86 protein-coding genes, 1 pseudogene and 1 riboswitch (2 of these 88 cut by a window edge) are annotated in these 115,343 nt (G+C 73.0%); of the genes and pseudogenes, 52 read left to right on the top strand and 35 right to left on the bottom strand.

From position 1 onward, the window contains the following. From IE180_RS24585 to IE180_RS24555, 7 genes are all read left to right on the top strand, one after another. On the top strand, positions 1-55 hold the final stretch of the coding sequence (locus tag IE180_RS24585; protein WP_190159117.1) for a DUF4192 domain-containing protein. It extends 1,406 nt beyond the left edge of the window; 55 of the gene's 1,461 nt are visible here — the last part of the coding sequence; its start codon lies beyond the left edge, outside the window; its stop codon occupies positions 53-55. Between the two features lie 115 nt (positions 56-170). Beyond that, entirely contained in the window at positions 171-2,255 is a 2,085-nt protein-coding gene (locus IE180_RS24580) for a glycogen debranching N-terminal domain-containing protein (RefSeq protein ID WP_190159116.1), read from the top strand. Between the two features lie 109 nt (positions 2,256-2,364). Then, complete coding sequence (locus IE180_RS24575; RefSeq protein WP_190159115.1) at positions 2,365-3,129, top strand: NUDIX hydrolase; 765 nt, start codon at positions 2,365-2,367, stop codon at positions 3,127-3,129. Positions 3,130-3,251: 122 nt separating this feature from the next. After that, positions 3,252-5,066: an ATP-binding cassette domain-containing protein gene (locus IE180_RS24570; RefSeq protein ID WP_190159114.1), complete on the top strand. Its 1,815-nt coding sequence runs from the start codon at positions 3,252-3,254 to the stop codon at positions 5,064-5,066. Between the two features lie 160 nt (positions 5,067-5,226). After that, complete coding sequence (locus tag IE180_RS24565; RefSeq protein WP_190159113.1) at positions 5,227-6,111, top strand: FadR/GntR family transcriptional regulator; 885 nt, start codon at positions 5,227-5,229, stop codon at positions 6,109-6,111. Positions 6,112-6,483: 372 nt separating this feature from the next. Beyond that, entirely contained in the window at positions 6,484-8,022 is a 1,539-nt protein-coding gene (locus IE180_RS24560) for an RNA polymerase sigma factor (RefSeq protein WP_190159112.1), read from the top strand. Positions 8,023-8,165: 143 nt separating this feature from the next. Further along, positions 8,166-8,984, top strand: coding sequence for a S1 family serine peptidase (locus tag IE180_RS24555; protein ID WP_190159111.1), 819 nt, complete (start codon positions 8,166-8,168; stop codon positions 8,982-8,984). 224 nt (positions 8,985-9,208) lie between these two features. On the opposite strand, the gene IE180_RS24550 is transcribed toward IE180_RS24555, so the two are convergent. Continuing rightward, the gene (locus tag IE180_RS24550) at positions 9,209-9,442 is read right to left on the bottom strand and encodes a DUF7455 domain-containing protein (RefSeq protein ID WP_030687247.1); all 234 of its coding nucleotides are present in this window, start codon (positions 9,440-9,442) and stop codon (positions 9,209-9,211) included. 433 nt (positions 9,443-9,875) lie between these two features. Between IE180_RS24550 and IE180_RS24545 the strand changes: the two genes are divergently transcribed. The 5 genes from IE180_RS24545 (at position 9,876) to IE180_RS24525 (ending at position 16,398) form a co-directional block, all read left to right on the top strand. Continuing rightward, positions 9,876-11,993 carry a DNA gyrase/topoisomerase IV subunit B gene (locus tag IE180_RS24545; protein ID WP_190159110.1) on the top strand — a complete coding sequence of 706 codons (2,118 nt, stop codon included), beginning with the start codon at positions 9,876-9,878 and terminating at the stop codon, positions 11,991-11,993. A gap of 97 nt (positions 11,994-12,090) precedes the next feature. After that, positions 12,091-13,365 carry a sensor histidine kinase gene (locus IE180_RS24540; RefSeq protein WP_190159109.1) on the top strand — a complete coding sequence of 425 codons (1,275 nt, stop codon included), beginning with the start codon at positions 12,091-12,093 and terminating at the stop codon, positions 13,363-13,365. A 74-nt stretch (positions 13,366-13,439) separates the two neighbouring features. After that, complete coding sequence (locus IE180_RS24535; protein WP_229860839.1) at positions 13,440-14,225, top strand: response regulator; 786 nt, start codon at positions 13,440-13,442, stop codon at positions 14,223-14,225. A gap of 140 nt (positions 14,226-14,365) precedes the next feature. Beyond that, positions 14,366-14,809: a DUF485 domain-containing protein gene (locus tag IE180_RS24530; RefSeq protein ID WP_229860825.1), complete on the top strand. Its 444-nt coding sequence runs from the start codon at positions 14,366-14,368 to the stop codon at positions 14,807-14,809. Continuing rightward, positions 14,806-16,398 carry a monocarboxylic acid transporter gene (locus IE180_RS24525; protein WP_190159106.1) on the top strand — a complete coding sequence of 531 codons (1,593 nt, stop codon included), beginning with the start codon at positions 14,806-14,808 and terminating at the stop codon, positions 16,396-16,398. Before IE180_RS24530 ends, IE180_RS24525 begins: the two co-directional genes overlap by 4 nt. 17 nt (positions 16,399-16,415) lie before the next feature. Here IE180_RS24525 and IE180_RS24520 read toward each other — a convergent pair whose 3' ends face one another. Beyond that, positions 16,416-17,105: a DUF7342 family protein gene (locus IE180_RS24520; RefSeq protein WP_190159105.1), complete on the bottom strand. Its 690-nt coding sequence runs from the start codon at positions 17,103-17,105 to the stop codon at positions 16,416-16,418. Further along, positions 17,102-18,796: an ATP-binding protein gene (locus tag IE180_RS24515; RefSeq protein ID WP_190159104.1), complete on the bottom strand. Its 1,695-nt coding sequence runs from the start codon at positions 18,794-18,796 to the stop codon at positions 17,102-17,104. Before IE180_RS24515 ends, IE180_RS24520 begins: the two co-directional genes overlap by 4 nt. A 111-nt stretch (positions 18,797-18,907) precedes the next feature. On the opposite strand from IE180_RS24515, the gene IE180_RS24510 reads away from it, so the two are divergent. Next, positions 18,908-19,960, top strand: coding sequence for a CobW family GTP-binding protein (locus IE180_RS24510; RefSeq protein WP_190159103.1), 1,053 nt, complete (start codon positions 18,908-18,910; stop codon positions 19,958-19,960). A 31-nt stretch (positions 19,961-19,991) separates the two neighbouring features. Here IE180_RS24510 and IE180_RS24505 read toward each other — a convergent pair whose 3' ends face one another. Beyond that, entirely contained in the window at positions 19,992-22,448 is a 2,457-nt protein-coding gene (locus IE180_RS24505) for a DNA gyrase/topoisomerase IV subunit A (RefSeq protein ID WP_190159102.1), read from the bottom strand. 181 nt (positions 22,449-22,629) lie between these two features. On the opposite strand from IE180_RS24505, the gene IE180_RS24500 reads away from it, so the two are divergent. From IE180_RS24500 to IE180_RS24485, 4 genes are all read left to right on the top strand, one after another. Beyond that, on the top strand, positions 22,630-23,985 hold the full coding sequence (locus IE180_RS24500) for a M16 family metallopeptidase (protein WP_190159101.1): 1,356 nt from the start codon (positions 22,630-22,632) through the stop codon (positions 23,983-23,985). Then, complete coding sequence (locus IE180_RS24495; protein ID WP_190159100.1) at positions 23,982-25,379, top strand: M16 family metallopeptidase; 1,398 nt, start codon at positions 23,982-23,984, stop codon at positions 25,377-25,379. The genes IE180_RS24500 and IE180_RS24495 overlap by 4 nt, the downstream gene beginning before the upstream one ends. A 200-nt stretch (positions 25,380-25,579) precedes the next feature. Further along, positions 25,580-25,740: riboswitch (cyclic di-AMP (ydaO/yuaA leader) on the top strand. 13 nt (positions 25,741-25,753) lie between these two features. Then, on the top strand, positions 25,754-26,524 hold the full coding sequence (locus IE180_RS24490; RefSeq protein WP_190159099.1) for a M23 family metallopeptidase: 771 nt from the start codon (positions 25,754-25,756) through the stop codon (positions 26,522-26,524). 199 nt (positions 26,525-26,723) lie between these two features. Beyond that, positions 26,724-27,407, top strand: a complete 684-nt coding sequence (locus IE180_RS24485) for a GntR family transcriptional regulator (RefSeq protein ID WP_190159098.1) — start codon at positions 26,724-26,726, stop codon at positions 27,405-27,407. Between the two features lie 168 nt (positions 27,408-27,575). Here IE180_RS24485 and IE180_RS24480 read toward each other — a convergent pair whose 3' ends face one another. Continuing rightward, positions 27,576-27,857 (bottom strand): HPr family phosphocarrier protein, encoded by a 282-nt coding sequence (locus IE180_RS24480; RefSeq protein ID WP_030211756.1) that lies wholly within the window; start codon positions 27,855-27,857, stop codon positions 27,576-27,578. A gap of 185 nt (positions 27,858-28,042) precedes the next feature. On the opposite strand from IE180_RS24480, the gene IE180_RS24475 reads away from it, so the two are divergent. Genes IE180_RS24475 through IE180_RS24460 form a run of 4 tightly spaced genes read left to right on the top strand, consistent with a single transcriptional unit; the run spans position 28,043 to position 33,617 of the window. Further along, a complete protein-coding gene (locus IE180_RS24475) occupies positions 28,043-31,078 on the top strand; it encodes a bifunctional acetate--CoA ligase family protein/GNAT family N-acetyltransferase (RefSeq protein ID WP_190159097.1) in 3,036 nt (1,011 codons plus the stop codon). Between the two features lie 40 nt (positions 31,079-31,118). Beyond that, positions 31,119-31,715: a DUF5998 family protein gene (locus IE180_RS24470; protein ID WP_123455795.1), complete on the top strand. Its 597-nt coding sequence runs from the start codon at positions 31,119-31,121 to the stop codon at positions 31,713-31,715. After that, entirely contained in the window at positions 31,715-32,920 is a 1,206-nt protein-coding gene (locus IE180_RS24465; RefSeq protein WP_190159096.1) for an alkaline phosphatase family protein, read from the top strand. The genes IE180_RS24470 and IE180_RS24465 overlap by 1 nt, the downstream gene beginning before the upstream one ends. Before the next feature lie 46 nt (positions 32,921-32,966). Beyond that, positions 32,967-33,617 (top strand): thymidine kinase, encoded by a 651-nt coding sequence (locus IE180_RS24460; protein WP_190159095.1) that lies wholly within the window; start codon positions 32,967-32,969, stop codon positions 33,615-33,617. Here the strand turns inward: IE180_RS24460 and IE180_RS24455 are convergent. From IE180_RS24455 to IE180_RS24420, 8 genes are all read right to left on the bottom strand, one after another. Further along, complete coding sequence (locus IE180_RS24455) at positions 33,604-34,395, bottom strand: polyprenol monophosphomannose synthase (RefSeq protein WP_190159094.1); 792 nt, start codon at positions 34,393-34,395, stop codon at positions 33,604-33,606. The genes IE180_RS24460 and IE180_RS24455 overlap by 14 nt on opposite strands. Before the next feature lie 27 nt (positions 34,396-34,422). Further along, positions 34,423-35,304 carry an alpha/beta fold hydrolase gene (locus IE180_RS24450; RefSeq protein WP_190159093.1) on the bottom strand — a complete coding sequence of 294 codons (882 nt, stop codon included), beginning with the start codon at positions 35,302-35,304 and terminating at the stop codon, positions 34,423-34,425. Next, positions 35,304-35,516: an MbtH family protein gene (locus IE180_RS24445; protein WP_190159092.1), complete on the bottom strand. Its 213-nt coding sequence runs from the start codon at positions 35,514-35,516 to the stop codon at positions 35,304-35,306. Before IE180_RS24445 ends, IE180_RS24450 begins: the two co-directional genes overlap by 1 nt. A 33-nt stretch (positions 35,517-35,549) precedes the next feature. Further along, complete coding sequence (gene mppR / locus IE180_RS24440; protein WP_190159091.1) at positions 35,550-36,347, bottom strand: enduracididine biosynthesis enzyme MppR; 798 nt, start codon at positions 36,345-36,347, stop codon at positions 35,550-35,552. Then, positions 36,344-37,522: an aminotransferase class I/II-fold pyridoxal phosphate-dependent enzyme gene (locus IE180_RS24435; protein WP_190159090.1), complete on the bottom strand. Its 1,179-nt coding sequence runs from the start codon at positions 37,520-37,522 to the stop codon at positions 36,344-36,346. Before IE180_RS24435 ends, mppR begins: the two co-directional genes overlap by 4 nt. Continuing rightward, positions 37,522-38,673, bottom strand: a complete 1,152-nt coding sequence (gene mppP, locus IE180_RS24430) for an enduracididine biosynthesis enzyme MppP (RefSeq protein ID WP_229860823.1) — start codon at positions 38,671-38,673, stop codon at positions 37,522-37,524. Before mppP ends, IE180_RS24435 begins: the two co-directional genes overlap by 1 nt. Positions 38,674-38,776: 103 nt before the next feature. Then, positions 38,777-39,943, bottom strand: coding sequence for a tryptophan 2,3-dioxygenase family protein (locus tag IE180_RS24425; RefSeq protein ID WP_190159088.1), 1,167 nt, complete (start codon positions 39,941-39,943; stop codon positions 38,777-38,779). Positions 39,944-39,948: 5 nt separating this feature from the next. Then, positions 39,949-40,968, bottom strand: coding sequence for a methyltransferase (locus tag IE180_RS24420; protein WP_190159087.1), 1,020 nt, complete (start codon positions 40,966-40,968; stop codon positions 39,949-39,951). Between the two features lie 455 nt (positions 40,969-41,423). Between IE180_RS24420 and IE180_RS24415 the strand changes: the two genes are divergently transcribed. The 5 genes from IE180_RS24415 to IE180_RS24395 all read left to right on the top strand — a co-directional run bounded on the left by IE180_RS24415 (position 41,424) and on the right by IE180_RS24395 (position 60,507). Further along, complete coding sequence (locus IE180_RS24415) at positions 41,424-42,176, top strand: ABC transporter ATP-binding protein (RefSeq protein ID WP_190159201.1); 753 nt, start codon at positions 41,424-41,426, stop codon at positions 42,174-42,176. Then, complete coding sequence (locus IE180_RS24410) at positions 42,170-44,863, top strand: ABC transporter permease (RefSeq protein WP_229860821.1); 2,694 nt, start codon at positions 42,170-42,172, stop codon at positions 44,861-44,863. The genes IE180_RS24415 and IE180_RS24410 overlap by 7 nt, the downstream gene beginning before the upstream one ends. Positions 44,864-45,104: 241 nt before the next feature. Further along, positions 45,105-50,009, top strand: a complete 4,905-nt coding sequence (locus tag IE180_RS24405) for a non-ribosomal peptide synthetase (protein WP_190159086.1) — start codon at positions 45,105-45,107, stop codon at positions 50,007-50,009. A 17-nt stretch (positions 50,010-50,026) separates the two neighbouring features. Next, complete coding sequence (locus IE180_RS24400; RefSeq protein ID WP_190159085.1) at positions 50,027-59,233, top strand: non-ribosomal peptide synthetase; 9,207 nt, start codon at positions 50,027-50,029, stop codon at positions 59,231-59,233. Continuing rightward, on the top strand, positions 59,230-60,507 hold the full coding sequence (locus IE180_RS24395; protein WP_190159084.1) for a serine hydrolase domain-containing protein: 1,278 nt from the start codon (positions 59,230-59,232) through the stop codon (positions 60,505-60,507). The genes IE180_RS24400 and IE180_RS24395 overlap by 4 nt, the downstream gene beginning before the upstream one ends. Before the next feature lie 54 nt (positions 60,508-60,561). Here IE180_RS24395 and IE180_RS24390 read toward each other — a convergent pair whose 3' ends face one another. Next, positions 60,562-61,203 (bottom strand): response regulator transcription factor, encoded by a 642-nt coding sequence (locus IE180_RS24390; protein ID WP_190159083.1) that lies wholly within the window; start codon positions 61,201-61,203, stop codon positions 60,562-60,564. Further along, positions 61,194-62,351: a sensor histidine kinase gene (locus IE180_RS24385; RefSeq protein WP_190159082.1), complete on the bottom strand. Its 1,158-nt coding sequence runs from the start codon at positions 62,349-62,351 to the stop codon at positions 61,194-61,196. The genes IE180_RS24390 and IE180_RS24385 overlap by 10 nt, the downstream gene beginning before the upstream one ends. Positions 62,352-62,539: 188 nt before the next feature. Between IE180_RS24385 and IE180_RS24380 the strand changes: the two genes are divergently transcribed. After that, positions 62,540-63,181, top strand: coding sequence for an ATP-binding cassette domain-containing protein (locus IE180_RS24380; RefSeq protein WP_190159081.1), 642 nt, complete (start codon positions 62,540-62,542; stop codon positions 63,179-63,181). Between the two features lie 30 nt (positions 63,182-63,211). On the opposite strand, the gene IE180_RS24375 is transcribed toward IE180_RS24380, so the two are convergent. The 3 genes from IE180_RS24375 to IE180_RS24365 all read right to left on the bottom strand — a co-directional run bounded on the left by IE180_RS24375 (position 63,212) and on the right by IE180_RS24365 (position 67,067). Beyond that, positions 63,212-64,111: an ArsR/SmtB family transcription factor gene (locus IE180_RS24375; protein ID WP_190159080.1), complete on the bottom strand. Its 900-nt coding sequence runs from the start codon at positions 64,109-64,111 to the stop codon at positions 63,212-63,214. 453 nt (positions 64,112-64,564) lie between these two features. Beyond that, positions 64,565-65,593 (bottom strand): guanitoxin biosynthesis L-enduracididine beta-hydroxylase GntD, encoded by a 1,029-nt coding sequence (gene gntD / locus IE180_RS24370; RefSeq protein WP_190159079.1) that lies wholly within the window; start codon positions 65,591-65,593, stop codon positions 64,565-64,567. 136 nt (positions 65,594-65,729) lie between these two features. Then, entirely contained in the window at positions 65,730-67,067 is a 1,338-nt protein-coding gene (locus IE180_RS24365) for an MFS transporter (RefSeq protein WP_190159078.1), read from the bottom strand. Positions 67,068-67,321: 254 nt separating this feature from the next. Between IE180_RS24365 and IE180_RS24360 the strand changes: the two genes are divergently transcribed. Next, the gene (locus tag IE180_RS24360; protein WP_190159077.1) at positions 67,322-68,911 is read left to right on the top strand and encodes a glycosyltransferase family 39 protein; all 1,590 of its coding nucleotides are present in this window, start codon (positions 67,322-67,324) and stop codon (positions 68,909-68,911) included. Between the two features lie 108 nt (positions 68,912-69,019). Here the strand turns inward: IE180_RS24360 and IE180_RS36695 are convergent, their stop codons facing one another. The 6 genes from IE180_RS36695 to IE180_RS24330 form a co-directional block, all read right to left on the bottom strand. Continuing rightward, a complete protein-coding gene (locus IE180_RS36695) occupies positions 69,020-69,781 on the bottom strand; it encodes an FHA domain-containing protein (protein WP_229860819.1) in 762 nt (253 codons plus the stop codon). Next, positions 69,769-70,443 carry a 4Fe-4S single cluster domain-containing protein gene (locus IE180_RS24350; RefSeq protein ID WP_190159076.1) on the bottom strand — a complete coding sequence of 225 codons (675 nt, stop codon included), beginning with the start codon at positions 70,441-70,443 and terminating at the stop codon, positions 69,769-69,771. Before IE180_RS24350 ends, IE180_RS36695 begins: the two co-directional genes overlap by 13 nt. Continuing rightward, complete coding sequence (locus IE180_RS37400; protein WP_308434444.1) at positions 70,440-72,335, bottom strand: AAA family ATPase; 1,896 nt, start codon at positions 72,333-72,335, stop codon at positions 70,440-70,442. Before IE180_RS37400 ends, IE180_RS24350 begins: the two co-directional genes overlap by 4 nt. A 57-nt stretch (positions 72,336-72,392) precedes the next feature. Continuing rightward, on the bottom strand, positions 72,393-73,703 hold the full coding sequence (locus tag IE180_RS24340) for a hypothetical protein (RefSeq protein ID WP_190159075.1): 1,311 nt from the start codon (positions 73,701-73,703) through the stop codon (positions 72,393-72,395). Then, positions 73,700-75,919 carry a serine/threonine-protein kinase gene (locus IE180_RS24335; RefSeq protein WP_190159074.1) on the bottom strand — a complete coding sequence of 740 codons (2,220 nt, stop codon included), beginning with the start codon at positions 75,917-75,919 and terminating at the stop codon, positions 73,700-73,702. Before IE180_RS24335 ends, IE180_RS24340 begins: the two co-directional genes overlap by 4 nt. A 183-nt stretch (positions 75,920-76,102) precedes the next feature. Continuing rightward, positions 76,103-76,792: a TetR/AcrR family transcriptional regulator gene (locus tag IE180_RS24330; RefSeq protein ID WP_190159073.1), complete on the bottom strand. Its 690-nt coding sequence runs from the start codon at positions 76,790-76,792 to the stop codon at positions 76,103-76,105. Between the two features lie 178 nt (positions 76,793-76,970). Between IE180_RS24330 and IE180_RS24325 the strand changes: the two genes are divergently transcribed. The 4 genes from IE180_RS24325 (at position 76,971) to IE180_RS24310 (ending at position 82,781) form a co-directional block, all read left to right on the top strand. Then, entirely contained in the window at positions 76,971-77,588 is a 618-nt protein-coding gene (locus IE180_RS24325) for an isochorismatase family protein (RefSeq protein WP_190159072.1), read from the top strand. A gap of 183 nt (positions 77,589-77,771) precedes the next feature. After that, positions 77,772-80,327 (top strand): YfhO family protein, encoded by a 2,556-nt coding sequence (locus tag IE180_RS24320; protein ID WP_190159071.1) that lies wholly within the window; start codon positions 77,772-77,774, stop codon positions 80,325-80,327. A gap of 129 nt (positions 80,328-80,456) precedes the next feature. Beyond that, positions 80,457-81,422: a glycosyltransferase family 2 protein gene (locus IE180_RS24315; protein WP_190159070.1), complete on the top strand. Its 966-nt coding sequence runs from the start codon at positions 80,457-80,459 to the stop codon at positions 81,420-81,422. Positions 81,423-81,425: 3 nt separating this feature from the next. Next, the gene (locus IE180_RS24310) at positions 81,426-82,781 is read left to right on the top strand and encodes a polysialyltransferase family glycosyltransferase (protein WP_190159069.1); all 1,356 of its coding nucleotides are present in this window, start codon (positions 81,426-81,428) and stop codon (positions 82,779-82,781) included. Between the two features lie 75 nt (positions 82,782-82,856). Here the strand turns inward: IE180_RS24310 and IE180_RS24305 are convergent, their stop codons facing one another. Further along, positions 82,857-83,630, bottom strand: a complete 774-nt coding sequence (locus tag IE180_RS24305; RefSeq protein WP_190159068.1) for a VOC family protein — start codon at positions 83,628-83,630, stop codon at positions 82,857-82,859. A gap of 158 nt (positions 83,631-83,788) precedes the next feature. Here IE180_RS24305 and IE180_RS24300 point away from each other — a divergent pair, with 158 nt between their 5' ends. After that, positions 83,789-84,616 (top strand): sulfurtransferase, encoded by an 828-nt coding sequence (locus tag IE180_RS24300; RefSeq protein WP_190159067.1) that lies wholly within the window; start codon positions 83,789-83,791, stop codon positions 84,614-84,616. 323 nt (positions 84,617-84,939) lie between these two features. On the opposite strand, the gene sepH is transcribed toward IE180_RS24300, so the two are convergent. After that, complete coding sequence (gene sepH / locus IE180_RS24295) at positions 84,940-85,983, bottom strand: septation protein SepH (protein ID WP_190159066.1); 1,044 nt, start codon at positions 85,981-85,983, stop codon at positions 84,940-84,942. Between the two features lie 486 nt (positions 85,984-86,469). On the opposite strand from sepH, the gene IE180_RS24290 reads away from it, so the two are divergent. After that, a complete protein-coding gene (locus IE180_RS24290; RefSeq protein WP_229860817.1) occupies positions 86,470-87,363 on the top strand; it encodes a hypothetical protein in 894 nt (297 codons plus the stop codon). Between the two features lie 3 nt (positions 87,364-87,366). Here the strand turns inward: IE180_RS24290 and IE180_RS24285 are convergent, their stop codons facing one another. Continuing rightward, complete coding sequence (locus IE180_RS24285) at positions 87,367-88,704, bottom strand: D-arabinono-1,4-lactone oxidase (RefSeq protein WP_190159064.1); 1,338 nt, start codon at positions 88,702-88,704, stop codon at positions 87,367-87,369. Beyond that, positions 88,646-89,905: an MFS transporter gene (locus tag IE180_RS24280; RefSeq protein ID WP_190159063.1), complete on the bottom strand. Its 1,260-nt coding sequence runs from the start codon at positions 89,903-89,905 to the stop codon at positions 88,646-88,648. Before IE180_RS24280 ends, IE180_RS24285 begins: the two co-directional genes overlap by 59 nt. A 144-nt stretch (positions 89,906-90,049) precedes the next feature. On the opposite strand from IE180_RS24280, the gene IE180_RS24275 reads away from it, so the two are divergent. Both IE180_RS24275 and IE180_RS24270 read left to right on the top strand, forming a co-directional pair. After that, positions 90,050-91,177 carry a ferrochelatase gene (locus tag IE180_RS24275; protein ID WP_190159062.1) on the top strand — a complete coding sequence of 376 codons (1,128 nt, stop codon included), beginning with the start codon at positions 90,050-90,052 and terminating at the stop codon, positions 91,175-91,177. Positions 91,178-91,186: 9 nt separating this feature from the next. Further along, positions 91,187-91,987 (top strand): inositol monophosphatase family protein, encoded by an 801-nt coding sequence (locus IE180_RS24270; protein ID WP_190159061.1) that lies wholly within the window; start codon positions 91,187-91,189, stop codon positions 91,985-91,987. Between the two features lie 133 nt (positions 91,988-92,120). Here the strand turns inward: IE180_RS24270 and IE180_RS24265 are convergent, their stop codons facing one another. Further along, positions 92,121-92,294 (bottom strand): hypothetical protein, encoded by a 174-nt coding sequence (locus IE180_RS24265; protein WP_177181614.1) that lies wholly within the window; start codon positions 92,292-92,294, stop codon positions 92,121-92,123. Between the two features lie 363 nt (positions 92,295-92,657). Between IE180_RS24265 and IE180_RS24260 the strand changes: the two genes are divergently transcribed. The 4 genes from IE180_RS24260 to IE180_RS24245 all read left to right on the top strand — a co-directional run bounded on the left by IE180_RS24260 (position 92,658) and on the right by IE180_RS24245 (position 96,301). Next, positions 92,658-93,311, top strand: coding sequence for a response regulator transcription factor (locus tag IE180_RS24260; protein ID WP_030687123.1), 654 nt, complete (start codon positions 92,658-92,660; stop codon positions 93,309-93,311). 4 nt (positions 93,312-93,315) lie between these two features. Then, a complete protein-coding gene (locus tag IE180_RS24255; RefSeq protein WP_093873634.1) occupies positions 93,316-94,554 on the top strand; it encodes a sensor histidine kinase in 1,239 nt (412 codons plus the stop codon). Between the two features lie 395 nt (positions 94,555-94,949). Next, positions 94,950-95,246 carry a DUF4193 domain-containing protein gene (locus tag IE180_RS24250; RefSeq protein WP_003955561.1) on the top strand — a complete coding sequence of 99 codons (297 nt, stop codon included), beginning with the start codon at positions 94,950-94,952 and terminating at the stop codon, positions 95,244-95,246. A gap of 11 nt (positions 95,247-95,257) precedes the next feature. Beyond that, on the top strand, positions 95,258-96,301 hold the full coding sequence (locus IE180_RS24245; RefSeq protein ID WP_190159060.1) for a hypothetical protein: 1,044 nt from the start codon (positions 95,258-95,260) through the stop codon (positions 96,299-96,301). Between the two features lie 18 nt (positions 96,302-96,319). Here IE180_RS24245 and IE180_RS24240 read toward each other — a convergent pair whose 3' ends face one another. Beyond that, positions 96,320-96,811 (bottom strand): DUF3093 domain-containing protein, encoded by a 492-nt coding sequence (locus IE180_RS24240; protein ID WP_190159059.1) that lies wholly within the window; start codon positions 96,809-96,811, stop codon positions 96,320-96,322. Between the two features lie 58 nt (positions 96,812-96,869). Between IE180_RS24240 and IE180_RS24235 the strand changes: the two genes are divergently transcribed. The 7 genes from IE180_RS24235 to IE180_RS24205 all read left to right on the top strand — a co-directional run bounded on the left by IE180_RS24235 (position 96,870) and on the right by IE180_RS24205 (position 103,550). Next, positions 96,870-97,454 carry a PaaI family thioesterase gene (locus IE180_RS24235; protein ID WP_190159058.1) on the top strand — a complete coding sequence of 195 codons (585 nt, stop codon included), beginning with the start codon at positions 96,870-96,872 and terminating at the stop codon, positions 97,452-97,454. Continuing rightward, positions 97,454-97,966, top strand: coding sequence for a dUTP diphosphatase (gene dut, locus IE180_RS24230; protein WP_190159057.1), 513 nt, complete (start codon positions 97,454-97,456; stop codon positions 97,964-97,966). The genes IE180_RS24235 and dut overlap by 1 nt, the downstream gene beginning before the upstream one ends. 1 nt (position 97,967) lies before the next feature. Next, positions 97,968-98,726 carry a DUF3710 domain-containing protein gene (locus tag IE180_RS24225; protein WP_190159056.1) on the top strand — a complete coding sequence of 253 codons (759 nt, stop codon included), beginning with the start codon at positions 97,968-97,970 and terminating at the stop codon, positions 98,724-98,726. Between the two features lie 268 nt (positions 98,727-98,994). Then, positions 98,995-101,541 (top strand): DUF4118 domain-containing protein, encoded by a 2,547-nt coding sequence (locus tag IE180_RS24220; RefSeq protein ID WP_190159055.1) that lies wholly within the window; start codon positions 98,995-98,997, stop codon positions 101,539-101,541. A 101-nt stretch (positions 101,542-101,642) separates the two neighbouring features. Then, a complete protein-coding gene (locus IE180_RS24215; RefSeq protein WP_190159197.1) occupies positions 101,643-102,329 on the top strand; it encodes a response regulator in 687 nt (228 codons plus the stop codon). Between the two features lie 69 nt (positions 102,330-102,398). Continuing rightward, positions 102,399-102,797 carry an OB-fold nucleic acid binding domain-containing protein gene (locus IE180_RS24210; protein WP_015036728.1) on the top strand — a complete coding sequence of 133 codons (399 nt, stop codon included), beginning with the start codon at positions 102,399-102,401 and terminating at the stop codon, positions 102,795-102,797. A gap of 3 nt (positions 102,798-102,800) precedes the next feature. Then, entirely contained in the window at positions 102,801-103,550 is a 750-nt protein-coding gene (locus IE180_RS24205; protein ID WP_190159054.1) for a DUF3159 domain-containing protein, read from the top strand. Positions 103,551-103,767: 217 nt separating this feature from the next. On the opposite strand, the gene IE180_RS24200 is transcribed toward IE180_RS24205, so the two are convergent. Both IE180_RS24200 and IE180_RS24195 read right to left on the bottom strand, forming a co-directional pair. Then, entirely contained in the window at positions 103,768-104,448 is a 681-nt protein-coding gene (locus IE180_RS24200; protein ID WP_190159053.1) for a potassium channel family protein, read from the bottom strand. Next, complete coding sequence (locus IE180_RS24195; protein ID WP_190159052.1) at positions 104,448-105,116, bottom strand: potassium channel family protein; 669 nt, start codon at positions 105,114-105,116, stop codon at positions 104,448-104,450. The genes IE180_RS24200 and IE180_RS24195 overlap by 1 nt, the downstream gene beginning before the upstream one ends. Positions 105,117-105,350: 234 nt before the next feature. Here IE180_RS24195 and IE180_RS24190 point away from each other — a divergent pair, with 234 nt between their 5' ends. Beyond that, a complete protein-coding gene (locus tag IE180_RS24190) occupies positions 105,351-107,402 on the top strand; it encodes an APC family permease (protein ID WP_190159051.1) in 2,052 nt (683 codons plus the stop codon). Between the two features lie 85 nt (positions 107,403-107,487). Then, positions 107,488-108,816 carry a class I SAM-dependent RNA methyltransferase gene (locus IE180_RS24185; RefSeq protein ID WP_190159050.1) on the top strand — a complete coding sequence of 443 codons (1,329 nt, stop codon included), beginning with the start codon at positions 107,488-107,490 and terminating at the stop codon, positions 108,814-108,816. Positions 108,817-109,099: 283 nt separating this feature from the next. Here IE180_RS24185 and IE180_RS36680 read toward each other — a convergent pair whose 3' ends face one another. Together IE180_RS36680 and IE180_RS24175 are read right to left on the bottom strand one after the other, a co-directional pair. Further along, positions 109,100-110,182 (bottom strand): hypothetical protein, encoded by a 1,083-nt coding sequence (locus IE180_RS36680; RefSeq protein WP_229860815.1) that lies wholly within the window; start codon positions 110,180-110,182, stop codon positions 109,100-109,102. A gap of 532 nt (positions 110,183-110,714) precedes the next feature. After that, the gene (locus IE180_RS24175) at positions 110,715-111,239 is read right to left on the bottom strand and encodes a hypothetical protein (protein WP_190159049.1); all 525 of its coding nucleotides are present in this window, start codon (positions 111,237-111,239) and stop codon (positions 110,715-110,717) included. 378 nt (positions 111,240-111,617) lie between these two features. Here IE180_RS24175 and IE180_RS24170 point away from each other — a divergent pair, with 378 nt between their 5' ends. The 3 genes from IE180_RS24170 to IE180_RS24160 all read left to right on the top strand — a co-directional run bounded on the left by IE180_RS24170 (position 111,618) and on the right by IE180_RS24160 (position 114,537). Continuing rightward, positions 111,618-113,678, top strand: a complete 2,061-nt coding sequence (locus IE180_RS24170; RefSeq protein WP_190159048.1) for a GNAT family N-acetyltransferase — start codon at positions 111,618-111,620, stop codon at positions 113,676-113,678. Further along, positions 113,675-114,154, top strand: a complete 480-nt coding sequence (locus IE180_RS24165) for an ASCH domain-containing protein (RefSeq protein WP_229860813.1) — start codon at positions 113,675-113,677, stop codon at positions 114,152-114,154. The genes IE180_RS24170 and IE180_RS24165 overlap by 4 nt, the downstream gene beginning before the upstream one ends. 173 nt (positions 114,155-114,327) lie before the next feature. Continuing rightward, complete coding sequence (locus tag IE180_RS24160; RefSeq protein ID WP_229860811.1) at positions 114,328-114,537, top strand: hypothetical protein; 210 nt, start codon at positions 114,328-114,330, stop codon at positions 114,535-114,537. Between the two features lie 9 nt (positions 114,538-114,546). Here IE180_RS24160 and IE180_RS24155 read toward each other — a convergent pair. Next, positions 114,547-115,343, bottom strand: a pseudogene (locus IE180_RS24155) (IS5 family transposase); it runs 96 nt beyond the window's last position.

Genomic DNA, 115,343 nt, shown 5'->3' with positions numbered 1-115,343 from the left:
GGGGAGCGGGACTCCACGGCACGGCGGACAGCGCGGCTCCAGGAGCGGTCGATGACGACCGTGACCCGGCTGCCCGCGAGCGCGTTCACCTCTCTGGCGGCGTCGCACGAACCGTCCCGCCGACAGCCTGCCGGCCGCCCGGTCCGCACAGAGAGCACTCCGTACCCGTCATGGCTCCCAGCCCCGTTCCGGCCCCCGGCCGCCCCGCCGGACCACCCACCAGCCAGTCGCCCGGATACGCCTCCGGACACACGTCAGGCGCCGGCGTCGCGTTCCCGCGCGCGACGCGTCCCGCGGAACTTCCCCCGGTGCACGGCGCGCTCCTCTGCGTGGCCCTGCCCGCCCTCGCCGTCTGCGCCGAGCACGGGCAGCTCACCGGCGAAGGACCCGAGGGAGTGTACGAGGCGGGGCGACGTCTCCTGTCCCGCTGCGTCCTGCGGGTGGCGGGGCGTGAACCCGTCGCGCTCCAGGGCCGCATGGCGGCCCCCGACCGGGCGGTGTTCCTCGGCGCCCTGCGCGTCCCCGGCGACACCGGACCCGACCCCACCCTCACCGTCGAACGCGTCCGGAGCGCCGACGGAACCGAGCGGATCACCCTGCGCAGCGCCGCGGCCCGCCCCCTCCGGCTCCCCGTGGAAGTCGCTCTGGGCACGGATCTCGCGGACCTGGGCACGGTGGCGTCCGGGAGAGCCGGCCCCGAACTCGCCGCGAGCGTTCACGGCACCGGACTGCGATGGACCGGCGACGGCCGATCCGTCGCCGTCACGGCGGACCCGCCGCCCATGGACTCCCTGGCGGCGGCGGGAGTACTGCGCTGGGAAGCCGAACTGGCGCCGGGAGCGACGTTCACGCTCCGCCTGCGGGTGCGGGGGGAGTCGGCCGCCCGCCCCGCCGCCTCCACGGGGGCGGGCTCCGGACGGCCCGGCGGCCACCTCCTCGCCGAGGCCCGGGCCGAGGGCGACGACCCGAGGCCCGGAGAACTGCTCCGTGCCTCCGTCGACGACCTGCGCGCCCTGCTCCAGCGCGACCCGGCCCGTCCCGCGGACGTGTACCTCGCGGCCGGCGTCCCCTGGCGCTGCGGACCGGTCACCTCCGAGGCGCTCTGGGCGGCCCGCATGGCCCTGCCGCTCGGCACCCGGCTCGCCGCCACCACCCTGCGCGCCCTCGGGCGCACCCAGCTCCCCGGCGACGGAGCGGAGTCCGGTCGCCTCCAGGGACCCCTCAGGGACGCGGGCCCGCACCTCCCGCCCCGCTGCACGGGCGTCGAAGCCACCCTCGCCTTCCCTGCCGTGCTCGCCGAGGCACGCCGTTGGGGGCTTCCGTCCGCGGACCTGGAGGAACTGCTTCCCGTGGCGGAGCGCTGCCTCCACTGGCTCCGCCGTACGGCCGACCGGAACGGGTTCGTCCCGGACCCGGGGCCCGCCGGGCCCTGGCGGGCCGAGACCCAGGCACACGCCCACCGCGCCGCCCTGCTCGGTGCCGATCTCCTCGACGACTGCGGGCGGCCCGGCGGAGACGCCCTGCGCGACGGGGCGCGGGGCCTGCGCGAGCGGTTCCGACGCGAGTTCTGGCTCGACGACCCGGCGGGCGGCCGCCCCGCCGTCGCCCGGGCGCAGGACGGCCGGACCTGGTCCCAGCTGGGCGGGTGGGCCGCGCACCTGCTCGACACCGGGTTGCTGGGCGGCGGCCGGTACGCCCCGGGTCTCCTGGGCCGGGCGGAGACGGAACAGGTGGCCAGGCTGCTCGGTGCCCCGGCGCTCGACTCCGGCTGGGGCCTGCGGAGCCTCGGGGCCAAGGAGCCGGCCCACAACCCCTTCGGTCACCGGGCCGGAGCGGTCAGGGTGCACGAGACGGCGGTCGCCGTGGCCGGTCTCGCCGCCGCAGGTCACGAGAAGGAGGCCGCTTCCCTCCTGCGGGGGCTGCTCGACGCGGCGGAGGCCTTCGCCCATCGACTCCCGGAGATGTACGCGGGGGGGCAGCGGACGGCGGGCGGCCGCCCGGTGCCTCATCCGGCGGCTTGCCGACCGGCGGCCGTCGCGGCCGCCGGGGCGGTTCAGGCGCTCCTCGCCCTCGCGGGCATCCGACCCGACGCCCCGGGCCGGTCCGTGGCGGTGCACCCGCTGGCCTCGGCCCCGCTCGGCGCGATCAGGCTGTCGGGGCTCGTGGTGGCCGGCGAAGCCTTCGCGGTGCGGGTCGGCAGGCTGGGGCTCGGTATGGTCGAGGAGGCCGCCGAGGGTCTTCAACTGGGGGTGTGACGGGATGCCGGGCGCAGAGACGCGGGAAGCCTCGCGGCGCGACGAGGAAGCTGCGGCCGATGCTTTGGCGAGACGTGTTTATCGTCAGGAAGACGACTATGATCGCGGCATGCCTCCCTACGACCCGTCGGCCTTTCCTCCCTTCGCCGTGACCGTCGACCTGGTCGTGCTCACCGTGCGGAGCCACGCGCTCTGCACCCTGGTCGTACGGCGGGGAGAGGCGCCGTATCAGGGGCGTTGGGCACTGCCCGGCGGTTTCGTGCGGGCCGAGGAGGACCTCGGAGCCGCGGCGGCGCGCGAGCTGGTCGAGGAGACCGGCCTCTGCGCCCACGACCCCGCCGCCCCGCCGCCCGTGCCGAGCAACGGCGCGCACCTGGAGCAGCTGGCGACGTACGGGGCGCCCGACCGCGATCCGCGCATGAGGGTGGTGAGCGTCGCGCACCTGGCGCTGGCGCCGGACCTTCCCGCCCCGCGTGCGGGCGGCGACGCGAACAGTGCCCGTTGGGCCCCGGTCGAGGAGCTCCTCGGTGAGGACGAGGCCGCCAAGGAAGGGGGGCCGGGGGCGCTCGCCTTCGATCACGCCCGGATCCTCGCGGACGGGGTGGAGCGCGCCCGCTCCAAGATCGAGTACTCCTCCCTGGCCACGGCTTTCTGTCCGCCCGAGTTCACGGTCGGAGAACTGCGCCGCGTCTACGAGGCGGTCTGGGGGGTGTCCCTCGATCCGCGCAACTTCCACCGCAAGGTGACCGGCACGCCCGGCTTCCTGGTCCCGGCCGGAGGCACCACGACGCGTCAGGGAGGGCGCCCCGCACAGCTCTTCCGGGCAGGTGGGGCCACCCTTCTCAATCCGCCGATGCTGCGTCCCGAGGTCTGAGAGCCGTGCGCATCCGGCGTCTCCGGGCGCCAAACATGCGTGGAAAGTCCGAAATGTAGCGTTATCTTGCTGCGGTAGCGCCGCCCTGCCGCGGAGCGGTGTCACCTACCGCGAGAGAAGCGATGCTCCAGGCAATCGGACTGACCAGCATTCCCCGCCGCGATCGCCCGCCCGCCGTGGACGATCTGACCTTCGAGGCCCGGCCGGGCGCCGTGACCGCACTCCTCGGCCCTCGGGGGTCCGGCAAGACCACCGCCCTCCGGCTCATGCTCGAACTCGAGCCGGGCCGTGGGGTCACCTACTTCCGCGGTCGGCCGTTGCACCGCATCGCCCATCCGCCCCGTGAGGTCGGCGTGCTCCTCGGCGATGTCCCCGGACACCCGTCCCGCACCCTCCGGGGGCAGCTGCGGATGCTCTGCGCCGCCACGGGAGTTCCCGTCGCACGGGCCGATGAACTGGTGCGGACCGTGGGCCTCACCGGTCTGGAACGTCGGCGGATCGGCACCCTCCCGATCGGTGCGGACCGTCGACTCGGCCTCGCCGCGGCCCTGTTGGGAGCCCCTCACACCCTGCTGCTCGACGAGCCGGCCGCGGGTCTCTCCGTGCCCGAGGGCGCGTGGCTCCACGAGCTGCTGCGCGCGCACGCCGCCGAGGGGGGGACCGTGCTGTACACCACGGAGGACCCCAAGGACGCGGCCGGCAACGCCGACCGCGTCGTCACGCTCGACGGCGGCCGACTCGTCGCGGACCAGGACGCCGTCGAGTTCGCCCGCACCCGCCTGCGTCCCCGGGTCGTCGTCCGGACCCCGCACGCCGCGCGTCTGGCCGCGGCCGTCACCCAGGAGGCCAGAGCCGCCCGCCGTCCCGTCGAGGTGGTCGCCGAGGACGGCAATCGCCTCTCCGTCTACGGGAGCGACTGCGCGACCGTCGGTGACACCGCCTTCCGGCACGGCGTACCGGTCCACCGGCTCGCCGACGAGAGGGGAGGCGGCAACGGCGCCGGCCGTGGCAGCGGCGTCCCCGGGCAGGTGCGGAGCGCGCGCGAAGGCGAGGAGGCGGGGGCCCCCGAGAACCGCGCCGCCGCGTCGACGGGCGCCGGGCAGCCGTCCGGGGCCACGGAGCGGGAGGCCCGGAGCGGCCGACGAGGCGCCGTGAGGCGACCCGCCCGCTCGCCCCTGCGTCCCCTGCGGTACGAGCTCCACCGTCTCCTGGGCGTGCCCTCCACCCCGCTCGTCGTGGCCGCCGTCCTGCTCGTCTCCGTGACGCTCGCCCTGCTCCTCGGCCGCGGCGGCCGAGTCGAACTGCCCGCCGTGCTCGCCGGCTGGCCCCCGCTCTCCCCGCTGCCGCCCGCGGCCGTCGGTGCCGGGCTGATCGGGGCCTTCTCCTTCGGCGAGGAGTACCGCTATCCCGCACTCACCACGGGGCGCGGGGCCGTCCCCCGCAGGCCGGGCCTGCTGCTCGCGAAGCTCGCCGTGGCCGCGGTCGTCGCCCTGGTGCTGGGGGCGCTCGTCGCGGGGATCGACCTGGAGGCGCTGCGGTTCGTCTACGGCGCCGAGTTGGTTCCCGTACCGAGGAACTGGCCGACTCTCTGCTCGAGTTGGCTGGGCCTGGTCGTCGGCTGCGCATGGGCGGGGGTGCTCGGTGCCGGGGTGTTCCGGGCCGCCGCGGCCGGAGTGGCGGCGGTGCTCGCGGTGCCCGTCGCCTTCGTTCCGTTGTTGCAGAAGGTGTTGACGGGGCCGTCGGTGCGGTCGGCGGCCGGACTTCCGGCGCGACTGCGCGAATTCGCCGGCCCGCAGTGGTCGCCGGCCCTGGACCGATGGATCGCGGGTGTGCTGCGGGTGGTCGGTCAGCCCGCAGGAGTGGCGCTCTCGTTGACGTTGACAGGGTTGCTCTGCGCCTATGTGTTCACCGGCCTTCGTCGTAAGGCCCGTTGGTGATCACTTGTTGACCGGAAGGGTTCGGTTCCCCGTCAACTACCTTGGAATATGTCGTAAATGTCCAATTAATCGTCAATTGTGTAGCGGGTGCCGATCACCCTTTCGTGTGCTTTTCACCAAAGACCTCAAGGCTCACGGAGGCAACGCCGACAAAGGATGCGTGAGTACCCTTGCGCACACCATGATGACCGCCGCCCGCCCCGTCGACTCCGGCCTCGGCGCCCCGGGCGATCTCGACCGCTACCCCTACCCGGAGGCGCCCGCCGGCCGCATGAGCCCGCCCTCCTGGGAGGGAGTGGACACCGACCTGGGCCGCGTCGGCCGCAGGTCCACCGGCAACCGGGGCCGCGGACTGCACGGACAGCTCGTCCAGCAGCTCGGTCAGATGATCGTCTCCGGCGATCTCGGCGCCGACCGCCCGCTCGTCCCCGAGGAGATCGGCCAGCGGTTCGAGGTCTCGCGCACCGTCGTGCGCGAGTCGCTGCGCGTACTGGAGGCGAAGGGGCTCGTCAGCGCCCGCCCGAACGTCGGTACGCGGGTCAGGCCCGTCAGCGACTGGAACCTCCTCGACCCCGACATCATCGAATGGCGCGCCTTCGGCCCGCAGCGCGACGACCAGCGCCGCGAGCTGAACGAGCTGCGGTGGACGATCGAGCCCCTGGCCGCGCGCCTGGCCGCCGGGCACGGCCGCGAGGACGTGCAGCAGCGACTCGCCGACATGGTCGAGATCATGGGGCACGCGTTCGCCCAGGGCGACGGCATCACCTTCTCGCGGGCCGACGCGGAGTTCCACTCCCTCCTGATCCAGCTGGCCGGGAACCGCATGCTGGAGCACCTCTCCGGCATCGTCGCCGCCGCCCTCCAGGTCTCCGGCGGTCCCGTCACCGGCTGCGACCGGCCGAGCGAGGCCTGTCTGACCCACCACGCCCGGATCGTGGACGCGCTCGCCACCGGAGACGCCCACGGAGCCGAGAGCGCCATGCGGCAGCTGCTCACGGTCCACCCCGAGGTGGAGCGCGTCGTCCCCGCCCCTCGCGAACACTGACCCGCGGGCCGTGGCCGGGAGCACGGAGGCGCGCCGCGTGCCGCCGGGTTCCGGGCGCCACCCGGGCCCCGACAGGGTCCCCCGGGCGGCCCCCGGGTTCCGGCGACCCGAATGTACGGTGATCACCCGCTCTGGCCGTTTCGTCGCAAATGAGGTGTGACTCGGGCCACGAAGATTGGGCGTAACACTCCTCCGAGCCGTGCGATGACCTAAGAGGTGACAGCCGAGGAAGGAATACAGCAGCCGACGGAGGCGCTGTGCAGTTCCCCGGTCCAGCCCGCGCCGTCGACACATTCCCCGTCGACGGTCGTCGGCTCCAGCCTGATCCAGGGCGGGGCCGGAAGCCGTTTCCATCGTTCCGAGAGGTTGTTCGTGTCGGCCAGCACATCCCGTACGCTCCCGCCGGAGATCGCCGAGTCCGAGTCTGTGATGGCGCTCATCGAGCGGGGAAAGGCTGATGGGCAGATCGCCGGCGATGACGTGCGTCGGGCCTTCGAAGCCGACCAGATTCCGCCAACCCAGTGGAAGAATGTTCTGCGCAGCCTCAATCAGATCCTCGAGGAAGAGGGTGTGACGCTGATGGTCAGTGCAGCGGAGTCGCCGAAGCGCGCCCGCAAGAGCGTCGCAGCGAAGAGCCCGGCCAAGCGCACCGCCACCAAGACCGTCACTGCCAGGACGACCGTGACGAAGAGCACCGTCTCGGCCCCCGCGGCCGAGGGCGCCGACCCGGCCGACGAGGCCGGATCCCCCGCCAAGAAGGCGGCCGCGAAGAAGACCGTCGCCAAGAAGGCGGTGGCCAAGAAGACCGTCGCCAAGAAGACGGCGGCCAAGAAGGCCACGTCCAAGAAGGACGCCGACGAGCTCATCGAGGGCGAGGAACTCCTCGAGGACGTCGCACCCGGCAAGGGCGAGGACGAGGAGACCGAGGGCGAGAGCAAGGGCTTCGTCCTGTCCGACGAGGACGAGGACGACGCTCCGGCGCAGCAGGTCGCCGTCGCCGGTGCCACCGCCGACCCGGTCAAGGACTACCTCAAGCAGATCGGCAAGGTCCCGCTGCTCAACGCCGAGCAGGAGGTCGAGCTCGCCAAGCGCATCGAGGCCGGTCTGTTCGCCGAGGACAAGCTGGCGAACTCGGACAAGCTGGCTCCGAAGCTCAAGCGCGAGCTGGAGATCATCGCCGAGGACGGCCGCCGCGCCAAGAACCACCTCCTGGAGGCCAACCTCCGTCTGGTGGTCTCGCTGGCCAAGCGCTACACCGGCCGCGGCATGCTCTTCCTGGACCTGATCCAGGAGGGCAACCTGGGTCTGATCCGCGCCGTCGAGAAGTTCGACTACACCAAGGGCTACAAGTTCTCCACGTACGCCACCTGGTGGATCCGTCAGGCGATCACCCGCGCCATGGCCGACCAGGCCCGCACCATCCGCATCCCGGTGCACATGGTCGAGGTCATCAACAAGCTCGCGCGCGTGCAGCGCCAGATGCTCCAGGACCTGGGCCGTGAGCCCACCCCGGAGGAGCTGGCCAAGGAACTCGACATGACCCCCGAGAAGGTCATCGAGGTCCAGAAGTACGGCCGTGAGCCGATCTCCCTCCACACCCCGCTGGGCGAGGACGGCGACAGCGAGTTCGGCGACCTCATCGAGGACTCCGAGGCGGTCGTGCCGGCCGACGCGGTCAGCTTCACGCTGCTCCAGGAGCAGCTGCACTCGGTTCTCGACACGCTCTCCGAGCGCGAGGCGGGCGTCGTCTCCATGCGCTTCGGTCTGACCGACGGCCAGCCGAAGACGCTGGACGAGATCGGCAAGGTCTACGGCGTGACGCGAGAGCGGATCCGCCAGATCGAGTCGAAGACGATGTCGAAGCTCCGTCACCCGTCGCGCTCGCAGGTCCTGCGCGACTACCTCGACTGATCGGTACGAGGGACGCAGCGACACACGGAAGGGCCCGGCTCCCCGAGAAGGGGAGCCGGGCCCTCCGGCTTCGCGCGGGTGCACGGCGGGAACGCGTGGTGGACGCTGGGTGAACCGACATCACCTGAGAGTCAGGAGGCTCCATGCGTGGTTTCCTCACCCGAGCATTGACGGGCGCCCTGGGCCTGGTCGCCGCAGCAGCGGGGCAGCTCGCCACCGCCGGTCCCGTGACCGCCGACAGCGTCGTGGTGGGCGGGCAGCCGGCCCGGATCACGGACGCGCCGTGGGTCGTGGCGCTGTCCAGCCGTGACCGGTTCGGGGGTACGCGAGCGGGCCAGTTCTGCGGGGGTGTGGTCGTCGCGCCGACCAAGGTGCTCACGGCGGCCCACTGCCTGGGCCGTGAGGTGCTCGGCGGGGAGCCCCGGGAGGTGCGCGACTTCGTGGTCATCGCCGGTCGTGCGGCGCTGCGCGGAGAGGAGGGGGAGGAGGTCCGGATCTCCGACACCTGGATCAACCCCGACTACGACCCCACGACCAACTCGGGCGACCTGGCCGTGCTGACGCTGGTGAGCGCACTGCCGGAGTCGTACGTGATCGGCGTCGCCCGGTCGGGAGACGCGGCGTACGCGCCCGGGACGGAGGCGGACGTCTACGGCTGGGGCGACACGACCGGGAACGGGGCCTACGCCTCCACGCTGCGGACGGCGCGCGTCCAGGTGCTGCCGGACACGGCGTGCGAGCGGGCGTACCCGGGCGGTTTCGGCGTTCGCTACCAGCGCGGGACCATGCTGTGCGCGGGCGACCCGCAGGGCGGCAAGGACGCGTGCCAGGGAGACAGCGGGGGGCCGCTGGTGGCCGGGGGGCTCCTCGTCGGCCTCGTGTCCTGGGGCAGCGGCTGCGGGCAGGCGGAGAACCCGGGCGTCTACACACGGGTCTCGGCGGTGCTTCCGGCACGGTTCTGAGCCGCGCCCCGGAGCGTGGGCGGCCTGCCACGGGTCCCGACGGAGCGGAGTGTGCCGATCCGATGGGGACGGAGGGCACCGCTTCCGAGGAGGACGGGGGGCGCCGATTCAGCCAGGGGCTGAAGGGCGCCGAGTACGAGAACGGGCGGTCACCCCCGCGGGACGCGTGGGGCGACCGCCCGCCGTCCGGTCAGCGACCGGCCCTGGGCTCGTCGTGGATGGCGTCAGGCGTGGTCTTCGCCCATCGTGCGGGCCGGCACGTCCGTGAGCCGGTCCGTCTCATCCTGTATCTCAACGGCGATCTTCTTGAGTTCCGGCTCGAACTTACGTCCGTGGTGGGCGCAGAAGAGCAAGTCACCTCCGCTGGTCAGGACGACGCGCAGGTACGCCTGGGCGCCGCAGCGGTCGCAACGGTCAGCGGCCGTCAGGGGGCTCGCGGGGGTCAGAACAGTAGTCACGTCGCCTCTTCTCTAGCTCGACGAGCTGTCGTACCAGGGTCAACATCCAACCAGGCCGGAAACGTTCCCGCTCGTGCCTTTTCCTTGAAACTTCTTCGCAAGGTGGCTGTCTGCTGCCGGTTGGCGGCGAATGAGCCGTATTGCGTCGCTCTACGGATTTCGCGTTGCTTGTCTCGGTCGGCCCTCCCGGCTGGGTTGCCGGTTGTTCATGAGGACGTGCCCGGAGCCTAAATGGTTCATGCCCGGAAGGGAACGTGATGTTCACGTCACCCCATCGAGGGATCGAACATCCATGCGAGGCTGGACTAGCATGAGGAATCGGGGTGGGTGGCGTTACAACGGCTCTACCAGGCATCGGTACCCTCTGAGCGGTGACCGACGCCGGGCCTTACCCCACCGGGCCAGATTTCAAATTCAGCGAGGAGCGAACCGCGTGACCGCCGAGACGTCCGTGCCGTCCAGTGCGCTGCTGACCGCAGACCGTGACGGTTCCAACTACACCGCTCGGCACCTGCTCGTACTCGAAGGGCTCGAAGCGGTCCGCAAGCGCCCGGGCATGTACATCGGGTCCACCGACAGCCGCGGCCTGATGCACTGCATCTGGGAGATCATCGACAACTCGGTCGACGAGGCCCTCGGTGGCTACTGCGACCACATCGAGGTCATCCTCCACGACGACGGCTCCGTCGAGGTCCAGGACAACGGCCGTGGCATCCCGGTCGACGTCGAACCGAAGACCGGTCTCTCCGGCGTCGAGGTCGTCATGACCAAGCTGCACGCCGGCGGAAAGTTCGGCGGCGGGTCGTACGCGGCGTCCGGTGGTCTGCACGGCGTCGGCGCCTCCGTCGTCAACGCCCTGTCGGCCCGCCTCGACGTCGAGGTCGACCGGAACAGCGCGACCCACTCGATCTCCTTCCGCCGCGGTGTCCCCGGCATCTTCACCGAGCCGGGCCCCGACAGCCCCTTCGACCCGGCCAACGGCCTCGTCAAGGGCAAGCGCGTCCCCAAGACCCGCACCGGCACGCGCATCCGCTACTGGGCGGACCGCCAGATCTTCCTCAAGGACGCCAAGCTCTCCCTGGAGACGCTCCATCAGCGCGCCCGGCAGACCGCCTTCCTCGTCCCGGGCCTCACCATCGTCGTCCGCGACGAGCGGGACCTGGCCGGCGTCGGCAAGAGCGAGGAGACCTTCCGCTTCGACGGAGGCATCAGCGAGTTCTGCGAGTACCTCGCGCAGGACAAGGCCGTCTGCGACATCCAGCGCCTCACCGGGCAGGGCACCTTCAAGGAGACCGTCCCGGTCCTCGACGAGCGCGGTCACATGACCCCGACCGAGGTCACCCGCGAACTCGCCGTCGACGTCGCCCTGCGCTGGGGCACCGGTTACGACGCCACGGTCAAGTCCTTCGTCAACATCATCGCCACCCCCAAGGGCGGCACCCACGTCTCGGGCTTCGAGCAGGCCGTCACCAAGACGGTGAACGAGGTGCTGCGCTCGGCCAAGATGCTGCGCGTCGCCGAGGACGACATCGTCAAGGACGACGCCCTGGAGGGGCTCACGGCCGTCGTGACGGTCCGCCTCGCCGAGCCGCAGTTCGAAGGACAGACCAAGGAGGTCCTCGGCACCTCCGCCGCCCGCCGGATCGTGGCGAACGTGGTGGCCAAGGAGCTGAAGGCCTTCCTCACCTCCACCAAGCGGGACGCCAAGGCACAGGCCCGTGCCGTGCTCGAGAAGGCCGTCGCCGCGGCGCGGACCCGGATCGCGGCCCGGCAGCACAAGGAGGCCCAGCGCAGGAAGACCGCGCTCGAGTCCTCCTCGCTGCCGGCCAAGCTCGCGGACTGCCGCAGCGACGACGTGGAGCGCAGCGAGCTCTTCATCGTCGAGGGAGACTCGGCCCTCGGCACGGCCAAGCTCGCCCGGAACAGCGAGTTCCAGGCCCTGCTGCCGATCCGCGGAAAGATCCTCAACGTCCAGAAGTCGTCCGTCTCGGACATGCTGAAGAACGCCGAGTGCGGCGCGATCATCCAGGTCATAGGAGCGGGCTCGGGCCGCACCTTCGACATCGACGCCGCCCGGTACGGCAAGGTCATCATGATGACCGACGCCGATGTCGACGGTTCCCACATCCGCACCCTGCTGCTCACGCTCTTCCAGCGCTACATGCGGCCCATGGTCGAGCAGGGCCGGGTCTTCGCCGCCGTGCCGCCGCTGCACCGGATCGAGCTCGTCCAGCCCAAGAAGGGCCAGGACAAGTACGTCTACACGTACTCGGACAACGAGCTGCGACAGACCCTGCTGGAGTTCCAGCGCAAGGGGGTCCGCTACAAGGACGCCATCCAGCGCTACAAGGGTCTGGGCGAGATGGACGCCGACCAGCTCGCGGAGACCACGATGGACCCGCGCCACCGCACCCTGCGCCGGATCAACATCGGTGACCTGGACGCGGCGGAGCAGGTCTTCGACCTCCTCATGGGCAACGACGTGGCACCCCGCAAGGAGTTCATCACCGGCTCGGCGGCGACGCTCGACCGCTCGCGCATCGACGCCTGAGCGTCTCCACCCGTGGGTGGAGCCACATGCTCCACCCACGGGTCGATCACATCGACGCCTACTCTCCGTAGCATCGAAGTGTCGGAGGGGGACGAACATGGGCGAGAAGCGCGATCCGGGACTCGCGAGCACGGGTACGGGTGCACGCGCGAGTGCGAGTACGAGCAGGGGCGAGCGGGAGCGGACCGGCAGCGGGCGGGCGCGCGTCGCTTCCTGGCGCTCCTGGCCCTCACGGGAGGCCCTCACCCGGGTCGGGGTGCCCCGAGGCCGGATCGTTCTCGACCACACCATGATCGCGGTACTGAGCATCCTGGTGGTGACCGGCTGTTACACCTCGGGCGCGTTCGACGGCTGGTACGCGCCCTTGCCTCCGCTGGGGTTCGGGCTGTGTGCGGTCGCCGCGCTGCGGTACCACCACACGACCCTCGACCATCGACTGGCGGCCTCACTGGGACTGCTCGCGGTGATCGCGCTCTGCGGTCTCGGGGCCTATGCGGCGGGCGCCCCGACACCTGCGACGGTGATCTGGATCGTCATCTCGGTCATGGCGATGGAGAGGCTGCCGCTGCCCGCGGGCCTGGCCACCGTGGTGGTCCTCGTGGCCGGGTTCGTGGAGGCCGACGAGACGGGGATCATCGGGGCCGGCCTCACCACGGCGGCCGTGCTGCTCGCCGGCTACTCGCTCCGGCTGGACGCCGAGGCGCGGGGTGCCGGATTCCAACTGCTCGCCCAGGAAAGGCTCGCCCGGGAGGCGGAGGCCGCCTCGGTGGCGCTCGCCGAGCGGGCCAGGATCGCCCGGGAGATACACGACGTGCTCGCGCACAGCCTCTCCGCCCAGATGGTGCACCTGGAGGTCGCACGACTCCAGATTGAGGCCGGAGCGCACCGCTCGGAGATCCTCAAGCTCGTGACCTCGGCCCGTTCCATGGCCAGAGAGGGACTCGCCGAGACCCGTCACGCACTCTCGGCCCTGCGCGGGGACATGGCACCGGTCGAGGACTATCTGCGGGAGCTGGCACGGGAGGACCGTGCCGAGGTCGACGTCACCGGCGAGCGCCGGGACCTGCCCGCCGAGGCCTCGCAGGCGGTGCGGCGGGTCGCGCAGGAGGCCCTCACCAATGTCCGCAAGCACGCGCCGGGTGCCCGGACCACGATCCGGTTCGCCTACGGGAGGGACGAGATCTCCCTGGAGATACGCGACTCCGGACCGCCTCGGGCGGTCGGCGGTGCGCGAGGGGTGGAGGAGCTCGGGTCTTCCGGTTCCGGATACGGATTGCTCGGCATGAGGGAGCGGGCCGAACTGCTCGGCGGCAGCCTGGACGCGGGACCTGACGGGCCCGGGTTCGCGGTGCGGCTGCGGGTGCCGGCGTGAGCGCCGCGAACGGCGACCGGGTCGCACGGGTCGTCGTCGCCGACGACCAGGCCGTCGTGCGGGAGGGAATCGTGATGCTGCTGGGCCTGCTTCCGGGGATCGAGGTCATCGGGTCGGCCCGGGACGGAGAGGAGGCCGTCGCGCTCACGGCCGAGCTCGCTCCCGACGTCGTCCTGATGGATCTGCGGATGCCCCGCTGCGACGGTGTCGAGGCCACGCGTCGGATTCGCGACCGGTACCCCGGGACGGAGGTCGTCGTGCTGACCACCTACGCCGACGACGACTCGCTGTTCCCGGCGCTACGGGCAGGGGCACGCGGTTACCTCACCAAGGACGCCGGTGGGGAGGAGATCGAGCGGGCCGTGCGGGATGTGATCGACGGCCGGGCCGGGCTCTCCCCCTCCGTGCAGCGGCGGCTCCTCGAGCGGCTGATCGACCGGGAGAACCGGGACGGCCTGGACGGCCGGGACCGCCGGGACGATCGGGAGGGCCGCGACGACCGGGGCGATCGGAAGGGGCCGGGTGACCGGGTAGGTCAGGACGGACGGTCCGATCGGAGTGGGGCCGGGGGCGGGGTGCGGTCGGTGACGGGCGGGGGGCCTGGGGCGGCGCCGGAGACGGGAGGCGCGTCCGGACCGTATGCCGACGGTCTGACCGAGCGGGAGACGGAGGTGCTCGTGCTGGTCGCGGACGGGCTGTCCAACTCGGAGATCGCGGGGCGGCTGCGGATCTCCACGGCCACGGTCAAGACCCACATCAACAACCTCTTCGCCAAGACCGGGGTGCGCGACCGCGCCCAGGCCGTGCGGTACGCATATCAGCACGGTCTGGTCAGGGAGCCCGGGAGAAGAGTCACCTGATGGGGTGAAGAGAGGGGGGAGAAGAGTCCGGGAAGTTCCCGCTCTGTCCATCCTTGGGCACGCGGCCGAAACGGTTCGCTGACAAGGAGAGTTGGTCGGTGGAGCAGGTGGACAGGCAAGAGGGGCGAGACGCTGCGGCGATGGCGGTCGACGACCCCTGGTACGACGCGACGGCTTCCGGTTGGGGCGGGGAAGCGGCGACAGGGGTGCCCGGCGACGGTCGCCCCGACGCGGTGCCGCGGCAGCGGGTCCACAGCGCGGCGGAGATCTATCTGGAAGTCCAGCGGAGCCCCGCCTTCCAGGAAGTACGAGGTCGCTACCGACGGTTCGCCTTCCCCGCCACCCTGGCGTTCCTCCTGTGGTACCTCGCCTATGTGGTGGCGGCGACCGTCGCACCCGGTCTGATGGCGCGGCCGGTGGCCGGAGCGGTCAACGTGGCGATGGTCGCGGGGCTCGGGCAGTTCCTCACCACCTTCCTGCTGACCTGGGCGTACGCGCGCCACGCGCGGCTGCGCAGGGACCGGGCCGCGCTGGAACTGCGCTGGGACACACAGGAGATGACCCGAGGGGCGGTGCGGTCGTGACCGGAAGCCATCAGACTCTGGCGCTCGTGCTGTTCAGCGTGTTCGTCGCCGTGACCCTGGGGATCACCACCTGGGTGAGCCGCCACCGGCACGGTTCGGCGGAGGAGTTCTACGCCGGAGGGCGACTGTTCTCCCCTCTGGAGAACGGGTTCGCCATCGCCGGGGACTACATGTCCGCCGCCTCGTTCCTGGGCATCTCCGGGCTGATCGCGCTCTACGGCTACGACGGCATGCTGTACTCCGTCGGCTTCCTCGTCGCCTGGTTGATCGTGCTCCTGCTGGTCGCCGAACTGGTGCGCAACTGCGGGCGGTTCACGCTGGCCGACGTCGTCGCCGCGCGGATGGCGGAGCGGCCGGTGAGGATCGCCGCCGGAACGTCCTCGGTGGCCGTCTCCGTGCTGTACCTCGTGGCCCAGATGGTGGGCGCGGGAAGCCTGGTGGCGCTGCTGCTCGGCGGATCCAGCGAGGCGGCGCGCTCGTGGACGGTGATCGGCGTGGGCGCGCTGATGGTGATCTACGTGACGCTCGGCGGCATGCGGGCCACCACGTGGATCCAGATCGTCAAGGCGGTCCTGCTCATGGCGGGCACGATCGCGCTCACCGTCCTCGTCCTGCTCCGGTTCCACGGCGACGTGAACAGCCTGCTCTCCACCGCGGCCGAGCGCAGTGGGCACGGCCCGGGCTTCCTCGCGCCCGGGCTGCGCTACGGCGGGGACTGGACGGCCCGCCTCGACTTCATCAGCCTCGGGCTCGCCCTCGTCCTGGGCACGGCGGGGCTGCCGCACATCCTGTCGCGCTTCTACACCGTGCCGACCGCCCGTGCCGCCCGTCGCTCCGTCATCTGGTCCATCGGGCTCATCGGCGGCTTCTACCTGATGACCATCGTGCTCGGCTTCGGGGCGGCCGCGCTGATCGGCCCCGATGAGGTCCGTGCGTCCAACGCCTCCGGGAACACCGCCGTGCCGCTGCTCGCCCTCGACCTGGGCGGCGGGGAGGGCTCCACCGGCGGCATCGTGCTCTTCGCGGTCGTCGCCGCCGTCGCCTTCGCGACCATCCTCGCCGTCGTCGCGGGGATCACGCTGGCCTCCTCGGCCTCCGTCGCCCACGACCTGTACGCCTCGCTGAGCCGTCGGCGCGCGAAGCAGTACAGCGAGGTGGCCGTGGCCAGGGTCGCCGCCGCGGGGATCGGGGCGGTCGCCATCGGCCTGGGACTGCTCGCCCGCGACCTCAACGTGGCCTTCCTCGTAGGCCTGGCCTTCGCGGTCGCGGCCTCCGCCAATCTGCCGGTGCTGCTCTACTCGCTGTTCTGGCGGAAGTTCACCACCCGGGGCGCGGTCTGGTCGGTGTACGGCGGCCTGATTCCCGCGGTGCTGCTCGTCCTGGTCTCCCCGGTGGTCTCCGGGAGCCCCGAATCGCTCTTCCCGGGGGTCGACTTCCACCTCTTCCCGCTGCAGAACCCGGGAGCGGTCTCCATCCCGCTCGGTTTCCTGGCCGGATGGATCGGTACGGTCACCTCCCACGAGCCGCCCGACGAGGCCCGGCACGCGGAGACCGAGGTCCGCTCCCTGACGGGCGCGGGTGCCGTCTGACCTTCCCGGGGCGGGCGTCAGCCGGTGGACGGTGAGCTCGCCCAGGCGTACCGGTGCTCGGGGCGGCCCGTCTCGCCGTACCGGAGGGAGAGGCGGACCCGGCCGGTGCGTTCCAGGAGCTTGAGGTAGCGCTGGGCGGTCTGGCGGCTGACGCCGGCCCGCTCGGCGATCTCCTGTGTGGACAGCGGGCCGTCGGCGGCGAGCAGCACCTGCCGGACCGCCTCGGCCGTGGTGGGGGAGTGGCCCTTGGGCAGGTCGGGGGCGACGGCGCCCGCCGCCAGGACCCCGAAGATCCGGTCCACCTCGGCCTGCTCCGCCTCGCCGCCGGTCTCCAGGGTGCGGTGGAGCGTCGCGTACGCCTCCAGCTTGGCGCGGAGCCCGGCGAAGTTGAACGGCTTGACCAGGTACTGCAGCGCCCCGTGCCGCATCGCCGACTGGACGGTGGCCACGTCACGGGCCGCCGTCACCATGATCACGTCACACTGGTGGCCGCGTGCGCGGAGCTCCCGTACCGCCGCGAGCCCGTTCTCGTCGGGCAGGTAGTGGTCCAGGAGGATCAGGTCGACCGGCTGTCCGTCCAGGGCGGCGAGAGCCTCGGCGGTCGAGTGGGCGACGGCGACGACCCGGAAGCCGGGCACCTTGGCGACGTAGGCGGCGTTGATCCGCGCGACCAGCACGTCGTCGTCCACCACGAGCACGTCGATCATCGCGCCTCCTCGGAGGACGTCGTAACGGAGGACGCCGGGGCGGAGGGCTCCCGGGCCGCGGACTCCGGTTCGGTCAGGGCGTCCGGGAGGACGACCGTGAACACGGCGCCGCCCCCGGCGCCGCCGGCCACCCCGGCGGTGCCGCCCCGGCGCTCGGCGAGGCGGCGCACCAGCGCGAGGCCGAGCCCGCGCCTGCCGTGGGACGGCAGCGCCTTCGTCGTCCAGCCTTCGGTGAAGATCAGCTCGCGGCGGTCCTCCGGGACGCCAGGGCCGCTGTCCGAGACCCTCAGCACCACCGTACGGCCCTCGGCGCGGAAGGAGACCTCGATGCGGGCGCCGGGGGTGCCGGCGACGGCGTCCAGGGCGTTGTCGACCAGGTTGCCGACGACGGTGACCAGTTCGCGCGGGTCGACGAGCCGGTCCGGCAGCAGGGAGTCGGGCGCGAGCCGCAGCGCGACGCCCCGCTCGGCGGCGACGGTCGCCTTCCCGACCAGGAGCGCGGCGAGGAGCGGGTCGTGGACCTTTTCCGTGACCTGCTCGGCGGTGGCGCGGTGCACGCCGACGACCTCCGTGACGAACTCCACCGCCTCCTCGTGCATCTCCAGTTCCAGGAGACCGAGGAGGGTGTGCAGCCGGTTGGCGTGTTCGTGGTCCTGGGCGCGGAGCGCGTCGATCAGACCCCGGGTGGAGTCGAGCTCGCGGCCGAGGCGTTCCAGCTCGGTGCGGTCGCGGAGGGTCGCCACCGCGCCGCCGTCGTCCGTGGGCATCCGGTTGGCGATCAGCACCCGGTGCCCCCGGACGGTGAGCAGGTCCTCGCCGGTGACCCGGCCCGCGAGGACGTCGGCGGTCCGGCCGGCGCCGAGGACCTCGTCGAGCGGCCGGCCCGCCGCCTCGGGGCCGAGGCCGAGGAGACGCTGCGCCTCGTCGTTCATGAGCCGTACGGAGCCGTTCCGGTCGAGGGCGACGACGCCCTCGCGGATGCCGTGCAGCATGGCCTCGCGTTCGGCGAGCAGGGCGGAGATGTCGGAGAAGGCCAGGTCGTGGGTCTGCCGCTGGAGCCGCCGGGAGATCAGGTAGGCGGCGAGCGCCCCGGCCGCGAGCGCGCCGCCCGCGTAGGCGAGGAGGCCGGGGATGGCGGCGAGGAGCCGGTCGCGGACGCTGTCGTACTCGATGCCGACGGAGACCGCGCCGACGATCCGCCCGTCGGCGTCCCGCAGCGGCACCTTGCCGCGTGCCGAGCGGCCCAGGGTGCCGCTGTCGATCTCCATCACCTCGTGACCGGCGAGGGCGCTGCTCGGGTCCGTGGAGACGACCCTGCCGATCTCGGCGGGGTCGGGGTGCGACCAGCGCACCCCGTGGGTGTCCATGACCACGACGTACTCGGCGCCCGCGGAGGTCCTGATCCGCTCCGCCTCGGTCTGGACCGGGCCCCGCGCGGACGGCGGGCCGCCGGTGAGGTCCGCGGCGAGCCGGGGCGACGCGGTGGTCCCGGCGATGGCCAGGGCCCGCCGCATGGCCTGGTCGTCGAGCTGGGCGCTCAGCGGAGCGAGGAAGAGGCCGGTGGCGAGGACGGTCACGCCGGCCGCGATGGCCAGCTGCATCAGCAGGACCTGCGAGAACACCCGCCGCGGCCACCCGAACCGCCGACGGCGCGCGCGGGGGCGCGGGGGGCGGGTCTGTGCGGGGCTCATGCCGGAAACGGTAAGGGGACGCGGCCCGGGACCGGAAATGGTGACGGAACGGACGCCTATTCTGGGGGTTTCCCACGCCCGTGGGACGCGAAGGAACCGGAGGCACGTCCCTTGAGCACGCAGCAGATCCCCGTCGTCGTCCTGGCCGGGTTTCTCGGAGCCGGGAAGACCACGCTCCTCAACCATCTGCTGCGCAGCGCCCGGGGCACCCGGATCGGAGTCATGGTCAACGACTTCGGCGACATCGGCATCGACGCGATGACCGTCGCCGGCCAGGTCGGTTCCACCGTCTCCCTCGGCAACGGGTGCCTGTGCTGCGCCGTCGACGCCGGAGAGCTCGACGAGTACCTGGAGGTCCTGACCCGGCCCGAGTCCCGGCTCGACGTGATCGTGATCGAGGCGAGCGGGCTCGCGGAGCCGGAGGAGCTGGTCCGCATGGTGCTGGCCAGCGAGAACGAACGGGTCGTGTACGGAGGGCTCGTCCAGGTCGTCGACGCGTCCGAGTTCGAGGCCACCCGGCAACGGCATCCCGGGACCGGCCGGCACCTCGGCCTCGCCGACCTCGTCGTCGTCAACAAGGCGGACCGGGTGGCCGCGGACGGACTGCGGAGCGTCCGGGAGACGGTGGCCGGACTCGCCGGACGCGCCGCCGTGGTCGAGGCCTCCCACGGACGCGTCGACCCGGAGCTGCTCTTCGACCGGGTCGTACCGGAGGGCGAGATCGAGGGCCAGATGTCGATCGAGGACCTCCTGTACGGCTCCGAGGACGACGGTCACGCCCATCCGCACGCGGCCTACGAGAGCCTCTCGGTGACGGCCACGACGCCGCTGCACCCGCGCCGCCTCATGGCCTTCCTCGACTCGCGCCCCGAGGGCCTCTACCGGATCAAGGGCTTCGTCGACCTCGGCCCCGCCGATCCGGCCAACCGCTACGGCGTGCACGCGGTCGGCCGCTTCCTGCGCTTCTACCCCGAGCCCTGGCCCGCGGGCGAGGAGCGCCTCACCCAGCTCCTCCTGATCGGCTCCGGCATCGACGCGCCCGCCCTGCGCAAGGAGCTCGCCTCCTGCGAGCTGAACGGGCCGCAGGACGCCCCCGACGAGCACGGCATGTGGGGCGTCCTGCGGTACGTGCAGCGGACGGAGGAGGAGCCGGACGCGTCCTAGGACGCGTCCGGCCCCGAGGCACGGGCGGGTGCTAGCTCGCGGGGCCCGCCACCACGTCGACCGGCTTCGGGAGGGGAGTGCCCGAGCCGTCGCGGCGGGGGTCCACCTCGGGCAGGTCCACCGGGGCGCCGGTCTTCTGGGCGGCGCGGGCCGGGGTGGCGCCCGCCCAGGCGAAGGTCAGGACGTCCTCGCCCTTCAGGAAGCGCTGGCAGCGGACACCGCCGGTCGCGCGGCCCTTGCGCGGGTACTGGTCGAAGGGGGTCAGCTTCGCCGACGTCCCCGTCGAGGAGTCCAGGGTGCCCGTGGAGCCCGCGACGGTGAAGACCACGGCGTCGGCCGCCGGGTCGACGGCCGTGAACGAGATCACCTCGGCGCCCGCGGCCAGCTTGATGCCCGCCATGCCGCCCGCCGGGCGGCCCTGGGGCCGCACCTGTGAGGCCTGGTAGCGCAGCAGCTGGGCGTCGGAGGTGATGAAGACCAGGTCCTCCTCGCCCGTCCGCAGTTCCGTCGCGCCCACGATCCGGTCACCCTCCTTGAGGGTGATGACCTCCAGCTCGTCCTTGTTCGCCGGGTAGTCCGGCACCACGCGCTTCACCACGCCCTGCAGCGTGCCGAGGGCGAGGCCCGGCGAGGACTCCTCGAGCGTGGTCAGGCAGACCACCGTCTCGTCCGCCTCCAGGGCGAGGAACTCCGACAGCGGCGCGCCGCCCGCCAGGTTCGGGGTGCTCGCGGTGTCCGGGAGCTGCGGCAGGTCGATCACCGGGAGGCGCAGCAGCCGGCCGGCCGAGGTCACCGCGCCGACGTCACCGCGCTGGGTGGCGGCGACGGCCGAGACGATCACGTCGTGCTTGGACCGCTTGCCGTCCTCCGCGGGCGGGAGGTGTTCGGTCACCGTCCGGGCCAGCAGGCCCGTCGAGGAGAGCAGCACCCGGCACGGGTCGTCCGCGACCTCCAGGGAGACGGCCGTGACGGGCGCGCCCGCCGACTCCAGGAGGACCGTCCGCCGGTCCGTGGCGAACTTCTTGGCGACGGCCGCCAGCTCCGCCGAGACCAGCTTGCGCAGCTCCGCGTCGGAGTCGAGGATCCCGGTCAGCTCGTCGATCTCGCCGTTGAGGCGGTCGCGCTCGGTCTCCAGCTCGATGCGGTCGAACTTGGTGAGGCGGCGCAGCGGGGTGTCCAGGATGTACTGCGTCTGGATCTCGCTCAGCGAGAAGCGCTCCATCAGGCGCTCCTTGGCCTGGGCGGAGTTCTCGCTCTCCCGGATGAGCCGGATGACCTCGTCGATGTCGAGCAGCGCGACGAGGAGGCCCTCGACCAGGTGGAGCCGGTCGCGCTTCTTGCCGCGGCGGAACTCGGAGCGGCGCCGGACCACCTCGAAGCGGTGGTCGAGGTAGACCCCCAGGAGTTCCTTGAGGCCGAGGGTCAACGGCTGCCCGTCGACCAGCGCCACGTTGTTGATGCCGAAGGACTCCTCCATCGGCGTCAGCTTGTAGAGCTGCTCCAGGACCGCCTCGGGCACGAAGCCGTTCTTGATCTCGATGACCAGGCGCAGGCCGTGGCTGCGGTCGGTGAGGTCCTTGACGTCCGCGATGCCCTGGAGCTTCTTGGAACCGACCAGGTCCTTGATCTTGGAGACGACCTTCTCGGGGCCCACCGTGAAGGGCAGCTCGGTGACGACGATGCCCTTGCGGCGCGCCGTCACGGTCTCCACGGTCGCGGTGGCGCGGATCTTGAAGGAGCCGCGGCCCGACTCGTACGCGTCCTTGATGCCGGAGAGGCCGACGATCCGGCCGCCGGTCGGCAGGTCGGGGCCGGGCACGAAGCGCATCAGCGTCTCGAGGTCGGCGTTCGGGTGGCGGATCAGGTGGCGGGCGGCCGCGATCACCTCGCCGAGGTTGTGCGGGGGCATGTTCGTCGCCATGCCGACCGCGATCCCGGACGCGCCGTTGACCAGCAGGTTCGGGTAGGCGGCGGGGAGCGCCACCGGTTCCCGCTCCTGGCCGTCGTAGTTCGGCGCGAAGTCGACCGTGTCCTCGTCGATGGACTCGGTCATGAGGAGCGCGGCCGGGGCCATCCGCGACTCGGTGTACCGCATGGCGGCCGGCGGGTCGTCGTTGCCCAGGGAGCCGAAGTTCCCGTGGCCGTCGACGAGGGGGAGGCGCATGGAGAAGGGCTGTGCCATGCGGACCATCGCGTCGTAGATCGACGCGTCGCCGTGCGGGTGGAGCTTGCCCATCACCTCGCCGACGACACGGGCGCACTTGACGAAGCCGCGGTCGGGGCGGAGCCCCATCTCGCCCATCTGGTAGACGATGCGTCGCTGGACGGGCTTCATGCCGTCGCGGGCGTCGGGGAGCGCGCGCGAGTAGATCACCGAGTACGCGTACTCGAGGAAGGAGCCCTGCATCTCGTCGACGACGTCGATGTCGAGGATTCGCTCCTCGAACGCGTCGTCCGGCGGCGGTGTCTTCGTGCTGCGGCGGGCCATCGCGGCTGCGGCTCCTTCACCAACAAGGTTGATCTGACGCGGACCATTGTGGACCGTGCCACCGACAACGCCGACCGCGACCCGGAAGAGGGACATCACGAAGGGCCGGGAACTTCGCCAGGTGTCGGCGCGCTTGCATACAGTGGCAGGACCTTTTCACATCGCGATCGAAGGGACGTACATGCCCATGGGTCACACGGCCACGGCCGAGGCCGGCTCCGGCGGCCTGACAGCGACCGAACACCGGTTGGCGAACGGCCTGCGCGTGGTGCTCTCCGAGGACCACCTGACCCCGGTCGCCGCGGTCTGCCTCTGGTACGACGTCGGCTCGCGCCACGAGGTCAAGGGTCGCACGGGCCTCGCCCACCTCTTCGAGCACCTGATGTTCCAGGGTTCGAAGCAGGTGCACGGGAACGGCCACTTCGAGCTGGTCCAGGGCGCCGGCGGCTCGCTCAACGGCACGACCAGCTTCGAGCGCACCAACTACTTCGAGACCATGCCCACGCACCAGCTGGAGCTCGCGCTCTGGCTGGAGGCCGACCGCATGGGATCGCTGCTCGCCGCCCTGGACGACGAGTCCATGGAGAACCAGCGGGACGTCGTCAAGAACGAGCGCCGCCAGCGCTACGACAACGTGCCGTACGGCACGGCCTTCGAGAAGCTGACCGCCCTCGCCTACCCGGAGGGCCACCCCTACCACCACACGCCGATCGGCTCCATGGCCGACCTGGACGCGGCCACCCTGGAGGACGCGCGGAACTTCTTCCGCACGTACTACGCCCCGAACAACGCGGTGCTGTCCGTCGTCGGCGACATCGACCCGGCGCAGACGCTCGCGTGGGTCGAGAAGTACTTCGGCTCCATCCCCGCCCACGACGGCAAGCCCGAGCCGCGCTCCGGCGACCTGCCCGAGGTCATCGGCGAGCAGCTGCGCGAGGTCGTCGAGGAGGAGGTCCCGGCGCGCGCGCTGATGGCCGCCTACCGGCTGCCGCACGACGGCACGCGCGAGTGCGACGCCGCCGACCTGGCCCTGACGGTCCTGGGCGGCGGGGAGTCCTCCCGGCTGCACAACCGCCTGGTCCGCCGTGACCGCACGGCCGTCGCCGCCGGCTTCGGCCTGCTGCGGCTCGCCGGGGCGCCCTCGCTGGGCTGGCTGGACGTCAAGACCTCCGGGGGCGTCGAGGTCCCGCAGATCGAGGCCGCCGTCGACGAGGAGCTGGCCCGGTTCGCCGAGGAGGGCCCCACGCCCGAGGAGATGGAGCGCGCGCAGGCCCAGCTGGAGCGCGAGTGGCTGGACCGGCTCGGGACCGTCGCGGGACGCGCCGACGAACTGTGCCGGTTCGCCGTGCTGTTCGGCGACCCGCAGCTCGCCCTGACCGCCGTCGACCGCGTCCTGGACATCACCGCCGACGAGGTCAAGGCGGTCGCCGCGGCCAAGCTGCGCCCCGACAACCGCGCGGTGCTCGTCTACGAGCCCCTGGCGACCGAGCAGAGCGACCACGCCGACGGCGATGACGAAGAGGGAGCGGACCAGTGACCGACGCCGCCGTGTCCTTGACGAGCATGGACTTCCACCCGCAGCCCCAGCCGGGCGCCGCCAGGCCGTGGGCCTTCCCGGCCCCGGACCGCGGGAAGCTGGACAACGGTCTGACCGTGCTCACCAGCCACCGCCCCGGCCAGCAGGTCGTGGCCGTGGAGCTCTTCCTGCCGGCCCCGCTGGACGCCGAGCCCGCCGGTCTCGACGGCGTCGCCACCATCATGGCCCGCGCGCTCTCCGAGGGCACCGACCAGCACAGCGCCGAGGAGTTCGCGGCCGAGCTGGAGCGCTGCGGCGCCACGCTCGACGCGCACGCCGACCACCCGGGCGTACGGGTCTCCCTGGAGGTCCCGGTCTCCCGGCTGCCCAAGGCGCTCGGCCTGCTCGCCGAGGCCCTGATCGCCCCGGCGTTCCTGGAGACCGAGATCGAGCGCCTGGTGCGCAACCGGCTCGACGAGATCCCGCACGAGACGGCCAACCCGGGGCGCCGCGCGGCCAAGCAGCTCTCCAAGGAGCTGTTCCCGGCGGAGTCCCGGATGTCCCGGCCGCGCCAGGGCACCGAGGAGACCGTGGCCGCGATCGACGCCGCCGCCGTCCGCGCCTTCTTCGACGCGTACGTCCGGCCGGCCACGGCCACCGCGGTGGTCGTCGGCGACCTGACCGGGGTCGACCTCGACAAGGTCCTCGCCGAGACGCTGGGCGCCTGGACCGGCGAGCCGGCCGAGCCGCTCCCGATGCCGCCGATCACCGCCGACGACACCGGCCGGGTCGTCATCGTGGACCGCCCCGGCGCCGTCCAGACGCAGCTGCTGATCGGCCGGATCGGCCCCGACCGGCACGACCGCGTCTGGGCGGCCCAGGTCCTCGGCACGTACTGCCTGGGCGGCACCCTGACCTCCCGTCTGGACCGCGTCCTGCGCGAGGAGAAGGGCTACACGTACGGTGTGCGGGCCTTCGGCCAGGTGCTCCGTTCGGACGCCGAGGGGAACGGTGCCGCGATGCTCGCCATCAGCGGGTCCGTCGACACCCCCAACACGGGCCCGGCCCTCGAGGACCTGTGGAAGGTGCTGCGCACCCTCGCCGCCGAGGGGCTCACCGACGCGGAGCGCGAGACGGCCGTGCAGAACCTCGTCGGGGTGGCGCCCCTCAAGTACGAGACGGCCGCCTCGGTCGCCGGGACGCTCGCCGACCAGGTCGAGCAGCACCTCCCGGACGACTTCCAGGCCCAGTTGTACGCGCGGCTGGCCGAGACCGGCACCGTCGAGGCGACGGCCGCCGTGGTCAGCGCCTTCCCGGTGGACCGGCTCGTCACCGTGCTCGTCGGGGACGCGGCGCAGATCGCGGAGCCGGTGCGCGCGCTCGGCATCGGTGAAGTGACCGTCGTGACGGGCTGATTCCGGCTGCGAGGCGACAACGGGAGGACCCCGACGGCACAGTTCGTCGGGGTCCTCCCCTATGTCCGTATTGAGATCAAGGGTGATCGTTTGCCCTGTGGCATGTCTTACAAAAGTCGTGTCCGGTTGGTGATTGAAAGACGATCCGCATAGCGTCGGGGCGGCTGTTCGCCAGTTGCACGTGCCGCAGCCGCGGCATCGGACAGTCATCGCCGAGTCCCCGTCAGGCGCGAGCCTGGGGAGCCGGGGACCCACAGTCCCTGGGGTGAATCGGGCGCCTTCGTCGCGTACGGAGGGGCTCGTAGGAGACCTTCCTGCTCCGAACCCGTCAGCTAACCCGGTAGGCGAGAAGGAAGGAAAGGACCAGCCCTTACATGGCGTTCACCCGTGCCACCGGGAAGCACCGTGCTCCGAGCCGGATGGCGCGCCGCGGCGCGGGCATCGCCGGCGTCGCGACGCTCGCCACCACCGGCGTCATCGGAACCCTCGCTTCCCCGGCGCTCGCCGCCGACACGGACAGCCGCTCCGTCGAGGACACCGGCCTCACCCAGGTGATCACCGAGGACTCCCTCGTCGACCGGATCAACGCCCAGGCCGCCGCCCAGGAGCAGGAGGCCGTCGAGGCCATCGCCAAGGCGAAGGCCGAGGCCGAGGCGAAGCGCAAGGCCGAGGCCCGTGCCAAGGAGATCCGCCTGGAGCGCGAGCGCGCCGCCCGTGAGGCCGAGCGCCGCCGCCTGGCCTCCTTCCAGCTCCCCATCGCCGGTTCGTACGTCTCCACCGGCTACAACACCGGCGGCTCGCTCTGGTCCTCCGGCCACCACTCCGGCATCGACTTCCACGCCGCCTACGGCACCCAGGTCGTCTCCGTCGGCTCCGGCACCGTCGTCGAGGCCGGCTGGGGCGGCGCGTACGGCAACAACATCGTCATCCGGATGCACGACGGCACGTACACCCAGTACGGGCACCTCTCCTCCATCGGGGTCCACGTCGGCCAGACCGTCGAGCCGGGCCAGCAGATAGGCATCTCGGGCTCGACCGGCAACTCCACCGGCCCGCACCTCCACTTCGAGGCGCGCACGAGCCCCGAGTACGGCTCGGACATCGACCCGATCGCGTACCTCCGCGCCCGCGGCGTCGACGTCTGACCCCACGGCGCACCGCCCCGCCGCGCATCGCGTCGCAAAAGCCCCGGCCCGTACTGAGCCGGGGCTTTTCGCTGGCCAAAAGACTTCCATGGATTCCGTCGGGGCATCGGAAATTCCGGCGTGCTGCAATAGAGTCGAAGATCGGCGCAGAACAGGCGCCGCTCGAATTGTCTCGCGCGCACCAAGGCGGAGGTCGGACATGCGCATTCCCGCGCACTCGGTATGCACGGCGATCAGGGACGACATCGTCTCCGGCGTGTTCGCGCGGGGCGCTCGGCTGACCGAGGAGCAGCTCGCCCGTCGGTACGGGGTCTCCCGGGTCCCGGTGCGCGAGGCGCTGCGCACCCTGGAGTCCGAGGGCTTCGTCGTCACCCGCCGCCACGCGGGCGCCCAGGTCGCCGAGCCGACCGAGCAGGAGGCCGCCGACCTCCTCGACATGCGGGCGCTGCTCGAACCGCTGGGCGCCGCCCGGGCGGCGCAGCGGCGCACCGAGGCGCACCTCAAGGTGCTGCGCGGCCTGGTCAGGCTGGGGCAGGAGCGGGCCGGGCGCGGTCAGGGCGAGGACCTGCGCTCGCTCGGCGGCTGGTTCCACGAGACCCTGGCGCAGGCTTCCGGAAGCCCGGCCCTCACGGCGCTGCTCACCCAGCTGCGGCACAAGATCGCCTGGACGCACGTCGTGGAGCAGCCCGACCGGCCGGTGGAGGCCTGGGCCGAGCACGGCGCGATCGTGGACGCCGTGGCGCGCGGCGACGCCGAACGGGCGCGGGCGCTGACCGCGCTGCACGCGGAGCGCTCGCTGGCGCTGCACCGGCCGAAGAATCCGGGGCGCGACCGCGTGAGGGTCTCGCAACACGCCGTCAACACGACGGGTCTCCGGAATTAACACGCGCGCCGTATACAAGAGAAAGGCGTTCGGATCGGTCTTTTGCGCTGCCCGAAAACGCGCTACGGGAAAGCGCGGTCCGAGAAAACCCGGCCCGGAAAAAGAGAAGGGCCGTGCTCGCCGGAATTCCGGCGAGCACGGCCGTTCGCCGTACGGGGGGGACCGGGGTCAGACGGTCTCGGGCAGCTCGTCCAGGCCCTCGGCGACCAGCTTCGCCAGGCGGTCCAGCGCGGCCTCGGCGCCCTCGGCCTCCGAGGCGAGAACGATCTCCTCGCCGCCCTGCGCGCCCAGGCCGAGCACCGCGAGCATGGAGGCGGCGTTCACGGGGGTGCCGTCGGACTTGGCGATCGTCACCGGCACGCCGGAAGCCGTGGCGGCACGGACGAAGATGGACGCGGGGCGGGCGTGCAGGCCCTCGGCCCATCCGACGTTGACGCGGCGCTCAGCCATGGTGTTGCCCTTCAAGTCTCAAGCGGGTTGTCTAGACCAGTCTCTCACGGGTTGTGCGGTGCTCACGCCGACCTCCGGCCCGGCCCGGACCGCCCTTCGGCCCTCCCTACCTTGCAACACCTTGCATCGCGCACACCCCGCACGCGACCGGTGCCCCGGTCGTGTCGCGGTCGTAGTCTGGCCCCATGCAGAGCGCGTCGGAGCAGCCACCGGCACCACAGGCCCCACCGGAGCACGCCTACCCCGCCCACTGGGAAGCGGACGTGGTGCTCCGCGACGGCGGCACCGCGCGCATCAGACCCATCACGGCCGACGACGCCGACCGGCTCGTCAGCTTCTACGAGCAGGTCTCGGACGAGTCGAAGTACTACCGCTTCTTCGCCCCCTACCCGCGCCTGTCCGCCAAGGACGTCCACCGCTTCACCCACCACGACTTCGTGGACCGGGTCGGGCTCGCCGCGACCGTCGGCGGCGAGTTCATCGCCACCGTCCGCTACGACCGGATCGACGAGCGAGGGCTGCCGGCCTCGGCCCCCGCCGACGAGGCCGAGGTCGCCTTCCTCGTCCAGGACGCGCACCAGGGGAGGGGGGTCGCCTCCGCCCTCCTCGAACACATCGCGGCGGTCGCGCGCGAGCGGGACATCCGGCGCTTCGCCGCCGAGGTGCTCCCCGCCAACACCAAGATGATCAAGGTCTTCACCGACGCGGGCTACACCCAGAAGCGCAGCTTCGAGGACGGCTCCGTCCGGCTCCACCTCGACCTCGAACCGACCGACCGCTCCCTCGCCGTCCAGCGCGCGCGGGAGCAGCGCGCCGAGGCCCGCTCCGTGCAGCGCCTCCTCACCCCCCGCTCCGTCGCCGTCGTCGGCGCCGGACGCGCGCCCGGCGGCGTCGGCCGGACCGTGCTCCGCAACCTCCTCGGCGCCGGCTTCACGGGACGGGTGTACGCGGTGAACGCCGCGCTCACCGGAGGGACCGAGCTCGACGGCGTCCCCGCCCACCCCTCCGTCGGCGCCATCGGCGAACCGGTGGACCTGGCCGTCGTCGCCGTCCCCGCCGAACGGGTGCCCGAGGCCGTCGCGGACTGCGGCGAGCACGGGGTGCGCGGCCTCGTCGTGCTCTCCGCCGGATACGCCGAGAGCGGGGCCGCCGGCCGGGAGCGCCAGCGCGAGCTCGTGCGGCAGGCCCGCTCGTACGGCATGCGGATCATCGGCCCCAACGCCTTCGGGATCATCAACACCGCCGACGACGTCCGGCTCAACGCCTCCCTCGCCCCGCAGATGCCGGGAGCCGGGCGGATCGGGCTCTTCACCCAGTCCGGCGCCATCGGGATCGCCCTCCTCGCCGGACTGCACCGGCGCGGCGCGGGGCTCTCCTCCTTCATCTCGGCCGGCAACCGCGCCGACGTCTCCGGCAACGACTTCCTCCAGCACTGGTACGACGACCCCGGCACCGACGTCGTCCTCCTCTACCTGGAGTCGATCGGCAACCCGCGGAAGTTCACCCGGCTCGCCCGCCGGACCGCCGCCGTCAAGCCCGTCGTCGTCGTCAAGGGCGCCCGGCACAGCGGCAGCGCCCCGCCCGGCCACCGGGTGCCGGTCACCCGCATCCCGCACGCCACGGTCTCCGCGCTGCTCCGCCAGGCCGGGGTGATCCGCGTCGACACCGTCACCGAGCTCGTCGACGCCGGACTGCTCCTCGCCGCCCAGCCGCTGCCCGCCGGGCCCCGGGTCGCGATCCTCGGCAACTCCGAGTCGCTCGGCCTCCTCACGTACGACGCCTGCCTGACCGAGGGACTGCGCCCGCTGCGGCCGCTCGACCTCACCACGGCGGCGGTCCCGGCGGACTACCGGGACGCGCTCGCGGCGGCGCTCGCCGACGAGACGTCCGACGCGGTCGTCGTCAACGCGATCCCCTGGGTCGGCGAGGACGGCGCCACCGAGTTCGGCGACGGCGAGGTGCTCGCGGCCGCCCTCCGCGAGGCCGTCGCCTCCGCCCCCGCACCGACGAAGCCGGTCGTCGTCGTCCACGTCGAGATGGGCGGCCTCGCGGAGGCCCTCGCGGCGGCGACGAGCACGAGGCCGGTGCCGACGAGCACGAGCACGAGGGCGACGGCGCCGGGGCGGGGCGCGGGCCCGGTCCCGGTCCCGGCGGGCGCCCGGCCGGCCGGGTCCGGGACCGAGGGGTCCGGGACCGAGGGGTCCGGGACCGAGTCCCGGTCCGCCGGGCCCGCCGTCCCGTCCGGGCCCGGCGCCTCGTCCGGGCCCGCCGTCCCGTCAGGCCCTGCCGCCCCTGCCGCCCCTGCCGTCCCGTCCGGGCCCGGCGCCTCGTCCGGCCCCGTTCCGCAAGCCGCCATCCCCGCCTACCCCGCCGCCGAGCGGGCCGTGCGGGCGCTGGCCGAGGCCGTGCGGTACGGGCAGTGGCGGCGGCAGGCCGCCGATCCCGGGCGGGTGCCCGCGTACGAGGACATCGACGAGGCCGGGGCCGCCGCGCTCATCGAGGGGGTCCTCGGCGCCGACGCCGTGGACGCCCGTGGTGTGACCCTCGGCACCGAGGAGGCCGGGGCGCTGCTCGCCCGGTACGGCATCACCGTCCTGCCGACCCTCCCCGCCCCCGGGCCCGACGCCGCCGTCGCGGCCGCCGCCCGGCTCGGTTATCCCGTCGCGCTCAAGACGACCGCCCCCCACCTCCGCCACCGCCCCGACCTCGGGGGCGTCCGGCTGGACCTCGCCGGCGAGGAACAGCTGCGCACGGCGTACGCCGAGGTCACCGAGGTGCTCGGCAAGCCGGAGGAGCTCCAGCCGGTCGTCCAGGCGATGGTGCCCCGGGGCGTCGACACCGTCGTCCGCGCCGCGATCGACCCGGCCGTCGGCGCCGTCCTCTCCTTCGGCCTCTCGGGCGCGGCCTCGGAGCTGCTCGGCGACACGGCCCACCGGCTGGTCCCGGCCACCGACCGGGACGTCGCCGAACTCGTCCGCTCCCTGCGCACCGCCCCGCTGCTCTTCGGCTGGCGCGGCTCCGCCCCGGTCGACACCCCGGCCCTGGAGGAGCTGCTGCTGAGGGTCTCCCGGCTCGTCGACGACCATCCCGAGGTGGTCGCGGTCTCCCTGGAGCCGGTGGTCGTGGCGCCCCGCGGACTCTCCGTCCTCGGCGCGACCGTCCGGCTGGCCCCGCCCGCGCCCCGCACCGACCTCGGGCCGCGGAGCCTGCCGCGTTACTGACGGGCCTGAGGGGGCCCCTCGGCCCCGTAGGATGGAGCCCATGGCAAAGAGCGGTACGACGACCCAGGGGCTGCGCGCGGCGATCGAGCGCAGCGGCTACTACCCGGCCCTCGTGGCCGAGGCGGTGGAGGCCGCCGTCGGCGGCGAGGCCATCACGTCGTACGTGGTCCACCAGGAGACCACCTTCGACGCGAACGAGGTCCGGCGCCACGTCACCGTCCTCGTCCTGACACCGCACCGCTTCATCGTCAGCCACACCGACGAGCAGGCCGCCGACACGAGTTCCCCGACGCCGTACGCGACCACCTCCACCGAGTCCGTGAAGCTCGACCGGATCTCCTCGGTCGTCGTCAGCCGCGTCGTCGCCAACCCCGAGTCGTACACCCCGGGCACGCTGCCCCGCGAGGTGGTCCTCACCATCGGCTGGGGCGCCGTCTCCCGCATCGACCTGGAGCCCGCCGCCTGCGGCGACCCCAACTGCGACGCCGACCACGGCTACACCGGCAACGCCACCGCCGACGACCTCAGCCTGCGCGTGAGCGACGCCGGCGACGGCCCGGACACCGTCCGGCAGACCCTGGCGTTCGCCCAGGCCCTCTCCGAAGCCATCGCGGCGACCGCCGCGCCCACCCGCTGATGGCGCAGCCCACCGCCGTGACCCACGGCTGGCCCGACGACCCGGTCCCGCTCGCCCCGGAGACCGCGCCGGTGCCCGAGTACGCCTCCGGCTCGCTCGGCGACCTGCTGCCGACGCTCGTGGCGGGCCAGGGGGTGCCCGGTTTCGAGGCGCGGATCGCGGAGCTGGCCCCGGCCGACCGGAACTGCGTCTTCCTGATCGACGGGCTCGGCTGGGAGCAGATCAAGGCGCACCCGGACGAGGCCCCGTACCTGACCTCGCTCCTCGGCTCCTCGCGGGGCGGCACGGGCCGCCCGGTCACCGCCGGCTTCCCCGCCACCACCGCGACCTCGCTCGCCTCCGTCGGCACAGGCCGCCACCCCGGGACGCACGGACTGCCCGGCTACACCGTGCGCAACCCGGAGACCGGCGAGCTGATGAACCAGCTGCGCTGGAAGCCGTGGACCGCGCCGCAGGTCTGGCAGCCGTACCCCACCGTCTTCCGGCTCGCCCACGAGGCCGGGATCCACACCGCCCAGGTGTCGTCCCCGACCTTCGAGCAGACCCCGCTCACCAAGGTCGCGCTCAGCGGCGGAACGTTTCACGGGCGGCTCTCGGGCGAGGAGCGCATGGACTTCGCCGCCGAGCAGCTCGCCGCCGGCGACCGCTCGCTGGTCTACACGTACTACAGCGAACTCGACGGCGCCGGCCACCGCTTCGGCATCGACTCCGACGCCTGGCGCGGTCAGCTGATGTTCGTCGACCGGCTGGTGCAGCGGCTCGCCGAGCAGCTGCCGCCCCGCTCGGCCCTGTACGTCACGGCCGACCACGGCATGGTCGACATCCCCTTCGACGAGCAGCACCGCATCGACTTCGACGAGGACTGGGAGCTGAGCGCGGGCGTCGCCCTCCTCGGCGGCGAGGGACGGGCCCGCCACGTCTACGCCGTCCCCGGCGCCGCGGCGGACGTCCTCACCTGCTGGCGCGAGGTCGTCGGCGAGCAGTTCTGGGTGGCGAGCCGGGACGAGGCGATCTCCCTCGGCTGGTTCGGTGCCGAGGTCGACGAGCGGGTGTACGGCCGGATCGGCGACGTCGTCGTCGCGGCCCACGACGACGTGGCGATCACCGCCTCCGTCAACGAGCCCAACGAGTCGGCGATGGCCGGCATGCACGGGTCCATGACCCCCGCGGAGCAGCTCGTCCCGCTGCTCGAAGTCCGCTCCTGACCCGGACCCCACCCCCGCCCACGACCCGAAAGGTCCCCGTTCCGTCATGCCCGAGCTGGTCTTCTTCTCCGGAACCATGGACTGCGGGAAGAGCACCCTGGCGCTCCAGATCGCCCACAACCGCGACGCGCGGGGGCTCCAGGGCGTGATCTTCACCCGCGACGACCGGGCGGGCGAGGGCAAGCTGTCCTCCCGGCTCGGCCTGGTGACGGAGGCGGTCGAGGCGCCGCGGGACATGGACCTGTACGCGTACCTGGTCACCCAGCTCTCCCAGGGCGGCAAGGCCGACTACGTGATCGTGGACGAGGCCCAGTTCCTCGCCCCGGAGCAGATCGACCAGCTCGCCCGCATCGTCGACGACCTCGGCCTGGACGTCTTCGCCTTCGGGATCACGACGGACTTCCGCACGAAGCTGTTCCCGGGCTCGCAGCGGCTGATCGAGCTGGCGGACCGGATCGAGCAGCTCCAGGTCGAGGCGCTGTGCTGGTGCGGGGCCCGCGCCACGCACAACGCCCGTACGGTGGGCGGCGAGATGGTCGTCGAGGGCGAGCAGGTCGTCGTCGGGGACGTGAACCGGCCGGCCGAGGAGATCGGCTACGAGGTCCTCTGCCGCCGCCACCACCGCCGCCGGGCCACCTCGGCCTCCGCCCGGGCGGGGGCCCTCTCTCCCGACGTGCTGCCGGTCACCTCGGACTGACCCGCGCGGCCCCGCCGCTCCCGCCGTCCGCCCCGGACCGCCCCGCGGGCCCGCCGCCGAAGCGCAGCCGCCAGGGGGTGAGGGCCGATTCGAGCTGGACCCGCAGGTCCATCTTCGACGTGCCCCGGCCCCGCTCCTCGAAGTGGATCGGCACTTCGAGGAGGGCGAACCCCCGGGTGACGGCCCGGTGGTTCATCTCGACCTGGAAGGAGTACCCGTTGCTGCGCACGGAGTCCAGGTCGAGCGCGCGCAAGGTCTCGGCCCGCCACGCCTTGAAGCCGGCGGTGGCGTCCTTCAGGCCCAGCCGCAGGATCGCGTTCACGTAGGCGTTGGCCCAGGCCGACAGCGCCCTGCGGGACCGGGGCCACTCGGAGGCGGTCGAGCCGCCGGCCACGTAGCGCGAGCCGATCACGGCGGCGGCGTTCTCCGTCAACAGCACGTCGAGCATGACCGGGACCGCCGAGGCCGGGTGCGAGAGGTCGGCGTCCATCTGGACCACGACGTCGGCACCCTCGTCCAGCGCACGGGCCATTCCGGCGAGGTAGGCGCGGCCGAGTCCGTCCTTGGTGCGGCGGTGCAGCACGCCGATGGTGTCCGGCGCCCCGGCGACGAGCTTGTCCGCGACCTCACCGGTGCCGTCGGGCGAGTCGTCGTCGACCACGAGCAGATGCAGGTTCGGCACCGGCAGGTCCGCGAGCAGACCGGCCAGCACGGGCAGGTTGTCCCGTTCGTTGTAGGTCGGTACGACGACCACGGTCTTCGGGGGCACGGCGGTCATCGGCGGCTCCTCGGTCGGAGAAACGGTTCAGGGGCCGGCGACCCGGGCGAAGGGGCGTCCCGCCGGGCCGGCCGGCGGGACGCCCCCGGGGGAGCGGGCCGGGACGCGGCGGAAGAACTCGAGGATCTGGCGGTTCACCTCCTCCGGGCGCTCCAGGTACCCGTAGTGGCCCGCGCGGCCGATCAGACGGTGGACGGCGCCGGGGATGGCCTCGGCCACCTCGGCGACCAGGTGCGGGGGCGTGACCAGGTCGTCGGCGAAGGCCAGGACCAGGCACGGCGTGGTGATCGCGGCGTAGGCCGCGAGACGGCCGGGGGCCGGGGTGATGGCGAGCTGGTGCCGCAGCCCCGGGCCGGCGGACGACGACTGCTCGAACACCGACAGCCAGTCGGACACCTCGATGTCGTCGTCGAGGGTGTGCGGGGACAGGTTCTGGATCGCCTGCAGGGCCGCGTGGTACCTCCGCGGCAGCGCGATGCCGGAATCCAGCAGCTCGATCTCGGCCCGGGCGGCGGCCGCGCGCAGTCGGTCGTCGCGGCCGCGGGTGGCCATCAGCACGGCGGCGGTGGCCAGTTCGGGCCGGACCAGCAGCAGTTCCTCCACCACGTGCGCGCCGAGCGAGGTCCCCACCAGACGGCAGGGCCCGGCGTCCAGGTGCTCGATGAGGCCCGCCAGGTCGGCCGCGAGGTCGCCGACCGTCAGACCCGCCTCGCCGGGGTCGCTGGGCGGCACGCCCCGGGAGTCGTACGTGATCACCCGGTGGCCCGCCGCGACGAGCGTCGGCACCTGGTGGAGGTGCCACGCCCGTCCGCGACCGCCCGCGCCCATGACCAGGACGACCGGTTCCCCGCCCGCCGGGCCGGCGACGTCGTAGTGCAGCCGTACGCCGCCGACGGTCGCGACGCCCATCAGCGCGCGGCCATGCGGTCGGCCAGGCTCTTCGGGCGCATGTCGGTCCAGTGCTCCTCGACGTACGCGAGGCAGGCCGCGCGGTCCGTGTCGGCCAGCGCGACCCGCCATCCCTCGGGAACGGCGGCGAAGGCGGGCCAGAGCGAGTGCTGCCCCTCGTCGTTGACCAGCACCTTGAAGGCCGCGTCGGGGTCGTCGAACGGATTGGTCATCTTCTGCTCCTTCTGGTCCTTCGGGGAGGGGAATCAGGCGAGTGTCTGGCCGGAGACGAGCGTCTCGGCGTATCCGAAGACGTGGCCGCGCCCGACCGAGACCGGTCGCAGCGAGGCGAAGTCCGCGTCGAGCACGTCGAACATCTCCAGGTGCGCGTCGCCCGACCACACCTCGGAGAACTCGACGCCGGTGACGGTCGAGGTCACCAGCTCGACGGGAGGCTCCACCCCGTCGACCCAGGACGGCTGGACCCGGCTGTGCACCAGCGGCACGGTGTGCAGCGCCGGCGGTTCGGCGGCCGGAGCGGTCACGTTCACCGAGGCCTGGACGAACCGGCGGCCGCCGGTCGACGCGGTGCCGTGGTACGTGCCCGCGGCCGAGCCCAGGGGCCCCGCCCTGCCGACGCGCATCGGCCGGGTCTGGTGCAGTTCGCCGAACTGCTTCGGCATTCCCTGCACCCAGCCGCGCAGCAGCGGCACGGGCTGGTCGACCCAGGCGTACGGGCACCGGGCCAGGGGGCGGCCGCGGTACTCGCAGCCGAGCAGGATCAGGAACTCGCCGAACTGGCTGGTGCCCGGATCGGCCAGCTCGGTCCCCGGCTCCGAGCACCACTGCCAGTGCGCGAAGACCGCGGCGGCCCGCCCCGGATCGGCGCCGAGGTCGAGCTCGGGCGGGAGGAACGCCGCCGCCGCCACCGGATCCACGCGGTAGTCGACCATGACGACCTCGCCGGAGAAGTGCCACGGCGGGGGGGTCAGCATGGCCGAGGTGCCGGAGGGGGAGAGCGGAAGACTGTAGCCGCGCAGGCGGCTGAGGACGGAACTGGTCATCGGAGGGTCTCCTCGGTTCTCCAGGCGGCGGTGAGCCGCGCGGCGGCCTCCGCCAGACGGTCGGGGGAGTTGAGGCTGTACGCGAGCCGCAGATGGGTGCCGGCCGTGCTGCCGTAGCGGGAGCCCGGTGCCACCGCGACGCCCGCCCGGTCGGCGGCGGCGAGCAACGACGTCTCGCCGCGCCGCGGGCCGAAGTCCAGCCAGAGGAAGAAACCGCCGGCCGGGCGGCCGACGGTCACCGACTCGCCCAGGCCGGCCCGGAGGGCCGCCACGAGGGCGTCGCGTCGCAGCCGGAGCCCCTCGCGCAGCCACGACAGGCGCCGGTCGTAGCGGCCGTCCCCCATGAGCATGGTCACGGCCATCGAGGTCAGATGGTTGAGCGCTCCGCCGCTGACCAGCTGACCACGGCCGGTCAGCGTCTCGATCAGGGCCGGCTCGGCCTCCAGCCAGCCCAGCCGCAGGCCCGGCCCGAGCGTCTTGGCGAACGAACCGAGCCGGATCACGCCCCGCCGTCCGGCCAGCGCGGCCAGCGAGGGGGGCAGGGCGACGCGGTCCAGGCACAGTTCCGCGTACGCGTCGTCCTCCACGATCGGCACGCCGTGCCGGGCGGCGACGGCGAGGAGCTCCCGGCGGCGCGCCTCGCCCGCGACCGTGCCGGTCGGGTTGTGGAACGTCGGCGTCAGGTAGACGAACGCCACGTCGTCGCCCTCGGCGAGGACCCGGTCCAGGGCCCGCGGCCGTACGCCCTCACCGTCCGCGTCCACCTCGCGCAGGCGCAGACCGTGGTCGGTCATGATCTTCCGGCCCAGGTCGTAGCTGGTGCGCTCGACCACGACGGACCGGCCGGGCCGGCCGAGGACGGTGCACAGCAGGGCCAGCGCCTGGGAGGTGCCGGCGGTGACCATGACCTCCTCGGCCGTGCAGCCGTGCCGGGCGGCCAGCAGGGCGCGCAGCGGCTCGGCACCGGCGTTGGCGCCGTAACCGAGCGCTGCGGGGCCGAACTCGGCGAGGGCCTCCGCGTAGAGCGGACGCACCTCGTCGACCGGCAGCAGGCCCGGTTCGAGGTAGCCGGGCTCCAGGTCGATGACACCGGGCGGGGAGACGGCCTGCACCACCCCCGCACGCCACCACCGGGCGTGCGGGAGCGGCGGGACCGCCGTGTGCGGTCGAAGCATCAGCCCGACAACTCCGACGCGTCCAGCAGGGCCGAGCGCAGCACCCGCGCGCCCGCGAGCAGGGTGGACGGGTTGCGCGAGAGGGCCAGGCGCAGCATCCGCTCGCCCTCGTGCGGCCTCGCCCAGTGGAACTTCTGGCAGGGCAGCACGTAGAGGCTCTGGGAGCGCACCGCCGACCAGACGTCCATGCCCAGCCGCGCGCCCACGTGCAGGCGCTCCACGCTGACCCGGGCGTGTTCGTCGACGAAGGAGACGTCGGGCACGCCGTCGAACGCGGCGCGCACGAGGGCCCGGTGGTCGGCGATCGTACGCTGCAGCTCGGCCAGGCCGCCGTCCGCCCCGTCGTCCGCGAACCGCTTCACCAGGAGCAGGACCAGCGGCGAGGTGCCGAGCAGGATGTCCGAGTGGATCTTCTCGATCGGCAGGTCCACCTCGGCCGAGCGGACCAGCCAGCCGATCTTGAGTTCGAGCGTGGGCCACAGCTTGCCGGTGTCCTCGATGACCACCCAGCGGCAGCCGCTCGCGTCGAGCACGGCGTAGTGGTCGAACTGCGCGGCGGGGTCGAAGCCCCTGAACGAGGTGTCCAGGGCCAGCACCACGCCGTGTTCGGCGCACTGCTCGGCGAGCCGGCGCAGCCGGTCCTCGCCCATCACCCGCCCGGTCGGGTTGTTCGGCGTCGTGATGAAGACGCAGCCGACCTCGTCGAGCAGCTCGGCCGGCAGGTCCTCGTCGTGGGCCCGCTCCTCCTCGACCGGTACGAGCCGCAGGCCGACCCCGCGCAGGATGTCGGGGATGTTGTCGAAGGTGGGGTGGATCAGTGCCACCGCGTCGGTCGTGGTGACCAGCGAGCGGGCGAGGATCTCCATGGCCACGGACGACGAGTAGCAGCTCAGCGTGCGCCCGGCGGCGAACGGGTGGGCGTGCTGGCCGAGCATGCCGAAGAACGACTCGGCGGCCTCCTGCTCGATCTCGTCCACCGGACGCAGGGCGGCCTCGGCCCACAGGTGCGGCAGTTCGGAGACGATCTTGCCCTGCGCGGCCGTGAGTTGCTGGCGGGCGTGCCCGTCGGCGAGGTTCATCGGACTGGCGAGGGCGAGGGTCTCGAATTGGGTCAGGTTCTCCGCGGAGACTTTCGGCAGAATTCTGTTCACAAGCACCCCTTGAACGAGTGGCGGGCGAAGCGTGCTTGGAGCCACGGCGGATGCCGGGACTCACCGGCGCTCGGGCGCCGGGATAGGAATCGAGTGACCTCCGTCAGCAGAAGGCGAACCGGGTGAGCAACTGCTCGGCGTCGTCGATACGGTCGCCGGAGGCCAGTCCGGCTTTTCCGACGAAGCGTTTGAGGTAACCGGCACCCTCGGTGCCGCCGGACCCCGTCATCTCCGGCAGATAACGACGTCCGAATCCGTAGTGCCGGCCGCGCCAGACGTGCAGCGGCGCCTCACCCGCCTCGAACGCCTCGCGGACGTCGGCGTCGTCGGCGCCGGCCGCGGCGTCCCGCAGGGACGCGAACCCGCGCAGCAGCGGACTGTTGACCGGGGCCAGGTGCGCGAACCGCCCGTAGGTCTCGATCTTCCGCTCGTCGTAGCCGTACACCACCAGTTCCATCAGGTGGTAGTTGAGCGACTGGACCGCGCTGGCGCTCCCGGTCGCCTCCCGGAAGCCCATGAAGAGCTCCGGGGTCAGCGTCCGCAGCGCGTGGAAGACGACGTTCAGGAGCCCGGTCGCCGAGGCGAACTGGCCGATGCGCAGGGCGTACGCGGCGCGGTCGCGGCCGATCGCCTCGGTGGCGCGGCGCGCGGTCCAGCGGACGAGGAAGAAGATGATCTCGCAGGCCTGCACGGAGCGCATGAACATGTGCTCGTCGTGCTTGTCCGAGCGGCGGAACCCCGAGCAGCGGTTGACCACGAGCAGGTCGCGGACCAGCACGTCGTCGTGGTCGGCGAGCCGGACCAGCTCGGCGCTCGCCATGGTGCGGTCCGGGCCGAGCGGGGAGCCGCCCAGGTGGTCGAGGACGGACTCCAGGCGGCGCACCCGTTCCGCGCCCTCCTCGACGGTCGTCTCGTGCAGCCCGGCCTCGCGCTCCTCCAGCGCGATCAGGTCGGTCACGAGCGCGTGCAGGAGCAGCAGGGCCGCCTCGTACGGGTCCTCCCGCCGGGCGAGGTACCAGCCGGTCACGTGCAGCCCGGTGTACCGGTAGTACTCGGGTATGTCGAGGCGCCGGCTGAACGTCCTGGTCAGGAGCCGCAGGATCTCGTTCTCGTCGGTGTCCGGTCCGGCCACGGCCGCGTCGTGACGGTCGGACAGCCGGAGGACCTCCTCCTCGGACAGCCCGGCGAGGGGCGTGCCGTGCAGCCGGTCGGCCAACTCGGCGCAAGACGCGGGCAGTCCCCGCGAGCGGACCGGGGCGAGGGTGCGCACGGCGTTCACCGCCCGGCCCCGCCCTCGGCGGGACGCCGGCCGGTGATCAGGTGCTTGTCGCCGCCGGAGCGCCGTACGGTGCCGTCCGCGAAGCCGGCGCGGCGCAGCAGCTCCAGGTACTCGGCCGCCGTACGGTGCCGGCCCTCGGTCTCGACGTGCATGGAGAGGTTCATGACGGCCGTGGCGAGCGGGCCGCCGCGGTCGTCGTCGAAGAGCCGCTCCATGACCAGGACGCGACCGCCGGGGAGACAGGCCTCGTAGGCCTTGCGCAGCAGTGCCGCGCAGGTCTCGTCGTCCCAGTCGGACAGGATGTAGCCGAAGGCGAAGCAGTCGCCGGCCGGCAGCGGGTCGCGGAAGAAGTCGCCGGCCGCGAAGTCCAGCCGGTCGTCGAGCCGGTGCTCGACAGCCCGCGCGGTCAGGTGGGGGCCGACCTGGGGGAGGTCGAACACGGTCGAGCGCAGCTGGGGATGGGCGTGCAGGGCGGCCACCGAGAAGGGGCCGCTCGCCCCGCCGACGTCGATCAGCCGCCGGCAGTCGCCCAGGTCGGCCAGGGCGGCGAGCTCGTGCGAGACGTGGTGGCTGAGGCCCCACATCGCGTTCAGGAAGCGGCCCACCGACGCGTCGTCGCGGTAGAGGGACTCGAACGGGGCCGGCGCGTCCCGGTCGGTCTCGGCCTTGCCCGACCTCAGATAGCCGTCGAGCCGCCCGAACTGGTCGGCCGTGTCGTCGATCAGATGGTCGACGAATCCCATCAGGTAGCGGGGGTCCTCGCGGTCGACGTAGGGCCGCACCTCCGCCGCGAGGGCGTAGCGGCCGTCCTCCGCGTCGAGGACGCCGAAGGCGGACAGCACCAGCAGGAGCCGCTCCAGGGTGTCCTCGTCGACGGTCAGGGCGGCCGCGATCTTCTCGGCGCTGTCGCCGCCGTGTCGTGTCAGGTGCTCGAAGACGCCGTGCCTGTCCGCGACGCGCAGGGCGTGGGTGGCGTACATTCCGTAGACGGCGCGTTCCAGATTCGCAGGAATCATTTTTTCGCTGCCCATCGATGCAAGGAAACGGTCAGGCCTTCATCGGCGCGGCGAATTGTCGACGCGGCCGCCGAGATCTCCGGGCGCGGTGCGCCCATTACCCGGTGGCGAAGAATCCCCCGGGTCGTCGAGAAGTATTTCGGTGTGCGTGGCGGATCGGCCATCTTGTTGCCCGCAGAGTGAAACCCCCAGCTCGGGACCGCTCCTCGGGCCTCCTGCTCCGGCCCCGGTCCGGGGACGCGGCGGCGAGGGTCGAGGGGCGGCGGGCGGCGGTCGCCGCGCGGCGGCGGCCGGGACGGCGGGATCCGGCCACGCGGTCGGGCGGGGGAATCCGGAGCGAAAGAAAAGGGCACAGGTGGGGGCGGTATTCGCGAGTGTTCGAGCTGCGGCTCGAAATCGGTTTTCCGTCGGATCCGGTTGATCGGGTGGCGCGCCGAACGGTACCGTTCCGCTCAATGGGGAAAGGGTGTGCAGTGGCTGGCAGGTATGCTCTCTTATTGGAATCCGTGACAAAAACCTACGGTTCCGGCCGTAACGCGGTCACGGCCTTGGACAACGTGACGATGGGCGTGCCGCGAGGGACGTTCCTCGCCGTCATGGGCCCCTCCGGCTCGGGCAAGAGCACGTTCCTGCACTGCTCGGCGGGGCTCGACAGGCCCACGAACGGGGGAGTGACCCTCGGCGACACCCGGCTGACCGGCCTGGACGAGGAGCAGCTCACCGAGATCCGCAGGGAACGGGTCGGATTCGTCTTCCAGGCCTACAACCTGCTCGACTCGCTCACCGTCGCCGACAACGTCGGCCTGCCGTTCCGGCTGGCCGGCGCCCCCGTCCCCACCGACCGGGTGCGCGTCGAGCTGGCGAACGTCGGTCTCGCCGACATGGGCGACCGCTATCCCGGACAGCTCTCCGGCGGCCAGCGGCAGCGCGTGGCCGTCGCCCGCGCCCTCATCACCGGACCCGACGTGATCTTCGCCGACGAGCCGACCGGCGCGCTCGACACCCGGACCGGCAAGCAGGTCCTGGAACTGCTGCGGGGGGTCGTCGACCGGACCGGGCAGACCGTGGTGATGGTGACCCACGATCCGGTGGCCGCCTCGCACGCGGACTCGGTGACCTTCCTGGCCGACGGCCGGCTGGCCGGGGAACTCGCCGCGCCCACGCCGGAGAAGGTGGCCGAGCGGATGACCAGGCTCGGTGAGTGGTGAGCCGCGGGAACGGGGCCGGGGCGGCGGATCGGCCGCCCACCGAGAAGGCCAGGAGGGCGGAAGAGGCCAGGGCGGCCAGGAAGGCGGAGAACGCCAGGAGGGAGGAAGACGCCAGGAGGGCCAAGAGGGCGAAGAAGGCCGCGAAGGCCAGGAAGAAGGTCCGCACGCTCTCGCGCCAGAACCTCTCCCTGGCCTGGAGCACGATCCGCGGTCGCAAGGGCGGCTTCGCGGCCGTGCTGATCGCCGTCGCGGTCGGCTCCGCCGTCATCACCGCCTGCGGCGTGCTGCTGGAGACCGGCATCAGCTCGGGAGCCCCGGCCGAGCGGTACCACGGGGCGGCCGTGGTCGTCGGCGGCCACCAGGCCATGTCCGTCGAGGGCGACACGGACCCGCGGCTCTCCGAGCGGGTCAGGCTGCCCGCCGACACGGTCGCGAAGGTCGCCGCGGTCAAGGGCGTCGAGTCCGCCGTCGGGGACGTCAGCGTCCGTACGACCGTCCTCGGGAAGGGCTCCGTCCTCGACGGGCCGCCCGTGTACGGACACGGCTGGTCCGCCGCGGTGCTCACGCCGTTCGCGCTGCGCTCGGGCACCCCGCCGCGAGCGGCCGACGACGTCGTGCTCGACGGCGACCTCGCCCGGCGGGCCGGTCTCGCCCCGGGGGACGCGGTCACGCTGGTGACCGGGTCGGCACCGGGGTCGTACCGGGTCAGCGGCGTCGCCGAGCCGGCGGCCCCGTTCGCCCGGCAGTCGGCGGTCTTCTTCACCGACGACCGGGCGGCGCGGCTCCACGGGCCGCCCGGCACGGTCGACGCGGTCGGGGTGCTGGCCGCGAAGGGGACGGACGCCGGCGAACTCGCCGACCGGATCGAGAAGGCCGTGCCCGGGGCGGTCACGTACACCGGCGACGACCGCAGCGACGTCGAGACGCTCGACGTGGGGCGGATGCGGGCGTTCGTCATCGAGGTGGCCAGCGCCTTCGGCGCCACCATGATCCTCCTCGTGGTCATCGTGGTCGCCGGCACGCTGGCGCTGTCGGTGCAGCAGCGGCGCCGCGAGCTTGCCCTGCTGCGGGCCGTCGGCGCCACCCCCCGGCAGGTGCTGCGCATGATCGGCGGCGAGGCCGTGCTCGTCGGCGGGATCGGTGCCGTGCTCGGCGCCGTCCCCGGCGTCCTGCTCGCCATGCTGCTGCACACCGTGTTCACCGGTGCCGGCGCGCTGCCGCCCGGATTCTCCCTGGTGATCACACCGCTGCCGCTGCTGTTCTCCCTGCTGATCTGCGTCCTCGCGGCCCGGATCGGCGGCCGGCTCGCGGCCCGCCGCGCCGCGAAGGTCAGCGCCGTCGAGGCGCTCGGCGACGTGGCGGTCGAACCCAAGAAGCTCGGCTGGTTCCGTCTCTCCCTCGGCGTGCTGCTCGTGCCCGCGGGCCTGGCCGTGGCGGTCGTGCTGCCGATCGTGCTGCCCGGCGAGGCGGCGATCGAGGGCGCCGCCAGTTCCGCCCTGGTCCTGGTGATCGCCGTCGGCCTGCTCGGACCGAAACTGTTCGGCGGCGTCGCGAAGCTGCTCGGCCGCCGCCCGGCCGAGGTCACCCGGTTCCTCGCCCTCGCCAACTCCCGGGCCCGGGCCCGCCGGGTCAGCGCCGCCACCACCCCGCTGATCATGGGCGTGACCATGGCGTCCGCCCAGCTCTTCAGCGGCACCACGCTCGCCGCGACCGCCCACGACCAGGCCGTCGACGGCGTGATCGCCGACCGCGTGGTGACCTCCGTCGGCGCGGGCATCTCACCGGACCTGGCCGAGGAGCTCCGCCGCGTCCCCGGCGTCCGTACGGTCGGCCGGGTCGCCCGGACCTCGACGATCCTCACGTGGCCCGACGGCGACGGCATCCAGTACCGGGTCTCCGCGGCGCAGGGCGTCGACCCCGCGGCCGTGCCGGACACCCTGGACCTGGGCGTGCTGCGCGGCGATCTGCACGGTCTCACCGGATCCACGGTCGCCCTCAGCCGCCTCGTGGCCGGCACGGTCGGCGCCGACGTGGGCGACCGGGTCGAGGTGCACCTCGGCGACGGCACCGTCGAGAAGGCAGAGGTGGTCGCGGTCTACGAGAACGGACTCGGCTTCGGCGACGTCACGCTGCCCCACGACGTGGTCGTCGCGCACACCACCGACCGGCTCGACCAGTGGCTGATGGTGAACACCGACCGGGAGGCGGAGCTGACCGAGGCGCTGAAGGCGTATCCGACGTTGCGCGTCGGCGACGCCGGGGCGGTCACCGCCGCGCCGACCGACGGCGCGGGCGACGGCGGGATCAGCCTCGTGCTCAACGCCGTCCTGCTCGGCTATCTCGCCATCGCCGTCGTCAACACCCTGGTCATGGCGACGATCTCACGGCGACGCGAGTTCGCCCTGCTGCGCCTCGTCGGCACCCGCACCGGACAGGTCAGGGCGATGATGCGTCAGGAGGCGGGCATCATCGTGCTCTCCGCCGTCGTCGTCGGCACGATCGCCGCGCTGCCGTCGCTGATCGGGATGAGCTACGCCATCCGGCACTCGGTGTTCCCCTCCATCCCGCCCCTGCTCTACCTGGGCATCGTGGCCGCGGCCGCGGCGATCGCCTGGCCCGCCGTGATGCTGCCGGCCCGGCTCGCCCTGCGGCCCCCGGCCGTGGAGGCGATCGCCCAGCCCGAGTGACGTACGGACGCAGAGACGGGTGAGGCGTGGCTCCGGCCGCGCCCCACCCGTTTCGCGTTCCCCGGGCCGCCCCGGCCCTCGCGCGCCTCCGGCCGCGCCCCACCCGCTTCGCGCACCCCGGGGCCCCGTCGAACGGGCAGTTTCCTCACCGCTCAAGAACGTGGAGCCGGTCCGCCTTCGCACGCCAAGCTCGACCGTCGAACAGATCCGCGCCCCACGCGTCTCCAGTGGAGGGTCGAGCATGTCCCACGATTTCGGCAACGCACCCGCCGTCCCGGAGAACCGGGCCGTCCACGACCTCGTCGCCGCGCACGCCCGCCGGAACCCCGACGGGACCGCGGTCGTCGACGCCGGCAGGACCCTCACGTACGGCGAGTTGGACGAGCGCGCCAACCACCTGGCCCACCTCCTCGTCGCCGCCGGAGTCACCGCCGAGTCGCGGGTCGGCATGCTGACGGGCCGCTCGGGCCACTCCTCGGAGACCGTCGTCGCCCTGCTCGCCGTCCTCAAGGCGGGCGGGGTCTACGTGCCGCTGCACGAGAGCCACCCCGACGAGCGGATCCGCTGGACGCTCGCCGAGACCGAGGCGGTCGTGCTGATCGCCGACCGGTCGACCGTCGGGCGGGCGGCGACCGCCGGGCTCCCCGTGCTCCTCGTGGACGGCGCCGACACGGAGCGGCGCCCCGACGCCCCGCGCGTGACCGTCGACGAGGAACAACTCGCCTACATCATCCACACCTCGGGCTCGACCGGCCTCCCCAAGGGCGTGTCCATCACCCACCGCAACATCACGGCGCTGGCCCGCGAACCCCACATGCGCGCCGCCTTCGGCCGCTGCACCCTGTTCAACGCCCCGCTCGCCTTCGACGCCTCCACGTACGAGGTCTGGCTGCCGCTGCTCAACGGCGGCCGCGTGGTGATCGGGCCCCCGGAGCTGACCGCCCCGGGCCTGGCCGAACTCGTCTCCGAACACCCCGTCGACGCCGTCTTCCTGACGGCGACGCTGTTCCGGCTCTTCGCCGAGGAACAGCCCGACTGCTTCGCGGGCCTGCGCGAGGTGTGGGCGGGCGGCGAAGCCCCGTCGGCCACCGCCGTGGAGCGGGTGCGGCGCGCCTGCCCCGACACCACGCTGGTCAACGGCTACGGCCCCACCGAGTGCACGGTCTTCGCCACCACGCACCGCACGCCCCCGGACGGGCCCCCCAGCCGGCCCGCGGTGATCGGCACGGCCCTCGACGACACCGAGGCGTACGTGCTCGACGAGCGGCTGCGCCCGGTCGGCGCGGGCGGCACCGGCGAGCTGTACCTGTCCGGCGAGGGCACGGGCCGAGGCTACTCCGGACGCCCCGCCCTGACCGCCGAGCGCTTCGTGGCCAGCCCGTTCGCACCCGGCGACCGCCTCTACCGCACCGGCGACCGGGTACGCCTGACCGAGGACGGGCTCATCGAGTTCCTCGGCCGGACCGACCACCAGGTCAAGATCCGGGGGTTCCGGATCGAGCCGGGCGAGATCGAGGCCGCGCTGCGCGACTGCGCCGGCGTCACCGACGCCGTCGTGGTCGTACGGGAGAACGGCCCGACGCGCAGCCTCGTCGCGTACCCGACCGGCCCGGCCCCCCTCCCCGAACGGGAGCTGCTCGACCGGCTGGCCGAACGCCTGCCGGCCTACATGGTGCCCGCGCGCGTCGTCTGGATGGACCGGCTGCCGGTCAACGCCAACGGCAAGGTGGACCGGCCCGCGCTGCCCGACCCCCCGGCCGACGGAGCCGAGGCCCACCGCGCGCCGCGCACGGACGCGGAGCACGCGCTCGCGGCGATCTGGGCCGAGACGCTCGGCGTCGAACGGGTCGGCACGAGGGACGACTTCTTCGCCCTCGGCGGCGACTCCGTGCTGGCCATGAAGTGCGTCGCGCGGGCCCGGGCCGCAGGGATCGTGCTGCGCACGGCCGACGTCTTCGCCCACCCGACGGTCGAGGCGCTGGCCGCCGCGGCGACCCGGCTCGACGAGGACCCGACGACCCCGCCCCGCCCCCCGCGCGCCGGCGGCTACCCCCTGACCCCCCTGCAGAGCGGCATGCTCTTCGACGCCCTCGTGCTCGACGACCCGGCGCTGCACCTGATCCAGTTCGTCGCCCGGCTCGACGACGTCACCGACCCCGACCGCCTCGGCCGGGCCTGGCAGGAGGCCACGGAACGCCACGCGGTGCTCCGCACCGAGCTCCGCTGGGCCGACGTCGAGGAGCCCGTGCAGCTCGTCAGGGACCGGGTCGCGCTGCCGGTGACCCACCTCGACTGGAGCGCCCTGCCGGAGACGGAGCACCCCGCGCGGCTGCGGGAGCTGCTCGACGCCGACCGCGCCGCCGGCCTCGACCTCACCCGGGCCCCGCTGAGCCGGGTCACGATCGTGCGGCTCGGCCCGGACTCCGTCCAGCTCGTCTGGACGATGCACCACGTGCTCACCGACGGCTGGAGCTCCGCGGAGCTGCTGCAGGACGTCCTCGACGGCTACCGCGGCGAACCGGTGCGGCCGCGCCCGCCGTTCGAGGACTTCGTGCACTGGCTCGCGGACCAGGACCTGGACGCCGCCGACGCCTACTGGCGCGGCCGGATGGCCGGCTTCACGACCCCCGTGTCCGTGCCCGGTGACCGGCAGCCGCCCGAGGGCCACCGGCCCGCCGCCAGGCGGTCGGTGCGGGTGACGGTCCCGGCGGAGACGGCCGCGCGGGTCTCGGCGTACGCGCGGCGCACCGGCCTCACCACCAACACCCTGGTCCAGGGGGCGTGGGCGATCCTGCTCGCGCGCCTGGGCGGTGAACGCGACGTCTGCTTCGGCACCAGCACGGCGGTGCGGCCGGCGGAGCTGCCCGGCGTCGAGTCGATGGTCGGCATGATGATCAACACGCAGCCCGTCCGGGTGCGGGTGGACGACGACGCGCGGACCCTGCCCTGGCTGGAGGAGCTGCAGCGCGAGCAGGCCACGGCACGGGAGTTCGGCTACGCCCCGCTGAACCGCGTGCAGTCCTTCGCCGACGTGGCGCCCGGGTCCGCGCTGTTCCACACCGCCGTGGTCTTCCAGAACTATCCGTTCGACCGGACGGCCGTCCGCGCCTTCGACGTCGAGTTCGCCACCAACTACCCGCTGGCGCTGAGCGTGTTCCCCGACGAGTCGCCGGTCATGCGACTGCTCTACGACGAGACGATCTTCGATCCGGCCACCGTGGAGCGGGTCGCCGCACGTCTGATCACCGTACTGGACGGGCTGGCCGCCGGATCGGCGCCGAGCGTCGGCGACGTGACCGCGCTGACCGGTGCCGAACGGGACCTCCTCCTCGGCGAGTGGGGCGTGGCCGCGCCCTCCGCGTACTCCATCGAGCGGCGCATGCACCGGATCATCAGCGAGCGCGCCGCCGGGCGGCCCGACACCGTCGCGATCGAGCGCGGTGACCACCGGCTCACGTACGCGGAGGTCGAGGAGCGCTCCAACCGGCTCGCCCACCACCTGCTGGACCTCGGCGTCGGCCCGGACGTGCTCGTCGGGGTCTCCGTCGAACGGGGCCCGGACCTGGTCGTCGGCGTCCTCGGCGTGCTCAAGGCCGGCGGCGCGTACGTACCGATCGACCCCGACCACCCCGCCGCGCGCACCGCCGCGATCCTGGACGAGGCGCGACCGGCGGTGGTCCTCACCCACAGCCGCCACCTCGGCGTCTTCACCGGCACGACGACCCCCCTCGTCCTGCTCGACGAGGACTGGCCCGCCATCGCCGCCCGGCCGGCGACCGCCCCGCCCGACTCCGGCAGCCCCCGCGACCTCCTCTTCACCGTCTACACCTCGGGCTCGACCGGCAAGCCCAAGGGCACCATGATCGAGCACCGGTCCATGGTCAACACCGTGGAGGCGGTCGTCCCCCTGCACGTGCGCCCCGGCAGCCGGATCTACCAGCTCGCACCCATGAGCTTCGACGCCGCCTCGCTCGTCCTGCTGAGCACGCTCGCGGGCGGCGCCACCCTGGTCGCCCCCGTCACCGCCGGGACCTACAACGGCGCCGAACTCGTCGAGCAGCTGCGGGAGGCCGACGCCGACGCGGTCACCGGTCCGCCGACCGTCCTGCCGGTGCTCGACCCGGCCGCGCTGCCGCACCTGGAGTCCGTCCTGTGCGGCGGGGAGGTCCTCACCCCGGACCTGGCCGCCGCCTGGTCGCCCGGCCGCCGCCTGCTCAACGGGTACGGACCCAGCGAGTGCGCGGTCGCCGCGACGCTCTTCGCCGTGGAACCCGGCGTCCGGTACGACGACGTCCCGATCGGCCGGCCGATCCCCAACACCAGCGTGTACGTCCTCGACGACCGGCTGCGCCCCGTGCCCCCCGGCGTCAGGGGAGAGCTCTACCTGGGCGGCGACGGCGTGGGCCGCGGTTACATCGGACGGCCCGGCCTGACCGCGGAGCGCTTCGTGGCCGACCCCTTCGGCAGGCCGGGCGCCCGCCTCTACCGCACCGGCGACCTGGCCCGCTGGAACCCGGACGGCACGCTGGAGTTCGCCGGCCGGGCGGACGACCAGGTCAAGATCCGCGGCTTCCGGGTGGAGCCGCGCGAGGTCGAGAACGTGCTGCTGCGGCACGACGCGGTGGCCGAGGCCGCGGTCGTCGTCCAGGCCGACGCGGCCGGCAAGCGGCTCGTCGCGTACGTGGTGCCGCGCGCGGGCGTGCCGGCCGCGGACGAACTGCGCGCCCACGTCGCCCGGCACGTGCCCGCCTACATGGTCCCGGCCGCCGTGGTGTCGCTGACGGTGCTGCCGGTCAACCGCAACGGAAAGCTCGACCGGGCGGCGCTGCCCGTGGCGAACGTCCGACCGGACGAGGAGTCGTACGTGGCGCCGGCCAACCCGACCGAGGAGGCCCTCTGCCGGATCTGGGGCGAGGTGCTGGCCGCGCCCCGGGTGGGCACGCACGACAGCTTCTTCGACCTCGGCGGCGACTCGATCAACGCGATCCGCCTGGCCGTCCGCATGCGCGCGGCGTTCGGCGTGCCGATCTCCCCGAGGGACCTGTTCGAGCACCGACGCGTGAGCGACCTCGCCGGAGTCGTCCAGGAGCGCGTCTTCGCGAGCCTGGCCGCCGTCTCCGGCACCCAGGCGCCCGGCCGGATCTGACCCAGGGAGGAACGCAGATGACCCAGCCAGACGAGAAGTTCGCGTCCGTACCGGCGCACCTGCAGGAGGAGCTGCTGCGTCGCCTCGCCGGCGAGTCCGCGTCCGAGGAGCGGCCGATCCCGACCGTCCCCCGCGACGGCCTGCTGCCGATGTCGTCGGCGCAGGAACGGCTCTGGTTCCTGGCCGAACTGGAACCGGACAGCGCGGAGTACAACACGCTGCGCGCGCTCCGGCTGCGCGGCGACCTCGACGCCGCGGCGCTCACCGCCGCGCTCGACCGGGTCGTCCTCCGGCACGAGACGCTGCGCACCACGTTCGACGCCCTGGACGGCCGTGGCGTCCAGGTGGTGCACGAGCACACCGGGCAGAAGCTGCCGGTCGTCGACGTGTCGGGGCCCGACGCGCGGACCGCGGTCGAACGCTTCCTCGCGACGGAGATGAACGAGCCCTTCGACCTGCGCCACGGGCCGCTGCTGCGGGCCACCCTGCTGCGCGTGGACGACCGCGAGCACGTGCTCGTCCTGGCCATGCACCACATCGTGTGCGACGGCTGGTCGACCGGACGGCTGCTCGGCGAGCTGGCCGCCGGCTACGAGGCGGCGGTCGGCGGCGCCCCCGCGGCCCTGCCGCCCGTGTCCGTGCAGTACGCCGACTACGCCGCCTGGGAGCGCGAGCGGGCCGCCGACCTCGACGAGCAGCTCGCCCACTGGCGCGACCGGCTCGCGGGGATGCGCACGGCCGAACTGCCCACCGACCGGCCGCGGCCGCCCGTCCGCACGCCCGCGGGCGCGACCCTGCCGGTGGAGATCCCCGCCGACGTGCTGGACCGGCTGCGCGAACTGAGCCGCGGACAGGACGCGACGCTGTTCATGGCCCTGGTCACGGTCACGAAGGTGCTGCTCGCCCGCTACTGCGGCGAGACGGACGTGGCGGTCGGCACCGTCACCCTGGGCCGGCAGCGGCCCGAACTGGAGAACCTGATCGGCTTCTTCATCAACACCGTGGTGCTGCGCTCCCAGGTGGACGAGTCGCTGTCGTTCACCGAGCTGCTCGGCCGGGTGCGCACCGGCCTCCTGGAGGCCTTCGCCCACGACGAGGTCCCCTTCCAGCGCCTCGTCGAGGCGGTGCGGCCGGACCGGGACGCCTCCCGGCCGCCGCTGGTGCAGGTGATGGTCAACCTGCAGAACATGGCCGACACGCTGCCGGCCTTCCGGGGCCTCGACGTCACCGAGATCCAGCCGCCGGTCGACGTCGCGAAGCTGGACCTGACGTTCGACTTCTACGAGGACGCCTCCTCGCTCGTCTGCTACCTGGAGTACAGCACCGACCTGTTCGACCGGGCGACCGTCGAGCGCCTCGGCGGCCACCTGGTCACCCTGCTGCGCGCGGTGGCGGAGGAGGCCACGGCCCCGCTCGCCGGCCTGTCCATGCTGCCGGCCGACGAGCTGCGGACGCTCACCGCCGACTGGCAGGGGCCGGCCCTGGAGGTGCCGCCCGCCCGGACCCTCCACGAGATCTTCGACGAGCAGGCGTCCCGGACGCCCGGCTCCGTCGCGGTGAGCGACGGCAGCCGACGCCTCACCTTCGCCGAACTGGCCGAACGGGCCAACCGGCTGGCGCACCACCTGGTCGCGGCCGGCGTCCGGCCGGGCGTGCTGACCGGCGTCTGCCTCGACCGCGGCGTGGACGCCGTGGTCGCGCTGCTCGCCGTGCTCAAGGCCGGCGGCGCGTTCGTGCCGCTCGACCCCGAGCACCCCGCCGGGCGGCTGGCCATGATGCTCGACGACGCCGCGACACCGGTGCTGATCACCGACTCGGCGGCGGTGGCCGAAGGCCCCTGGACCACCGTCCGGCTCGACACCGACCAGGACGCGATCGCCCGCCGGCCCGCCACCGCGCCCACCACGGCCGCCGGACCGGACGACCTCGCGTACGTCGTCTACACCTCCGGCTCGACCGGCCGCCCCAAGGGCGTGATGGTCAGCCACCGCAACGCCGTCCACATGATGCGCGCCTGGGACGACCGCTACGACCTGACCGGACTGCGGGGCCGTTCCCTGTCGGTGTCCAGCCTCGCCGTCGACCTGTTCCTCGGCGACTTCCTGATGTCCGCCATGTACGGCGGCGAGATGGTGATCTGCCCGACGGAGGTGATCACCGACCCGCCCGCGCTGGCCGCGCTGATCTCCGAGGTCCGCCCCCAGCTCCTCGTGACCACCCCGTCGCTGGCCAAGGCGATCGCCCAGGAGCTGTCCTGGACCGGCGGCCGGGCCGACTCGCTGCGCGTCCTCGCGGTCGGCTCGGAGGCGTGGCTGGCCGACGACGCGGCCGCGGTCCTGGAACTGCTCTCCCCCGACGCCGTCGTCACCAACAACTACGGCGCCACGGAGACCACCGTGGACTCCACGACCTACCGGCTGCGGGCGGGCGAGCCGGTCGGCACGGCGATCGTGCCGGTCGGCCGACCGCTGGGCAACACCCGTACGTACGTTCTCGACGCCCGGATGCGCCCCGTCCCCGTCGGCGTGCCCGGCGAGATCCACATCGGCGGAGACGGCGTCGCCCAGGGCTACTGGAACCGGCCCGAGCTGACCGCCCAGCGCTTCCTCGACGACCCGTTCACCGGCGGACGGCTCTACCGCACCGGCGACATCGGACGCTGGCGGCCCGACGGCGACGTGGAGTACCTCGGCCGCGCGGACGACCAGGTCAAGGTCCGCGGCTTCCGGGTGGAGCTCGGCGAGGTCGAGGCGGCCATGCTGCGCCACCCGGGCATCACCGCCGCGGCCGCCGCGGTACGGCCCGACCCGGCCGGGCGCGACCGGCTCGTCGGCTACCTGACCGCGGACGGCACCGCCCCCGCCCTCACCGAGCTCCGGGCGTTCCTCGCCGGGATCGTCCCCGACCCGGCGATCCCCTCCGCCCTCGTCGTCCTCGACGAGCTCCCGATGACCCCGAGCGGCACGCTCGACCGCAAGGCGCTGCCGACGCCGACGACCACCGACCACGCCCCCGCGGGCCACGTGCCGCCGCGCGACCGCACCGAGACCGAGCTCGCCGCCGTCTGGGCGGAGGTCCTGGGCCTCGCACCCGGCACGGTCGGCGCCGACGACAACTTCTTCGAGCTCGGCGGCGACTCGATCGTCGGACTGCAGGTCGTGTCGAAGGCGCGGCGGGCGGGCCTGCGCCTGACCGCCAAGCAGATCTTCCAGTACCAGACGGTCGCCGACCTGGCCGCCGCCGTCCGGGCCGCGGAGGAGCGGGCCGCCGCGGAGGAGCGGGCCGTGGACGGCCCGGCCCCGCGGACGGCCGTCGACGCGGTCGGGGACGTGCCGCTCACCCCCGTGCAGCACTGGTACTTCGAGCAGTACCCGGGGGGCGCCGGCCACTTCAACCAGTCGATGTTCGTCGAGCTCGCGCCCGGCACCGATCCGGCCGCCCTGCGCACGGCGGTGACGGCGCTGCTCGACCACCACGACGCGCTGCGGCTGCGCGCCGTCCCCGCCGACGGCTCCTGGCGGCAGCACTGCGCGGCCACCGAGGCGGGCGAGCCGTTCCGCACGGTCGACCTGTCCGGGCTCGACCGCGACGCCCGCGAGCGGGCGGTCCGCGAGGCGGTCACGGCGGCCCAGACCGGATTCCGGCTCGACGCCGGACCCCTGCTCGCCGCGGTGCTCCTCACCGGGGCGCCCGAGCCCGACCGGCTGTTCGTCACGGCGCACCACCTCGTCGTCGACGGGGTGACCTGGCGGGTGCTGCTCTCCGACCTGGAACTCGCCCACGCGCAGGCGGCACGGGGCCTGCCGGTCGGCCTCCCGGAGAAGACCACCTCCTTCCGGGAGTGGTCGAGACGGCTGAGCGAGGCGGCCGCGTCCGGCCGCTTCGACGACGAACGGCCGTACTGGCAGGCCGTGGAGACCGCCTCCGCCGCCTGCCCGCCCCTGCCGGTCGACGGCGCGGCCCCCCTGCCCGCCGACGACCCGGCGCCCCTGCCGTCCGACGGTCCGGCGCCCGACACCCTCGCCCACGCCCGTACGGTCGAGACCGTCCTCGACGCGGAGTCGACCCGCGCGCTGCTGCGCGACGTCCCGTCGGCGTACCGCACCCAGGTCAACGACGTGCTGCTGACCGCGCTCGCGGCGGTGCTGACCGACTGGACCGGCGGCGACGCCGTCGCGGTCGAACTGGAGGGCCACGGCCGCGAGAACCTCTTCGACGACGTCGACCTGTCCCGCACGGCGGGCTGGTTCACCACGCTCTTCCCGGTGGTGCTGCCCGTGCCCGGCGAGGACTGGGGCACCCGGATCAAGGCGGTCAAGGAGACCCTGCGCGCGGTCCCCGAGGCCGGCATCGGATACGGCGCCCTGCGCCACCTGACCGAGAACGCCGGTCTGGGCGGCGGCCGTTGCCAGGTCGGCTTCAACTACCACGGCCACTTCGACGTGGTGACGGGAGACGGCCTGCTGCGCGCCTGGCGCCCCAGCCCGGCGCCCGACCGGGGCGCCGACCTGACCCGCCCGAACCTCCTGGAGGTCACCGGGATGGTCCGCGACGGCCGGCTCGAGTTCTCCTGGGAGTACTCGGCCGCGCTGCACGACGAGGCGACGATCGCCGGCCTCGCGGAGCGGTTCACCGCGGCGCTCGCCGACATCGTGGCGCACTGCTCCCGGGCCGGCGGCTGCACCCCGTCCGACTTCCCGCTCGCCGGACTCGACCAGGCGGGCGTCGACCGGATCGCCGGGGACGGACGCACGGTCGAGGACGTCTACCCGCTCACGCCCATGCAGAGCGGCCTGCTGTTCCACTCGCTCGACGCGCACGAGGAGGACATCTACCTCACCCACGTCGGGCTCGTCCTCGACGGCGTCCCCGACCCCGCGCTGCTCGTCGAGGCCTGGCAACGCGTCGTCGACCGCACGCCCGTGCTGCGCACGGCGATCGCCGACGCCGAGGCCGGCCGCCCCCTCCAGGTGGTCCACCGGGACGTACGCGTGCCCGCCGTGATCGAGGACTGGTCGGAGCTGACCGAGGCCCGGCAGCAGGACCGCATCCGCCTCCTGGCCGAGGCCCCGAGCGAGCCGCTCGACCTGTCGCGGCCGCCGCTGCTGCGGCTGCACCTGGCCCGGCTCTCCCCGACCACCGTCCACCTGCGCTGCTCCTCGCACCATCTGCTCCTCGACGGCTGGAGCTTCGCCGACGTCCTCGGCGAGGTCTTCGCGGAGCACGCCGCGCTCCGGGGACGCGAGGTCGCGCCGCCGCGCCCGCGCCGCCCGTTCCGCGAGTACGTGCGCTGGCTGGGCGAGCAGGACACCGCCGCCGCGCAGGCGTACTGGACCGGTCTGCTGGAGGGGTTCTCCGCGCCGACCGCGCTGCCGTACGACCGGCCGCCGCTGCGCTCGCACCAGTCCCGCGACACCGGCCACGTCGACCTCGCGCTCACGGCCGAGGAGACCGGGCGCCTGGAGGGCTTCGCCCGGGAGGCCCGGATCACCGTCAACACCCTGATCCAGGGCGCCTGGGCCCTGTTGCTGTCCCGCTACAGCGGCGACCGGCAGGTCTGCTTCGGCACCACGGTGGGCGGCAGGCCCGCCGAACTGCCCGGCTCCGACGGGATGGTCGGCCTCTTCATCAACACCCTGCCCGCCCGGCTGACCGTCTCTCCCGACCGCGAACTCCGCGCCTGGCTGCGCGAGATCCAGGAGCAGCAGGTCGACGGCCGCCAGTTCGCGTACGCCTCCCTCGCCCAGGTGCGGAACTGGGCCGCGATCCCGGCGGGCACCGACCTCTTCGACAGCTGCGTGGTCTTCGAGAACTTCCCGTACGACGAGCACGCGGCCGGGCGGCACGGCCTGGAGGTGCGGTCGCTGGCCGGCCTGGAGACCTCGAACTTCCCGCTCACCTGCGTGGCGCACCTGGTCGACGGACTCCACCTGCGGCTCGGCTACGACCCGCGCCTGTTCGACGACGCCACCGCGGGCCGCTTCGCCGATCACCTGCTCGGCGTGCTCGACGCCATGGTGACGACGCCCGGCGCCGTGCTGCGGGACCTGCCGACGGTCCGCGGCGCCGAACGCGACCGGCTGGTCGAGGAGTTCAACGGAACCCCGTCCGGCTACCCCGACCGGTGCCTGCACGAGCTGTTCGCGGAGGTCGCGCGCGAACACCCCGACCGGCCCGCGGTCGTCGCCGGCGACGACCGGCTCACCTACGCCGAACTGGACGCCCGCTCCGACCGGCTCGCCCACGACCTCGCCGGGCGGGGAGTCGGCCCGGAGGTGCCGGTGGGCATCTGCCTGCCGGGCGGCGCCGAGATGATCACCGCCATGCTCGGCGTCCTCAAGGCCGGCGGCGCGTACGTGCCGCTCGACCCCGGCTACCCGCCCGAGCGCCTCGCCCACCTCTTCCGCGACTCGGGCGTCCCGGTGCTGCTGACCAGCGCCGCGCTCGCGCCCGGACTGCCGCCGACCGGCGCCGAGGTCCTGCTCGTCGACGACCTGCGGCCGGGGCCCGCCGTCGGACCGCCGCCCTCGCGCACGGTCCCGGACAACCTCGCCGTGCTCGTCTACACCTCGGGCTCGACCGGCGTCCCCAAGGCCGGCATGGTCACCCACCGCGGCCTCGTCCGCCTGGTGCGCGCCGCGGGCGAGCACACCTTCGGCGACGCCGCCACGATCGCCCAGCACCACTCGATCTCGTTCGACGCCGCGCAGAACGAGCTGTGGCAGGCGCTGCTGAACGGCGCGTGCCTGGCCGTGCGGCCGGGCGACTTCCGTTCGGTCGACGAACTCGACAAGTTCCTGCGCGACCACGAGGTGCAGGCCATGTCGTTCGCGGCGGGCTTCTTCCACGCCGTCGCCGACACCGACCCGGGAATCCTCGCGGGGCTGCGCAAGGTCGTCGTCGGCGGCGAGGCGCTGTCCGCACCGCACTGCGCGCGCGTCCTCGACCGGCTGCCCGGCCTGCGGATCGTCAACGCGTACGGGCCCACCGAGTGCTCGGTGACCGCGACCTGCTTCCCGGTGGAGCGCGGCGGGCGGCCCGGGCGGACCGTCCCGGTCGGCCGGCCGACCGCGGACACCCGGGTCTACCTGCTCGACCGGGACCTCCAGGTGGTGCCGGTGGGCGTGGCCGGGGAGGCGTACCTCGCCGGGGACGGCGTGTCCCGCGGCTACCGGGACCGGCCCGCGATGACCGCCGAACGCTTCCTGCCGGACCCGTTCGGGAAGCCCGGTTCCCGGATGTACCGCACCGGCGACCTGATGCGGTGGCGTCCCGACGGAACGCTGGAGTTCGTCGGCCGCACCGACGACCAGGTGAAGCTGCGCGGCTACCGCATCGAGCTCGGCGAGATCGAGCAGGCCCTCGCCGAACACCCGGACGTGGCGCGGGCGGCCGTCGTCGTCCGCGAGGACCAGCCGGGCCGCCGGCGCCTCGTCGGGTACGTGGTCTCGGAGCAGGACCCGGCCGTACTGACCGCGTACCTCGCCTCCCGCCTGCCCGCGTACATGGTCCCGGCCGCGCTCGTCCGGCTCGACCGCATCCCCCTCACCCCGCACGGCAAGGTCGACCGCCGGGCCCTGCCGGAGCCCACGACGGCGACGGCCGGACGGGCCCCGGTGGAGCCCCGCACCCCCGACGAGCGCACGATGGCCGCGATCTGGGCGGAGGTGCTCGGAGTGGAGCGCGTCGGGGTCACCGACGACTTCTTCGACCTCGGCGGCGACTCGATCCTCAGCATCCAGGTCGTGTTCAAGAGCCGCAGGGCGGGACTGCAGGTCTCCTCCAGCGACCTGTTCCGCCATCCGACCGTCGAGCGGCTCGTCGCCGCGGCCGGCCGGGACCGACGGGTCGCCGCCACCCAGCGGGCCGAGGCCGGCGAGGTGCCGCTCACCCCGATCCAGTACGAGTTCTTCGCCCGCAACACGGTCGCCCCGCACCACCTCGCCCAGTCGATCCACGTCGAACTGGCGGCGGACACCGACGAGACCGCGCTGCGGGCCGCCCTCGCGGCGGTCGTCGCGCACCACGACGCGCTGCGGATGCGGTACGTCCGCGACGAGCGGGGCCACTGGTCGCAGCGGAACGCCGCGGCCGAGACCGGCGAGCTGTTCGAGCGCCACGACCTCTCGGGGCTGCCCGACGAGGAACTGCCCCCGGTCATGAACCGGATCGCCGCGGCGGCCGACACGGGCTTCGACCTGGCGGAGGGGCCGCTGCTGCGGGCCGTCCTGTTCGACCTCGGCCCGGACCGGCGGCCGCACCTGCACCTGACCGTGCACCACCTCGTGGTCGACGCGGTGTCGTGGCGGATCCTCAACCACGACCTGGACCTCGCCTACCGGCAGGCCCTCGCGGGCGGGACGGTCGACCTCGGCGCCAAGACCTCCTCCTTCCGGCAGTGGGCCACGAGGCTCGCGGCGCACGCGGCCGACGGCGGTTTCGCGGACCAGACCGCGTACTGGGAGGCCGTGCCCGAGGGGGCGCCGCTGCCGGCCGACGGCTCCGGACCGAACGTGGTGTCGTCGCGGCGGATCATGCCGGTGCGCCTGGAGCGGGACGAGACCGAGGCACTGCTGCGCGTGGCGCCGGGCCGGTTCCGGGCCCGGGTCAGCGACGTGCTGCTCTCCGCGCTGGCCTGGACGATGTGCCGCTGGTCCGGCGACGACCGGCTGGTGATCGAGATGGAGGGCCACGGACGCGAGGAGATCTTCGACGACATCGACCTCTCGCGCACCGTCGGGTGGTTCACCAGCTCGTACCCCGTCGCGCTGGAGGTGCCCGGGCGGACGGACGGCGAGCCCGACTGGCCCGCCGTCGTGCGGTCGGTGCGCCGCTGCCTGCGCGCCGTGCCCGGCAACGGGCTCGGCCACGGCGCGCTGCGCCACCTCGCCGGATCAGGCGCGCCGACGGCGGAGCACACGCCCCCCGCGGTGCTGTTCAACTACCACAGCCAGACCGAGGAGATCACCCGCACGGCCGACCGCTCGCTGTTCCACGCCTTCCACGACCCGATCGGCCGGGAACAGGACGAGCGCGAGCGGGTCGTGCAGGCCCTGGAGGTGGTCGGCGCGGTCGAGGACGGCCGGCTCGGCTTCGACCTCTACTACTCGGTCAACCTGCACGAGCCCCGGACGGTCGAACGGGTCGGCTCCGAGCTCGTGGCGGCGCTGCGGTCGATCGCCCGACTCTGCGAGCCGGGCCTCGGGTCGGAGGACGACCGGTGAACGACCTCCTTGCGGAGCTCGCGCTCCGGCACGGCGTGCCCGGTGCCCAGCTGGCGGTCTGGCAGGACGGCGTCCTGAGCACCGCGGAGACCGGTGAGGAGGAGGCCGGTTCGGGAAGGCCGGTGACGGCGTCGACGGCGTTCCCGCTCGGTTCGCTCACCAAGCCGTTCACCGCGACCCTCGCGGCCCTGCTGGTCGCCGACGGCGACGTGGACCTGGACGAACCCCTGGCGGAGCAGCTGGGCGAACTGCGCGCCGGCCCGGAGTTCACGCTCCGTCAGGTCCTCAGCCACACCGCGGGCCTGGCGGCCAACACCGTCGAGCCGCCCGCCGGGACCACCCGCGCCCGGTGGCTCGCCCGCCACGCGGCCGAGACGGCCGTGCACGAACCGGGCACGGTCTTCTCCTATTCCAATCCGGGGTACGTGATCGCCGGCCGGCTGGTCGAGGAGATCACCGGCCTGGACTGGGCGGAGGCCGTGCGGGCGATGCTGCTGCGCCCGCTGGGGCACGACGCCGCGGCGCCGACCGCCTCGGGGCATCTCGTACGTCCGGACGCCCCGCCCCGGCCGATCGGGGAGCAGTCCGTGCCGCCGCTGGAGGACCCGGCCGCGGGCCTGTGCGTCTCCGCCCGCGACCTCGCGGTGTTCGGTGCCGCGCACCTGGGCCTCGGCCCGGGCGGCGCCCTGCTCGACGCCGCGACGGCGCGGGCGATGCGCGAGGACGTCACGGAGGGGCTCGCCGTGGGCGCCCACGGCCTCGCGGACGGCTGGGGCGCCGGATGGTCGCGGTACGGGACCTGGTTCGGCCACGACGGCACCGGCGACGGGGCGTGGAGCCATCTGCGCGTGGACCCGTCGACGCGGACCGTGGTGGCGCTGACCGCCAACGGCAGCAGCGGCGCGCGCCTGTGGGAGTCGCTGCTCGGGCGGCTGCGCGAGACCGGCCCGGAGGTCGGCGACCACCCCCGGGACGGTCACCCCCGGGACGCGGACGACGCCGGGTCCGGGCCGGCCCCGGCGGAGTGCGCGGGGCACTACGCCAACGGCGGCTGGTCGTGCCGGGTGGAGGCCGAGGACGGCGACCTCCTGCTCTCGGTCGCCGGGGCGGCACCGGTCCGTCTCCTCGTCGGCGGGGACCTCTCCTTCCGTACGCCCTCGGGGGACGGGCCGCGTGCGGCGCTGCCGTACCTGGGGCGGTTCCTGCGCGACCCGGCGACCGGCGCCCTCGACCGCGTGCAGATCACCGGGAGGCTCTGCGTCCGGCAGGAGTAGCGCGGCCCGCCGGCGGCGGGGCCCCTTTCCCGGAGGGGCCCCGCCGTTCTCGTGTCAGCGCGCCTCCAGATAGGTCAGCACGGCCCGGACCCGTCGATGGCCGGCGTCGGTCTCGGTGAGACCGAACTTCGCGAAGATGTTGCCGATGTGCTTGTGCACGGCGTTGTCGGTGACGGACAGCTTCGCGGCCAGCGTGGCGTTGTCGTGCCCCTCGGCCATGAGCGCCAGGACCTCCCGCTCCCGGCGGGTGAGCGTGGACAGCGGTCGGGAGCGGCCGGCGAGCAACTGGGCCACCACGTCGGGGTCGAGCGCGGTGCCGCCGCCGGCCACCCGGTCGAGCGCCTCCAGGAACTCGTCGACCCGGCTGATGCGGTCCTTGAGCAGGTAGCCGACGCCGCCCCCGCCGCCGGAGAGCAACTCGGAGGCGTACGTCTGCTCCACGTACTGGGACAGGACCAGGACCGGCAGGCCGGGGTGGAGGCGCCGGGCCTCGATCGCGGCCCGGATGCCCTCGTCGCGGAACGAGGGCGGCAGCCGTACGTCGACGATGGTGACGGCCGGACGGTGCCGGTCGACCGCGGCCAGGAACCCCCCGGCCTCGTCGGCGACCTCGGCCACCTCGTAGCCGGCGTGGGTCAGCAGCAGCTCCAGGCCGGTGGCGAGCAGGACGTTGTCCTCGGCGATGACTATCCGCACGGCAGTTCCACGGTGATCGTGGTGGGGCCGCCCGCCGGGCTGACGACCGTGACGCGGCCGTCGAGGGCCTGGGCGCGGCCGCGGAGCCCGGCCAGTCCGCTGCCGGCGTTCTCCCGCGCGCCGCCCACGCCGTTGTCGGTGACGACGACCGTCAGCACGTCCTCGACGCGCCACACCCTGAGCGCCGCCGCCGTGGCCCGGCTGTGCTTGGCCACGTTCGTCAGCGCCTCGGTGACCACGAAGTAGGCGACCGCCTCGATGGCCGCCGGGATCCGGTGCAGCTCGCCGATGTCGATGGAGACCGGGACGCCGCCCCGGGCGGCGACGGTGCGCAGGGCTCCCGGCAGCCCGCGGTCGGCGAGGATGGGCGGATAGATGCCGCGGAGGACCTCGCGGAGCTCGACCATCGCCTCCTCGGTGACGTCGGTCGCCTCGCGCAGCATCCGGGCGACGGTGGACAGGTCGCGGTCGAGGCACTGCCGGGCGACCGCGAGCCGCATGGCGACCGCCACCAGCCGTGCCTGGGTGCCGTCGTGCAGGTCGCGTTCGATCCGCCGCAGTTCGGCGCCGTGCGCCTCGATCGCGTCGATGCGGGTGCGGGTGAGCGCGGCCACGCGGTCGGCGAGCATCCGGGTGCGCGACGGCGCGAGCACGGCCAGGGTCAGGCGGGCGTAGCCCGTGGCGAGCGGCGGCAGCGCCAGGCATCCGACGGCGAACAGGACGGATCCCACCGACGGACCGGCGACGGCCTCCTGCCAGCCGGCCACCGGGACGTCCAGCACCGTCTTCGGGTGTTCCCGTGCCGGAAACGCCCGTGCCAGCAGGGGAGTCGCCGCGATCACCAGCGCGTTGCCGACGCAGACGACCGTGGCGAGCCCGCAGGCGGTGCCCAGGGTGACGTGCAGGACGAGCCAGTACAGATGACGGGGGAGGTCGATGTCCTGTTCCTGGACCGGGCGGTCCAGCAGCCGCCCGGCCCGCTGCCGGTGCCATTCGGCCCACGACCGGCGCATGCCCGGGTGGAAGAGCGGCAGGAAGGAGAGAATGCTCATGATCGCGGTGCCGAATTCCCCGAGGAGATAAGCCGTGGCCCGCAGCGGTGGCGACCAGGCGCGGATCACCGGAGCAGAACGCGACTTCGCGCGCATTACAGCAGGCTGTAGTTCTTTCCCTGGGGCGGAAGGTATGGGCTCTTCCGCACCGAAGGCCCTAACATGCCGGTCAGACCGAGTGTCGGGGACCAGAGGTGGACGGAATCGACTCACTTCCGCCGAGTGGGAACGGGGACGGCGGACCGGTTGCACAACCTACCTCCCGAGCATGGAAAGAGACCACCATGACTGAACAGAGTCCGGCGCTGCAGCTATGTCATGTCGGCACGAACGCCGCCGGAGGCGCCGAATCCGGGTACTCGATCGAGAACGTGTCCTTCGCGTGCGACGGCGGCACCTGGACGGCGCTGGCCGGACCGGCCGCCGCGGGCAAGACCGGCGTGCTGCGGTGCGCCGCCGGTCTGGAGCCGGTGACGGCGGGGGAGGTCCGGCTCGCCGAGGGGCTCCGGCTCGCGCACGTCGGTCTCCTGCCCGTGCCGGAGCAGGCGGCGACGATCGCCACGCTCGCCTCGGGGCTCGATCCGATGCCGGCCGGAGCGGCGGAGGTGGTGCGGGGCGCGCTGCGCCGGCTGGACCTCTGGGAGGAGCGGGACACCCCCGTACGCGAACTGACGGAGGCTCGGCAGCGGGTGGCGGCGGTCGTGGCCGCGGTCTCCGGCGCTCCCGACGTGCTGCTCGTCGACGACCTCACCGTCGGACTTCCGCCCGCCACCGCCGCGGGGGTCCTGGACATGGTGCGCGAGCTGGTGGACCGGCAGGGGCTCTGCGTCGTGGCCTCGGCCACGGACCTGGCCTCTCTCGAACGGGCCGACGCGGTGGTGCTGCTCGCCGAGGGGCGTGTGGTCGAGACGCGGGTCATGCCGTAGCCGCGTGGCCGTCGGGACGCGGGTCATGCCTCAGCCGCGCGGTCCCGCGACGCGCCTCGGCTCGCGCGCCCGCGGCCCGCCCGGCGGGCCGGTGACCTCGGCGGGCAGCTCCCTCTGCAGGAGCGCCAGGCCGAGCGGGGTGAGCGTGTGCGTGGCGGTGGTGCGGTTGCGCAGCGTCGTGATCAGCCCCGCCTCCCGCAGGACGGTGGCCTGCTTGCTGGCACCGGAGAGGGAGATGCCGAGCCGGTCCGACAGGTCGCCGGTGGTGCCGCTCTCGGACAGCGCGCGCAGGGCCGCCGCGCGGGTGGCTCCGACCAGGGCGGCCAGCGCCCGGTCGCCCTCGACCTCGGACTCCTCGGAGGGCGGTTCCAGGTCGTTGAGGTCCAGGGGCACGGAGAAGACGAGCGCCGGCACGCCGGCCTGCCGCTCGGAGCGCACGAGCACGCAGGTCTTGTCGGGGAGGAAGAGCGAGGGGCTCAGGATCATGCCGCGTCCGTCGAGTGCGATCTCGAGGTCGGTGGGGGACGCGATGCACAGCTCCGAGGACTCCCACGTCACCTTGGGGTGCAGCCCCGCGAGCAGGAATTCGACGCCGTTCGTGATCGCTATCCGCCCGCGCACGTCGCGCTCGATCTCCAGCCGGGCCCGTAACTGCGACCAGTAGGGCAGGACGCCCGCGCTGCAGAACAGGAAGACGATCTGGGCGAGGCGGCGGGCGCGGGCGCGCACGGCCGGCGGTACCGAGTCGGCGTCGGCGCCCTCCCGTTCCAGCAGCCACAGGAGGTCGGGAACCACCCGGTACTTGGACACCACCTCGCCCACGGCGGGCAGGTCGTCGCCGAGGCGCTCGCGCACGAACTTGTGCCAGCCGACACCGCCGCGCGCCCGGTCGCGTCCGAAGTGGTGGAGGGCGAAGACCGCTTCGGACACGGGCCCTAAAGTATGGACCATTCTTAACCGCTGTATGTCTTCGCTGGAAACTTTGATGCGCAACATTGCCACCCCCGAGACGCATTTTGCATGCAGGAGATCATGCGTGGGTCGCCGACGATGGCAATGATATTGATCCGTCAATGATTTGGTAGGGGGGCGACTCCTCGTTATTCAGTGCCCCGGCCACGTAATTGCGATCCGGGTGACCGTTTCCTCTCCAGCCGTCGCCAATGCCTGACCTGCTCCGCCCCTCCGACCGGGGCCGACCGTCCCGCGCCGCCGTTGATCATTTCGTCGAACTCCGTGCGCGCCTGCCGCGCTTTTCCGCGTGTCTCGAAAGCGACGGGCGCGATTCAGTCGCAGTCGGCCGAAAATTCATTGTCGGAGACTCCGGGCCGGTCGACGGCCGCGCACCGCGCATTGTTGGATTACCCGTCAGTAGATATGCCGTCAGTGGATGACCCGCGACTCCGCCGTCAGCCGCGCGTGCCGGGACTTGCGCAGATCACGGGTGATGTTCAGCCGCCGCAGCCAGCGGTCGGTGCCGTCGAACCGCGCCCGGAAGGGCTTGCGGCCGTGCACCACGCGGTAGTTGTCGATGAAGGCGATGTCGCCGGGGGCCAGCGCCACCCCGCTCATCGCACCGTCCAGGGCCGCCCCGATCTCGTCCAGCACCCGCTGCTCGCGCTCACCCTGCACCCCCTGCATGTAGTAGGGATCCAGCCGGATGTACGGCTCCTTCGGGGAGCCGAAGAGGACCGCCACCGGCTCCGGGGACCGCAGGGCGCTCTCCACCCGCTCGGCGCTGCGCCTCATGAGCTCGGCCACCTCGGGATCCCGGTGGTCGCCCCCCACCTGGTTCTGCGGCCGGTGCGAGTCGTCCGGAAGGATCCTGAAGCGCTCCTCCGCCAGGGCCGCGCGCGTCGCCTCGTCGAGCCGCACGTCGGCGATGTCGGCGAAGGTCGTCTCCACCCCGTCGGGGTTGCGCAGGCACATGAGCCCCAGGTAGTCGGTGCGCAGGGGGTGGAAGGCGTCCTCGGTGTGCCAGGCGAGCGTCTCCGCGCTTCCCCAGCCGATCTGACCGTGCTCGTGGGCGCGCATCGGGAAGATGTCGTGCATGACCCGCCCGTCCTGCTGGGTGGCCCAGCCGATCGGCTCGCCCAGCAGGCAGCCGATGAGCAGGAACGGGATGTCCAGGCGCAGCGTCGCGTCGGGCGCGGCCTTCTCGCGCCAGTCCGGCGGTGTGGGGCCGAGCGACAGGTCGTCGACCGGCAGCCCGGACACGACCAGCACCCCCGACGGCTCGGTCAGCCTGAAGTCGACCAGCGCCGTCCGCAGCCCGCGGGGCAACTCGTGCGCGTAGACCTGGGCGGCCCGGTGCAGGGCGGGATCCTCGATGGACGAGAACCGTCCCGCGACCTCCGCGGTGATCTTCTCGATGGCGACGACGTCCTCGTCGCGCAGCTGGAGCTGCAGCATCTTCTTCCTCCGTTGTCTGTGGTCAGGAGCGCGCCGGCCGGGGCGCTCCGGACGGCCGGGGCGGCGCCGGGGCCCGTCTTCCGGATCAGGCCGGGCTCGCGGGGCCCGGCACGCCCGCCCGCCGCGTCGTCGTCGGTCAGTGACTCCCCCGGCCACCGCCGGGAGGTGCCCCCGCCGCGTTGCTCCCCTCCTCCGCCTCGCGAGCGGACGCACCGGGCCCCGCTCCCCGATCCGGCCCGATCCGGAAGGCAGGCCCCAGGCGGCGCAGCGTCGGGCTCAGGGTGGCGCCGACGGCGACGACCGCCAGCAGCCCGGCCGCGCCGAGCATGCGCACCGACCCGTCGCCGGTGCCGGCCGACAGCACACCGGCCGTGACGGGGCCGGCCGTGGCGGCCAGTTCGGAACCGAGGGCGACCAGGCCGGACAGGCGCCCCCGCAAGCCGTCGGGCACGGACGCCAGCTGACAGGTGATCACGGTCGTGTTCGCGACCGGCATGGCCGTCGCGGCCACGCCCAGCAGGATGCCGAGCGGCACCCCGCGCGGCGCGTACGCCATGGCGACGGCGACGGCGGCGAAGACCCAGGTCGAGCCGATGACCAGCGCCCCCGGCGACAGCGCCGCCGCGTGCAGACGGTCGGCGATCAGGGCGCCGACCAGACCGCCCGCGCCGAAGCACGTCATCATCAGGCCCATCTGCCCGGGCGCGACGTGCTCCTCGCCCGACACGACGAGCACGAGCACGACCAGGGTGTGGAACGCGAGGTTGACGCCGACGATCCAGGCCGTCGTCGCGCGTACGGTCCGCATGCGCAGCAGCGGCCCGAACCCGCCGGGCCGCGGCGCGACGGTGGTCACGGCCCCTCCGTCGGCCGGGGACCCGACCGGGGGGCCGGCGGCGCGGCGCGGCAGGTGCAGGGCGGCCAGCGCCACGAACGACACCGCGAGGACCGAGGTGTTCAGCGCGAACGGCAGGACCTCGTGCAGCCCGAACGTGAAACCGGCCAGCGCCGGACCGATCAGCAGCGCGGCGAACGGCCGGGCCGCGTTGCGCGCCAGTGCCCGCGGCAGCACGTCCTCCGGGACGACCTGGGGGAGGGCCGCGTTCTCGGCCGGTACGAAGACGCCGGCGGCCGCGCCCTCGACGACGGCCACGAGCAGGACGTGCCACAGCGGGCAGTCGCCCAGCAGGACGCCGACGGCGACGCTGAGCATCGCCACCGTACGGACGCCCTGGGTCGCCGCCATCACCCGCTTGCGGTCCGCGCGGTCGGCCAGCACCCCGGCGGGCAGGCTGACCAGGGTCCGGGCCCCGGCGAGCACCGCGGCGACGCCGGCGACCGCGGTCGCCGAGCCCCCGTGGGCCAGCACGAGCAGCGGGAACGCGATGTACGCGACCTCGCCGGCCAGTTCCGACAGGAGCATGCCGGACCAGAGAACGCGGTAGTTCCGGTTGCGCGGCAGGGGTGGGGTCATGCCGTGCCTTCCCTGTGTGACGGCAGCCGACGTCACCGAGTGTTCCGGCGGCGGGGCGGCCCTCGCCATCAAGTTGCCCCCTGGACGAAACTCCCAGGCCAAGCGCCTCCCGCCCCCGGACGCGGGCCACGGCCTGCGCGATGTCGGCACGGTTCAAGTTCGTTGAGGACACCGGCGGGCGCGCCGATATTGGAGGGCTGAGTCGTGTCCGGCGTTCCGGCACGGCCGGCGAGCCCTGACGGAACGGAGTCCCGATGACTTTCGTGAAAGCGACCGCGCCCTCGGACCAGGAGGCGTCCACGCCGCCGCCGGAGGGGGCGGGGCTCGCTCCCGTGCCGTGGCGGCCGGTGTCCCTGACCGCCGCCGCGATGACGGTGTGCCTGCTGGTGCTGGCCACCCGGCACGGCTACCACGTGGACGAGCTCTACACCCGGGCGGCGAGCCGTCACCTCGCGTGGGGCTACGTCGACCAGCCGCCGCTCGTCGCCCTCGTCGCCAAGGCCGAGATGGCGGTCTTCGGGGACAACCTCTTCGGCTTCCGCGTGGTGCCGGCGCTGCTCGCCTCCCTCGCCGTGCTGCTCGCCCCGCTGATAGCCCGCGAGCTGGGCGGCGGCTCCCGGGCGCAGGTGCTCGCGGGGTTCATGGCGTTCGCCTCGGGCCTGGTCATGTACACCGGCCACATCATGGGCACCAACAACTGGGACGAGCTGTCCTGGATCACGGTGACCTGGCTGCTGATCCGGATGGCGCGCACCCGCGACACCCGTCTGTGGTGGGCGATCGGCGTCGTGGTCGGCGTCGGCCTGACCGCGAAGTACCTGCTGGTCCTCCTGCTGCTCTGCCTGGGGGCCGGTCTGCTGGTGTCCGGACCGCGGTGGGTGTTCCGGACCCGGCGCTTCCCGGCCGCGGTCGGCGTGGCCGTGGTGATCGCCTCGCCCGTGCTGATCTGGCAGATCACGCACGGCATGCCGCAGCTGGAGATGAGCGCCGCGCTGTCCAAGGCGCTGGATTCCCTGTCCCGCAGCACCTTCGTCCCGATGCAGCTCCTCCTCATCGGCTTCTTCCTCAACCCGGTGTGGATCGCCGGTCTCGTCGCGCTGCTGCGCCGCCCCGAGTGGCGCGCCTACCGGTTCGTCGGCTGGTCGTACCCGCTGATGGTGGTCGTGCTGCTGGTCGTCGGCGGACAGGGCGCCTACACCACCGCGCTGCAGTACGTGCTCCTCGCCGCGGGGGCCGTGGTCGTCGACCGGTGGGCCCGCGACGCCAAGCGGCTCGGGGTGATCGGCGGGCTGACCGCGCTCAACGCCCTGAGCAGCGCGATCCTGCTGCTGCCGACGCTGCCGCTCCACGTGTACGCGGGGAACCCCGTCCTCAGCGGCATGGCCATCGTCCAGTTCGACCAGGTCGGCTGGCCCGAGATGACCCGGCAGGTGGGCGCCGTCTACCGCTCGCTGCCTGCGGACGAGCAGGCGCACACCGTCATCTACGGCAACCACTACGGCCAGGCGGGCGCGATCGACAAGTGGGGGCCGGAGTACGGGCTGCCGAAGGCGTACAGCGGCCACAACTCGTACGCCGACTTCGGCGTGCCCGGCGAGGACAAGACGACCGTCATCGCCATCGGCGTCGACCCGAAGGGGTTCGGGGCGCTCTTCGCCTCGTGCGAGCCGCGCGGCGCGTACGAGAACGACCTCCCGGTCTCCGACGACGGCCAGGGGTTCCTGGTGTGCCGCGGCCCGCTGAAGCCCTGGCCGCAGCTGTGGGAGCAGTTGCGCTGGATCGGCTTCCAGTGCCCGTACACGGCCGAGGCGATCACGGCCGAGAGCACCAAGGGGTGCGACTGAGGCGGGACGGACGGGGAGCGACGGACCGGGGCGGCCCCGGGGCGCGGCGACGGCCGGCTCGACCGCCCTCCGGGAAGCCGGTCCCCGGGGGACCCGGGGCCCCGGCCGTCACCGCCCCTCTCCCTCCGGCCCGTCGAGGGCGATCACGAGCGTGCAGTCCGCGGCCAGCCTCAGCACGTCACCGTCCCGGAGGGGCGTCCGCACACCGGCGCCGACCGGACCGTCGTTCACGAAGGTGCCGTTGGTGGAGTGCTCGTCCCGCACCCAGGCGGTGCCGTCCGGCTCCAGGCCGACGGTCGCGTGCCGACGGGAGACGTTGTCGTGGCGGGCCAGCAGACCGCGCGTCGTGCGGGCGGCCGGAGCCCGGCCGAGGAGCAGGGTGCCGCCCGGCGTCACGGTGCGCTCCACCGCGCCGAACCGGATCCGCAGGACGGCGGTGGGAAGGTCGCGGCGGGTCGCCCGCGCGTCCACGGCGGCGGTACGGGTCGGCCGCGCGTCCACGGCGGCGGTACGGGTCGCCCGGACGTCCACGGCGGCGGTACGGGTCGCCCGGACGTCCACGGCGGCGGTACGGGACGGCCGCGCCCCGCCCAGCAACCGCTGGCAGGCCACGCACACCTGATTGGTCGGCACGGGAACCGGAGCCCCGCAGTGCGGGCAGGCCAGGGGTCCCTCCTCCGGCTCCTCATCCAGCTCCTCCTCCGTCTCCTCCTCGGCCGGACCGCCCTCGCCCACCGCCCCCGGGGACTCCGCCCCGGACGGCGGACGGCGGGCGGCGACGGGACGGCTGAGGTTTCCGGAGCAGCCCCGGCAGACGAGGTCGTCCTCCTCCGCCGCCAGGCCGCAGATCGAGCAGATCAACTGCGCCACGACACTTCTTCCATGGTGATGCCGGCCGATCGGAGCCGGGTGCTCAGGTGGTCCATGTCGCCCCGGCGGGGAACGCCGATGAACCAGATGCGGCCGTCGGCCACCGCGACCTGCATGGGCGGCGATCCGGCCGGGCCGGTCCCCTCGTACCGCTCCCGCCCGAGATCGGTCAGCGCGGTCAGCCGCTGGTTGCTCGAACCCCTCCACCGCAGGCCGGGGGTGTTGAGGCGCTCGACGTACGGGCCGGTGAGCACCGCGTCGCACCGGTCGAGCAGCGCGGGGTGCTCCTTCCTCAGCCGGGCGAGGGAGTACCCGCTGTAGACGAGCACGTCCAGGGGCGCGGGCCGCTCGCGGCGCCGGACGTGGATCCGGTCCAGGAGCGCGGCGAGCGCTTCCGGCTGCTGGAACGGCTCTCCCCCCGAGATCGTGATCCCGTCGAGCGGATCGGGCAGGCCGGCGAGCCAGGACCCGACCGCCTCGACGTCCACGAGCGTGCCGGGGTCGGCCGCCCAGGTGTCCCGCGAGACGCACCCGGCACAGCCGATCGTGCAGCCCTGCGTCCAGATGCCCGCCCGGGTCCCGGGACCCAGCGAGGTCACCGGATAGTGCGCCTTGTTCAGCATCAGCCGGACGGGGCGGGGGGAGGCGGGGGAGGCCGTCATGCCAGCTCCACGGAGACGATGTCGCCCTCGCGCCGCAGACCGGTCACCCGGACGCGCGCACCCGCCGCCGGGTCCCGGTCGAACAGGGCCCGGGCGAGGGGATTGACGAACTGGGACTCCAGGGCCGTGCCGATGCCCCGGCCGCCCATGCGCGGGTCGCCGGCGCAGCGCTCCCGCAGGGCGGCCCGGGCGCCGGGGGCCACGTCCAGGACGATGCCCTGCTCCTCGTGGACCCGGGAGACGATGTTGTCGAGCTGGAGGTCGAAGATGCGGGCGGCCGCCTCGGGGCCGATGAAGTCGAAGACCACGATGTTGTCCCCGAGGCGGTTGAGCAGTTCCGGCCGGCCGAGGACCCGGGTGAAGTGGTCGCTGATCGCCGTCTTCACGCGCTCCTCGATCTCCTCGTACGGCATGCCGGGGTGGACGTGGGGCACGAGCCGTCCGCCGCCGTCCTCCACGCTCATGCCGAGGTTGGAGGTGAACACGAGGACGGACTCGGAGAAGCGCACCGTCGAGCCGCGCCCGTCCGTCAGCCGGCCGTCCTCCAGGACCTGCAGGAACTTGTCCAGGATCCGGGGGTGCGCCTTCTCGATCTCGTCGAAGAGGATCACCCTGAACGGTTGCCGGCGCACGGCGTTGGTCAGTTCGCCGCCCGCCTCGAACCCGACGTATCCCGGCGGCGCCCCGATCAGCCGGTCCCCGGCGTGCTCCGAGGAGAACTCGCTCATGTCGAAGCGCAGGTAGGCGGACTCGTCCGCGAAGATCAATGACGAGACGGCCTTGGCCAGTTCCGTCTTGCCCACGCCCGTGGGGCCGGCGAAGAACAGCACGCCGCGGGGCCGGTCCGAGGACCTGGACTGCTGTGCGCCGGACAGCCCGAGGGCCGCCCGCTTCAGGATGTCGAGGGTCTTGGTGACGGCCTGCGGCTGTCCGACGACGCGCCGCGGGATCGAATGCTGGCCGTCCGTGATCCGCTTGCGGAGGTACTCCCGTTTCCAGGGGTTGTCCATGACGCCGAGCTTGTAGAGGCGGATCGCGTCCGGAAGCTCCGTCGCCGTCAGGCCGCGGTCCCGGGCCAGCCGGGTGATCTCGATCATCGCCTGCAGGGTGAGCCCGTCCGTCCGGGCGGCGAACGCGTCGCACGCCCCGGCCGCCCGCGCGTCCGCGTCGAGGTCCGTGACGCCGAAGGGCTTCATCAGCAGGCGGGCCGTGGTCTGGCGGTCGCCCAGGTCCGGGACCGGCAGCCCGATGGACCGGATCTGGTCGTTGCCCGAGGTGAGCCAGGCCGGCAGGTCGCCCTCCCGGTCGGCCAGCCAGATCACCGGGTTGTACAGCGGGGTCGTACGGCCGTCCGGCGCCCCCACCGGGACGGCGATCCGGGAGAGCCTGGCGCAGAACCTGAAGAAGTCCCGCTCGTTCGGTTCCATCTCCGTCGCGCCGCGCGCGATGCGGGAGGCGTCGTCGATCGCCAGCGCGGCCCGGATCCGCAGCGCGGGGCGGGCCAGTCCGGCCATCAGCGTGCGCAGCGCCTCCAGCGAGAGGAGGGTCCCCGGCCGCGGGAGCCGGGGAAGCAGCCGGGCCGCGGCAGCCTCGGCCCGCTCGGTCTCCTCCGCCGTGGCGGTGGCCGGCAGGTGCACCCTGAGGCCGTCCACGGGGTCGTGCACGAGCAGGCACGCGTAGCCGCTCGTGCGGAGCGTCTCCCAGAGCAGGTCGGGCAGGGACAGCAGACGCGGGCGCGTGCCGCCCGGCTCCCGGACGAGGAAGCTGTCATGGCGGTTCCCCCACAGCACGAACTGCGCGTGCACGGGCAGGGTCGCCTCGAACTCCCTGATGAACGGCGGCCCGCCGGTCGGCGGGACGCTCCCGGGTGCGCGCGTGTCCTCGGCGGACAAAGGCCCTCCTCCTGTCACCGGCTCATGGTCCACAGCCCCGTCGCCCCCGCGGGCGGGTCACCGCTCGCGCTCCCGGTGCCCGGGCCGGGCCCGCGGGCCCGACGCGGCCGGGGCGACCACCAGGGGCACGGGAACCCGTCCGGGCGGAACCGCGACCTGGACGTCCGTCCTCAGCCCCGCCTCCGCCAGGCGGCCGCGCAGTTCACGGAAGTCCCGGCACCACTGCTCCTCGCGCTCGACGTCGACGTGCGCGTCGTCGTCGCCGCGTCCGGCGGCGGTGCGCACCACGGCGGTGCGCAGCTGACCGCCCTGCCGGTCGACGGCCAGGTTGACGGCGTGCTCGGGCCATTCGCTCCGTGACAGACGCAGGACGCCGTCGGCGACGGTGAGCGTCTCGAACCCTCCGCCGACCTGGTAGCCGAGGTCGGCGAGGGCGTCGGTCACCGTGCTGACCACGTACCGCTGCTCGGCCTCCGCCTCGGCCGCGGCCCGGCAGTCGGCGGCCCGCCGGCGCAGCGGCCTGTCGAGGGCGCGGCGGCCGGAGACGACTTCCGCGAGCAGGGCCCGCACGGAGTCGGCCTCCGTCTCCCCGGTGTCCTCGAACCCCTCCAGGTCGTGGAGGAGTCCGAGCGCTTCGTCGGCCTCGTGCCGCGCGGCCTCCGCCGCCTCGTTGGCGCGCTGGACCCGGAGCCTCGTCTCGGTCAGCCAGCTGCGTGCCTCGTCGAGGGTGGCCGCCGCGGCCACCCGCGCCGCGGCTGTCCGGGCGTCCGCGCGATGCTCCTCGCCGCAGTCGGGAAGGAGGCGCGAGAGGACCCGGGCCAGGGCCCGGCCGACGTCCTCGCGCGCGGCTCCGTCCCCGCCCCGGGCGCCGTCGGTGCCGGAGGGCCGCGCGGGGGAGGCCTCCGGGCGGTCCGCGAACAGCTCGGCGGCGTCGACCGGGCGGCGCCCGGCGGCGGGCCCGCCCAGGCCGGCGAACAGTTCCGCCGCGAGGGCGCGGGCGGTCTGTTCCCGCAGTTCCCGCTCCGCGCCGGCCAGCGCGCCGTCGGTCTCGGCGCACCAGGCCTCCAGCTGGGACGTGGACTGCGAGCCGATGAGGAGCGGTTCGGGGACGCGTACGGAGATGGCGGCGCCGTACCGCTTGCCGCGGTCCTCCCGGGCCAGGGAGAGCGCCGTGATCCGCGCGTTGCGCGTCTTCACCCCGCGCACGGCCGCGTCCCGGGCGGCCGCCGCCCGGAGGGCCGCCTCGCGGGCGGCCTCCTGCCGGCGCCGTGTCGCCTCGCGCACCGCGGCGTCGCGCGTCGCCGCACGCAACTCGGCGACGGTGAAGGACTGTTCGAGCTGGTACGTCGTACATTTGGGCCCGCTCATCGCTCCCCCAGAACCTGTGTCCGCTGTGACTCGTGTGCCGTGCGCCAATCCCGGTACCGGGCGAACGTCCAGATCCCGTATCCCGCCCCGACCAGGAAGGGGACCGGGGACCAGGCCCGCAGGGTGACGATCGCCCAGATCGCGGTGCCGAGCGCCAGGTAGAGGAGGCAGCCCCCGCCGCAGGCGAGCGTGCTCTTCCGCAGGGGCTGCAGCTGCGTCGCCAGCGCTCCCTGCCGGCCGGGCAGCCGGCGGCGGAGGCCGGCGAGGCGGGACCGGAGGGACCACCCCGGGTGGTAGTCCCCTCCGAGCCCCGCCGCCAGCGCCAGTTCGCAGGCGAGCGGAATCCCGCAGGTCACCGTCGCGGCGGGGACGAACCGTCCCAGGAACTCCTCCTCGCCGACCAGGGCTCCCAGGAGCAGCGGAAGACCGACCGGCAGGGCGAACAGCAGGGCCGCTCCGCCGAGGGCGCGCAGCACGGCCTCTCCGGTGCCGGACCGCCGGTGCTCCTCGGCGTCCCGCCACCCGTGCCGGTGGGCCGTCTCCGCGGCCGCGTGCGCGCGGCGCAGCTCGTCCAGGCGGCGGGCCTCGGCGACGGCGGCCGGCAGGGCGAGGGTGGCCGCCAGATGGCGGACGGGGTCCCCGCCGTCGGCGAGCAGCGCGTCGAACCAGCCGGTCCTGCCCCGGACGGGCGCGGCGGCGGACTCGATCCGCTGTCGCAGCGCCCTCGCCCAGTCCGGGGCCACCGCGACGGCCAGGGCCTCCACCCGGATCTCGGAGTCCGCGAGTTCCCTCCGGATCCTGGTCGGCAGCGCGGTCGACTTCCGCAGCTCGTCCCACCGGGCGTTCAGGTCGCGCCACCGCCGGTCGACGTCGGCGAGCTGTTCGGCGCCCTCGCCGAAGGTCGCGAGGGCGGTGACCAGGTCGCCCGTGTACAGCTCGTCGACGAGTTCCCGCGCGGCCCGGCGGCCGTCGTCGTCGTGGGGGGAGGAGGCCTGTTCGGCGAGGGCGAGCAGATCCTCGGGAAGCATGCGCTTGCCGCGGTAGACGGGCGGCATCGTCGGATCGAGCCAGCGCAGCAGCCGCAGCAGCTTCACGTCCGGGGCGTCGGCTCCGGGGAGGTGGACGTCGACCAGGTCCACCAGCTCTTCGAGGTCGTCGTCCTCGGGGTCCTCGAACTGCGCCAGCCAGGTGCGCAGTTGGCGCCAGCCCTGGCTGGGGTCGTCCCGGTCGCCCATGGCGACGAAGAACCGGCGCGCGGCGGTCTCCCAGTCCGCCGCCAGGGCCCGGGCCAGCGCCGCCTTCTCCGTGTGCTTCACGCCCTTGAACTGCAGGGGCCTGCGGCCGGCGGCGCCCGCCGGCCGAACGCCGGGAGGGGGCGGCTCCTCCGGCACCTCCGGGGAGTCGCCCCCGATCCATCCGCGGACCTCGGCGGCGCCCCACCGGCGCCCCGGGTCCCGGACCAGCAGCCCGCCGCACAGCAGCCGCACCCGCTCGTCCGGCACGTCCGACACGTCGACCGGCCGCGTCGCCAGACGGTGCCGGACCGCCTGCTCGGACAGGCCTTCGAAAGGGGCCCGACCGGTGGCCAGTTGACGGACGATCATCCCTACGGCCCACCAGTCCTGAGAACCGGAGACCTCCGCGCCGAACACGTACTCGGGGGCCGCGTACGCCAGCGTCCCGAACACGCGCCGGGTGAACCGGGAGGTCGCGTCCAGCGACTTGCTCACGCCGAAGTCGGCCAGCGCCAGCTCCAGCGGCTCCCTGCGGCGGAGGAGCACGTTGGAGGGCTTCAGGTCGCCGTGCACGATCCCCGCGCCGTGCAGATGGGCCACCGCCGCCGTCAACTGGGAGACGACGTCGGACAGGACGTCCGGCGGCACCGGGGCCCCGGTGCCGACCAGGTCCTCCAGCGACCCTCCGGGGAGGTACTCCGAGACCTCGAAGTCGCGACCGTCCGAGAAGCCCGTCTCGATCACGCGCGCCACGTGGCCGCTCTCCAGCCCCCGCAGGCGCTCCCAGACCTCCGGCGCGACCCGGACCCCGCGGCGGTACACCTTGGCGACGAACTCGTCCCCCGGGGCGTCGCGGACGAGCAGGACGTCCGCCTCGCGGCCCTGGTGCGGCAACTCCCGTACCACCGTGAAACGTTCGGCCAGCGCCGAGGGTAATCGCAGCAGGGTCCCGGGCTCCCCGCCGCCGTCGCGACGCGTCACGGCGGCGTCGGGCACCCCTGCGCCGGAACCGGCGTCGTCACGACGCGTCACATCGGCCGCCGAAGCCCGCTCGTCCACACCGTCACCCCCGCGGCGGGATTCTATCCGGCCGGGTCCTGCTTCCAGGTGGCCGAAGAGGGAAATGGTCCTCCGCATCGCCGGGGGCGGGGGTGCGGCCGGGCGTCACGGCTCCGGGGTCGTGTCCGGCGTCCGCCGCGCGCGCGTCAGCCGTTCGAGGTCCGCCGCGCTCACCGGCGCCGTCCCCGTCAGGGTGCCGACCAGTGCCTGGGCGAGGAGGGTCGCGGAGCCGATCCGGGTGTCCTCGCGCTCGTCGCCGGTGACCTTCCCGATGACGGCGTCGCGGACCGCGTGCGAGAGGGCCGGGTCCCCGAACAGCTCGGGGAAGGACAGCGCCATCATGCACACGCCCACGTTGGCGGAGAGGATCGACCGGCCGGCCAGTTCGGGGCTCATGCGCAGGCGCCCGGCGTCACGGCAGCGCTCCACGGCCCTCAGGAGGATCGCCTGCGCCTCCTTGATGGCCTGCGGCTTGGCGTCGCCCGTCGGCGTGAACATCAGGCGGTAGAGGTGCGGGTTGCGCAGTGCGAACGCGACGTGACTGTCCCAGGCCGCGCTCAGGTCCGCCACCGGGTCCCCGGTGAGCGGGTTGCGCCGCTTCTCGGCGAGGAAACGTGCGAAGCCGATGTCGGCCACCGCCGTGAGCAGGCCCTGCTTGTCGCCGAACTGGCGGTAGATCTCGGGCATGCCCACCTTCGCCCGGTCGCAGATGGCCCGGGTCGGGATGGCGAGTGCGTCCTTGGTGGCGAGCAGTTCCCCGGTGGCTTCCAGGATGCGCTCTCGTGCCGTCGACATGGCTTCCACGATAACAGCGCTAACGCCGCGGACCTGGGCGGATCCCGTGCCGGGGGCGACCGCGCGTAGCGCCGTTCCCCTGCTTGTTATCGTCGCTAACGAACCGTGTTAGCGTGTGAAACACGTCCGGAGGCGGCGCCCCCGGGCCGTCCCGCCGTTCACGACGAAAGGAACCGCCATGACCGTGTCCACCACCCTGCGCGATGTGATCGGCCTGCCCCAGGAGCTGCCGCGACTGGAGGAGTCGGCGCTGATCATGATCGATTTCCAGAACACCTACCGCACCGGCGTCATGCGGCTCGACGGCGCCGAGGAGGCCGTGGCCGCCGGCGCCCGGCTGCTCGCCGCCGCCCGCGCGGCGGGCACCCCGGTCGTCCACGTCGTCAACGACGGCGGGGAGGGAACCCCGTACGACATCCGGGCCGAGATCGGCTCGATCAGCGACGAAGTCGCCCCGGTCGAGGGCGAGAAGGTCGTCGTCAAGCAGTTCCCCGACGCCTTCCGCGCCACGGACCTGGAGGAGACCCTCAAGGGGCTGGGCGTGAGCGGCGACCTGGTCATCGCCGGCTTCATGACCCACATGTGCGTCCTCTTCACCGCCCAGGGCGCCTTCAACCTCGGCTACCGGCCGACCGTGGTCGCCGAGGCCACCGCGACCCGCCCCCTGGAGGCGCCGGACGGCACCGTCCTGCCGGCGGAGGTCCTCCGGGCCGCGAGCCTCACGACGCTCCGGGACCTGTTCGGCACGGTGGCCCGCACGGTCGACGAGCTCGTCGACCCGGCGCCCGCGGGGTGAGCCGTCCCGGCGCCCGCGGGGCGACACGGGAAGCCGACGGCGCCGTCGGCACCCGGAGTTCACCCGGGGTGCGCCTGAAGAGCGCCTGCCGCTCGGTTGCGGGTCGTCCGCCTCGGCGGTAATGGCGGCCGGCCCGTGACGACCCCTCCGGGCCCTCCGTACCGTGCGCCCCCTGGAGGACGTGTGCCCCCCGCCGTCGAGGCCGCCCGAGCCGAGGACGAGACCGCACGCGACGAGGCGGAGCGGCGCCGCGGCGACGAGCGGCGACGGTTCGCGGCCCTGCGGGCCCCGGCCGCCGCCGCCCTGCTCACCGCGGCCCTGTTCTGCCTCGCCACCCGGCTCTCCCGCACGTACCCCTTCGGCCCGGTGACCCGGAACACCGTCGACCTCGGCCAGCAGTACCTGCCGTTCCACGCCTACTGGCGGGCCTTCCTGCTCGGCGAGACGCACGGCGACGCCTTCCTCAACTGGAACTCCGGCTTCGGCTCCAACTTCCTCGGCGACATCGGCACCTACCTGAGCAGCCCCTTCGACCTGCTGGTCGTGCTCTTCCCGGCGGACCGCGTCGAACTCGCGCTGTACGTCGTCACCACCGCCAAGATCGCCGCGGCGGCGGCCGCGATGGCGCTGCTGCTCCCGCGGCTGCGCCCCGGCCCGTGCCCGGTCGCCGCCGTGCTCGGCACCGCCTACGCGCTCTCCGGCTGGACCCTCGACCACGGCTCCACCGTCCCGATGTGGCTCGACGGGCTCATCGCCTTCCCCCTGCTCTGCCTGGTCGGAGAAGGGGCCCGCACCGGCCGCCGCCCCGTCCTCGGCCCCCTCGTCGTGGCCCTGGCCTGGATCGCCAACTTCTACACCGCGTACATGGCGACGCTCGGCGCCGCCGTCGTCCTCGCCGTCCGCCTCCTCACCGCCGAGGAGACCGCCGATGCCCGACGGCGCCTCGCCGGGGCACTGCGCGCCGCCCGGAGCGTCCTCATCGGCATCGGGCTCGCCGCACCGCTCGTCACGGTCGTCTTCCTCGCCACGAAGGTCGCCGACCCCACCCCCGAGACCGTCTTCGCCCCGGCGCCCTGGAGGGACGTCCTCGCCCGGTTCCTGCCCGCCACCGCGAGCGTCGCCAGTCCCGCCCTCTTCATCGGCACGCCCGCCCTCGCCCTCGCGCTGACGCTGCCCTTCAACCGGGCCGTCGCCCCGCGCGTCCGGGCGGGCTGGACGGCCGCGATCGTCCTGGTGGCGCTCTCCCTCCAGTGGGAGCCCACGCACCTGCTGTGGCACGCGGGCGCCTCGCCCAACGGCATCCCGTACCGACAGGCCTTCGTCCTGTGCGGCCTGTCGATCGTCGCCGCCTGGTTCTCCGTCGCCCGGGGCGTACCGCGGCCGGTCGCGCTCCTCGCGGGCGTGGCGCTGCTCGGGGCCCTGGCGTGGACGGCACGGGGGAGCGCCGAGATCGACCGGTGGACCTTCCCCGCCTCCGGCGCGGCCGCGCTCCTCGCGCTCGCCGCCGTCCCCCTCGCCCTGGCCGCCGACCGCCGCGGCCCCGCGCGCGTGCGGCCGGACCGGGCCCTCCGCGCGCGCGTGCTCCCCGTCCTGGCCGTGGTCCTGCTCGTCGCCGCCCAGGCCGGCGAGGTGGCCGTCAGCGGCAAGCGGATCGAGGAGCAGCGGCGGAGCGAGGTCTCCTGGTCGCCCCGGGTCGGCCCCTGGCAGGAGACGGTCACCGCCGAGACGGCCCGCGCGGACGCCTGGCCCCGGTACCGCACGGACCCCGGCGAGGTGCCCGGAGGCAACGACGTGCTGCTCGTCGGGGGACAGGGCGCCGACTACTACAGCAGCCTCACCTCCGACGTGACCTCCCGGACCCTGGCCTCCCTCGGCTTCGGCCACTACGCGAAGGGCCGGCACCCGACCAGCCTCGACAACCCCGTCGCGGACGCCCTCTTCTCCATCGGCACCCGGCTGCGCTCGGAGCCCGCGGAGCCCGTACGGCAGGACGCCGCGCCCCGCGCCACGGTCACCGCCACCACCACCCCCGTGCCGCCCCTGGTCACCGTCCGCCCGGCGGGGCGCCCGGCCACGCACCCCGGCGACTCGGCCTTCGCCCGGCAGGAGCGCCTGCTCGGCGCCGACGTGTACGAACTGCCCGCCCCGAGCCGTACCGGACACACCCTCGCCGCCCGCTGCCCCGCGGGCTCCCGGCTCTGGTTCTGGGCACCCGAGTACAAGGGCACGGCGGCCCTGGCGGGGGAGCGGCCCGTGGACTTCGACGGCAGACCGCCCTCCGTACGCGCCCCCATGCGGGCCCTCGGCACCGTCCCGGACTCCGGCGCGGTACGGATCGACCTGGGGCCCGAGGGCGAGGTGCGGCTGCCCCGGGAACCGATCGGCTGCCTGGTCCGCGCACGGCTCGACTCCGCCGTGCGGCAGCTCACCGCCGGCGGCGCCACGCGCGTGCGTGCCACCGGACACACCGTCACGGCCGAACTGCCGCCGGGCAGCGGGAGAGTCGCGGTCCTCGCCGCGCCGCGCATCTCCGGCTGGCGCTGCGCCGCCGGCGACGCGGATCCCCGCCCCGCGCGCGCGTACGAGGGCCTCGTCGCCGTCCCCCTCGACGGACGGGCGAGCACCGTCAGCTGCTCCTTCCGGCCGCCGGGGCTGAAGCTCGGCGGCGCGGTCGGCGCGGCGGCGCTCCTCGCGCTCGCCCTGACGTGGCTCCCGCACCGCCGACGGGCCCGGAGGTGACGGGGTTTCCGCCGGGGACGACAAGAGTTCACCCGGAGTGCACGCGCGGCTCGTTCGCCGGGAAAGGTCGGTCGTTACCGTGCCCGCCGTAACGGTGTTGAATTGTCTGATGCAGTGTGGGGATCCCGAGTGCCGAAACTGTCCGTCGTCGTACCGTTCCACAATGTCGGGGCATATGCGCCCGACACCTTGCGCAGTCTCGCGAACAACGCGGATCCGGAATTCGAGTTCCTGCTGATCGACGACTGCTCGACGGACGAGACCCCCGAGATCCTCGACCGCTGGCAGGACCGCCTGCCGAACGCCACCGTCATCCGGCACGAGACGAACCAGGGCGTCGCCCAGGCCCGCAACACCGGAATCGACGCGGCGCGCGGCGACTACCTCACCTTCCTCGACGGAGACGACTGGTACGCCCCCGGCCATTTGAGCGCCGCCGTGGCCGGGATCTCCCGTCTGGGCTGTGACTTCGCCCGCACCGACCACGTCCTGTCGGAAGGCCGGAAGCGGCAGATCCGCTATGCCCCCGCCCAACGGCGCGACACCGTGATGGACCCCAGGGACGGAATCTCGCCCGCCTCCATGGTGACGATGGTCGACTATCCCTTCGTCCCCTTCGGCATCTACAGCGGACGCCTCTTCGAGGACGGTGGATCCCGCTTCGAGACCTCGCTGAGGACCGCCGAGGACCGGCTCTGGGTCTGGCGCCTCCACCTCAAGGCGCGCACGTTCGCGGCGCTCTCCCTGCACGGCGTCTTCTACCGGAGGGGCGTCACCACCTCGCTCACCCAGATCTCCGACAACCGGCAGCTGGACTTCATCCCCTCGTACGACCTCCTGCTCGACGAGGTCTCCCGGGACGCGGAGGCCGACCGCTTCCTCCCGAAGGCGGTCCGCACCTACTGCGCGATGATCGCCTTCCACATGGGCAAAGCGGACACCTACGAGCCCGCCGTCGCCGCGCGGCTGCGCACCGACGTCCGGGGCGCCCTGCACCGCATGCCGCAGGAGGTCCTCGACGAGACCCTCGCCACCATGGACACCCCGCGCAGCACCCTCCTCCGGAGCCTGCGCGACACCGGAAGGACCGCCTGACCCATGGCCCCCGACGCCGCCCCCGACACGCCGGTCCAGATCTTCCAGGTGTCCACCCTGTACGGCGCGGCCACCCTCGCCGCCGCGCTCGACGCCGGACGGTTCGGCCCCCGCGACTCCGCCCGCAGGCTCCTGCTGATCTCGCACAACGCCGAGATCCCGGAGACCGCGCTGCGCCTGGAGACCATGACCGGGTACGGGCGGATCGCCGCCCGCTTCGACGGCACCCTCGACTGGAACGAGACGATCCACCCGTACCACCCCGCCGCCTGGGCCCCCCGCCCCGAGGAGGCCCCGCTCTGGCAGCGCGTCCTGCGCACCGCCTGGGACCTCGGCACCGGACCGGTCGAGCTGATCGTCGAATCCATCCAGGTCAACCCGGCCAAGGCGCTCGCCGGCGCCTTCCCCGAAAGCGCCGTGCACGTCTACGCCGACGGCCTGATGAGTTACGGCCCGACCCGCTCCGACCTCGCGCAGTCGATCGCCTGCCGCGTCCGCCGCGTGCTCCACCTCGACCTGGTGCCGGGCCTCCGCCCCCTCCTCCTGAGCGAGTACGGGGTCGAGCCCGAGCTCGTCCCCGACGCCGCCTTCCGCGCCGTCCTCGCCGAGCTCGCCGAGGAGGCGGCCGACGACCCGCGGATCGCGCGGGCGGCGGCCGCCGGGCCGACGGCCCTGCTGCTCGGCCAGTACCTCGCCGCCCTCTCCCTGCTCACCCCCGAGGAGGAGGAGGAGCTGCACGTACGGATGCTGCGCGGGGCCGCCGCGGCCGGTCACCGGTCGGTGGTCTTCAAGCCGCACCCGACCGCCCCCGTCCGCTACTCCCAGGCCCTCGACGAGGAGGCCGGGCGGAGCGGGGTGCGGCTCACGGTCCTCGACGGCCCGCTGCTCGCCGAGACCTTCTACGAGCGCTGCCGGCCCGAGCTCGTCGTCGGCTGCTTCTCCACCGCGATGCTCACCGCCGCCGTCTACTACGGCATCCCCGTCGCGCGCGTGGGCACCGCCGAGGTCCTCGAACGGCTCACCCCCTTCGAGAACAGCAACCGCATCCCGCTCACCGTCGTCGACCACCTGGTCGCGGACCTGGAGGGCGACGGGGAACCCGCCGTGCCCGGAGCGGCCCCGGCCTCGCTCACGCCCCTGGTCAGGGCCGTCGGCTACTGCATGCGGCACAAGGCCCACCCGGGGCTCCGCGAGGAGGCCGCCGCCTTCCTGGCGGAGCACCACGCCGACCCCGGCACCGCGCACCACTTCACCGCGGAACGGCTGACCCTGCTCGGCCTCCCGGGCGGCGGCCCCGCCCCGGACCGAACCGGCACCTCCCGGCTGCGCCGCGGCCTGACCCGGAGCCGCCGCGGCTGAGCGGCGGACGGGCGGAGCGGGAGCGGCATCGCCCTCCGCGCCGGCACCGCCCGCCGCAACCGGATCCGGCGGCGCTCAGTGCCCGGCGGACCTGACCAGGGTGAAGACCGCGCCCTCCGGGTCCGCCACCAGGGCGAGCCGGCCCGCCGTGCCCTCGCGCGGCGGGCGCAGCACCCGGCCGCCGAGCTCCAGGACGAGCTCCGCGGCCGCGTCCGTTTCGGCGACCTCGAAGTACGTCATCCAGTGCGGGCCCCGGTCCCGGGGCAGCGCGTTGCCGACGCCGTGCAGCGAGGCCACCGGGGCCCCGGCCACGTGGAGCGTCGCGTAGTCGTGGTCGGCCGAGACGGCCGGCTCCACCTCGTAGCCGAAGACCGACCGGTAGAACTTGCCGACCGAGGACGTCTCGTACGTGAGGAGCTCGTTCCACACCGGCGTCCCCGGCGGTCCCGCCGCCGCCGTGCCGTGGTGCGCCTCCGCCTGCCAGACGCCGAAGACCGCGCCGGACGGATCGGAGCAGATGACCAGTCGGCCCGCCTCGCCCGCGTCCAGCGGGCCGACGGCGACGGTGCCGCCGCAGCTGCGGATGTCCTCGGCCGTCTCGTCGGCGTCCGCCGTGGCCAGGTAGGGGGTCCAGGCGATCCGCAGGTGCCGGTCGGGCGGCAGCTGGCCGATGCCGGCCACCTCCTTGCCGCCGAGCAGCGCGCGCACGTACGGGCCGAGCTGCTGCGGACCGGGGACGAAGTCCCAGCCGAAGAGCGCGCGGTAGAACTCCTGCGTGGCGTCGATCCCGTGCACCATCAGGCTCACCCAGCAGGGCGTGCCGGGCGGGCGCGGAGTCGCCTCGGTCATCGTCGCACTCTCCTCGGACCGTCGTCGTGGCCGTGCACCGTCCGATGGTGACACCGACGGGGGCACGACGTGCCCAGGCCACACCGAACGCGGCGCGATCCCGCCGGAGGTCGCCGGGTCCGTCCCCGCGGCCGTGCGGCTGCGCGAGGATGGCTCCCATGAAGCCCATCATCTCCGCAAGCGAACTGCTGAGCGAGTCGGCCGGGGACCGGCCGCCGGTCCTCCTGGACGTCCGCTGGACGCTCGGCGGGCCGCCCGGACGGCCCGCCTACGAGGCCGGTCACCTCCCCGGCGCGGTCTACGTCGACCTGGACGCGGAACTCGCGGGCCCGCCCGGGAGCGGCGGCCGCCACCCGCTGCCCGACCCCGAGGCCTTCGGGGCCGCGATGCGCCGGGCGGGCGTCTCGGCGGACCGGCCGGTCGTCGTCTACGACGGGGGCCTCGGCTGGGGCGCGGCCCGCGCCTGGTGGCTGCTCCGCTGGGCGGGCCACCCGGACGTGCGGGTCCTGGACGGGGGCCTCGCTGCCTGGCCGGGGGAGCTCACGGAGAAGGTCCCGGCGCCGGAGCCGGGCGACTTCCGGCCGGAGCCGGGCGCCCTGGAGCTGCTCGACGCCGACGCGGCCGCGGCGCTGCCCGACACGGGGCTGCTCCTGGACGCGCGGGCGGCCGAGCGCTACCGGGGCGACGTGGAGCCGATCGACCGGGTCGGCGGGCACATCCCGGGCGCGGTCTCGGCCCCGACGACGGAGAACGTCGACGCCGAGGGCCTCTTCCTGGCGGCCGACGCCCTGCGGGACCGCTTCGTCGCGCTCGGCGCGACCGGGGGGACCCCGGTGGCCGTCTACTGCGGTTCGGGCGTCTCGGGCGCCCACGAGGTGCTCGCCCTGGAGATCGCGGGCATCCCCGCGGGCCTCTACGCCGGCTCCTGGTCGGAATGGTCGTCGGACCCCACCCGCCCGGTCGCCACGGGCCCGGCCCCGCGCTGACGTCGTACGGCGGGGCCCGCGCCGCCGAGCGCCGCGGGCCCCGCCCCCTCACGAGCGTGCGAGCGCCCGGCCCTGCCGTCCCGTGACGCGGCGCCGTGCGGACTGCGGCTCCGCGTCCCGCACGCACGTGCGCGCGACAGGGCCGGCCCCACGCCTCGCGCACACGGGCGCGTCCGGTCCCGCCGCCCGTGGCGCGGCCGCACACGGGTCACCGGCCCGCGCCCCTCCACGCGTGCGCGCAGCGAGGGCGGGCCCGCGCCTCGCGCACGCGGGCGCGTGGACGGGGCCGGTACCGCACCCGTACCCACGCCCGCGTACGTCCGTCAGTCCTGCTTCTTCCTGCGGGTGCCGAAGACGATCTCGTCCCAGCTCGGTACGGCGGCGCGGCGGCCCGGGCGGACGCCGTCCGCCTCGGCCTGGCGGTCCGTCGCGCCGTGCAGGCGGTCGCGGTGGCCCGAGACCGCGCGGGGCATCAGGACGTCGGCGTAGGCCGAGCCCGCGCCCGCCGAGGCGGCCGGGGCCGGCGGCTCCTCCGCCTCGGATTCCTCCGAGGGTTCCGAGGAGTCCGGCTGTTCGGGCACGACCATGTCGCCGCGGAAGTTCGGCACGGCCTCCAGGAGGCTCGTCAGGGAGTCCCGCTCCTCCTCCGGCTCGGCGGACGCGGTCGCCCGCTCCAGCTGCCGGTCGGAACGGTCGATCTGACGGTCCAGGGCCCGGTCGAGCGGCCTGTCCCGGGGCAGCCGGGCGATGCGCGGCACGAAGGGGAAGCTCGGTTCCGGCGCGGCGGCGATCGTGTCGTCCGTCTCGCCGATCAGGGCCCGCGCCTCGTCGTCCACGGCCTGGACGAGCCGCCGGGGCGGGTCGTACGTCCAGCTGGCCGTGTGGACCTCGCCCGCGACCCGGTAGACGAGCAGCACCTCCCAGGTGCCGTCGTCGCGCCGCCAGGAGTCCCACTGCACGGTGTCCTTCTCGGCGCCGCGCAGCAGCAGCCGCTCCTGCACCGCCTCGCCGAGCTGCGGGCCGTTGTTCTCCCCGGGCCTGCGGACCGGGGTCTTGCGGGCGCGCTCGGCCATGAAGGCGCGCTCCGCGAGTACGGGGCCCTCGAAGCGGCGTACGCGGTCGACGGGGATGCCGGCGAGCTGGGCGACCTCCTCCGCGGAGGCACCGGCTCGTATCCGCGCCTGGATGTCACGGGGGCGGAGGTGGCTCTCCACCTCGATCTCGATCTGGCCGAGGCGCGCGCGGTCGTTGCGCACGGCGGCACGGAGCCGCTCGTCGATCGGAAGCGTGTACTCCGTGCTGTCAGCAGCCTTCAGCACCAGTCGTGTGCCGTCGTTGGAGACGGCCACGACACGCAGTTCGGGCATGGGGACCTCCCGGGTGGTGCCTGCCGACGTCACGTGCGTCGCTGCTTCCGCTAGTCGAGTGTGGCCTGCCCGGGTGCAGCCTGCCACTACCTTGCCGAGTTGCCCGGCGTGTCGGGCATGGACCCTGGAACGCCGTTATGGCACGGTTACCTGTTCGCTACCGGGAGTGACTGGCGGTCACTCTGTGCAGCCGGTTTCCGTGCGATGCCGAAGCGCCGCCGGTTCGAGTGCCGTGTACGGCCCCCTCCCCTTGATCCCGGGCACCCGTGAGGGCGTCCGGACCCAGGGTTCGTCAATGTACTCCATTCGGGCCACCTGGGTGGACCGGCGCGCCGCCCAACTTCTCGGGCGATACGGGAGTTGAGTCTCCGCGATCTTCCCCCGTACGTGTCGCTCTTCACAGAAACGGCAGAAACGGAACTATTCGCTTCGCCTGTTTGTCCCTTCTGGGTGCAAGACGAACGGATGAGCCAGCAGGGGTCGGAGATGCGTCACAGGCCGGAAATCGACGGGGACGAGCCGGAGGAGGGGAAGAAGCGCGGAGGCAGGATCGACCTGAGCGTGGCTCAGGTCTCCGGCAGCGCCCTGGCCGCGGTCGTCGCCGCCAAACTCGCCTCGACCCTCGGGGTGTACGGCACGATCCTCGGCGCGGGTGTGATCAGTGTCATCGCGACCTGCGGCGGCCCGCTCTTCCACCAGCTCTTCCAGCGCACCGGCGAACAGGTCCGCGACGTGACCGCCGCGGCCAAGCCGAAGACCCGTCAGGTCCCGGCCCCGGCCGGGCGGCAGGACGACCGCACCCTTCTGCTGGGCACCCTCCCGCCGCCGCCCCCGTCCGACGGGGAGTTCGGCACGGCGACCACGCACGGCACCCGCGTCCGGGGCTGGAAGCGCCCGGCGATCGCCGCCGCCCTGGTCTTCGGCGTCACCATGGGCGGCATCACCGCCTACGAGCTGGTCTCCGGGCAGGACTTCAGCGGCAAGCAGGGCGCCACCACCTTCGGCTCCGTCGTCCGGGGCGGCGGAAGCGCCGGCCACGACCCGTCCGAGCGGGACCAGGAGCCCACGCCGACGCCCTCGGGGCCCGCCGACGGCACCGGGCGGCAGCGGGACGGCGCCGGCACCCCCACGACGGGGGCCACGCCGACCCCGGGCGGCCCGGGGACCGGCACGGGAACGCCCCCGGCGGAGCCCACGCCCTCCGGGTCCGCCGGTGACGGGACGCCGACCGCCCCGACGCCGACCGCCCCGACGACGGAACCGACGGAACCGACGGAACCGACGGAGCCGACCCAGGACCCGACCACCGGCAGGGAGCGGCCCGAGGCCCCCTCGGCCCCGGCGACGCCCGGGGCCGACGCCGGGACCGGAACCGAGTGACCGTCAGTCGCCCAGGACCCGGCGCAGATGGTCGTTGGCGAACAGCCGGTCCGGGTCGAGCCGGTCGCGCAGCGCCGTGAACTCGGCGAAGCGCGGGTAGGCCTCGGAGAGGTAGGCGGCGTCGCGGGTGTGGACCTTGCCCCAGTGGGGCCGGCCCCCGTGCGCCGTCATGATGCGCTCCACCGCGGTGAAGTACGCCCGGTGGGGCGTTCCCCTGTAGAGGTGGACGGCGATGTACGCGGTCTCCCGTCCCGAGGCCGTGGAGAGCGCGATGTCGTCCGCCGGGGCCGTGCGCACCTCCACCGGGAAGCTCACCTTGAGCGGCGAACGCTCGACCATCGCCTTGAGCTCGCGCAGCGCGGCGACCGCCGCCCCACGCGGAAGCGCGTACTCCATCTCCAGGAAGCGGACCCGGCGCGGCGAGGTGAAGACCTTGTACGGGATGTCGGTGTACGTGCGGGCCGACAGGGCCCGGCTGGAGACCTGGGCGATCGACGGGATCACCGGCGGCACCGCGCGGCCCAGCGAGCAGGCGAGCTGGAAGACCCCGTTGGAGAGGAGCTCGTCCTCGATCCAGCCGCTGATCCGTCCGGGGGGAGCGGCGGGGCCCGCGCTCCGGTTGTTGCGCTTGGTGTTGCAGTTGTCCGTGTGGGGGAACCAGTAGAACTCGAAGTGCTCGTTCTCCGCGTGCAGCGCGTCGAACTCCGAGGTGACCCGGTCGAAGGTCATCGGCTCCTCGCGCGCGGTGAGGAGGAAGACCGGCTCCACCGCGAAGGTGATCGCCGTGATCACCCCGAGGGCGCCGAGGCCGATCCTGGCGGCCGCGAAGACCTCCGGATTCTCCTTCTCCGAGCAGGTGAGCAGCTCTCCGGAGGCCGTGACCAGCTCCAGCTCGCGGATCTGCGCGGCGATGGACGCCGACTCGCGGCCCGTGCCGTGCGTGCCGGTGGAGGTGGCGCCGGCGACGGTCTGCTCCATGATGTCGCCCATGTTCGTGAGCGAGAGGCCCTCCCGGGCCAGCGCCACGTTGAGCCGCTTCAGCGGTGTGCCCGATTCGACCGTCACGGTCATCGCCTCGCGGTCGATCCGCCGGATGCCGGTGAGCAGGCCCGGCCTGATCAGCACGCCGTCGGTGGCCGCGATGGAGGTGAAGGAGTGGCCGGTGCCGACCGTCTTCACCCGCAGCCCGTCCTCGGCCGCGCGGCGCACCGCCTCGGCGAGCTCCTCGGCCGAGGCCGGACTCACCTCGCGCGCCGGGCGGGAGGTGACGTTCCCCGCCCAGTTACGCCACGGGCTGCCCGCCGTCCTGACGCTCCCCGACCCCGCTGTCGTCCTGCTCACGCTGCCCCTCCCGGTTCGGCGCCGGCCTGCGCAGCCGACGGTGTCCGAGGAGACCCACCGCGACCGCGAGCGCACCCGAGACGACGGGCACCACGTACCCCGCCTCGGCCCCCGACGCGTCGACCACCCACCCGGCGGCCGAGGAGCCGAGCGCCACGCCGACCGCGAGCCCGGTGCTCGTCCAGGTCATGCCCTCGGTCAGCTTGGTGCGCGGTACGTGCGCTTCGACGAGGGCCATGGTGGTCACCATCGTCGGTGCGATGGACAGGCCCGCGACAAAGAGCGCCACGGCCAGCAACGGCAGGTTCCCGGCCAGTAGGAGGGGGATCATACTCACGGCCATCGCACAGATGCCCAGGAGCCATCTGCGGTACGGCTCGCCCTTGAGGTGGAGCAGTCCGAAGACGGCGCCGGCCAGGCCGGAGCCCAGCGCGTACACGGCCAGGACGAGGCTGGCGGCGGCCTTCCGGCCCTGCTCCTCGGCGAAGGCCACGGTCACCACGTCCACCGAGCCGAAGATCGCGCCGGTGGCGACGAAGGCGAGGGTGAGGACCTGGAGGCCGCGGGAGCGGAGCGCGGAGGCGCCCCGGGCGCCGCGCTGGGGGTGGGGGACCGGCTCGGTGCCGCGCTGCGAGGTCAGCCAGAACACGCCGGCGGCCAGGAACGCCCCGGCGAACAGCGGACCGGCCTCGGGGAACCAGGCCGTCGACAGGCCGATCGAGAGGATCGGGCCGAAGATGAAGCACACCTCGTCGACGATCGACTCCCAGGAGTACGCCGTGTGCAGGCGCCGCTCCTCGCCCCGGTAGATCTCCGCCCACCGGGCGCGGGTCATCGCGCCGACGCTCGGCACGCAGCCGATCACGCCCGTGAAGGCGAAGAGGGTCCAGTCCGGCGCCTTCTGCTGCACGCAGAGGAGGAGTCCGGCGGCCGCGAAGAGCGAGACCAGCGTCACCGGGCGCAGCACCTTGCGCTGTCCGTGCCGGTCGACCAGGCGCGAGACGAGCGGGCCGAGGACCGCCGCGGACATCGCGAGCGTCGCCGAGAGCGCTCCGGCGAGACCGTATCGGCCGGTGACCTGGGAAATCATGGTCACGATGCCGATGCCCATCATGGAGAGCGGCATCCGGCCGAGGAAGCCCGCGACGGAGAACGAGGCGGTTCCGGGGGCCGCGAAGATCGCGCGGTAGGGACTGGGCAAGAGAGGTCCTTGGTCAACACGTGTAATTAATAGCTAAAGCCTACGGTGTTGAATTCGATCGGTCATCCTCCTTTTTCGGACGAAGGCCTCCCCGGGGACAGGCCGCGCCCGTCACCGCCCGGGGCGGGTGGGAGGATCGGTGCCATGTCCGATCAGCACGATCCCGCCCCGTACGACGCCCTGCTGCTGCTCTCCTTCGGCGGCCCCGAGGGCCCCGACGACGTGGTCCCGTTCCTGGAGAACGTGACCCGCGGCCGCGGCATCCCGAAGGAACGGCTCAAGGAAGTGGGACAGCACTACTTCCTCTTCGGCGGCGTCTCCCCGATCAACGACCAGAACCGGGCGCTCCTCGACGCGCTGCGGACGGACTTCGAGCAGGCCGGACTCGACCTGCCGGTCTACTGGGGAAACCGGAACTGGGCGCCGTACCTCACCGACACCCTCCGCGAGATGGTCACCGACGGACGACGCCACATCGCCGTCCTCACCACCAGCGCGTACGCCTCCTACTCCGGCTGCCGCCAGTACCGCGAGAACCTCGCCGACGCGCTCGCCACCCTGGAGGCGGAGGGGCTCCCGCTGCCCCGGGTCGACAAGCTCCGGCACTACTTCAACCACCCCGGCTTCGTCGGACCCGTGGTCGAGGGCGTCCTCGCCTCGCTCGCCGAGCTCGACCCGGCCGTGCGGGACCGCGCCCACCTCGCCTTCACCACCCACTCCATCCCCGACTCCGCCGCCGACAGCTCCGGCCCGGTCGGCGAGCACGGCGAGGGCGGGGCCTACGTGCGCCAGCACCTCGACGTCGCACGGGTGGTCGTCGACGCCGTCCGCGAGGAGACCGGCGTCGACCACCCGTGGAAGCTCGTCTACCAGTCCCGCAGCGGCGCCCCCCACATCCCGTGGCTGGAACCCGACATCTGCGACCACCTGGAGGAGCTCCACGGGGCCGGCGTGCCCGCCGCCGTCATGGTCCCGATCGGTTTCGTCTCCGACCACATGGAGGTCCTCTACGACCTCGACACCGAGGCCACGGCCAAGGCGGCCGAACTCGGCCTGCCCGTCCGCCGCTCGGCGACCGTCGGGGCCGACCCGCGCTTCGCCGCCGCCGTCCGCGAGCTCGTCCTGGAACGGGCCGCGCACGAGCGGGGGAGCAAGGCGGAGCGGTGCGCCCTGGGCGCGCTCGGCCCCTCCCACGACCTCTGCCCGATCGGCTGCTGCCCGGCCAGGGCCGAGCGGCCGGCGGCGGCCGGAGCCGACAGCCCGTACGCGTAAGGAGCCGACGTGACCGACCCCCTGCTCACCGAACTGCTCGACCTCGCCCTGGAGGCCGCCCGGCGGGCCGGAGCGCTGCTGCGCGACGGCCGGCCCGACGACCTGGCCGTGGCGACGACCAAGTCGAGCCCCATCGACGTGGTCACCGAGATGGACATCGCCGCCGAGAAGCTGATCACCGACTTCCTCTCCGAGCACCGCCCGCACGACGGCTTCCTCGGCGAGGAGGGCGCGTCGAGCCCCGGGACCAGCGGGGTCCGCTGGGTGATCGACCCGCTCGACGGCACCGTGAACTACCTGTACGGCCTGCCCACCTGGGCGGTCTCGATCGCCGCCGAGCGGGACGGCGAGACCGTCGTCGGCGTCGTCGAGGCCCCGATGCGCGGCGAGACCTACCGGGCGGTCCTCGGCGGAGGGGCGTACGCGGGGGAGCGGCGCCTCGCCGTCCGCCCCTCGCCCGCGCTCGACCAGGCCCTCCTCGGCACCGGCTTCGGGTACATCCAGGCCCGCCGCGCCCACCAGGCCGACGTGGCCCGGCGGATCATCCCGCGCGTCCGCGACATCCGGCGCGGCGGCTCGGCCGCCATCGACCTCTGCGACGTCGCCGCCGGCCGCCTCGACGCGTACTACGAGCGCGGCCTCAACCCCTGGGACCTCGCGGCGGGCGCGCTCATCGCCCGCGAGGCCGGCGGCCGCACGGGCGGCCGCCCCGGGGAGCCGGAGTCGGGCGAACTGACGCTCGCGGCCTCCCCGGGCCTCTTCGCACCGGTCCAGGAGCTCCTGGAGGAACTGGGGGCCTGGCACGACTAGGGCCTCCGCCCGGCCCCGAGCCCGCCGGACGGCCCTCCGGAGGGCCGTCCGCGGACGCGCGTGGGCCCCGGTGCCGGGAGCGGCGCCGGGGCCCACGCGTGCGTACGGTCGGACGACGTGCGGGTGGGACGGGTCAGACGCCCGGCGAGGCCACCTCCACGCCGTGCTCGGCGGCCAGCCGGTGCAGGTCCTCCAGCTCCGCCTGCTCCACCTCCGCCAGGTAGTCGTCGCCCGTCTCACGGGCCCGCGTGAGGTCCGTCTGCGTGGTCCTGATGCGGTGCAGCAGTCCTGCGGTGAAAGCGTCCATCGTGCGCCCCCTCCTCGTGGGTCCGGTGGCACGGGGGTGTGCCGAGGGTGGGTGGATCACGCACTGCGAACTCTGGGGGACAGAGAGCGGTAGGTGGCGCGCCACATACAGGGCGTGATCACGGGGTGTGCAGTCGTCCTCCCCAACCCCTTCCTCAGAGAAACCTCAACTGGCCCGCGAATCCGGTGAATTCTTCGTTCCGGCCCGCGCGCCCCGCCTCGCGCCCCCTCCCGCCCGGGGCCCCGCACCCCCGTCTTACAGCCGGTTTACGCGCGTACGGGGCAGGATGGACACGCACAGTCAGTGCTCGGATTTCAGCCGGTCCCCACCCCGGACAGCGGCTCAACGGGAAGGATGTACGACGTGCGCGTACTCGTCGTCGAGGACGAGCAGCTGCTCGCCGATGCGGTGGCCACCGGACTGCGCCGGGAGGCCATGGCCGTCGACGTCGTGTACGACGGCGCCGCGGCCCTGGAGCGCGTCGGGGTCAACGACTACGACGTCGTCGTCCTCGACCGCGACCTCCCGCTCGTCCACGGCGACGACGTCTGCCGGAAGATCGTCGAGCTCGGCATGCCCACCCGCGTCCTGATGCTCACGGCCTCCGGCGACGTCAGCGACCGCGTCGAGGGCCTGGAGCTCGGGGCGGACGACTACCTCCCCAAGCCCTTCGCCTTCACCGAGCTCACCGCGCGCGTGCGCGCCCTCGGCCGCCGCACCACCGTCCCGCTCCCGCCCGTCCTGGAGCGCGCCGGCATCAAGCTCGACCCCAACCGCCGCGAGGTCTTCCGCGAGGGCCGGGAGGTCCAGCTCGCACCGAAGGAGTTCGCCGTCCTGGAGGTCCTCATGCGCAGCGAGGGCGCCGTGGTCTCGGCCGAGCAGCTCCTGGAGAAGGCCTGGGACGAGAACACCGACCCGTTCACCAACGTCGTGCGCGTCACCGTCATGACCCTCCGGCGCAAGCTCGGCGAGCCGCCCGTCATCGTCACCGTCCCCGGCTCCGGGTACCGGATCTGACCCGATGGCCACGACCCCCGCGCCCCACCCCCAGGCGCCCCCGAAGCCGACCTGGGACCCCCGGGACCCCGTCCGGCCGCTGCTGCGCCCGACCATCCGGATAAGGCTCACCCTGCTGTACGGCGGGATGTTCCTGATCGCCGGCATCCTGCTGCTGTCGATCATCTACCTCTTCACCGCCCAGGCGCTCAGCGACAGCACCTCCCAGCTGCCCTTCAAGGTCGTCAACGGCACGGTCCAGCCCACCACCTCCTGGTGCCGGCTGCCCGAGTCGCCCACCGGCGACCAGCTCAACGACGCCGTCACGCTCTGCCTGCGGCACCAGAGCGACCTGGCCCTGGACGACCTCCTGCGCCGGTCCCTGTTCGCCCTGCTCGGCCTGAGCATCATCGCCTTCGCCTTCGGCTACGCCATGGCGGGACGGGTGCTCTCCCCGCTCGGCCGGATCACCCGGACCGCCCGCCAGGTGGCCGGCTCCGACCTGTCCCGGCGGATCGAGCTGGACGGCCCCGACGACGAGCTCAAGGAGCTCGCCGACACCTTCGACGAGATGCTGGACCGCCTGGAGCGCGCCTTCACGGCCCAGCAGCGCTTCGTCGCGAACGCCTCGCACGAGCTGCGGACCCCGCTCGCGATCAACCGCACCCTCCTGGAGGTCCACCTCTCGGACCCCGGGGCGCCGGTGGAGCTCCAGCAGCTCGGCAAGACCCTGCTCGCGACCAACGAGCGCAGCGAACAGCTCGTCGAGGGCCTGCTGCTGCTCGCCCGCAGCGACAACCAGATCATCGAACGCAAGCCCGTCGACCTGGCCGAGGTCGCCGAGCGGGGCGTCGACCAGGTGCACGCCGAGGCCGAGGCCAAGGGCGTGGAGATCCGGGGCGAGCGCGCGCCCGCCGTCGTCCAGGGCAACGGCGTGCTCCTCGAACGGATCGCGCTGAACCTGCTCCAGAACGCCGTGCGGTACAACGTGCCGGAAGGAGGCTGGGTGGAGGTCACCACCGAGGCCAAGGACGGCCAGGCGGTCCTGGTCGTCTCGAACACGGGACCGGTGGTCCCCGCGTACGAGATCGACAACCTCTTCGAGCCGTTCAGAAGGCTCCGGCAGGAGCGGACCGGCAGCGACAAGGGGGTCGGTCTCGGCCTGTCGATCGCCCGCTCCGTGGCCCGCGCCCACGGCGGCCGTATCATCGCGGAGCCGCGCGAGGGCGGTGGGCTCGTGATGCGCGTCACTCTGCCGATCTGACACACTGCAGGAGCCGACCGGTTCCGTTCGCTTTGCGCGGAATTCCGGAGCCCCGATCCTGAGACGCTCCTGTGTGATCGATCACAGGGGAGGGTGCCCGGCCCTCCACTCTCCGTGACCGGGAAAACCCTCGGAAAACCAGGAAAAGTCCGGGTTTCCGAGGACCGGAATGACGGGAAGTACACGGGGTGGCGCCTGCGAGGGCCGCCCCGAGGACCGTGTACGGTCCGCTTCGCCACCCGATACCGAGCACTCGTGAGAGGGCGCGACGGGTGTCGATTGAGTAACAGACCTTGATGTGAGGCAAAATCTCCGCCTCAGGTCGGGCACAAGTCCGACCTCTCACGCGTTACGTGCGCTGGAGACACCGCAACCACCCAGAGGGGGAGAGCGACATGGCAACGGATTACGACACCCCACGCAAGACCGACGACGACGTCGACTCGGACAGCCTTGAGGAACTGAAGGCCCGCCGGAACGACAAGTCGACCTCGACCGTCGACGTCGACGAGTTCGAGGCCGCCGAAGGCCTGGAGCTTCCCGGCGCCGACCTCTCGAACGAGGAGCTGGCCGTCCGGGTCCTGCCCAAGCAGGCCGACGAGTTCACCTGCATGAGCTGCTTCCTCGTGCACCACCGCAGCCAGCTGGCGCGGGAGAAGAACGGCCAGCCGATCTGCCGCGACTGCGACTGAGACGCCCGGCCGTGGCAGGCGACACACCGTCCCGGAAGCGGCGTCTGCGGCTCCCCGGGAGCCCGGAGACGCACAAGGGCGGCTCGGGCCCGGCGGAGGGCGCCCACGAGGCCCCCGAAGCCGAGCGCACCGCCTCCCTGCCCTCCCTCGGCGCACGTGACGACGGGCGAGGCCTCCCGGCCTCGCTCGAAGCGGTCGTCGAGGTCGCCGAGACGGACCCGGCGTCCCCGCCGGAGGGACGGGGCGACGCGTCGGCCGACGCCCGGCAGGGCGGACGCCTCGGCGCCGTCAGGCGGCTGGCCAATCCCGCGCGGGCCCGGCTCGACCGGATCAGGATCGGCTCCGACCGGATCGACGCCGTCCGGCGCGGCGTCACACAGGGCGTCCGGCAGGGCGTGAAGCGCGGCGGAGACGGCGCCAAGGCCGGCCTGGGCTACCTGGCCGACCGGCTGATCGACCTCGCCCCGCGGATCCCCGTCCGCGACCTGGCGACCCTGCGCAAGCAGTTCCCCGGCCTCGGCCCCGAGGAGCTCGCCGACAAACTCGTCGCCGGCGCGGCGAACGCGAGCTCGACCGTGGGCGCCGGCGTCGGCGCCGCCGCCATGCTCCCCGTACCCCCGGCCCTGCCGGCCGAGCTGGCGGCCGAGATCACCGGCGTCGCCGCCGTGGAGCTCAAACTCATCGCCGAACTGCACGAGGTCTACGGACTGCGGCCCCCCGGCCGGCTCGCGCAGCGCTCGGCGGCCTATCTGACCTCCTGGGCCGAGGAGAGGGGCATCGACCCCACCAAGCCCACCACGATGAACGCGGCACTCGGCGGTCAGCTCAAGCGCGAACTGCGCCAGCAGATCACGAAGCGCATGGTGCGCAACCTGCCGAACCTCATGCCCTTCATGGTGGGCGCCGCCGTCGGCGCCGTCATGAACCGCCGCGACACCAGGAGACTCGCCGGGCACATCCGCAAGGACCTCCGCGCCCGCCAGGTCCCCTGGGACGCCCTCCGGGACCTTCCCCCGCTGGAGCAGCCCGAGAACCCCAAGGAGCTGGGCTTCTGACCCGGCGGGCGCGCCGGATCAGGCGCGCTCCGCCTCCAGGGCCGCGACCAGCGCCTCCGGCTCGCGGCTGGACAGGTACACGTACGGCGTCGGGTCCGCCGGGTCGGTCACCTCGACCCGTACCGCCCCCGGCACGTAGCTGCGCATCAGCATGAAGGCGCGCGGGTCCGCCTTGTAAGTGCGCCAGGCGCGCGCCTCCTCGGCGTCGAGCGCCTCGGCCGTCCCGAGCGCCGTCACCGGGATCCGGGCGTCCCCCGCCACCAGCGAACCGGCCACCACCCGGATCCGGGCGGAGCCGTACGAGGAGACCACCACCCCGGCGACCACCGCCGCCGCGATCAGGCCGCCCAGCATGGGGACCGTGCCCAGCGGGAACATGATCAGGGCGCCGGAGAGGCCGATCAGACCCACGATCACCCACCACGACCGGGGCGCCGTCAGCCGCTCGTCGAAGCGCGGCGCGGCGGAGGACGCGGGGGAGGGGTCCGGGGACGGTGCGGAAGGCTGCATGCGTCCAAGCCTGCCACGGCGCGACCTGCGGCCATCCGCGCGGGTAAGGTCTGCGGCTGTGACTGCAACATCTGCCGCCCTCACCCCGCCGGCCGACGCCATACCGCCGGTACGCCACCCGGACGCGCCGGCTCCCGGGGAGCTGCTCGGCGCACACTACGAGCACTGCTTCGGGTGCGGCGGCGGGCAGCCCCACGGCCTCCACCTGGAAGCGCGCGCGGGCGAGGGCGTGACCGTCACCGCCGAGTTCACGGTGACCCCCGACCACCAGGGCGCCCCCGGCCTCGCGCACGGCGGCGTCCTCGCCACCGCGCTCGACGAGACCCTCGGCTCCCTGAACTGGCTGCTGCGGGTCATCGCCGTGACCGGACGCCTGGAGACCGACTTCGCCCGGCCCGTCCCGGTCGGCACCGTGCTCCACCTGGAGGCCGCCGTCACCGCCGTGCACGGCCGCAAGATCTACTCGACCGCCGTCGGACGGATCGGCGGGCCCGAGGGTCCCGTCGCCGTCCGCGCCGACGCCCTCTTCATCGAGGTCAAGGTCGACCACTTCATCGACAACGGCCGCCCGGAGGAGATCCGGGCCGCCATGTCCGACCCCGACCAGGTCCGGCGCGCCCGCGCCTTCGAGGTGAACCCCTGATGCGCAACCCTGTCGACGTACTGATCCGGCGAGTGGACCCGGACGTGCCGATCCCGGCCTACGGGCATCCCGGCGACGCCGGTGCCGACCTCGTGACCACCGAGGCCGTCGTGCTGGCCCCCGGGGAGCGCGCCGTGCTGCCCACCGGAGTCTCCATCGCCCTGCCGGACGGGTACGCGGCCTTCGTGCACCCGCGCTCCGGTCTCGCCGCCCGCTGCGGAGTGGCGCTCGTGAATGCCCCCGGGACGGTCGATGCCGGGTACCGTGGAGAGATCAAGGTGATCGTGGTCAATCTCGACCCGCGCGAGGACGTGCGGTTCGAACGGTTCGACCGGATTGCCCAACTCGTCGTCCAGCAGGTCGAGAAGGTCCGCTTCCACGAGGTGGCGGAGCTTCCCGGTTCGGCGCGGGCCGAGGGGGGCTTCGGGTCCACCGGCGGCCATGCCGCCGTGGACGGCACAACGGGTGGGAATCGATACGCTTCGGTCGTATCCGACCGGGAAGGACAGTGACGTGTTCGGACGTCGCAAGAAGAGCGGTGCCGCCGAGGACGCGGCGGGCGAGGCCGAGCAGGTCGTCGACGCGGTGGAGGACGAGGACGCGGCCGCGCCGCGCCGCGTGAACCTTCCGCCGGCGCCCCGGCCCGACGGGCCCTGGGACATCTCTGAGGTCGCCAAGCCCGACGAGGGCCGCGTGGACCTCGGCGGGATCTTCGTGCCCGGAGTCGAGGGCATGGAACTGCGGGTCGAGGTGGCGGGCGACGCGATCGTCGCGGCCACCGTCGTCCTGCGCGACAGCGCCGTACAGCTGCAGGCCTTCGCCGCCCCCAAGAACGAGGGCATCTGGGGCGAGGTCCGCGACGAGATCGCCACCGGCATCGTCCAGCAGGGCGGTGCCATCGACGAGGTCGAGGGCCCGCTCGGCTGGGAGCTGCGGGCCCAGGTCCCGGTGCAGCTGCCGGACGGCAACCGCGGCGTGCAGCTGGTCCGCTTCGTGGGCGTCGACGGACCCCGCTGGTTCCTGCGCGGAGTGATCTCCGGGCAGGGCGCGGTCCAGCCCGAGGCCGCCGGCCTCCTGGAGCAGATCGTCCGGGACACCGTGGTCGTCCGCGGCGACGGCCCGATGGCCCCGCGCGACCCGATCGTCCTCAAGCTGCCGAACGACGCGCAGATGGTGCCGGACGGCGTGCAGCAGGAGGAGCAGGAGGGCTCCCGCTTCTCCGGCGGCATGGGCCAGCTCCAGCGCGGTCCGGAGATCTCCGAGATCCGCTGAGCCCCGAGATCCGCTGAGCCCCGGGTTCCGCTGAGCCCCGGGCGGGCCCCGCCGGGCCCCGGGCTCCGCTGACGTGCGGCAGAGGCCGGTGGGTCGCTTCCCGTACGCCTCGTACGGGAAGCGACCCACCGGCCGTTCCGTCCTCCGCCCCGGCACACCGCCGACGGCGGGGCGGGCCGCCGGCCGGCCACATCAGGATCACGTCAATACCGCCCGAGGCATCTCCCCGCGCACCGAATGTCCGATTGGCTGGACGTATGGTCGAGCCATGGGACGCGGCAAGCTTCGGATCTACCTCGGCGCTGCGCCGGGCGTCGGCAAGACCTACGCGATGCTCGCCGAGGGCCGCCGCCGGGTGGAGCGCGGCACGGACTGCGTGGTGGCGTTCGTGGAGCACCACGGGCGGCCGCGCACGGAGGCCATGCTGCACGGCCTGGAGGTGGTCCCGCGCCGCGCCCTGGAGCACCGGGGGGCGGCCCTCACGGAGATGGACGTCGACGCCGTCCTCGCCCGCCGTCCCGCGGTCGCCCTCGTCGACGAACTCGCCCACACGAACGTGCCGGGCTCCCGCAATCCCAAGCGGTGGCAGGACGTCGCCGAACTCCTCGCCGCCGGCATCGACGTCGTGTCGACCGTCAACATCCAGCACCTGGAGTCCCTCGGCGACGTCGTCGAGGCGATCACCGGGGTGCGGCAGCGGGAGACCGTCCCCGACGAGGTGGTGCGCCGGGCCGACCAGATCGAGCTGGTCGACATGGACCCGAAGGCGCTGCGACGGCGGATGGCCCACGGCAACGTCTACACCTCGGACAAGGTCGACGCGGCCCTCTCCAACTACTTTCGCCCCGGCAACCTCACGGCCCTGCGCGAGCTGGCCCTGCTCTGGACCGCCGACCGGGTCGACGAGTACCTCCGGCAGTACAGGGGCGAGCACGGCATCCGCTCCACCTGGCAGGCCCGGGAGCGCATCGTCGTCGGTCTGACCGGCGGCCCCGAGGGCCGCACCCTCATACGGCGCGCCACCCGGCTCGCCGAGAAGGGCGCCGGCGGCGAGGTCCTCGCCGTCTACATCGCCCGCAGCGACGGCCTCACCGCCGCCTCCCCGAAGGAGCTGGCCGTCCAGCGCACCCTCGTCGAGGACCTCGGCGGAACGTTCCACCACGTCATCGGCGACGACATCCCCTCGGCGCTCCTGGAATTCGCCCGCGGGGTCAACGCCACCCAGATCGTGCTCGGCTCCAGCCGCCGCCGGACCTGGCAGTACGTGCTCGGCCCCGGCGTCGGCCAGACCGTGGCCCGCGACTCCGGCCCCGACCTCGACGTCCACATCGTCACCCACGACGAGGTCGCCAAGGGCCGGGGCCTGCCCGTCGCGCGCGGAGCCCGCCTCGGCCGCTCCCGGATCCTCGGCGGCTGGCTCGTCGGCGTCGCGGGCCCGGTCGCCCTGGCCCTGCTCCTCACGCACGTCGACGCGGACCTCGGGCTCGCCAACGACATGCTGCTCTTCCTCGCCCTGACCGTGACCGCCGCGCTGCTCGGTGGATTCCTGCCGGCGCTCGCCTCGGCCGCCGCCGGCTCCCTCCTCCTCAACTGGTTCTTCACCCCGCCGGTCCACCGCCTGACCATCGCCGACCCCCTCAACATCGTCGCCATCGCCGTCTTCTTCGGCGTCGCGATGTCGGTCGCCTCCGTGGTGGACCTGGCCGCCCGGCGCACCCACCAGGCCGCCCGGCTGCGCGCCGAGTCCGAGGTCCTCTCCTACCTGGCCGGCAGCGTGCTGCGCGGCGAGACGAGCCTGGACGCCCTCCTGGAACGGGTCCGCGAGACCTTCTCCATGGAGTCGGTGGCCCTCCTGGAGCGCGCGGACGAGGTCGAGCCGTGGACCCGGGCGGCGAGCGTCGGTCCCCACCCCGCGGCCCGGCCGGAGGACGCGGACGTGGACATGCCCGTCGGCGACCACCTGTCGCTCGCCCTGACCGGCCGGGTGCTGCCGGCCGAGGACCGGCGGGTGCTCGGCGCCTTCGCCGCCCAGGCCGCGGTCGTCCTCGACCGGCAGCGGCTCGTCGGCGAGGCCGAGGAGGCCCGGAAACTGGCCGAGGGCAACAAGATCCGCACCTCCCTGCTCGCCGCCGTCAGCCACGACCTGCGGACCCCGCTCGCGAGCATCAAGGCCTCCGTCTCCTCCCTCCGCTCCGACGACGTCGAATGGTCCGAGCAGGACCGGGCCGAGCTCCTGGAGGGCATCGAGGCCGGCGCCGACCGCCTCGACCACCTGGTGGGCAACCTCCTCGACATGTCCCGCCTCCGGACCGGCACCGTCACCCCCCTGATCCACGCCGTCGACCTCGACGAGGTCGTCCCCATGGCCCTCGGGGGAGTGCCGGACGGCAGCGCCGAACTCGACATCCCCGAGACCCTGCCCATGGTCGAGGTCGACAAGGGCCTCCTGGAGCGGGCCGTCGCCAACATCGTGGAGAACGCCGTGAAGTACAGCCCCGAGGACGTGCCCGTCGCCGTCGCCGCCAGCGCCCTGGGCGACCGGGTCGAGCTGCGGGTCGTGGACCGCGGCCCCGGCGTCCCCGACGAGGCCAAGGACGGCATCTTCGAGCCCTTCCAGCGCCTCGGTGACGCCCCGCGCGGCTCCGGCGTCGGCCTCGGCCTCGCGGTCGCCCGCGGCTTCGTCGAGGCCATGGGCGGAACGCTCGGTGCCGAGGACACCCCCGGCGGCGGCCTCACCATGGTGCTCACCCTGCGGGCCGCGCCGGGCGGGCCCCGGGCCCCGGCCGCCGGCCTCCCGGACCACGCCGTGACCTGACCCGCGTCCGCGCCGCCGGGCCCGCGACCCGGCCCGGTCGCCGGTCCCGCGCCCGTATCCCCTCCGTATCCACCGACATGAAGAAGAAGGCAGGCCCCTCCATGACCCGGGTCCTCGTGGTCGACGACGAGCCGCAGATCGTCCGCGCCCTGGTGATCAACCTGAAGGCGCGGAAGTACGAGGTCGACACCGCGCCCGACGGCGCCACCGCCCTCCGGCTCGCCGCCGAACGCCATCCCGACGTCGTCGTCCTCGACCTCGGACTGCCCGACATGGACGGCGTCGACGTGATCAAGGGCCTGCGCGGCTGGACGCGGGTGCCCGTCCTGGTCCTGTCCGCCCGGCAGACCTCCGACGAGAAGGTCGAGGCGCTCGACGCGGGCGCCGACGACTACGTCACCAAGCCCTTCGGCATGGACGAGCTGCTCGCCCGGCTGCGCGCGGCCGTGCGCCGCGCCGAGCCGGTCGGCGGCACCGAGGACGGGGCCGCCGTGGTCGAGGCCGAGGGCTTCACCGTCGACCTGGCCGCGAAGAAGGTCCACCGCGACGGGCGCGACGTCCGGCTCACCCCCACCGAGTGGCACCTCCTGGAGGTCCTCGTCCGCAACGCCGGCCGGCTCGTCGGCCAGAAGCAGCTGCTCCAGGAGGTCTGGGGACCCTCGTACGGCACGGAGACCAACTACCTCCGGGTCTACATGGCGCAGCTCCGCCGCAAACTGGAGACCGACCCCTCGCACCCCCGGCACTTCGTCACCGAACCGGGCATGGGGTACCGCTTCGAACGCTGAAACGGGGGCCGTGCGGGCCGGTGGTCCGGGGCCCCTCCCGGTGACGGCGGCGGCCGGTACGCTTTCTGTATGAGTGCTGCACCACGTACAGAGAAGCCGGCCGGAAGGTTCCGCCGGATGCTCGACCGGCTCTCCTCCTCCCCGGAGGACCTGGAGTCGGAGGAGCTCCAGGAGGACGCCGAGGCCTCGGGGTGCACGCGTATCTCCGACTGCTCCGACCGACAGATAGTCAAGGTGACTGGTACCTTGCGCACGGTCACGCTGCGTCCCCGGGCCGGTGTGCCCGCGCTGGAGGCCGAGCTCTTCGACGGCACGGCACCGCTCGACGTCGTGTGGCTCGGCCGGCGCTCCATCGTGGGCATCGAACCGGGACGCAAGCTGATCGCCTCCGGCCGCATCTCCATGAGCCACGGCCGGCGGGTCCTCTTCAACCCCAAATACGAGCTCCGACCGCTCGGACAGGAGTAGCCGGTGACGTCCCTCGACAAGCCGACCGCGGACCGGTCGACCCCGGACCAGGACGCCCAGGCGGACAAGGCCGTGACCGAGGCCGCGCTCTTCGAGGCCTTCGGCGGAGTGCGGGGCATGATCGAGACGGTCATGCCCGGGCTGCTGTTCGTCACGATCTTCACGATCAACAAGAACCTGCACGTCTCCGCGATCGCCGCGCTCGCGGTCTCGCTGGTCCTGGTCGCCGTCCGGCTGATCCGCAGGGACACCGTCAAGCACGCCTTCAGCGGCGTCTTCGGCGTCGCCTTCGGCGTCGTCTTCGCGATGATGACGGGCAACGCCAAGGACTTCTACCTGCCGGGCATGCTGTACACCCTGGGCCTCGCCCTGGCGTACATCATCACCGCGCTCGCCGGAGTGCCCCTGATCGGCCTGATCCTCGGCCCGGTCTTCAAGGAGAACCTCTCCTGGCGCACCCGCAACCCCGGCCGCAAGAAGGCCTACACCAAGGCCAGCTGGGCCTGGGGCCTGATCCTGCTCGGCAAGTGCGCGATCCTCTTCCCGATGTACTGGTGGGCCGACACCACCAAGTTCGGCTGGGTGCTCGTCGCCCTCAAGATCCCGCCGTTCCTGCTCGCGGTCTACCTCACCTGGGTGTTCCTCGCGAAGGCCCCGGCGCCGATCGACGTCTTCGCCGAGATGGAGGCCGAGGAGCGCGCCGAGAAGGAGCGCAAGGCGGCCGCCGCCGCACAGCACCGGCCGGAGGTCTGAGCAGCTCGCAGGCCCGAGAGGCCCGAGAGGCCCGAAGACCTGAGGCACTGGGAGACCCGGGGACGCTCGGAGGCCTGGAGACGCTCGGAGACCCGGGGACGCCGGGAAGCCCGAAGGCGCTCGGAGACCCGAAGGCGCCAGGAAGCCCGGGACCCGGTACGCGCAAGGGCCCGGACCTGCTCGTCAGGTCCGGGCCCTTCCGTACGCGTCCTCCGGATCAGGACTCCGACCCGGCCTCGCGGCGGACCTGGAGGAGGTCCTCCAGCTGCTCCTCGCGGGCCTGGGCGGCCACGAACAGCAGCTCGTCGCCGGCCTCCAGGGTCTCCTCGGGGCTCGGCGTCAGCACCCGCGAACCGCGGATGATCGTCACCAGCGAGGTGTCCTGCGGCCAGGCGACCTCGCCCACCTGCGTACCGGCCACCGCCGACTCCGGCGGCAGCGTCAGCTCGACCAGGTTCGCGTCGCCGTGGCTGAAGCGGAGCAGCCGGACCAGGTCGCCGACGCTCACCGCCTCCTCGACCAGGGCCGACATCAGTCGCGGCGTCGAGACGGCCACGTCCACGCCCCAGGCCTCGTTGAACAGCCACTCGTTCTTCGGGTTGTTCACCCGGGCGACCACGCGCGGCACGCCGTACTCGGTCTTGGCGAGCAGCGAGACGACCAGGTTCACCTTGTCGTCACCGGTCGCCGCGATCACCACGTTGCAGCGCTGCAGCGCCGCCTCGTCCAGCGAGGTGATCTCGCAGGCGTCGGCGAGCAGCCACTCCGCCTGCGGCACCCGTTCCACCGAGATGGCGGTCGGCGCCTTGTCGACCAGCAGGACCTCGTGTCCGTTCTCCAGGAGCTCGCCCGCGATGGAACGGCCCACCGCACCCGCGCCCGCAATAGCGACACGCATCAGTGACCGCCCTCCTCGGGACCCTCGGCGAAGGCCGCCTCGACCTTCGCGATCTCGTCCGTACGCATCATCACGTGCACCAGGTCACCTTCCTGGAGCACCGTCTGCGAGGTCGGCAGAATCGCTTCGCCCAGCCGGGTGAGGAAGGCGACGCGGACGCCGGTCTCCTCCTGGAGCCGGCTCACCTTGTGGCCGATCCACGCCGGGGAGGTGTGCACCTCGGCGAGCTGCACGGCCCCGCTCGGGTCGCGCCACAGCGGCTCCGCGCCCGAGGGCAGCAGCCGGCGGAGCATCTGGTCGGCGGTCCAGCGGACCGTCGCGACCGTCGGGATCCCGAGGCGCTGGTAGACCTCGGCGCGCCGCGGGTCGTAGATCCGCGCCGCCACGTTCTCGATGCCGAACATCTCGCGCGCGACCCGCGCCGCGATGATGTTGGAGTTGTCGCCGCTGCTCACCGCGGCGAAGGCACCGGCCTCCTCGATCCCGGCCTCGCGCAGCGTGTCCTGGTCGAAGCCCACGCCCGTGACCCGCCGACCGCCGAAGCCCGAGCCCAGACGGCGGAAAGCCGTCGGGTCCTGGTCCACGACCGCGACGGTGTGCCCCTGCTGCTCCAGGGTCTGCGCGAGAGCGGCTCCCACTCGCCCGCAGCCCATGATGACGATGTGCACGTCCCCTTACCCCGCACTCCTGATCGCCCTGCTGACCTGCGAATACACCCTGCTCACAACTTTCCTCGCCCGATCGGCCCGGGCCGTGGCGGGCAACGCCCCGACGGGTCGCCCGGTCCGAGCTTATGCGGCAACGCTGGCGGGGACCGCATCCGAGGTGGTACTCAGGGAGATTCGGTGCCGATCGGGGGTGCCGGTGCGCGTGGCTCTTTTCGAACGCTTACGATCCTCTCCGTGTCCAAACTGACCGACGTGCCCAAACGGATCCTGATCGGGCGGGCCCTGCGCAGCGACAAGCTGGGAGAGACCCTTCTCCCGAAGCGGATCGCCCTCCCCGTCTTCGCCTCCGACCCGCTGTCCTCGGTGGCGTACGCGCCCGGCGAGGTGCTGCTCGTCCTCTCCGTCGCCGGACTGTCGGCCTACCACTTCAGCCCGTGGATCGCGCTCGCGGTCGTCGTCCTGATGTTCACGGTGGTCGCCTCGTACCGGCAGAACGTGCACGCGTACCCGAGCGGCGGCGGCGACTACGAGGTCGCCACCACCAACCTCGGGCCGAAGGCCGGACTCACCGTCGCGAGCGCCCTGCTCGTCGACTACGTCCTGACCGTCGCCGTGTCGATCGCCTCGGGCATCGAGAACCTCGGCTCCGCGGTGCCCTTCATCGTCGAGCACAAGGTGCCCTCGGCGATCGCGGTCATCGTCCTCCTCACCCTCATGAACCTCCGGGGCGTGAAGGAGTCGGGCAGCCTCTTCGCCATCCCGACGTACGTCTTCGTCGCCGGCGTCTTCATCATGATCATCTGGGGTGCGTACCGGGGGATCGTCCTCGACGAGACCATGAGGGCCCCCACCGCCGGCTTCGAGATCAAGGCCGAGCACCAGGGCCTGGCCGGCTTCGCGCTGGTCTTCCTGCTGCTGCGGGCGTTCTCCTCCGGTTGTGCCGCCCTCACCGGCGTCGAGGCCATCTCCAACGGCGTCCCCGCCTTCCGCAAGCCGAAGTCGAAGAACGCCGCCACCACGCTCGCCCTCATGGGCGGCCTGGCCGTCACCATGTTCTGCGGCATCATCTTCCTGGCCATGGCCACCGACGTCCGGATGGCCGAGAACCCCGCCGAGGACCTGCTGCACAACGGGCAGCCGCTCGGCGCGGGCTACGTCCAGGACCCGGTCATCTCCCAGGTCGCGGCCGCCGTCTTCGGCGACGGAACGTTCTTCTTCATCGTCCTCGCCGCCGCCACCGCCCTCGTCCTCTTCCTGGCCGCCAACACCGCGTACAACGGCTTCCCGCTCCTCGGTTCGATCCTCGCCCAGGACCGGTACCTGCCGCGCCAGCTGCACACCCGCGGCGACCGCCTCGCCTTCTCCAACGGCATCGTGCTCCTCGCCGGCGCCGCCGCCCTCCTGGTCTGGATCTACGGAGCCGACTCGACCCGGCTGATCCAGCTCTACATCGTCGGCGTCTTCGTCTCCTTCACCCTCAGCCAGATCGGCATGGTCCGGCACTGGAACCGCCACCTGAGGACCGAGAAGGACCCGGCCAAGCGCCGCCACATGATCCGCTCCCGCGCGATCAACACCTTCGGCGCCTTCTTCACCGGCCTCGTCCTCGTCGTCGTCCTCGCCACCAAGTTCACCCACGGCGCCTGGGTCGCCCTGCTCGGCATGGTGATCTTCTACGGGACGATGACCGCGATCCGCAAGCACTACGACTCCGTCGCCGACGAGATCGCCGCCGCCGAGGAGCGCCCCGACGAGTACGTGCGCCCCTCCCGCGTCCGCTCGGTCGTCCTCGTCTCCAAGCTCCACAAGCCGACCCTGCGCGCCCTGGCCTACGCCAAGCTGCTGCACGCCAGCGAGCTCGAGGCGCTCACCGTGAACGTCGACCCCGTCGAGACCAAGGCGCTCAAGGAGGAGTGGGAGCGGCGCGGCATCAACGTCCCGCTCAAGATCCTCGACTCGCCGTACCGCGAGATCACCCGGCCGGTCATCGAGTACGTGAAGAGCATCCGTCGCGAGAGCCCGCGCGACGCCGTCTCCGTCTACATCCCCGAGTACGTCGTCGGCCACTGGTACGAGCACCTGCTCCACAACCAGTCCGCACTCCGCCTCAAGGGCCGGCTGCTCTTCACCCCCGGCGTGATGGTCACGTCCGTCCCGTACCAGCTCCAGTCCTCCGAGGCCGCGAAGAACCGGGCCAGGAAGCGCCAGGAGTGGAACGCGCCGGGCTCCGTCCGCCGCGGCCCGGTGGAGAAGCGCCAGAAGGAACCCACCGCAAAGAACAACTGAAAAACAGCAACTAGACTGGTGGGCTGCCGTCGGACCGTGGTCCGAGCGGCAGCCCACCTTCTTCTTCCCCCTGGAGTCCCCGGTCATGCAGAACACCCCTGTTACGTCGCTGGTCGGGGCCGAGTACGAGGTGGAGGTCGGCCCGGTCGCCCACGGCGGCCACTGCATCGCCCGCACGGAAGCCGGCCGGGTCCTCTTCGTCCGCCACGCCCTGCCCGGCGAGCGCGTCCGGGTGCGGGTCACCGAGGGCGAGGAGACCTCCCGCTTCCTGCGCGCCGACGCGATCGAGATCCTGAACGCCTCCAAGGACCGCGTCGAGGCCCCCTGCCCCTTCGCCGGGCCCGGCAAGTGCGGCGGCTGCGACTGGCAGCACGCCAAGCCCGGCGCCCAGCGCCGCCTGAAGGGCGAGGTCATCGCGGAACAGCTCCAGCGCCTGGCCGGGCTCACCCCGGAGGAGGCCGGCTGGGACGGCACCGTCATGCCCGCCGAGGGCGACAAGCTCCCCGCGGGCGAGGTCCCGCAGTGGCGCACCCGCGTCCAGTACGCCGTCGACGCCGAGGGCCACGCGGGCCTGCGCAAGCACCGCTCCCACGAGGTCGAGATCATCGACCACTGCATGATCGCCGCCGAGGGCGTCTCGGAGCTCGGCATCGAGAAGCGCGACTGGCCGGGCATGGCCTCCGTCGAGGCCATCGCGGCTTCCGGCTCCAACGACCGCCAGGTCATCCTCACCCCCCGCCCGGGCGCCCGCCTCCCGCTCGTCGAGCTGGACAAGCCGGTCTCCGTGATGCGCGTCGACGAGAAGGACGGCGGCGTCCACCGCGTCCACGGCCGCGCCTTCGTCCGCGAGCGCGCCGACGACCGCACCTACCGCGTCGGCAGCGGCGGCTTCTGGCAGGTCCACCCGAAGGCCGCGCAGACCCTGATGCTCGCCGTCATGCAGGGCCTCACCCCCCGCAAGGGCGAGACGGCCCTCGACCTCTACTGCGGCGTCGGCCTCTTCGCGGGCGCCCTCGCCGACCGCGTCGGCGACCAGGGCGCCGTCCTCGGCATCGAGTCCGGCAAGCGCGCGGTCGAGGACGCCCGCCACAACCTGGCCGGCTTCCCGCGCGTCCGCATCGAACAGGGCAAGGTCGAGTCGGTCCTCCCGCGCACCGGCATCACCGAGGTCGACCTCATCGTCCTGGACCCGCCCCGCGCGGGCGCCGGCAAGCAGACCGTCCACCACCTGGCCGGCCTGGGCGCCCGCCGCATCGCCTACGTGGCCTGCGACCCGGCCGCCCTGGCCCGAGACCTCGCCTACTTCGCCGAACGCGGCTACAAGGTGCGGACCCTGCGGGCGTTCGACCTGTTCCCGATGACCCACCACGTAGAGTGCGTCGCGATCCTTGAGCCCGCCGAAAAGGGCCGCTGACCTGGCGTTTCTCCGAGTGTGCATTATGGGCGTTACGTGCGTTAGGTGCGATATCTTGACGCATATTCGACGCACGTGACGCACGTTTGACGCACGGACGGCACGATTTCTGATGGTCCATCATGCCTGATCGACGACCGCCGAGTGGAGCTCTCCGCTGTCTGCTCTGAGGCGCGCTGAGGTGGCCGAGGCGCTGGCTGCTGAGCTGTTGGCCGCCCCTGCCCCATCCCTTCTCGGTAGTGACGTTCCGTGACGCTAGATGAGGTGTCCGGTCCCTGTTGCGTCAGGGGCCGTACGGGCTCCAATGCCCGAGGAAGGGCCTGAGATCGTCGGCTCGTGGTTCGGGGATGTGGGGCAGTCGGGGCGGTGTGTTCAGCGGGTCGAGGCGCTCCACGCGTGTTGCTGCCCAGGCGATCCACGTTTCGGCTTCGGTCCTGGTCTGGCCCGGCGGCATGGCCTCGACCCGGGTGCGTACGGCGCTGACGTACTCCGCGAGTTCGGTGGCGTGACGCCATGCCGCTTCCTGCGCCTCGAAGTGCCGGAAGCGGTACGCCTCTGCGTACTGGATGCGCGCTTCTTCCATGGCGGCTTCCCAGCGGATGCGCTTCTGGCGGGCTGCTTCGATCTCGTCGAGACGTTTGCGTTCGGCGGCTTCGCCGCGGAGGGTGACCTCCTGCGCGATCTCGGCGAGCTGGTCTTCGAGTGAGCGGCCAGGGGCGTCGGACCATTCGCTCGCCCGGTGTGGCTGGCCGCCGTTGAGGACGAAGCGGAGGCGTTCGGACGGGGTGTAGTCGAAGCGGGGGATCTTGATCCAGGAGTTTTTCTTGGCCTCGGCGAGTTCCTTCTCGGTGGCGACGTGCTCAGTCCGGTCCTGCTCCTGAAGGACGAGGAACTCCACGGTCTGGCCCTGCGCGGTGATGGTGAAGTGGGGAGACGCCCTGCGGCGGCGGTGGGACGGGGGTGCGGAGCCGGTATGCCCTGCCGCACTGGAATGTCCTGCGTTCTCGGTGGCGGTGATCAGCGCCTGGATAAGCCTGAGGGCGCGTCCTTGGACCGGTTTGGTCAGGCCGAGTGGCTGTTGTTCCTTCTGCATGGCCCGAACCACGGTGTGCGGCCGCGTGAGCCGGGAGGGAACGGGCACGGGCTCGAGGACTGTGAGGCGCCAGGCGGGGATGTCGACGAGCTTGATCTCGTACCCGCCCCGGCACCAACCCCCGTACAGCTCCTTCGTCTCCGGGACTTTTCCGGACCTTCGTGCCGCGGCGACGCGGGATGGCCACTTCTCCAAGTCCGGACCGCTGCCGCTCTTGACGACTATGCCGTCAGCCTCCGCGAGCTCTTGCAGTAGCTCCTCCGTGAACGTCACCCGGGGGTGTGACGGAGGGCTTGGCTTCCGCCCGGCGGTCGGAGTTTCCTGCGCTCGGGTGGTCTGGGGTCGTGGAGCGGCGGCTTGGGTCTTCGGCGGGCGTGACCCGCGGGGAGGGTACGTGCCGTGCGCCAGGTAGTGCTGGCCAGCACTCGTCAGGGCGACGCTCCACTGGCCGGCCTTCCGGGAGACCAGGACCAGGCCCCGGTTCTGCAGCGCCTGACAGGTGCTCTTGTAGGAGCTGGTCTCCCAAACGCCGGCAGGGCACCCGTCTTGCACCCACTGCAGCACCGAGAGTTGCCGCTCATTGACCTGCCGTTCCAATGGTCCGCCTTCGACTCTAGGTTGACGTACGACGGCGGCATATTGTCAGTTCCGTTCGTCAGCGATGGGTGGTTCGAAAAAACTTGCTCGAACGAGCGGAGTGACGTGGACCATGTCTATGTCCGCGCGGGCGGCGTCTTCACCGTTGCCGTCAACTCGGCCTCCGTAACCTGCTGGCGAATCAGCCCAATGGCTTCGGTCGGGACCTTCAGCCACTGAACTTCGCGCGCAAGCGTTCGTTCTCCTTCTCCAGCGTCTTAACGCGTCGTTCGAGTTCGGCTCGTGTCGGCTTCTTCGGGGGCGGCGGAGGTGTGGGGACCGTGGGTTCCGGTGGCTCGCCGCGCAGTCCGATGGGTTCGAAGGCCACGACCGTTTGCCAGGCGCCTCCGCACTCAGGGCATTGCTTGCTGGACCCTCCAGCATCGATGGGGTCGGTGTACGTGTAATGCGCCTCCGTCTCGATGATGTGGTCGCAGTACAGCCGGACACGCCACCGCATGATCTCGTGGTCGGCCTTCTTGAAGGACTGCATCAGCTTCGCGACGTTCTCGAACGCCTGGCGGCGACGCTCTGCCCTCGCCGGGTCTGCCCGGCATTTGGCATTGTCCTCTTCGACCTGTCGCCGAATCGATTCGCTGCTCTCCTCGCTCTGCTTCTGACGGCGGTGGTCCCTGCGGGTGAGTTCGTATTCCTCCAACGGAACCCCGCTGCTCCGGTATTCGACTTCGCGCATGACGGTGAGCGTAGAAGCGGCGCCTAGGCGGCCGTGGGGAAGAACAGTATTGGTCAACCCGCTTGCGGATTCTGCCCATGAGTGACCGCCGGGGTGCGTGTCGCGTACGCTCCGAGGCCAGCCGCGTGGGCTCGCGTGGTGCGGCGGCGATGGCCGCTCTGAAGCAAGCCATGGGCCACCGCCGACGAGCAACCGATGGTCCCGGTCAAGCCGCCGCCAGGCGCAAACCCAACACCGCTGCCCATCCACTTGAACGAAACAAGAGCAGACGGATTCCCGCCAGTTAGCCGATTTTGATCAATTGGTGGCTCGCCACTGACGCTGTTGGGCAGTATGCCGTCCTGGGGCATTGTCGGTTGAAGGAACCGGAGGGGGAACATGGCGATCAGAGTGTTGCCGGTGTCTGCGGAGCAGTCGGAGCTGCTGGACGCGATCATCGCTTTGGGTAACCGGTACACGAAGTATCTGGGGCTGCTGACGCCGCCTGCCTACCGTAAGCATGCTGAGGACGACGGCCTGCTGGTGGCCATGGATGGCGAGGAGGTGGTCGGCTACGCGCTCTTCGGGCTGCCCAAACGGAGTCTGCATGTGCGGCTGGCTCACTTGTGCGTGGCAGAGGAACACCGAGGCAAGGGTGTCGCTCGTGAGTTGATCGAGGCGATCTGCGCGAGGAACGCTCATCGGCTCGGCATCCGTGCGAAGTGCCGACGCGACTACGGGCTCAGCGACATGTGGACGGCGCTGGGCTTCGTTCCCAGGGGAGAGAGCCTGGGGCGGGGCAAGGACAAGGAGACGCTGGACAGCTGGTGGCTCGATCTGGGGCACGAGGACCTGTTCACCGAGGCCCAGAGCGATGCGCTGCTGGTGGTGACCGTGGACCATGGAGTGTTCGCCGGGCTGCGCGGTACGGGGACGGAACGCGCTGTTGAGGAGTCGCGTGCTCTCGAAGCGGGATGGCTTGCCGACTTGATCGAGCTCGCGTTCACTCCGCAGCTTCTGCACGACGTGCGTGATGTCGAGGAGCGTGAGGCGCGCACCCATCAGCGTGCGGGGCTCGCCGAGCTGCGGTCCTTGTCTCCCGACAGTGCTGCCGTTGCCGTCCGCTTGGAGGAGCTGGCCGCGGCAGCGGGGAAGGAGCTGCCTGATGTTCCCCTCGATGGCCGGCAGCGCGCCCGCTTGCGCTACGTGGCCGAGACGTCGTGTGCCGGGCTCCAGGTACTGGTGACGCGCGATCCCGCACTGGCGGCTCTGGCGGACATCGCCTGGGACGTCGCACGAGTCAAGATCGTCTCCCCGGCGGTGGTCACGCTGCATGTGGACGAACTGCGCCAGGCCCAGGTGTACCGTCCTGCGGATCTCATGGGCACTGCCTTCTCCGCCGAGGAGATCGTGCCAGGCAGTGAAGGAGGGCTGGTTGCCTTCTTCGATCAGGCTGAGGGCGACCGTGGAACGGCCTTCGCGGAGCGGCTGAAAAGTCTCGCCGATGACGGGGTGCTGTGGCGCAGGGAGCTGCTCCGAGACGGAGAGGGATATCCGGTAGCCCTCTACGCCTGGGCCATGGACGGCCGCACGCTGAACGTCGCGTTCCTCCGCACGGCATCGCACCCGCTGGAGGAGACACTTGCACGGCAACTGCTTTTCATGCTCAAGCGGCTCGGCCGAGAGCGAGGGGCGCAGGCGGTCCGTATCACCGATCCGTTCCTATCGCCGGTAGCAATGTCGGCTGCCGGTGCCGACGGCTTCACCGAGGACGAGAGCGGCTTCACCGCACTCTTGGTCGACGTCTGCGGACCTGCTGAGGTCGTCTCGGAGAAGGCAGCGGAGATAGCGGTCCGGATGAGGCGATCGACGCCACGGCTGGATGATCGCGTGTCGCCCGAGATCGCGAGCATGGCCGAGCGGGTGTGGTGGCCGGCCAAAGTGATCGACACGGCCCTGCCCTCCTTCATCGCACCAATCAAGCCGCGCTGGTCCACGGAGCTCTTCGACGTTCCGGCCATGCTCGTTCCCCGGGATGACGTCCTGGGCATCAGCCGCGAGCACGTCTACTACCGCTCGTCCGGACACCGAGGAGAGAGCGTTCCCGCCCGGATCCTGTGGTACGTCAGCGAGGGAACTTCCGGGCAGCAGGGCAAGATGGTCATCGGCTGCTCGCGCCTCGACGAGGTGGTCATCGACGACCCCGACACCCTCTTCTCGCGATTCGAACACCTGGGCGTATATGGTCATGCCGAAGTGCGTGCCGCAGCCGATGTGTCGGGCAAGGCCATGGCGTTGAGGTTTTCGGACACGGAGATCTTTCCCGTACAGGTGACGCATGCACGAGTGACCGCGTTGGCCAAGGGGCTGGGGCTACGGTGGGTACCGCCGATGCAGCTATCGAAGATCAGCAACGCGCTGTTCCAGGCCATGTACGAAGAGGGGCACCGAAAGACGTGAGTGATCCGGAGCGCGCGATGCTGCTGTCCGTCCACCCTCGGTTTGCCACAGCGATCCTGGCTGGGACCAAGACGGTGGAGGTCCGCCGGCAGCGCGTCGCCGCCCCGCCTGGAACGCCAGTACTCCTCTATGCGACCGCGCCCACGATGGCTATCGTGGGCATGGCTCGGATCGCTTCTGTGCAGGTGGCCTCCCCTAGGGAGGTCTGGTCGGTCAGTCGCATGAGCGCCGGTATCAGTCGGCGTGAGTACGACGAGTACATGACCGGAGCGACTCAGGCCAGCGGTCTGGCCCTGGAAGAACCGGTCACTTTCGAGGACCCGGTGCCGCTGGCCGCGCTGCGAGCCTCTGGATCGTTCCATCCACCGCAGAGTTACCGGTACTTGACCAGTGAAGACCTTCGGAAGGTTGTTGAGGTCGCGCCGATGACCGCGGCGGCCCTTAAGGGAGCGATAAACGACCTAACGCCTGCCTAAGCTCGCATGCTCACGATGCGCGGGCGTTGTGTCGACGGCAGGCGGTGGGTCACGCTCGCCGGTTGCCTGATTGGTCGTCATGTGCAGTGTGGAGTAGCGGGGCTAGGACTTGTCCGGTCGATCACAGTTCAAGCGATGGCAGGTCTTACGATCCATCCGTGATGGATAAGCCAATGCATTGGACCGTGCGCCACTTCTCACAGGCCAACCCCGCTGGCCCCGGCTGTGACAGTGTTCCGGCGCTCTTGCGGCGGCTCGCGGATTCCATCGAGGCGTTGGGCCCCGCCGAGATCCAGGACGTGGTCATCGCGTCGGAGATGACCGAGCACGGCCCCTGGCGGTCGGGGACCGTCTACTTCCACCTGCCTGAGGATGAGGACTGATTCTGGTCTTCACGAACGGAGCCAGATGACGAGGGCTGCGGCAGTCGCGGTACCGAGGAAGACGTAGCCGCGCTTGTCGTAGCGAGTGGCGACGGCCCGGTGCTGCTTCAAGCGGTTGATCGCCCGTTCAACGGTGTTGCGTTTCTTGTACCGCTCTTCGTCGAAGCCAGGTGGCCGTCCGCCGCGTGAGCCTTTGCGCTGGCGGGCGGCCTGGCTGTCGGTCTTCTCCGGAATCGTGTGCCGGATGCCCCGGTGCCGCAGATACTCGCGGCAGGGGCCGTTGCTGTAAGCCTTGTCGGCCGCGAGGCTGTCCGGCTTCTTGCGGGGCCTGCCCGGCCCGGGCCGGGGCACGCGGATCTTCTCCAGCACTGGCTTGAACTGCGTGCAGTCCGCCCGCTGGCCAGGTGTGACGATCAGGGACAGCGGGCGGCAGCGGCCGTCCGCGCTCAGGTGGAGCTTGGTGGTGAACCCGCCCCGCGAGCGGCCCAGGCCCTCACCTCCCTCACCACCTCCACCAGGCGGGCGACGAGGCTCTGCCACGGCGTTTCGTCCTGGTGTTCCGCCAGTTCGGCCCCTTTTGAGGCGGGAGGCGGCGGTGGTTCGGTGCGGGCGCCGGCAGCGTGCTGATGTGCCCGCACGATGGTGGAGTCGACCGAGATGTCCCAGTCGATCTCCCCGGCTGCGTCGGCCTCCGCCTGAACCTGCTGGAGCAGGCGTTCCCAGGTTCCGTCGGCCGACCATAGGCGGTGGCGTTCGTAGACGGTCTTCCACGGGCCGAACCGTTCGGGCAGGTCACGCCACTGAAC

Origin of the sequence: Streptomyces litmocidini, from assembly GCF_014649755.1 — a bacterium.
Lineage (GTDB): Bacteria > Actinomycetota > Actinomycetes > Streptomycetales > Streptomycetaceae > Streptomyces > Streptomyces litmocidini.
Note: the sequence above shows the minus strand (reverse complement) of the source record. Positions and strands in the feature narration are given on the sequence as shown.

Bases quoted from the DNA above. Each gene is read 5' to 3' on its own strand.
- IE180_RS24580 (WP_190159116.1), top strand. From the start codon at position 171: ATGGCTCCCAGCCCCGTTCCGGCCCCCGGCCGCCCCGCCGGACCACCC.
- IE180_RS24575 (WP_190159115.1), top strand. From the start codon at position 2,365: ATGCCTCCCTACGACCCGTCGGCCTTTCCTCCCTTCGCCGTGACCGTC.
- IE180_RS24570 (WP_190159114.1), top strand. From the start codon at position 3,252: ATGCTCCAGGCAATCGGACTGACCAGCATTCCCCGCCGCGATCGCCCG.
- IE180_RS24555 (WP_190159111.1), top strand. From the start codon at position 8,166: ATGCGTGGTTTCCTCACCCGAGCATTGACGGGCGCCCTGGGCCTGGTC.
- IE180_RS24540 (WP_190159109.1), top strand. From the start codon at position 12,091: ATGGGCGAGAAGCGCGATCCGGGACTCGCGAGCACGGGTACGGGTGCA.
- IE180_RS24535 (WP_229860839.1), top strand. From the start codon at position 13,440: ATGCTGCTGGGCCTGCTTCCGGGGATCGAGGTCATCGGGTCGGCCCGG.
- IE180_RS24530 (WP_229860825.1), top strand. From the start codon at position 14,366: ATGGCGGTCGACGACCCCTGGTACGACGCGACGGCTTCCGGTTGGGGC.
- IE180_RS24520 (WP_190159105.1), bottom strand. From the start codon at position 17,105: ATGATCGACGTGCTCGTGGTGGACGACGACGTGCTGGTCGCGCGGATC.
- IE180_RS24515 (WP_190159104.1), bottom strand. From the start codon at position 18,796: ATGAGCCCCGCACAGACCCGCCCCCCGCGCCCCCGCGCGCGCCGTCGG.
- IE180_RS24505 (WP_190159102.1), bottom strand. From the start codon at position 22,448: ATGGCCCGCCGCAGCACGAAGACACCGCCGCCGGACGACGCGTTCGAG.
- IE180_RS24500 (WP_190159101.1), top strand. From the start codon at position 22,630: ATGCCCATGGGTCACACGGCCACGGCCGAGGCCGGCTCCGGCGGCCTG.
- IE180_RS24490 (WP_190159099.1), top strand. From the start codon at position 25,754: ATGGCGTTCACCCGTGCCACCGGGAAGCACCGTGCTCCGAGCCGGATG.
- IE180_RS24485 (WP_190159098.1), top strand. From the start codon at position 26,724: ATGCGCATTCCCGCGCACTCGGTATGCACGGCGATCAGGGACGACATC.
- IE180_RS24480 (WP_030211756.1), bottom strand. From the start codon at position 27,857: ATGGCTGAGCGCCGCGTCAACGTCGGATGGGCCGAGGGCCTGCACGCC.
- IE180_RS24475 (WP_190159097.1), top strand. From the start codon at position 28,043: ATGCAGAGCGCGTCGGAGCAGCCACCGGCACCACAGGCCCCACCGGAG.
- IE180_RS24470 (WP_123455795.1), top strand. From the start codon at position 31,119: ATGGCAAAGAGCGGTACGACGACCCAGGGGCTGCGCGCGGCGATCGAG.
- IE180_RS24465 (WP_190159096.1), top strand. From the start codon at position 31,715: ATGGCGCAGCCCACCGCCGTGACCCACGGCTGGCCCGACGACCCGGTC.
- IE180_RS24460 (WP_190159095.1), top strand. From the start codon at position 32,967: ATGCCCGAGCTGGTCTTCTTCTCCGGAACCATGGACTGCGGGAAGAGC.
- IE180_RS24455 (WP_190159094.1), bottom strand. From the start codon at position 34,395: ATGACCGCCGTGCCCCCGAAGACCGTGGTCGTCGTACCGACCTACAAC.
- IE180_RS24450 (WP_190159093.1), bottom strand. From the start codon at position 35,304: ATGGGCGTCGCGACCGTCGGCGGCGTACGGCTGCACTACGACGTCGCC.
- IE180_RS24445 (WP_190159092.1), bottom strand. From the start codon at position 35,516: ATGACCAATCCGTTCGACGACCCCGACGCGGCCTTCAAGGTGCTGGTC.
- mppR (WP_190159091.1), bottom strand. From the start codon at position 36,347: ATGACCAGTTCCGTCCTCAGCCGCCTGCGCGGCTACAGTCTTCCGCTC.
- IE180_RS24435 (WP_190159090.1), bottom strand. From the start codon at position 37,522: ATGCTTCGACCGCACACGGCGGTCCCGCCGCTCCCGCACGCCCGGTGG.
- IE180_RS24420 (WP_190159087.1), bottom strand. From the start codon at position 40,968: ATGATTCCTGCGAATCTGGAACGCGCCGTCTACGGAATGTACGCCACC.
- IE180_RS24415 (WP_190159201.1), top strand. From the start codon at position 41,424: ATGGGGAAAGGGTGTGCAGTGGCTGGCAGGTATGCTCTCTTATTGGAA.
- IE180_RS24405 (WP_190159086.1), top strand. From the start codon at position 45,105: ATGTCCCACGATTTCGGCAACGCACCCGCCGTCCCGGAGAACCGGGCC.
- IE180_RS24400 (WP_190159085.1), top strand. From the start codon at position 50,027: ATGACCCAGCCAGACGAGAAGTTCGCGTCCGTACCGGCGCACCTGCAG.
- IE180_RS24385 (WP_190159082.1), bottom strand. From the start codon at position 62,351: ATGCGCGCGAAGTCGCGTTCTGCTCCGGTGATCCGCGCCTGGTCGCCA.
- IE180_RS24380 (WP_190159081.1), top strand. From the start codon at position 62,540: ATGACTGAACAGAGTCCGGCGCTGCAGCTATGTCATGTCGGCACGAAC.
- gntD (WP_190159079.1), bottom strand. From the start codon at position 65,593: ATGCTGCAGCTCCAGCTGCGCGACGAGGACGTCGTCGCCATCGAGAAG.
- IE180_RS24365 (WP_190159078.1), bottom strand. From the start codon at position 67,067: ATGACCCCACCCCTGCCGCGCAACCGGAACTACCGCGTTCTCTGGTCC.
- IE180_RS24360 (WP_190159077.1), top strand. From the start codon at position 67,322: ATGACTTTCGTGAAAGCGACCGCGCCCTCGGACCAGGAGGCGTCCACG.
- IE180_RS24350 (WP_190159076.1), bottom strand. From the start codon at position 70,443: ATGACGGCCTCCCCCGCCTCCCCCCGCCCCGTCCGGCTGATGCTGAAC.
- IE180_RS24340 (WP_190159075.1), bottom strand. From the start codon at position 73,703: ATGAGCGGGCCCAAATGTACGACGTACCAGCTCGAACAGTCCTTCACC.
- IE180_RS24330 (WP_190159073.1), bottom strand. From the start codon at position 76,792: ATGTCGACGGCACGAGAGCGCATCCTGGAAGCCACCGGGGAACTGCTC.
- IE180_RS24325 (WP_190159072.1), top strand. From the start codon at position 76,971: ATGACCGTGTCCACCACCCTGCGCGATGTGATCGGCCTGCCCCAGGAG.
- IE180_RS24310 (WP_190159069.1), top strand. From the start codon at position 81,426: ATGGCCCCCGACGCCGCCCCCGACACGCCGGTCCAGATCTTCCAGGTG.
- IE180_RS24305 (WP_190159068.1), bottom strand. From the start codon at position 83,630: ATGACCGAGGCGACTCCGCGCCCGCCCGGCACGCCCTGCTGGGTGAGC.
- IE180_RS24300 (WP_190159067.1), top strand. From the start codon at position 83,789: ATGAAGCCCATCATCTCCGCAAGCGAACTGCTGAGCGAGTCGGCCGGG.
- sepH (WP_190159066.1), bottom strand. From the start codon at position 85,983: ATGCCCGAACTGCGTGTCGTGGCCGTCTCCAACGACGGCACACGACTG.
- IE180_RS24290 (WP_229860817.1), top strand. From the start codon at position 86,470: ATGCGTCACAGGCCGGAAATCGACGGGGACGAGCCGGAGGAGGGGAAG.
- IE180_RS24275 (WP_190159062.1), top strand. From the start codon at position 90,050: ATGTCCGATCAGCACGATCCCGCCCCGTACGACGCCCTGCTGCTGCTC.
- IE180_RS24265 (WP_177181614.1), bottom strand. From the start codon at position 92,294: ATGGACGCTTTCACCGCAGGACTGCTGCACCGCATCAGGACCACGCAG.
- IE180_RS24255 (WP_093873634.1), top strand. From the start codon at position 93,316: ATGGCCACGACCCCCGCGCCCCACCCCCAGGCGCCCCCGAAGCCGACC.
- IE180_RS24250 (WP_003955561.1), top strand. From the start codon at position 94,950: ATGGCAACGGATTACGACACCCCACGCAAGACCGACGACGACGTCGAC.
- IE180_RS24240 (WP_190159059.1), bottom strand. From the start codon at position 96,811: ATGCAGCCTTCCGCACCGTCCCCGGACCCCTCCCCCGCGTCCTCCGCC.
- dut (WP_190159057.1), top strand. From the start codon at position 97,454: ATGCGCAACCCTGTCGACGTACTGATCCGGCGAGTGGACCCGGACGTG.
- IE180_RS24220 (WP_190159055.1), top strand. From the start codon at position 98,995: ATGGGACGCGGCAAGCTTCGGATCTACCTCGGCGCTGCGCCGGGCGTC.
- IE180_RS24215 (WP_190159197.1), top strand. From the start codon at position 101,643: ATGACCCGGGTCCTCGTGGTCGACGACGAGCCGCAGATCGTCCGCGCC.
- IE180_RS24210 (WP_015036728.1), top strand. From the start codon at position 102,399: ATGAGTGCTGCACCACGTACAGAGAAGCCGGCCGGAAGGTTCCGCCGG.
- IE180_RS24200 (WP_190159053.1), bottom strand. From the start codon at position 104,448: ATGCGTGTCGCTATTGCGGGCGCGGGTGCGGTGGGCCGTTCCATCGCG.
- IE180_RS24185 (WP_190159050.1), top strand. From the start codon at position 107,488: ATGCAGAACACCCCTGTTACGTCGCTGGTCGGGGCCGAGTACGAGGTG.
- IE180_RS24175 (WP_190159049.1), bottom strand. From the start codon at position 111,239: ATGCGCGAAGTCGAATACCGGAGCAGCGGGGTTCCGTTGGAGGAATAC.
- IE180_RS24170 (WP_190159048.1), top strand. From the start codon at position 111,618: ATGGCGATCAGAGTGTTGCCGGTGTCTGCGGAGCAGTCGGAGCTGCTG.
- IE180_RS24160 (WP_229860811.1), top strand. From the start codon at position 114,328: ATGCATTGGACCGTGCGCCACTTCTCACAGGCCAACCCCGCTGGCCCC.